We start from the raw sequence: 103,337 nt of genomic DNA, 5'->3' as shown, positions 1-103,337 counted from the left end.
GCCCCCCCCCCGGTCCCCCCCCCCAACCGGGGACCGGGGCCCCGCCCGGGGGGCGTCCCCCCCGATTGCTGTGTAGCGATCTGCTATTCGCCGTGCCGTCCGGCGCCCGCCGCGAATCGCGTTGCGCCGGCGACCGAGTCGGCACGCAACGACGACATCCCGTGCTGCAGTTCGTTGCTCATGGCCGCGGCTTCGTCGAGCCCGGCCTGCTCGAGCATCGACAACCGGTCGTTTCGGAGGCAGGTCTGCGGCAACGACGACAACTCGTGAGCCAACGCAACAGCCGCGTCGAGCGAAGTACCGGTCGGCACAACCCGATTCACCAGCCCGATACTCGACGCTTCGTCGGCGGCCACGGCGCGGCCGGTGAGGATGAGGTCCATCGCGTGACTCTCCCCGATCAGCCGCGGCAACCGGACGGTGCCGCCGTCGATGAGCGGCACACCCCATCGTCGGCAGAAGACCCCCAACACGGCATCGTCGTCGGCGACCCGGAGATCGGCCCACAATGCGAGTTCGAGCCCACCGGCCACCGCGTGACCGGAGATCGCCGCGATCACCGGCTTGGACAATCGCATGCGCGTGGGACCCATCGGGCCGTCGCCGTCGGCCTCGACACGATTCGGCGTGCCGGCCGAGATGGCCTTGAGATCGGCTCCGGCACAGAACGTCCCACCGTTGCCGTGGAGCACGGCCACCGAAGCATCGGGGTCGGCGTCGAAGCGGCGAAACGCGTCCGTGAGAGCCTCTGCGGTCGCGCGGTCGACCGCATTACGCACCTCCGGCCGATCGATCCCGATGATCCGTACCGGACCGTCGGACCGTTCGATCACGCTGTGTGCTGCCATGACCCTCCCTGCTCGATGAATGGATGAATGACTCAGCGCCGCAACGTCTGCGACGGGGTGGCCCCATATCGGCGGCGATAGGCGGCGGCGAAGCGGCTGGGGTTGCTGAAACCCCACCGCGCGGCGACATCGGCGACGGTGCCCTCGCCGCGTTCGAGGTCGAGGTGGGCGTGTTCGAGCCGGATATCGGTGAGCGCCCGCGTCGGGGTGGTCTCGACGTACTCCGCGAACGCCTCCTGCAACCGGCGCACACTGGTGCCGCCGATCGCCGCCATCTCGGCCAGTGTCCACGGCCGCCCGGGGTCGTCGGTGACGGCATCGAGCACCCGCTTGACCATGCCCGGACGCAGATGCCCATCGACCTCGGCCGACTCCGGCATCGCTGCGAGCAGGAACGCACTGGTCACCGCGCTCGCCAGCTGCGGCCCGACGAGCGGATTGGCCAGCAGGTCGGTGGGTTCACGCAACTGCGCCGACAATGCCTTGATCAGGCCGAACCACGACGCCCCGTCGTCGGCGGCGACGTCGATCTGGTCCGGCAACGACAACCGTCGTCGGATCGGCGCCACATGAATCCGGTCGGCTTCCTGCTCGAGTCGGTCGACGTCGAACTTGACGCCGATGACCTGGCAGTCTGCGGTCCAGTTGGTGATCAACGACGGATGGTCGGCGCGGAAGATGGTGCCGTGGCCGGGAGTCGAGACGATCTCGCCGTCGTCGGACCGCGAATGCAGCCGACCCGTCAGCGGGATATTCACCTCGTAGGCACCAGGGTATTCGCAGGCGATCGACACCGCGGTGCCCCAGGTCATCCGGCCGATCGTGACGCCGCCCAGCTCGACGGTGCGCAGCGACAGGTCGACCTGCTCACGGCCGTCGAGCGCGGTGAGCTCATGCGGGAAGTAGACATCGGCGACCGCGCGGTGCGCCGCCTCCCAGTCCTGGGTGCCGACGACCTGCTGCGACGCGGGCTGCTGCGTTTTCATCGTTTCTGTGTTGTACCGCATCTGCTGTACGTAGAGCGACCCACATCACATTCTTCTCGCGCGATGCGTATCGGCTTCGCGCAATCCGTATCGATCCACAGCCTGCCTGGTCCTAGCGTCGGTCCGCATCCCCACCAGCCCACCGATGAAGGAGTTACCTTGACTGCCACCCTCTCCTGGCTCGACGACATCACCATGACCGAACTCGAGCGCAATCCGTATCCGATCTACGAGCGGCTGCGCACCGAGTCCCCACTGGCCTATGTGCCGGTCCTCGGCTCGTACGTGGCCAGCACCGCGGAGATCTGCCGCGAGATCGCGACCAGCGGCGACTTCGAGGCCATCATCACCAAGGCCGGGGGCCGCACGTTCGGGCATCCCGCGGTGATCGGCGTCAACGGCCCCATCCACGAGGATCTGCGGTCGATGGTCGACCCGGCGTTGCAGCCGCAGGAGGTCGATCGGTGGATCGACGATCTGGTGCGCCCGATCGCCCGGCGTTACCTCGAGGAGTTCGAGAACGACGGCACCGCCGAACTCGTCGCCCAATACTGCGAGCCGGTCTCCGTGCGTGCACTCGGCGACCTGCTCGGGCTGCACGACGTCAGCTCCGACACGCTGCGCGACTGGTTCCACAAACTGTCGCGGTCGTTCACCAACGCGGGCGTCGACGAGAACGGCGAGTTCACCAATCCCGCGGGGTTCGACGAGGGCGACGAGGCCAAGGCGGAGATCCGCGCGATCGTCGACCCGAAGATCGATCACTGGATCAGCCATCCCGACGACAGCGCCATCAGCCACTGGCTGCACGACGGCATGCCCGACGGGCAGACCCGCGACCGCGACTACATCTATCCAACGCTGTACGTCTACCTGCTCGGCGCCATGCAGGAGCCGGGTCATGCGATGGCCTCGACGCTGGTGGGGCTGTTCACCCGTCCCGACCAGCTCGAGGAGGTCGTCGACGAGCCGGGGCTGATTCCGCGGGCGATCTCCGAAGGCATGCGGTGGACGTCGCCGATCTGGTCTGCCACCGCGCGGGTGAGCACCAAAGACGTTGAGGTGGCTGGCGTCTCACTACCGGAAGGGTCGGTGGTGCTGCTGTCCTACGGTTCCGCCAATCACGACAACACCGTCTACGACGCGCCGTCGGCCTACGACCTGTCGCGGCCGCCGCTGCCGCACCTCGCATTCGGTGCCGGCAATCACGCCTGTGCGGGAATCTATTTCGCGAACCATGTGTGCCGGATCGGGCTGGAGGAACTGTTCGACTCGATCCCGAACCTGGAGCGCGACACCAACTCCGACGTCGAGTTCTGGGGTTGGGGTTTCCGCGGACCGACGTCGCTACACGTCACCTGGGAGGTCTGAGATGGGTGCGCATTCGGTGCAGGTCGTCGGATCTGCGACGCAGAGCGTGGAATGCAGTGATGATCAACGACTTCTGGACGCCTTTCTGCGCAGCGGCGTGTACCTACCGAACTCCTGCAACCAGGGAACCTGCGGCACCTGCAAGGTAAAGGTGTTGTGCGGCATCGTCGATTCGCCCACCCCGTCGGAGACCGTGTTGTCGGCCGACGAGCAGACCGCCGGCTACGTCTTGGCCTGCCAGTCGACGCCGCGGTCGGACGCGCAGATCGAGGTGCCACTCGACACCGGGGCGGGTCCCCGACACGAGCTGCGCGATCTGGTCGGGGTGGTCCGCGAGATCCGCGAGGTTGCCGACGAGACCGTGTCGGTGCACGTCGAACTCGATGCACCACTGGACTTCTCGGCGGGTCAGTACATCGAGTTCACGGTGCCGGGTACCGCCGCGGTGCGGCAGTATTCGATGGCCAACCCGCCGTCGTCGGGCGAGCTCCTGGAGTTCCATGTGCGTCGGGTGGCCGATGGTCTGGCCACCGACGGGTGGATCTTCGATTCCCTGCAACGCGGGCATCAGATCGAGATGCGCGGCCCCTGGGGCGATTTCGTGCACGATCCCGACGCGGACGGCCCGATGATCCTGCTGGCCGGCGGCACCGGGCTGGCACCACTGAAATCGATTGCGCTGCATGCCATGGCCCTCGACCCGGCACGGGAGATCCACCTCTACCACGGGGTTCGGTACCGCTCCGATCTCTACGACGTCGACTTCTGGGCAGACCTGGCCGACCGCCATCCCGGGGTGCACTACACCCCGTGCCTGAGCCGCGAGGGCGGGCACGGGCGACGCGGCTACGTCGGCGACATCGTGATCGAGGACTTCACCACGCTGCGCGGCTACTCGGCGTACCTGTGCGGTCCGCCCGCCATGGTCGACGCCGGCGTCAAGGCCTGCAAGCGACGCCGCATGTCCGGCCGCAGCATTCACCGCGAGAAGTACACCCCGGCGCCGGTCGCCGCCGAGTCGATACCCGCGTGAGGTACGTCTACTTACCTACCTCGGCGATCGACGTCAACACCGTCACCTTGCCATCCACCGTGGGGTCATCGGCCGCCGAATCGTGATCGGCGAGGGTGAACTGCTTGAGGTTCGCCAGGTTCAGGAAGAACGCCGAGTCCTCGGCGCTCGTCGCCAGCGCAATCGGTTCGCGGTCCCGAACGACCTGCCGGAGGAATTGCAGCACGTCGGGCACGGATTCGGTGAACAGCAGGCGGATGTCGATCTCGTCGGAGCTCAGCAGCGTAGGCATGTGGTCATCGTCACACACAGATCGGGCCGCGGCGGCCGGTTACCCGAAGCAGGCCTGGAGACGAGGAAGCCCTGACCTGGGTAATCCCTGGTCAGGGCCTCTTCTGCAATCTCAACCTTGCGTCGGGGTGGCGGGATTCGAACCCACGACCTCTTCGTCCCGAACGAAGCGCGCTACCAAGCTGCGCCACACCCCGTGTGTAGCCTGCGATAGCTTACCCCCACGATCGGCGCACTACTAAATCGGCTGGTCAGAGGCCATGTTCGAAACCGATAGCGCTTCATGACGGAACTGTTACACCCAACCCGCACGATATGTCGGCTCTACGTCCACGCACTATTTACCCTGTTCCTGCACGATCGTCCCGATCGTTGACCGCATATCGAAAGGCTCATCATCATGACCCTCCCCGATCAAGACATCGACCACAGCGTCAAAGAGGGATTCACCTTCGGCGTCTCCATCGTCGCTGCCGCGCTGCTGTTCGTCGCCGGCCTGGTCGCCGTCTTCCAGGGCATCTCGGCCATCGCCAACGACGAACTGTTCGTCGCCGGACCCAACTACATCTACCAGTTCGATCTGACGACGTGGGGCTGGATTCACCTGATCCTGGGCATCATCGCCGTCGTCGTCGCGGGCGGGCTCGCCGTCGGCGCCGACTGGGCGCGAATCTCAGCGATCATCATCGCGTCACTGTCGATCATCGCGCAGTTCCTCTGGCTGCCCTACTACCCGCTGTGGGCGATCCTGATCATCGCCCTGGACATCCTGGTCATCTGGGCGGTCGCCAGCTGGAAGCCGTCGGCCACCGGCTTCTGACCCGGCCACCGGTCAGCGACAGCGGGGCCGGGGTCGATCCCATCCGGATCGGCCCCGGCCCCGAATCGTATGCACAACTCAACCAAAGGAGCTCTGCATGCGTCCCTCACGCCGTGTGACCCGATCCCTGGCCGCGCTCGTCGCCGGATTGATTGCCATCGGCACGCTGTTCACCGTCTCCGCACCGGCGTCGGCGGCACCGCTGCAGCCGGTCGCCAAGCTCGATCCCCAGCGCTATCTCGGCCAGTGGTGGCAGCTGGCCACCGTTCCGTCGTTCTACGGCGTGCGCTGCGCCAAGGACACCAACGCCACCTACACACTCATCAACAAGACGACGGTCGGCGTCAACAACCGGTGCACCTCCTTCACCGGACAGCCCGACGGCGTCACCGGCAAAGCGTATGTCCTCGACACCAAGACCAACGCCCAGCTGAACGTACAGATCGACGGTGTCCCGAAGTTCCCCGGCATGGACCGGGTGCCCAACTACATCGTCGCCTGGACCGAGGACGGTAAGGACCCGAAGGGGCCCTACGAGTACGCGATCGTCGGTGATCCGACCCGGACCTCGGGTTTCCTGTTGTCACGCAAGAAGGTCGTGTCGAACGCCGAACTCCATCGACTGCGCACCAAGGTCGAATCCGTCGGGTTCAACTCCTGCACCTTCCTGATCTCCCCGACCACCGGCGGGCGAACCGACTACTCGCCGCTCTGCACCGTCTGACGCGCGTCACACCGTAGGCTGGGCGGGGTGACGACCGACCCGGAAACCCGTCGCCTGCAACTTGTCGAGAACGCCTACCGCATCGCCGACGATGTCCTGTTCCCCGCGGCCGCCGAGGTCGACCGCACCGGCCTGATCCCCGCCACGCACTGGGCGGCGATCGCCGACGCCGGTTTGTTCGGCATCGCTGCACCCGCCGAATCCGGCGGCCCGGGACTGGATTTCGCACAGGTGATCGAGATCCAGGAAGTGATGGCGAGCGGCTGCCTGGGGACGGCGTTCACCTGGATGCAGCATCACGGAGTGGTGATCGCCTTGGCGGGCACCACAAATCAGCCGCTTCGCGACAAACTGTTCGACGACGTGGTGGCCGGTCGGGTCCGTGCCGGTGTCGCCTATGCCGGGGTGGTCCCCACTCCACCGCGGATGCGGGCCACACGCGTCGACGGCGGCTGGCGCTTCGACGGCTACGCCCCGTTCGTCAGCGGCTGGGGCATCGTCGACGTCCTGCAGATCTCCGCCCGCGACATCGAGACCGACGACGTCCTGGCCGCCATCCTGCCGCTCGACCCGCCACCGGACGCAATCACCGTCTCCCCGTTGCATCTCAGTGCCGCCGACGCGACCCGCACGGTGTCGCTGGCCGTCGACGGGCTGTACATCCCCGACGCGAAAATCGTGAGCCGCACCTCGCTCGACGACTTCTTCGCCACCCAGAACATCGGCATCCGCATCAACGGCACGCTGCCACTCGGCCTCCTCCGTCGCTGCACCGCGCTGCTCGATCAGGCCGGACAGATTGAGGCCGCCCGGACGCTCCGCGAACGCGGCAGCGAAGCCCGCACCCGCCTCGACGCCGGACTCTCCGACGCCGACACCCTCATCGAAGCACGCGCCACCGCCGCCCAACTCGCCGTCGACGCGTCGGCGACGCTGGTGGCCGCCGACGGTGGACGCGCCCTGCTGCGCGGCAATCATCCGGAGCGGCTCGCCCGCGAGGCGGTGTTCACCCTCGTCGCGGCGAGCCGTCCGGCATTGAAAGACCTTCTGGTGGAACGGTTCAGCGTGGAACCTCTCAGCGTGGAACCTCTCAGGGGCGCGCGTGCCGAGTCGCGTACTCGGTGAGGAAGGTCGCCTCGGCGATCGCCATGTGCTCGATCTCGCTCGGGTCAACGCTCTCGTTGGGCGCGTGGATGAGGCACTGGGGTTCCTCGACGCCGATCAGCATGATCTCGGCGTCGGGCATCTCGTCGGCGAAGACGTTGCACAGCGGGATGGATCCGCCCTGCCCCATCAGGAGCACCTCATCGGTGCCGTACGCGCTCTTGAGTGAGTCGACGAGAGTGTCGTAGCCGGGTCCCGAGGTGGCGCCGACGAACGGCGACCCGTCGGCCTCCATCTCGAACGACACCTTCACATGCCAGGGCGCAACGGCTTTCAGGTGGTCGACGAGTGCGCTCTGGGCGTGCTTGGCGTCCATTCCCGGGGGCACCCGAAGGTTGATGCGCGCCCGCGCTTTCGGCACAACCGACGCCGACGATCCCACGACCGGCGGGCAGTCGATGCCCAGGACGGTGGCCGCGGGTCGCGCCCACACCATGTCGGCGACCGAGCCGGACCCGAGCAGATCGACGCCGTCGAGGACGTTGGCGTCGGTGCGAAACGCATCGGCCGGATAGTCCACGCCGGACCAGGTCTGCGACGCATCCAATCCGGTGATCGTGGTATTGCCCTGGGCATCTCGCAGCGATGCGAGCATGGCGATCAACGCGGCCAACGCATCTGGCGCGGCTCCCCCGAACATACCGGAATGCATTGCCGAACCGAGGGTTTCGACGGAGACGATGATGTTGGCGATACCTCGCAGTGTCGTCGTGAGACTCGGCTTACCCACCGCGAAGTTGCCGGAATCGGCGATGATGATCGCATCAGCCGCCAGCAGGTCCAGGTTGCGCGGCACGAAATCCTCGATGCCGCCGGTCCCCTGCTCCTCGGAGCCCTCACCAAGGATCTTGACGTTGACCGGAATGTTGCCGTCAAGGGCGCGCAGTGCGGTCAGGTGCATCGCGATATTGCCCTTGCAGTCGGCCGCACCACGTCCGTACCAGCGGCCCTGGCGTTCGGTGAGTGACCAAACCGGCGAATCCCATTCGTCGGCACCGAGCGGCGGCTGCACGTCGTGATGGAAGTACAGAAGCACGGTGGGGGCGTCGTCGGGTCCGGCCAGATACCCGGTCACCGCTTTGCTGCCGTCGGAGGTCTCGTGCGCGTCGACGTCGCTGAAACCGGCTGCGGTGAAAGCCTCTTGGAGCCAGGCGACCATCTTCTCGCACTCCTCCGGCGGCGACTGCTCGGCATCGTGCACCGATTGGAACCCGACCATCTCGGTCAGGTCGGCCTTCGCCTGCGGCATCAGGTCGTGAACTCGTTCGCGAAGTGCGTCACTCATCGGACCTCGTAACTCCTGTCGATTGGGCGGGTTGTCATGTCAGCTCTGCGGCCTCGATCTGTCCGTCGGCGATCGCGGCGGTCATCAGGGTGTGATCGGCGGCGTTGAGTTCGGCGTAGGCGGTGCCGAAGCAGGCGATCGCCTTGGCGAATCCCTTGCCGCTCTGCAGGTAGTCAGCAATTGCATACCGACTCAGTGTGCGGGCATGGGCATGCGCCAGCGCCCGACCACACAGCCGCGCATAGAGCGTCATCTCGTCGGCACTGAGGGATTCGACGACCACCGATCCCTTACCGTCGCGCAACTGCCGCACGTAGAAGTCCCGCATCTCACCGTTCTCATCGAGACCTGCGGTCCAGCCGAGGAAGACGTCGCTGGCCGCCTGCAGTAGCCGCTGGCCTTCGACGACGCGTTGCCCCTGATTCGGGTACTGCACAGTCGGGACGTGGTCGGCGAGCACCGACCGTTCGGCTTCCTTCAGCTGCAGGAACAGCGGATCCTTGGGGTTGTGGCCACGCATCAGCACGATCCAGCACCGGGTTCCGACGCTGCCGACGCCGACGACCTTGCGGGCGGTGTCGACGACGGTGAACTGATCGAACAGCGCTCGGACGTGGTCGGGTAGGTCCGCTCGATACTTCTGGATGCGCGATTCGACGCGCTCTTGGAGCACATCGGCCTGTTCGTCGGGGAAGAGTTCGTGGGCGGGTACCAGCAGCGGCGGATCACTGCGGATCTGTGCGCGTCCGTCGGCGTCGATGACACAGAGTTTGCTGACCGCCTGCACGCTGTTGCGGTGCCGTGCTTTGCGGAGACCTTTGACCGTGCGCTCGGCGGTCGAACTGTCGAGTCGCGACTCGAATTCCGTGAGCAGTTCCTCGGCGTCGATCCGGGCGTACCAGCAGTCCATCGTCGGCCGTTCGACGCTGCGCAGCATCCATTTCTTGTAGGACTTGGCGACCTCGTGCGCATGCCCGTGGACGGTCTTCGCGTCGAATCCGTTGCCCTGTCCGGCCACCACGAAGCTCGCGGCCAGGCGTTTCACATCCCATTCGAAGGGGCCGGCGCTGGTCTCGTCGAAGTCGTTGACGTCGAACGTCAGTCGCCGTTCCGGGGTGTAGAAGACCCCGAAGTTGCTCAGGTGTGCGTCACCGCAGATCTGGGTCATGACACCGGAATTCGGGGTCGCGGCGAGATCCGCGGCCATCACCGCGGCGGCACCCCGGTAGAAGGTGAACGGGGTGGCGGCCATCCGTGCCATCCGAACCGGGATGAGTTCGGCGACACGGGTGACGGCCTGGGCGTCCAAGATGGCGAGGGGGTTCTTCCGCTCCGTCGCAGCCGGACAGGTGGCCAGTTCGGCAATGGTCGCTGCCATGTCACGCCTCCTATTGGTAGGAGATGAACCACGGCGTCGGCCGGACCCGCATGGTCTGGGCCGGGGTGAACGTCGGATGGTCCTCGGTGAAGAAATTCTTCCACCCCATCCACACATTCGGGGGCAGATCGGTGGTAATCCGTCGCCAGGTGTCCATCTTGACCGACGGAATGCCGTGGCCGTCGGCGTGGATGACGGTCGCGAGTTCGGGATGCGAGGTGACGATGCGCTTACGGTTGGCGAGCATGTCGCTGTCGAACTCGTGCAGCACGAAGACCTTCTGCGGCAACCCCTTCGACCGTACCAACCCGGCCAGCCAGTCCGAGGTACGGTTCACCTCGTCGGCCGACACCGACCCGATCTGGGTGAGGTGCACCTGATTCGGCTTGAGCCGCCACTCCGGATCCAGTGCCAGACCGACATTCGGCTCGGCGAGCAGATCGGCGTAGCGCCGCGCCTGGGTGAGGAAGTCCATGCGCCCGGGCTGCAGGTCGAGCGTCACGTACACACCGGCCTTGCGGGCGGCCTGGACCCACGGCCGGATGGTGTTCGGGTCGATCATGTTGGTGTAGGTGTTCCCCACCCCCGGCGCCGCCGAGGCGACGGTCACGATGATCTCAAAGGCCGGCACCACGGGTGCGCGGCTCACGGGCTGATATTGCGCCGCAAGCTTTTTCACCCGGGCGATGGACGCTTGGAGCCCCTGCTGACCGAGCGGCCCGAGCGATGGCGCACCGGGCGAGCCATAGAGGGCGACGATGCGGCGACCCGGGAACACGACCTGTCCACCGCCGGGCAATTCCGGCTGCGTCAACGCGGTACGCAGGCGATCCCCGAACTCGTCGCTGCTGCCGAATCCGTCGCCGAAGGCGCGGACCGCGGCGTGCGGGCAATTCCGCAACACCGTCACCGAATCGCCGGTGGCGCGCGGATCGCTGCCGGGCACCCGGACGACCGTGGCCCCCGCAGCGGTCGCGGTGGTCTCCGCGTCCGGCCGCGCAACATCGTCGAGGTAGGCGATCGAGTCGGCACCACCGAAGTCATTGCCGGACAGCCCCGACAGATCGGTCGACACGTTCGGTACGCCGAGTCCGTCGGCGATGCTCCGGTCGCCGACGACGTAGACCGTGCCGGTGTCGAGGCGATCGAGTTCGCCGGCCACCGCGGCTCGGTTCCCGGCGTCGACGGCGAACACCGGCACGTGGTGTGCGGTGGCGGTCGTCCGTGTCCGGTCCCACAGGTCCGGTGTCGCGGCGGGATCGATGACGATCGCCTCGGGTGACCGGGTGAACAGCGTCTTGCTGACCGCGACGCTGTCGCCGATCGGAACCACCTCCGAGGTGCCGCCCGGTAGCTGTGCGGCGGCGCTCGGACTGGAGGTGCGGACGACGGCGGATGCTGCGGTGAGCACCGCCACGACGACGAGGACGATGCCCACCAACCACATGCGTTGCCGTGACATCCGCCCGCTCGCCTCCCGCTGCTCGACTCGAGTGAACCGGGCCAACGTATCAGGAGTCGAGGGCCGATCCGGGGACGGCGGTCGGCGTGCTCAGCCGCAATCGCGGTGATGGAACTGCAGGGCGAACAGCTCCTGGTCGACGCGATCGGAATCCGGCCCCAGACGGGGCGGCACGGAGAACCCCCGCACCGCCAGGTCGGCAAGGTGACCGAGCGGGACGGGCGTGGGATCACCCACCGCGCGATGTGCGCGGTAGACGACCACGACGGCCGGAACGAGGACCACGGCAAGGAGGGTGACCAGCACTAATGTGTTCATGACAGAAATTATTCTGCCGAAAAGATCGTGCCACTAGTGGCACGAAAGACAATGTGCGCAAAGTTTCTGCCATACTGGATCGGTGTTGCAAACCGTCGCCGTCCTCCTCTACCGCAAGGTGGCACTTTTCGAGTTCGGCGTGCTCAACGAGGTCTTCGGCCTCGACCGCACCGACGACGGCGTCCCCGCCTTCGAGTTCCTGATCGGCTCACCCGAGCCCGGCGCGCCGCTGGACATCGGTAACGGCGCGTTCGTCGTACCTCCGCACTCACTCGAGGACTGCCTGCGCGCCGACCTCGTCGCGGTGCCCGGCGGCAGCACCAACGGGCCGTACCCGGCGGAGATCCTCGACACCTTGCGCGGCGTCGTCGACAACGGTGGCCGCGTCCTCACGGTGTGCTCAGGGGCATTCGCCGCCGGCGCCGCAGGACTCCTCGACGGTCGCCGCTGCACCACCCACTGGCGCTACGGCGCCAAGCTCGCCGAGACCTTCCCGAAGGCGATCGTCGACACCGACGTGCTGTTCGTCGACGACGGCCCGATCACCACCAGCGCCGGGACCGCGGCGGGGATCGATGCGGCGCTACACCTGGTTCGGGAGGAATTCGGACCCGACGTCGCCAATCGCATCGCGCGCCGCATGGTCGTGCCACCGCACCGCGATGGCGGTCAGCGACAGTTCGTGGAGGCCCCGGTACCCGCCTGTGAGTCCGACGGCTTCGCGACGATGCTGCAGTGGATGGTCGAGCACCTCGACCGCGAGATCGCCGTCGACGACCTCGCCGCCCGCATGCACATGTCGAGTAGGACCTTCGCCCGACGATTCGTCGAAGAAGTCGGGGTGTCGCCGCACAAGTGGCTGACCGAGCAGCGCGTGCTGCATGCGCGCCGCCTGCTCGAATCCACCGACCTGGCCGTCGACGCGGTCGCCGGCAAGGCCGGGTTCGCGTCGGCGACACTGCTGCGACACCACTTCAACGCCGCGGTCGGGGTCACCCCGACGGTCTACCGGCGGCGTTTCGCCGCGCCGTAGATAACTCCGGGACACTAGTCCGTCGCGTAGGAGTCCTTGAAGGACACCCGCGGGGTGGTCGCCGAGTGGTACGCGGCCAGTGCCACGAAGACCACCGCCGCGACCCCGAACACCACCGCGAGCACCAGCGCCGCGATGTGCACGACGTCGAAGGTCAGTCCCCCGCCCGAGGCGCTGAACAGCACGGCAACCACCGCCAGCACCGTCCCCAGCAACGCCCAGGCCGCACTCCGCAGCCGCGGCGCGACCACAGACGCATAGAAAAGTCGCTGATAGATGGCCAGCTCGAACTCGTCGACCGCAGCCAACCGCACCGCGTCGTCCCCGGCCAGGGCGCGCAGATCGCGCGCCAGTGTCACATCCCCCTGCAGCTTGCGGGTCTCCCGCTCGCGATAGCGCACGTAGGCGATCACGCCCACCGTCACCGCGATCAACCCCAAGCCGACAACTGCTCCCCACTTGTCCACGACCCCACACGGTACAGGTCACACCTGTGCGCGAGGTGCGCCAGGTCACAAGCCGGAATCCGGGAGCAACGATGCCGTTTTCGCCCTTGCACATGCCGCCGCGCCCAAGTAAAGTATCGAACATCAGTTCGAGACCATGGGGGGTGAGGCTCGGTGACCAGCACCAACGTCGGTGAGACAGCGGTCTCGCTCTACGGTGAACTCGACGAGTTGCTGGATCGGATCGCCGCCCACAACGCGACCGCCGACTCCTATCAGGACACCATCGCCGCGGCCGAAGCCCACGAACGCAGTGCCCGACGGATGAGTTACCTCGGGTTGCAGCGGGTGATGGAGTGCAACGACCGCGGGGTGGCGGGCTTGGAGGGCTACCGGTCGATCAACGACTTCATGGCGTTTGCCCTGCGGATCACCGACCCCGGACGCCGTCGCAAACTGATGTTTCATCTGATGCCGATGTACTCGCTGACCGGGGAACTACTGGCACCGAAGTGCCCGAACCTGGCCGCCGCATTGGCCGACGGGGCGATCGGCCCCGATCACGCGATCACTGTCATCGACATCCTCACCAAGATCCCCGGCGCGGTGGACCCCGAGGTACGTGAGGCGGCCGAGGCCGAGATGGCTGAGCATGCGCGCTCGTTCATGCCGCAAGAACTCAAGGTGCTCGGCGCCGACTTGTTGGCGCGCATCGACCCCGATGGCACCCTCACCGACGACAAAGACCGACGACGACAACGCTCGCTGTACCTGTCCAAGCAGGACACCCAGTTGATGGCCACCCTCGAAGGCCACCTCGACCCGGCCACCACCGCCCTGCTCCGACTGGTCCTCGACGCCTGGGCCGCCCCCGGAATGAACATGCCCGACAATCCGGACTCACCCTGCGGCAACAAAGACGACGCCGACCCCGAAGCGTTGAAGGCCGCCGCCAGAACCGATTTCCGTACCCAGGCCCAACGTAATCATGATGCGCTGCACGCCTTGCTCAAGGCCGTGGCCGACGGAGGCCTGCTCGGGAAATCCCACCGGGGTTTGCCGCCGCATCTGATCGTCACCATCACCGAAACCGCGTTGCGGGAGCGGGCCGGGGTCGCGACGACCGCCGGAGGGGATCTGCTACCGATCTCCGAGGTCATCGAGTTGGCCGCCGACGCCCACCCGCACCTCGCGGTCTTCACCGGCCACAGCGCCGAACCACTCTATCTGGGAGACGGTCACCGGTTGGCGAATCAAGCCCAACGCATGATGCTGCTCGCCCGCGATGGCGCGGTGTGCACGTGCCCGGGGTGTAGTCAGCCGTTCACCCACCTCGAGGTCCATCATGCGGAAAAAGATTGGGCCGATGGCGGGTTGACCGACATCATCGACCTCGCCGGCGCGTGCCCGAAACACAATCGGATGGTCGGGGATCAGCCCGGACAATGGTCGACCCACATCATCAAAGACGGACCCGACGCCGGGCGCCCCGCCTGGGCCCGCAACGGCCGTGACGGGCCCGGCCCGGCGCGGGTCAACCGCACCGGCATCGTCGCCCACGACTTCGCCCGCCGCCTCGCCGCGCGACGAGCCAACACCCCCACCCACCAGAACCGGTCGAGCACAACCGAACCCAAAGTATCGACCGGACCACCATCCACACCGGAGGAGCGACGCCGCATCCCACGGCTGATCGCCTCGGGCTGGGCCGTCACCACCATTGGCCTGACACCGCCCAACTGACACGTGCTGCGGCCACTCACTCGGCAGGGGTGCGTGGCTCCCGCGTGCCCGAAAGACAGAAACGAACCCCCGCCGGGGGCTGTCCGGCGGGGGTTCGTTCTCGGGATGGTCAGGCGATCTGCGCCTGCCACATCCAGTGCAACTGCTCGAGCTTGGAGGCGAAGCCGATCAGCAGATCCTGCGTGACCGGGTCGGTCTTCTCGGTCACCGAGATCCGCTCACGCAGACCAGCGATGACAGTCTGAAGGTTCTCCACGACGGCGGCAACCACGTCGCCGTCCTTGGTCCAGCCCTCACCAAACCCCTTGGTGTGGGCCGTCTTCGCGACAGTCTCCGCGCGACCGTCCGGGCTCACCCCGATGGCGGTGGCGCGCTCGGCGGCGGCGTCGGTGAACTCGCGGGTCACGGTGACGAGCACGTCGAGCTCCAGGTGAACCGATCGGAACTGCTTTCCGACGACGTTCCAGTGCGCCTGCTTGGCGATCAACGACAGGTCGATGAGGTCGACCAGGGTCTCCTGCAGAGCCTGACCGGTGACGGCCTTCTGCTCCTCGGTCAGCGTGCTGGTGATGATTGCGGTCGAGTTACCCATGCGGACAACTCCTTTCCCGTCACGCAGGGCTGCTGCGTGACGAATCGAGTACAGGTCAGACCCGTACGGTTATCTTGTGGTCGATGTTTCCGCGCGTGGCCTTGGAATATGGGCAGAAGGCGTGGGCCGCCTCGGCGAGTTCCTTTGCCGTGGCCTCGTCGACTCCCGGAATGTAGGACTCGATCTCCGCGGTGAGACCGAATCCGCCGTCGGCGGAATCCTTTCCGATGCCGATCGTCACGCTCACCGTCGTCCCATCCGGGACCGGCGAGCCGGACTGCTTCGACGTGGCGCGCAAGGCGCCGAGGTAACACGCGGCGTAGCCGGCGGAGAACAGCTCCTCGGGATTACTGCCCTCACCGCTGCCGCCCATCTCCTTCGGCGGCTGCAGTTCGAGGTCGATGCGACCCGAGTCGGAGACGACTTCGCCGTCACGGCCCCCGCCGGCGGCCTTGGACGAGACGGTGTACACGGTATCGATGGACATGCTGACTCCTCTGGATTGATCCTGAACTTCTCTGTTCACCAACAATTTTCACCGCTGAACGTCACGCTCCGGAAACCTTCCGGCAAGTCGGACAGAGTCCCCAGAACGTGATCTCCGCCTCGCTGACCAGGTATCCGTGATCCTGGTCGGGCACGAGGCACGGCGCCAGACCGTCCACGCAATCGATGTCGACGATCTCTCCGCACGATCGACAGATCAGATGGTGATGATTGTCGGCCGTGCGGGTTTCGTAACGCACCGGCGACCCGGCGGGCTCGATTCGCCGAAGCAGACCGCGCTCGGCACACGCTCGCAGGACGTCGTAGACGGTCTGCGTCGACACCCCACCGAGCTGCTCCCGCACACCGGCCGCCACGAAATCGGCAGTCTCGTGCGGATGTTCATGCAGAATCTCCATCACCGCGAGTCGAGGTGCGGTCACCCGCAGTCCCGCAGCCCGCAGCTGCTGTTGAAAGCTCGGTTCGTCCTGCATGTCGTCCACCTTACGCCCCTTTCTGGATTAATTCCAATTAGTGGAATAGCTCCAGAAAAGCGAGGGTAGCCTTACCGTAGAACGCTCGAGTGGCGAGCACCGCGGATCTGCCTTAAGCTTTTTCGCACGAGGTCGCGTGTAGCAGCGGATAAGACATCCGGTGTTCGCGTCCGCGAGGCTCTTTCTCTGTGGAGCGTCGCGTCGAAAAGCGCATGACGTCCTCATTGCCACAGAGAGACAACGACCATGAGCAACACCACCCACGACTACGCCCTCGGCGAATTGGACCTCGAATCCCGCATGGGAGCGCTCGGCACCGAGACCACCGACCGCGAGGTCCGTCGCATCTCGCTGGCCGACTTCGACCGTCGGCGCGAACAGATCGCCGACGAACTCTGGTCCGCAGCAACCGATATCGGCTTCTTTCAGGTGGTCGATCATGGCATCGACCTCGCCGCGGTGAACCACGCGTTTGCGATCTCGGAGAAGTTCTTCGCCCTCCCGCGCGAGGTGAAGGAGCAGTATCCGCTGCGTAAGGGCACCAACGCCGGCTGGGAGTACTCCAGTCAGGTGCGACCGTCCGTCGGTACGCCGGATCAGAAGGAGTCGTACCAGCTGACGCTGCCCCGGATGACCGATCTGTGGCCCTCGGAGGATGAGCTCGCCGGATTCCGCGCCACCCTGCTCGACTTCGAGCACAAGTGCTGGGCGCTGGCGATGAACCTGCTCGGCTGCTTCGCCGACCGCCTCGGATTCGACCGCGAATTCTTCACGCGGGCACATGATCCCGCGTCGTCGACCTACCAGAGCACATTGCGACTGCTGCATTACTACGCTTTCCCGGACGAGTTGCTCGACGAGCCGAACGTGTGGCGGGCCGGCGCCCACACCGACTTCGACGCACTGACCCTGCTGTTCCAGCGGACCGGGCAAGGTGGCCTCCAGGTCCTGCCGGGCGCCGAGGTGGACAGCCAGGCGTGGACCTCTGTCGAGCCGTCCGACGATGCGATCACCTGCAATATCGGAGACATGCTGATGCGCTGGTCCGACGACCGGCTGCCATCGAACTTCCATCGGGTGCGGGCGCCGCGGCCCGACGAGTACACCGGCCCCCGATACACCATCGCGTACTTCGCTCAGGCCAACACCGATGCGCTGATCGAGAGTGCGGGTGGCAAGTATCCGCCGATCACCGGCGGCGAGTACATCGCCCACCGGATCGCCGCGAACTTCGCCAAGTAAGGTCAGCTCTGTGACACAACAGCTTTCGACGATCTCCGATGTCAGCGTCTACACGGGTGGACGATGGGTGGCCCATCAGGACATCCATCTCGCGGCCGGGACCATCTCGTCGATCACCGACGCCGCGCACCCCGGCGACGGCAACGGATACGTCATCCCCGGCTTCGTCAATACTCACACCCATCTGCAGCAGTCGTTGATGCGCGGAATCGCCGAGTGCACACCGTTATTGGAGTGGCTGCTGGCGGTCGGCGAGGAGTCGGTGGCGATCACGCCGCAGCGCGCGTACCTCGCGGCGGTCGCCGCGTCGCTCGAGGCATTACGGTCGGGCACGACCACCGTCGTCGAACACATGTGGCCGCATCCCTCCGACGAGGTGCACGGAGCGGTGATCCAGGCGTTGCGCGACACCGGGATTCGCGCGATTCTCGGCCGTGGCGTTGCGGACCGGCCGGATGCCACGCGGAAGTGGGGCTTCGAGCCACGGCTGATGCAGCCTCTCGGCGATGTGCTCGATCACGTCGATCATCTCCGGGACCAGGTGTCCGACAGCCGAATTGCGATGGCACTGGCGGTACCGAACCCACGGTCGCTCACCGAGCCCGGCATGCTGGCCGTGCGCGAGTTCACGCAGGCCCGCGACCTCTCGGTGTCCATCCATCTGTTGGAGACACCGACCGACGACCGGATGTGCCTGGAGCACGCCGGTGTCGGCGCCGTCGAGTACCTCGATCGGGCCGGCTTCCTATGGAACCGGGTGCTCGCCGTGCACTGTGTGGAACTCGACGACCTCGGTCAGCGCATCCTCGCCGAGCGTGGAGTTGCCGTGTCGCACAACCCGTTGTCCAACATGCGCCTGGGCAGCGGGGTGGCTCCGGTTCCGGCGATGCTCGACCGCGGCCTGGCTGTGGGTCTCGGCGTTGATGGCGCGGCCAGCAACGACACCCAGGACATGCTGGAAACCTTCCGTATCGCGTCGTACCTGCAGCGGGCGGTCCACCAGCGGGCCGACCTGCTGGGCTTCGGCGAGATGCTCGACATCGCCTGCGGCGGAGCAAATGTCGCCCTCGGACAACCCGAGGTGATCGGCGGCCTCAGCGTCGGCATGCCCGCCGACCTGACGGTGATCCGGTTCGACCGCGACTACGCGACCCTGCCCGTCCGCGACCCCGGCGCCTCGCTGCTCACCACCGGCTCCCGCTCCATCGTGGACACGGTGATCGTCGACGGTGAGGCGGTGGTCGTCGACGGCCGCAGCACCCGCATCGACGAGGCCGAGTTCACCAAGGAGTTGCTGGCCCTCCACGCCGGTTGAGCGCCCCGCCGCTGGTTGAGCAGGCTGGCGACGAAGGACAACCCAACCGTGTCGAAACCCCTACCGCCCCCGCAACATCCGGGTTGGCCGCATCCGATCCGACGGCGGTAACCACTGGTTGACCGCACGCTGCAGCGTGAACAGCGCGGCAAGCACCAAGAGCCCGAACTGAATCCACCCCACGACGGGCATCAGCGAGGAGACCTCCGGGTTGCGGAACAGCAGGTCGATCCCGATGGGGATGCACAGCAGGTTCACCACCACCGCGGCCAGGAAGAAGTTCCGGCAGTTGCGGCTGTGGTGAGTGGCGGCAGCGACCAGCAACAGGTACTCGATGACCAGAAACACCACGATCATCACGAGCATGAACGGCGGGAAGAACCCGGCCAGCGAGTTGACCTGCTCCGGGCCACTCGCGTTGCGCGGGTCGGTGGTGACGCCCTCCTGGAGCCGTTGCCGCAACTGGTCGGTGATGGTCCCGAGGTGGCTGAAGCCGTAGACGACGCTGATCAGGCCGGCGAATGCGGAGCACCACCAAGCGATTCGCGCGTGCCGGGCGAGCGCCGCCGGCGGCGGACCCGGATCGGACTCCCGCGGCGGATACAGGTTGGCCGCGTCCTTGTCCTTCGACCTCCGCTCGATGGCCGCGAGGTCCTCGGCATCGAGTTCGGCCTGGGTCGGCACGCGGTCCGGATCGTCGGCGGGGTCGGTCATGTCACCAATTCTTCCACTCCGGGCACCGATGCTCACCGAGCGATCTTGAGCATTCGCCCGACAGTGGCCTGCCAGAGTGTGCCGTCGCGGGCGATGGTGCCGGTCAGTTCCAGCGGTTCGTCGACCGGGCCGTCCCCGACCCGCACCGTGGCCACCCGTCGTCCGGTCGCGAAATCGGTTGCGAGGTAATAGATCGGGCCGACCTGCTGGATGCCGGGCCGATACGGACCGTAGCCGAGGCCGTTGATCAGCCCGTCCGCCCGCGACAGCCGGGGCAGGGAGGCGAGCCGATCGTTGTTCTCCCACACGCGATGACATCCGCGCGCGGTGACGTCGATGCGGGTGGAGCCACCGACGAACGGCGCATTCGCCGGCACGCTCGGTCCGGTCACCGCCATCGGCGGGTATTGATAGCCGTAAGTGCTGGGGATGACCAGCGCATTGCCCCACGCCATCGGCGAGTTCTCGGTGCCCTGCCCCGAGGTGCCGAACGCGCGCATTCGACAGACCGTTGACCCGGTGTCCGCGTCGTAGACGATCAGCTGCGGCCGTGACGCATTGTCGACGATCGCCACCCAGCCGTCGCCGCCGGGGCCGAAATAGGTTGGTGTCGTGCCGGATCCCCAGGTGAGTTGGCCGGGCAGGCGTGCCGATCCGCGGTCGTAGGCACGCCGCCACACCGTGCGCGGCACACCGTCGGCGCCGGCCCGCATCTCGTAGAGCGCGTGGGTCGTGAGGATCGACGCCCCGTTCGCGCGGATCGAGAGGCCATTGCCCAGGTCTTCCCCGCGCGGCAGGTGCATCGACCGGACCCGTTTGGCCTGATCGACAGTGCCGACCACGCCATGCGTCGTCGCGAACCAGATCCGGCCGTCGAAGTCGGGGGCGAGGCCGGTCACCGCGTCGCCGGCCGGGATGTGGCGACCGAGGTCGATCCGGTCGGAGACATACACCTGCCATCCGGCGGCCGTTCGCCGATGCCCAACGCGCAGAATCGCATTCGATCCGTCGGCGACGACCACCCGGTTGCGGTCGTCGAGATACCCGTAGACCCCGCCGAGCAGACCACCCTTGGTGAGTTGCAGGCGAGCGAGTGGCACTGCGGTGGCCGGGTCGAACAACGTCACCGTCGCCACCGCGACGGTCGGCGGTGACGTGCCGACGAACTGCGTACACAGCGATACCGGCATGCCGTCACTGCCGATGAACGTCGCCGCGCACGCCCCACCCGGCACCGACGACGCCGCCACGTGCGCGGTCCTCCCCGGCCCACGGAACGGCGTCGAGTCTGTCGACCACAGGTCGCCGTGCATCAGCGACGTTCCGGTCGGACCGAGGCCGGGTGTCGTGGCCGCTGCCGCGGGACCGGCCGTCCCCGCGGTGGCGAGTACCACCGCCGCGGCCACGCCCAGCCACCACCGACCGCGGCGACCGGTCCGCACTTCTTTCCCCGACCGCGTGAAGATTCTCCAGTTGCAGCGGGGGGATCTTTGCGTGGTCGGGGGAAGAATGCTCATCGTCGAACAGCCTCTCAGCGATCGAAATGCGTCAGGATGAACTGCGTCCCGGGCAGCAGCGTGGTGAGCATCGGCAGCGCGTGGTTGACCACCATTCCCGGGAAGATCGGAGGGATCGGGTTGGTCACCATCGACACCTGGGCGCCCTGCGCACGCCAGTCACGGTTGAGCTGCGCGACCTGTCCGTACGGGATCACGTCGTCGTTGATGCCGCCCTCGATCAGTACCGGCGCGTTGGGCTTGAGCCGACCGATGCGCTGCTCGTCGACGATCTTCTGCACGTTCGGGTACTGCCGGATGACCGCCGACAACGGCTTGCCCGAGCGCGTCCAGCTGCTGGTGCGCTGGAACCCGGTCGACAGGATGATGTCCCCGATGCACTGCTGGGACACCAGCTTCAGCGCCGCCTTACCGCGCGCATTGGTCTCCCTGTCGATCACCGTGCGCAATTCGGGATAGCGGGCCTGCAGTCCGTTGATGGCGAAGCCGATCGCCCCGGAGATGGCGGTGCCGTCGATCTGGTCGATGACCTTGCCCAGATCCGCCGGCGGTGCACCCGCGTAGGTGGCCTTCACGTTGAGCTCGGGCGCGTAGGTCTCGGCGAGTTCGGCCGCCGACGCCGCCGCGCCACCGCCCTGCGAGTAGCCGGCGAACGCGACCGGCGCGTTCTTCGGCGCATGTGCGACGCGCAGCGCAGCCCGTGCGGCGTCGAGCATCGCGTGGCCCTCTTCGGCGCGGTTCACATACGTGTGGATACCCGGCGTGCCCATGCCGATGTAGTCGGTCATCGCGACACGAACACCGTTGAGCAGCATCAGATTGACTTCGAGCGCGGTGTAATTGAGCGCGATGGACGGCTTCGACGGATCGATCGCCATCGGGAAGCTCATGAGTTTCGATCCGGCACACTGGTCCCCCTGACCAATGGTGCCCGGCCCGATCACGACCGTCGGCCGCGGTCCGCGACCGCGCCACGGCGTGGTGGGCTCGATGACGGTTCCGGTGACCGCGGCGGGCTTGTCGTTCTGATACCGCGAGGTGTACATGATCCGGGTGCCGGTGCCCGGCCACTGGTTGGCGATGCCCGGGATCTGCAGCAGCAGCGGGCTGGGCTCGCTGCGGATGATCGATCCGGGTGTTGCCGAATAGCGTGCGGGCGGCGTGTAGAAGTCGCCTGCCGCGGATGCCGTCGGCGCCGCGACCGCGAATCCGGTGGCGGCGAGTGCGCCGCTGACCACCATCGTCGCCGTTCGACGCAGCACCGATTGACGTGTTGAGAAGATCCCCCTGAGTTGTCTCATGAACCGGTAACCTACCGCACAGTAACCTGGACGGGTGACCGGGGTCATGATTCTCTACCACACGGACTGTTCCACCTGATCCACGAGGTCGTCGACGCCGCTCCGCACATCTATCACCAGCCCCGATTCGTCGTCGGCGAGCGGTTGCAGCGTCGCGATCTGAGACGCGAAGAGTTCCGGTGGCATGAAGTGGCCGGGGCGGTCCGCCTGCCGCGCGGCGATCACCTCGGCCGAACCGTCCAGGTGTAGGAACCACGTCGACGGCGCGTGCCTCCGCAGCCGGTCGCGATAGCTCCGTTTGAGCGCCGAACAACTCATCACGCACCCGTCGGGATGACGCGCCAGCCACTGCCCGACCAGATCGAGCCAGGGCCACCGGTCCTCGTCGTCGAGAGGCTGTCCCGCCGACATCTTCGCGATGTTCGACCCCGGATGCAGATCGTCCGCGTCCGCGAACGGAACCGAGAGTCGTTGCGCGAGTGCGACACCCACGGTCGACTTGCCGGATCCCGAGACGCCCATGACGACGATCGGCGGCGTCATGCGTGCGTCAGCTGAAGCGGATGTTCATTGTCGCGAGCCCAAAGATCTTGCGCCCGCCCGATTTCGCGACCAGGATGACCACGCCGCTACGGGTCTCGGGGTCGAGCGATTTGATCTTGCCGCTGAACTCGATGTCGCCGCCGCCGAGCGCCGGGACCACCGCGACCTGCGACAGCCGGACCGAATAGCGGGTCACCGCACCAGGATCGCCCGACCAGGCCGACACGAAGCCGGCGCCCAGTCCCATGGTCAACATGCCGTGGGCGATCACGTCGGGTAGGCCGGCCGCCTTCGCGATCGGCTCGTCCCAATGGATCGGATTGCCGTCGCCGGAGACACCTGCGTAGTTGACGAGGTCGCCGCGGGAGAGTCGCGCATGGCGCAGCGGGAGTACATCACCGACGGCGAGGTCGTCGAACCGCAACGACCCGGGGGTGCGGTCGACACCGGCCGTGGAGATCCGTTGCGGCACATCGGGTCGCACGGTCTTGTGATACTCGGCATCGAATCCATCGGTGGACAGCACGGTCACGTCGTGGACCATCAGGCTGCGGGCGAGCTCGGTCATCGACGAGTCCACCTCGTCGCTGCTCACGCCGACCACGGTGGTGTGCATGGAGTGCACGGTCTCGCCGGCCGCATCGGTGAACGTGTTGGTGATGGTGAACATGTCGCGGCCCGCGATGCGCCGCACCCCGGTCAATTCGACGTCGGTCGTCAGCTCGTCACCCTCGACGATCGGGCGATGTTGCTCGAAGACCTGCTCGGTCTGCACGTAGGTCTCGTAGCCCACGACGACGGTCTCCAGCAGCTGCCGGTTGGCCGTCATCGCGGGGATCGAGGTGAACGTCAGGGGCGTCACCAGACCCGCGTAACCCAGTGCGGCAGCCGCTGTTTCGTCACGGTGCACGGGGTGGTAATCCTGCACCGCCCGGGCGTACTCGCGCACCTTCTCGCGGCCGACGAGGTAGGTGCCGTCGACCTGGTAGTAGTGGCCGAGCCGATCGGCGATCGCCGGGGCGTCAGGTGAGGACATGGTGATCGTGCCGATCTGTCGGTGCGGAAACGGAGGATGCGCGAAGTGCCGCTAGACGAGCAACTCGGCGATCTGAATGGTGTTGAGTGCAGCGCCCTTTCGCAGGTTGTCACCCGAGATGAACAGGGCCAGGCCCCGTCCGTCGGGCACACCCGGGTCCTGGCGGATCCGGCCGACCAGCGAGTTGTCTCCGCCGGCGGCAGCCAGCGGTGTCGGGACGTCGGTGAGTTCGACACCGGCCGCGGCGGAAAGGATTTCCTGCGCCTGCTGCACCGAGAGCGGATTCGCGAACTCGGCGTTGATCGACAGCGAGTGCCCGGTGAACACCGGCACCCGCACGCACGTGCCGCTCACCAGCAGGTCCGGCAGTCCGAGGATCTTGCGGGATTCGTTGCGCAGCTTCTGATCTTCGTCGGTCTCACCGGAGCCGTCGTCGACCAGCGCGCCGGCGAGGGCGATGACGTCGAAGGCGATCGGGGCGACGTACTTGTTCGGTGCCGGGAACGTGACCGAACTGCCGTCGTACACCAGCTTTTCCACGTCATCGATGACCGCACGCGACTGCGATGCGAGCTCGTCGACGCCGGCGAGGCCGCTGCCGGAGACCGCCTGGTAGCTCGACACGATCAGTCGCTGCAGACCGGCCGCGTCGTGCAGCGGCTTGAGTACCGGCATCGCGGCCATTGTCGTGCAGTTGGGGTTGGCGATGATGCCCTTGGGCGGGTTCTGCGCCAACTCGCCGTTGACCTCTGAAACCACCAGCGGCACATCCTCGTCCTTGCGCCACGCCGACGAGTTGTCGATCACGGTCACGCCGGCCGCGGCGAACCGCGGCGCCTGCTCGCGCGACATGGTGGCACCGGCCGAGAACAGCGCGATGTCCAGTCCGGACGGGTCTGCGGTCGAGGCATCCTCGACGACGATCTCGCCATCGCCCCACGGCAGCTTCTTGCCCGCCGACCGCGACGACGCGAAGAACCGCACCTCGTCGGCGGGGAACTTGCGTTCGGCCAACAGGGTTCGCATGACGCCACCGACCTGACCGGTCGCGCCCACCACTCCGATACGTGCGCCCATGACTATCGCCCCGTCCCTGCGTAGACGACGGCTTCTTCGTCGCCGCCGAGATCGAACGCCGCGTGCAGTGCACGCACCGCGTCGTCGAGTTCGGTGTCGCGGCAGAGCACCGAGATGCGGATCTCCGATGTGGAGATGAGCTCGATGTTGACCCCGGCCTGCGACAGCGCCTCACAGAAGGTGGCCGTGACCCCGGGATGCGACTTCATGCCGGCACCGACGAGCGACACCTTGCCGATGTGATCGTCGTAGACCAGATCGGTGAAGCCGATCTCGCCCTGCAACTTGGTGAGCGACTCCATGCCCTTGGGTCCGAGTTCGCGCGGGAGGGTGAAGGTGATGTCGGTCTTGCCGGTCTCCACCTTGGAGATGTTCTGCAACACCATGTCGATGTTGATCTCGGCGTCGGCGACGGCCCGGAACACCTTGGCGGCGTAGCCCGGCTGATCGGGCAGTCCGGTGACGGTGATCTTGGCCTCGCTGCGATCGTGTGCGACGCCGGTGAGAATGGCTTCTTCCACGGGGATGTCCTCCATCGATCCGGCCACCATGGTGCCGGGTTTGGTCGAGTACGACGAGCGCACGTGAACGGGAACGTTGTACCGGCGGGCGTACTCCACGCACCGCAGCATGAGCACCTTCGCGCCGCAGGCGGCCATCTCGAGCATCTCCTCGAAGGAGACGGTTTCGAGTCGCCGCGCGTCGGGCACGATGCGCGGGTCGGCGGTGTAGATGCCGTCGACGTCGGTGTAGATCTCACACACGTCGGCTTCCAGTGCGGCGGCCAGCGCGACGGCGGTGGTGTCGGAGCCACCGCGTCCGAGCGTGGTGATGTCCTTGGTGTCCTGGGCGACCCCTTGGAAGCCGGCGACCAGCACGATCTTCCCGTCGTCGAGCGCACTGCGGACGCGGCCGGGGGTGACGTCGATGATCTTGGCGGCGCCGTGGCTGCTGGTCGTGATCACCCCGGCCTGTGAGCCGGTGAAGGACTGCGCTTGCGCACCGAGCGAGCTGATGGCCATCGCGACCAGCGCATTGGAGATCCGCTCACCCGAGGTGAGCAGCATGTCCATCTCGCGCGGCGGCGGCGTCGGATTCACCTGCTGGGCCAGGTCGAGCAGTTCGTCGGTGGTGTCGCCCATCGCCGACACGACGACGACGACGTCGTTGCCCTGCTTCTTGGTCTCGACGATGCGCTCGGCGACACGACGAATCCGCTCGGCCGTGGCGACCGAGGATCCTCCGTATTTCTGCACCACGAGTGCCACGTAGACCACCTTTCCGGGTTGACTTCTGCGCGCCTACCTTACCGGCGCCGTGGTCAGTGCCCGAATCCGCGTTGCTGCGCCGGGGGTGGCCTACCATCGTCGAGGTGGCCACCGGAACCGAAGTCGGCGCGACGCCCGACGAGCATCGTCTCCGGCGACCCACCCCCCGACGGACCACCGGCACCGGCGCACCGACCACCCAATCCGCACCGCGATACTGGCGTTCCTGGGGTGAGCCGATCCTGGTCTTCCTGGCGATTCGCGCCGTCGGCATCCTTTTGCTCGCCCGATTCGCGCAGCTCCGGGAGACCGCGCTCGGCGACGCGCTGTGGTTGTGGGACGGCAAGTGGATGGTCGCGATCGCCCAGTACGGCTACGCCGACGTTCCCTACAGCCAGACCGACGCGCGCGGCCTGCACACCGTCGACACCGCCTATGCCTTCTTTCCCGGTTATCCCTATCTGGTTGGCGCGGTCGCCAAGCTGCCGCTGATCACGCCGTTCGGGGCCGCGCTGGCGGTCAATCTGATCCTCGGCTGCATCGCTGCCGTCGGCGCGGCGCGACTCGGCCGGGTGTGCGCCCGGATGATGGCCGAGTCCTCACCGATCGGCCGCGCGAACCCACGTCGGACCGGTCTGTTTCTCGTCGCACTGTTCGCCGCGACGCCGATGTCGATCGTGCTCAACATGGCCTACACCGAGGCGCTGTTCTGTGCGCTCGCGGTGTGGGCGCTGGTCGGGGTGCTCGAACACCGCTGGTTGCTGGCGGGCCTGTGCACGATGCTGGCGGGCGCCAGCCGACCGACGGCCGTCGTGCTGATCGGCGTCGTGATGCTGGCCGCACTGCTGGCCCGCCGCGACGGGTGGCGCGCCTGGGCCGCGGTGGTCCTCAGTCCTCTCGGCTACCTGGGCTATCTGGCCGTCGTGTGGGCACACACCGGGTCGCCGACGGGCTGGTTCCGCATCCAGACCGAGGGCTGGGGCACCGAGTTCGACTGGGGACGCTCGACCTACACCTTCGTCAACGAAACCCTGGTGCACTCGGGTGAGGTCGCGCCGGTCGCCACCGCCTGGATCATCCTGTCGACCCTGGTCATGCTCGGCGTCGCGGCATGGTCGCGCCTACCGTGGCCGGTGCTGCTCTACGGAGCGCTGGTGGTCGCGTCGATCGTGTTGTCGAGCGGCCTGATGATGAGTCGCGCGCGCCTTCTGCTGCCGGCATTCGTGTTGCTGGTGCCGGTGGCGATGGTGCTGGCCCGCTGGCGGCCGCAGGTCGCGGTGGCCGCGATGGTGCCGGTGGTGCTCGGCAGCGCCTGGTTCGGTGCGCACATGCTGACCGTGTATCCGCACGCAATGTGACCCAAGTTGCCTGCGTGAATCGGAAATTTGATTAGGCTTACGAAGTGCGTGGTTTCGTCGAGGTGCAGAGATTGTATTCATCCTGATGAAGTGAGTGTTCGGCCAACCGGTAGGGGTCCGACGTGGTACCCGAACGACGTCTTGTCCTGGCTCTGCTGCTAGTCCTCACATTGTCCGCTGCCGCACTGTTTGCGCGAGCGTCGGCCGCCCCGATACTGCGGGCCGTGCCCACCCCGACACGCATCCTCGTCTCCGGGTCCGTCGCCGGACTGGTCGACGCCGGATTGTCGCCGGCGCTACTCAACGAGGCCAACGAACCGTCGACGCTACTGCTGGTCCAGCACGTGTACACCAACAGCTACCTGCCGAACGGCACCCCGACCTTCAACTTTCGTGGCGCCACCGAGATGGCACGGGCGCTGCGCACCGGCGAGGTGCCCGATTCGATGACCTGGCTACTGCTGGATCTCGAGGCATCATCGCTGACGCCCGCCCGGGATCAACGCGATCCGATCGGCGCCTTGACGCGCGCCCGGGACGTTGCCCTTCGGTATGGCAAACGGGTGATCTTCGCACCCGGGGTGGACTTGATGAATGTGCTCGCACCGGGTCTGACCGGGGACGCGCTCTACCAGGAGTTCATCCGGCAGCTGGTCCTCCCCGGAGCCGCGATCGCCGACGGCTTCGAGATCCAGGCGCAGCGCACCGAGGCCACGGAATATGCGACCTCCTTCGCCAGCGCGGCCACGCGCGCCGCAATCTCGGTCAATCCGCGAGGCGCTCCGGTCCTGATCGGCGTGAGCACCAACCCCAATGGACGCTCGGTCACCGCCGACGACATGGTCACCGTCTACAACGCCGGGATCGGTGCGGGCGCGACCGGCTATTGGCTCAATATTCCGAGTGGCGGCGTGGAATGCCCGAACTGCGGCCAACCGCAGTACGAGGTCGGCGTCGAGTTCCTGGAGAAGATCGCGTCGAACACCCCGGTGAATCCGACGGAAACCGGCTTCCCCACCGAGACCGGTCGACCGACCGAAACCGGCCTCCCGACGGGCCTGCCGACCGAAACCGGCCTGCCCACCGGCACCCTCATCCCGACGGGTGGGATGGGCTCCAGCTGACGCGCCGATCAGCCGGCCGTCGCCTCGAACCCCGCACACAATGCGGCCACCCCCGCGTCGAGCAGTGCACGCGGATCGGTCAGCCGCGCCGCACCCGACGCCGACGCCAACCCGGCCAGGTGCGGCAGGTGCGGTGCCGTGCGGCCGTCGATCAGATCGGCCAGGCCACTCGGCCGATCGCCGGGACGCTCGGTGCCGAGGAACTGCTCGCTCACCGTGGCCAGGACGACACCGTTGACGTAGTTCCACAGGGACAGCGCCATTTCGGTGGCCCGGACGATGTCGACGCCGAGGTCCAGGAACCCGGCGGCCAGCCAGTCGAGGCCCTCGAGGGCGTCGAGCCCGAAGCTGTAGCGCGGGGCCGAATACGCCAGGACCACCCACGGATGCTGCCGGTACAGATCCCAGTCGATGTCGACGGCGATCGCCACCCGTTGCCGCCACGTCCACGGGCCGTCGTCATGCACGGGATACGGGAAGCGTCGCCCGATCTCCTCGGCCATGGCCTCGAGTAACGCGTCCTTGTCGGCGACGTGCCGGTAGAGCGACATCGCCCCGACCCCCAGATCGTCGGCGATGCGCCGCATCGACAACGCGGACAGCCCGTCTGCATCGGCGACGTCGATCGCGGTGGCGACGATGGCGTCAGCAGTGAGCTTCGAAGCACGCTGCTCGGCCACGCGTCTTCTCCGTTCTGTCAGGGGTCGGGAATAACCTACTTGCGTACAGCGTACTCACTCTCGTAACCTGTGGCGTACGGCGTACGCGGGTGATCCCCCGGCGCCGTACATCTGTTTGTGAGTATCGAGGAGAGTTCGTCATGTCTGCCGTCACCCATTCGTCCGATCAGCGTCCCGGGACCACCGCGGCCACTGACCGACGCATGTGGTGGGGGCTTGCAGTACTGACGCTCCCGGTCCTGCTGGTGTCGATGGACTTCTCGGTCCTCTACCTGGCCATCCCCCAGATCACCGATGTCCTCGACCCGTCGGCCGCGGAGCAGCTGTGGATCCTCGACATCTATGGCTTTCTCATCGCCGGTCTGTTGATCACGATGGGCAACGTCGGCGACCGGGTGGGCCGTCGGCGCATCCTCCTGGCCGGCGCCGCGCTGTTCGGCGTCGCCTCGGTGATCGCGGCGTTCGCCCCGAACGCGGCGATCCTCATCGCCGCACGCGCCCTGATGGGTGTCGGCGGCGCGACCCTGATGCCGTCGAGCCTCTCGCTGATTGCCAACATGTTCCCGAACAAGCGCGATCGCGCACGGGCGATCGGTGTGTGGACCGCGGCGTTCGCCGGCGGTAGCGCCATCGGCCCGGTGATCGGTGGCGTTCTGCTGCACCACTATTGGTGGGGTTCGGTGTTCCTGATCAACGTGCCGGTGCTGGCCGTGCTGTTCCTCGCGGCACCGCGTCTGGTCCCCGAATACCGGGTCGCCTCCACCGCCCGCTTCGACGTGACCGGCGTCGTGCTGTCGATGCTCGGCATCTTGCCCGCGGTGTACGCGGTCAAGACACTCGCATCGGAGGGTGTCAGCGGCCTGGTGGTCACGATCGGCGTGTTCGGTCTCGCGATGCTCGCGGCCTTCCTCATCCACGAACGACGCACCGCCGACCCGCTGCTCGACCTGAAACTGTTCCGCAACCCGCAGTTCAGCGCATCGGTGACCACCGCACTCGTCGGCATGATGGCGCTCGGCGGCATGTCCTACCTCACCGGTGTGTACCTGCAGTCGGTGCGCGGCTTCGACGTGCTGTCGGCCGCGTTGGCCGGACTCCCGATGGCGATCGCCGTCGCGGTGTTCTCCATCGGCGCCTCCCGGGTGTCCGCACTCGTCGGCCTGCGGACCGCGTTCGTCGGCTCCATCGTGCTGGCCGCCGTCGGCAACCTCGGACTGTTGGGGCTGACCACGTCGAGCCCGCTGTGGATCTATCTGGTGTGCACCTCGATCGCCGGCATCGGCTACGGCGTGCAGTTCAGCCTGGTGTCCGACGTCGTCGTCGGCTCGGTCCCGGTGGAACGGTCCGGTGCCGCGTCGGGCATCTCCGAGACCAGCTTCGAACTCGGTACCGCACTCGGACTCGCGCTGCTGGGCTCGCTGACGACCCTGGTGTTCCGCCAGCAGGCCGACGGCCTGCCGTTCGGTGACACCCTCGGCGAGACCCTGCACAACGCCCTCGGCATGGGTGCCGACGGTACAGCGCTGGCCGATGCCGCGCGCTCGGCCTTCGTCGACGGCATGCACGCCGCATCGATTGCGAACGTCATCATGCTGAGCGCGTTGGCCGTGGTCCTCACTGTGGCGCTCCGGGATCGAGCACGCTGACTACCCTCAGCCCCATGCACGAACTGATCGCCAACCGCTGGAGCGCGCGCGGCTACGACCCGTCCGCCACCGTCTCCGTCGACGACCTCACCGAGATCCTCGACGCCGGACGGTGGGCGCCGACGTGGGGACGCATGCAGCCGGTGCGGTTCATCGTGGGGATGCGCGGCGACGAGACATTCGCGAAGCTGACCACGACGCTGAACCGCGGCAACCAGAGTTGGGCGCCGGCCTCGGCTGCCCTGATCCTGCTGTGCACCACCGACGATCCCGACGACGCCAAACCGCACAACTACGGCGCGGTGGACCTCGGACTGGCGCTCGCACAGATGATCTTGCAGGCGGGCGCGCTCGGCTACAACGCCCACCCGATGGCCGGGTTCGACCCGGCTGCGGCGCGGGCGATCTTCGACATCCCCGGCGACAAGCGTCCGCTGGCGATGCTGGCGGTCGGCCGACTCGCCGACGACCGCTCGACGCTGCCCGAGGAGATCCGCGAACGCGACGAACGCGCACGCACCCGGCTTCCGCTGGCCGAGGTCGCCTTCAGCGAAACGTGGGGGCGGCCGTTCGCGACCACCGACCCCACGTAACGCGCCGATCAGAACTGCCCGCAGGTCGCCTTTGCCTTGGCGACGGCCGCGCGATTCTTCTGCATCTCCGGTCGTGCGACGCCGTGGTCGCGCAGGAACTTCCGCACCATGGCCTCGTTCGGATGCTTCTTCCGGAACTCCGCACGCTTCGCCTGACGCTGCTCCTTGGTCATCAGCAGCCCGTTCTCGAAGCGCGCCTTGGCCTTCGGATGCGAGTTGATGCGGTTGGCAAGTGCCGGGTCCTCCTTGGCCAGCGCTCGTTCCACCTGAGCGATGGTGCACTTGGTGCCGGGGACCATTGCGGTCGCCGACGGAGCGGGCTTGCTCGGATGCGCCGGCATGGGCGCCGCGTTTGCGGCGCCGCCGACGGCGATGGCCGACGCGATACCGGCGCCGGCGAGACCGTAGGCGATCCGACGCGAGATGCGATGAGAGTTCATGGGCTTGTCCGACCTTTCTGCAAGGGTGTGCCCGAGTACCTCGGCACGCGTGAAAACTATGGCGCGCAGATGTGCTCCCGCTGAGAAAAGACCAAGGCGTCGCCAACAGTTTTCGCAGGTCAGAGCCGTAATTGTCGGGATTGTCCGCGCATGTCGGGATTGGCTATCGTCATAGCGATGCCCAAACCTGCGCCACCGCCCCGGCCCGCGATCCGCCGGATGTTCTTCGCGGTACCCGACGTCCGCGGACGGTGGGGCGCCGCCATCCGATCCGGACTGGCCTTCGCGCTGCCCGCCCTGGTGCTCTATGGCGCCGGATTCGGCCGGGACGCGTTGCTGGTGGCCCTGGGCGGTTTCGCGATGCTCTACGGGGAGAAACGTCCGTACCGGGTGCGGTGGCGGGTCATCGCGACTGCTTCGGTCGTATTGGCCGTCGTGGCAACCGGATACGGCTATCTCGGGGCGTGGGCGGGTGCCGATGCGACCGTGGGCGAGAACCTCGTGGTGGTGGCGGCGCTGTCCATCGGTGCGGGAGTGGTCGTGTTCGCGGTCAACGCGATGCGCCTGGGACCGCCGGGACCGTTCTTCTTCGTCCTCGTCGCCGCGATCGCCACGGTCGTGACCCGGCACGGCGTCGCTCCGTCGGTGCTGGCGACCTGCGCGGCCGCCGGCGCGGTCGCCTCGCTCGTCGTCGGCATGGCACCGGCACTGTGGAGTCCACGCGGTCCGGAGTCGGCGGCGACCCACGCGGCGATGGCCGCGGTCGAGACCTACCTTGCCGACAACCGCGGTGCCGATCCCGCCCGCCGGCACGGTGTCGCCCTGTCGACACTGCACGCGTGGTCGGTGCTACACGACTCCGCACAAACCGATAGCGCTCTGGCCCAACAGCTTTGGATGTCCCAGCACAGGTTTCATGATGCTGCACCGACCACTACCGGCCCGTGGGCGCCACCGCTGCCACGTCCCAGCGTCGCGCACCGACTGATCGCGGCGCTGCATTGGCAGGGCCATGCCACCGTCACCACGATCCGCGTCGTGGTGACCGCCGCGGTGGCCGGCGGATTGTCGTTGGCGCTCGGCCTGTCCCGGCCCGACTGGGCGATCCTCGGTACCGTTCTCGTGCTGCAACTCGGGCCGGACCGCATCCGCGGCAGCCTGCGCGGGGCGCATCGCCTCGTCGGGACCATCCTCGGACTCGTGGCGTTCACCCTGCTGCATCTCCTCGATCTGCAGGTCATCGCGCTGATCCTGGTGATCGCGGCCCTCAACGTCCTCATCGAACTGACCATCGTCGGCAACTACGCCGTCGCGGTCACCTTCATCACTCCGCTGGCCATGTTGATGGGCAATCCGGAAGGCGCACTGTTCATCCCGGTCCGCGACCGGTTCCTCGAAACTCTGCTCGGCGTCGCGCTCGCCGTCGCCGCCCTGTGGCTGCTGCTCCCCCACGCCCACCGCCGATCCCTGCATCTGGCCGACGGCGAGGTGCTCGCGGCGTGCGAACCCATCGTCGATCCGACACGCCGTGACCCGGTGGGATCGCCGCCCCTGCAGACGGCGCGCCGGGATCTGCAGTGGGCGCTGCTGGAGTCGGAGATGGCGGCCACCGACAGCGCCAGCGACGAACCGTACTGGGCGCGCGAACAGTGGCCGCATCACCTGACAGTGGTACAGATCGGGTACGACACCCTCGGCGCGTGCTGGCGGACCGGACCCGGACACCCGATCGGGAACGCCGTCGCCGACGAACTCACCGACCGGATCGTCCGGGTCCGTTGAGAATCCGCTGCCGTTGGCCTCCTCAGCCGACCTCGACTGCGCTGGAGTCACCTGCGCCGAGGTTCTCCACGCTCATGTCCTTGTCCTTGGTCTCCACGACCAGATAGCAGCAGAGCACGCTGACCGACGACAGGATCGCCAGCATCACGCCCACCCAGATCGATCCGGGACCTGCGATGAGCGGGGCCGCGATCAGCGGCGGGATGGCGCCGCCCAGGATGCCGGCGAGGTTGTAGCCCATCCCCGCACCCGTGTAGCGGTATCGCGCCTCGAACAGCTCGGGCAGCATCGCGCCCGCGGGTCCGTAGGCGACACCGAAGATGAGCGCGCTGCCCAGCAAACCGACGACGAAGGCGAAGCCGCCGCCGAGTTCGAGGATCGGGAACAACACCAGCGCCCAGGGCACCGCGATGATGCACGAGATCATGATCACGCGACGACGGCCGACCCGGTCCGACCACATCGCCGACGCCGCGATCGAGAGTCCGAACATGATGGCGGTGACCATGCCCGCGGAGAGCACGAAGACACGGGACAGGCCCAGGGTCTTGGTGCCGTAGTTCGTGAGGAACGCCGTCGACATGTAGAAGAGCGAGAAGAGACTCGCGAGGGCACCACCGGCGATCAGGATCTCTTTCCACTGGTACCGGAAGGCGTCCAGGAACGGCAGTTTCGGTCCCGCCGACGGGTCCAGGGCGCGTTTCCGCTGCGCCTGCCGGAAGACCGGTGTCTCGGCGACGGCAAGCCGGACCCAGAGTCCGACGGCGACGAGAACGAACGAGAGAATGAACGGAATACGCCACCCGTAGTCGAGGAAGGCCGAACTCTTCTCGCCCAGCGTCAGGCTCGCGATCAGGAAGGTCAGGCTCGAGAGGAAGAACGCGAACGCCGGCCCGAGTTGCGGGAACATCGCGTACATACCGCGCTTGCCTTGAGGGGCGTACTCGGCGGTGAGCAGCGTCGCCCCCGCCCATTCCCCACCGACCGCGAAGCCCTGCAGGAATCGCAACAGCACCAGGATGATCGGCGCGGCGACGCCGATCCCGTTCGGGGCGATCCCGAAGGCACCGGTCTCGTAACCGGGCAGAACGCCGATCGCGACGGTCGCGAAGCCCATGATCAGCAGCGTCCACACGAGTGTGCGTTTACGGCCGAGCCGATCGCCGAAGTGCCCGAAGAGAATGGCACCGACCGGTCGGGCGAAGAACGCGACCGCGAAGGTGGCGAACGACGCCATGGTGCCGGTCAACTCGTCGGCGTCCGGAAAGAAGACAGTCGGGAAGACGAGTGCGGCGGCGGTGCCGTAGATGAAGAAGTCGTAGAACTCGATCGTCGTACCGATCGAACTCGCCGCCGCCACACGTTTCATGCTCATGCGTTTGTTCTCGCCCGCGGGGGCATTGGGACGGGCCATGGGATACCTCATTCGGGGATTACCTGATGGATGTGGACTCGCTGCACGTGGCGTGCCACCCCACCAAACGGTCCCGCCACGCAGGCGACCGTAGTGACCGCCGTCATAGTAGAGCCGTTCGGAGAGGCAGATCTCAGAATCCGGCATTTACGACAAGACCGACACCCCCCAAAGGGGGGTGTACCGGTGCTCCGTCGTTCGCGAGCTCACCAGCGTCGTGCCATTTGGCCTCAGCACCGAGTCGGAGTAGAGTCCTGCGCATGCAGCGCGCGCTCCTTCTCGGTTGCCGCGGCGGGGTCTGATTCGACCGGCCCTCCGTCGCGGGCCTTTTTATGCGCCGGTCACTTTCCTTTCGATCACTGGAGATTGACCTCAAATGGCAGCAGCAGACACTTTCACCTCGGGCGGCAGTCGCATCGTCGAGCCGTCCGGACCCATCCCCGCAGGCCAGCCCGCCTGGAATCCGCAACGTAATTCGGCCATGCCGGTGCACCGCTACCGCCAGTTCGCCGACGAGGTCGAGAACGTATCCGTACCCGACCGCACCTGGCCCGACAAGGTCATCACCTCTGCACCGATGTGGTGCGCGGTGGACCTGCGTGACGGCAACCAGGCGCTGATCGACCCGATGAGTCCGGCGCGCAAGCGACGCATGTTCGATCTGCTGGTCCGCATGGGCTACAAGGAGATCGAGGTCGGATTCCCCTCGGCCAGCCAGACCGACTACGACTTCGTCCGCGAGATCATCGAGGACGACGCCATCCCCGACGACGTCACCATCCAGGTGCTGACCCAGTGCCGCGACGAACTGATCGAGCGCACCTTCGACGCCTGCCGCGGCGCCAACAAGGTCATCGTCCACTTCTACAACTCGACCTCGGTCCTGCAGCGTCGTGTGGTGTTCCGCGCCGACAAGGCCGCCATCACCAAGATCGCGACCGACGCCGCCCACAAGGTCGTCGCCGAACAGCAGAAGTACCCGGATACCCAGTGGCGCTACGAGTATTCGCCCGAGTCCTACACCGGCACCGAACTGTCGTATGCCAAGGAGGTGTGCGATGCGGTCACCGAGATCATCGCTCCCACACCGGAAAACCCGATGATCCTGAACCTGCCGGCAACCGTCGAGATGGCCACCCCCAACGTCTACGCCGACTCCATCGAGTGGATGCACCGCAACCTGGCCCGCCGCGACTCGGTCATCCTGAGCCTGCATCCGCACAACGACCGCGGAACCGCCGTCGCCGCAGCCGAATTGGGTTATCAGGCCGGCGCCGACCGCATCGAGGGCTGCCTGTTCGGCAACGGTGAGCGCACCGGCAACGTGTGCCTGGTGACCCTGGGCATGAATCTGTTCAGCCGCGGCGTCGACCCGCAGATCTCCTTCTCCGACATCGACGAGATCCGTCGCACCGTCGAATACTGCAACCAGCTCAACGTCCCCGAGCGCCACCCGTACGGCGGCGACCTGGTCTACACCGCCTTCTCCGGCAGCCACCAGGACGCCATCAACAAGGGCCTGGACCAAATGAAAATCGATGCGGACGAAGATGATTCGGACATCGACGACATCCTGTGGCAGGTGCCGTACCTGCCGATCGACCCGAAGGATGTCGGCCGCAACTACGAGGCCGTGATCCGCGTCAACAGCCAGTCCGGCAAGGGCGGCGTCGCCTACATCATGAAGGCCGACCACGGCATGAACCTGCCGCGGCGCCTGCAGATCGAGTTCAGCCGCGAGATCCAGAAGATCACCGACGGTGAGGGCGGCGAGGTGTCGCCGAAGGAGATGTGGGACGTCTTCGCCGACGAGTACCTGTTCCCGATCCGGCCGCTCGAACGCATGCGGCAGAAGGTCGACGCGGCCGAGGAGGACGGCGGTGAGGACCAGATCAGCGTCGTCGTGAAGGTCGACGGCGTGGAGAAGGAGATCTCCGGTTCCGGCAACGGACCGCTGGCCGCCTTCGTCGATGCACTCTCGACCGTCGGCTTCGACGTCCGCATCCTCGACTACAGCGAGCACGCCATGACCGCAGGCGACGACGCCAACGCCGCGTCGTACGTCGAGGCGCAGATCAACGGCGAAACCGTCTGGGGTGTGGGTGTCGCGTCGTCGATCACCACCGCCAGCCTGCGGGCCGTCGTCTCCGCGGTGAATCGCGCCCATCGGGTCGCGGCTCCGGCGGAAGACGCCGAGGCCGGCGCCGCACCCCGCACCTGGGCGCCGTAACCGCTCGCTGGTTGAGCGCGACGAGCGAGCGAAGCGAGCCCGACGCTGGTCGAAACCACACCACCGAATAAACCTCACGATGCGCAGGCAACCCCTGCGGTCATCGTGACACGGCATGGGCCGGGACCCTTCCGCAGCGGGCGATCCTCGCTGCCGGGTCCCGGCCTATGTGCATTCCCGGGGTGATCAGTCCGGGGTGACGATGGCGAAGTTCTTGTCGCCCGGATCGAGCACCGCACCCAACCGCGCCAACGCCGAAGCGTCACCGCTCAATTCGATGCCGGCCTTGCCCAACGCCTCCGCGGTCAACTGCCCGAGCGCGAGCGCGGGCAACGCGGTCTTGGTCGTCGTGATGGTCGCGTCGGCATCTCCGTCCTGTGCCCGGTCCGTGTAGGTCAGCACGCCGTTGGCCAGCCGCAGCCGATACCGATCGTCGTTGTCGGTCAACACGACATCGATGGACAGCTTCTCGCCCCACGCCTTCGGTCCGTTGACCTGGATGGCGATCGCGTCGAACAGCATCGACGGACTCAGCTGGCCGATGACGTCCGGGGACGTGGTCTCGGTCGGCGTCCCGAACTGGCCGTCTCGCAACTCGGTGGCGCCGGACAGGTAGAAGCTTCGCCAGGTGCCGTTTTCTGCACCATATCCGAGCTGCTCATAGGTGTCGGCAAGCAACTCTTTGGCCTCCGAGTGGTCGGGTTGGGCGAACACCACGTGGTTGACCACCTGCGCCACCCACCGGAAGTCCCCGGCATCGAAGGACTCGCGCGCCTTGGCGACGACCGCGTCCGCGCCGCCCATGAACTCGACGTAGCGCTTGGACTGTTCGACCGGTGTGTGCTCCCACAGGCTGGCCGGATTGCCGTCGAACCAGCCCAGATACCGCTGGTAGATGGCCTTGACGTTGTGGCTCACCGACCCGTAGTAGCCGCGCGCGTTCCACGCGTTCTCCAGCGATTTCGGCAGTTCGATCGCCTCGGCGATCTCCGGTCCGGTCAGTCCTTTGTTCATCAGACGCAGCGTCTGATCGTGCACGTAGGCGTACAGATCGCGCTGGGTCGACAGGAACTCGACGACCCGCTCATTGCCCCACATCGGCCAGTGATGCGACGCGAAGACCGCTTCGACCTCACCTCCGAACAGATCGACCGTCTCGGTCAGGTACTTCGCCCAGCCGTGCGGATCGCGAACCACCGCACCGCGGAGAGTGAGCAGGTTGTGGAAGGTGTGGGTGGCGTCCTCGGCCGCGCACAACGCCTTGAAATCCGGCAGATAGACCAGGAACTCCGACGGCGCTTCGGTGTCGGGTGCCATCTGGAACACGATGCGCACCCCATCGACGGTCTCTTCATGCCCGGTCGTGGTGATGATGTCGGTGGGCGGTAGCAGGGTGACCGTACCGATCGACAACGTCTGGCCGAGTCCGGCTCCGACCTGCCCTTGCGGTCCGCGCGCCAAGGCGGCGCCGTACATGTAGCCGGCGCGACGGTTCATCGCGGTGCCGGCGTAGACGTTCTCCGAGACCGCATGCTCGAGGAAGCCCTCCGGCGCGAAGATCCGCACCTTTCCGCTGCTGACGTCCTCGTCCGACACGAATCCGCGCACGCCGCCGAAATGGTCGGCGTGTGAGTGGGTGTAGATGACGGCCTTGACCGGACGGTCGCCGCGATGCTCCCGGTAGAGGTCGAGTGCAGCCTTGCCCGTCTCCGCCGAGAGCAACGTATCGATGACGATCACACCGTCGTCGCCCTCGATGAACGACGTGTTCGACAGATCCATCCCGCGCACCTGGTAGATGCCCGGGACGACCTCGAACAATCCGGCGACCGACGCGAGCTGCGACTGCCGCCACAGACTCGGATTCACCGAATCCGGTGCCTCGCCATCGAGAAACGAATAGGTGTCGTTGTCCCAGAGCACGGTCCCGTCGTCGGCCTTCACCGCGTTGGGTTCGCGACGGGCGATCAGGCCGCGCGTCGCGTCGTCGAAGTCTCGCCGGTCGGAAAACGGAAGTTTATTCAGTAGTTCGCGTTGCTGCGCGACAATCGTGTCCGTGGGCGGCTTGGGTGCGTTCATGTGTCAACCTCTGCGTGTCGTATCCGAATCGGTCTGCTGAAATCCGCGTGCAGACGCGACCACCGGCGCCCGCACCACCATGCTTCGCGGGTCTCACCAGGGTGTCGTCACCCTCGGAGGGTGATGCCGTCCGGGCCCGGCCCGGCGATCATGGACGCCGACACCGGACAAGGGAAGGACTGCTCGATGGGATCCGTGATAGGCGACCTGCTGCCGCTCGCCGTCGGTGTCGCGATCTCCCCGATCCCCATCATCGCCGCGATCCTGATGCTCTTGGCGAAGAACGCACGTGCGACGAGCATCGCGTTCGCGGTCGGCTGGTTGGCCGGCATCGTCATCGCCACCGTCATCTTCGTGCTCGTCGGCGGCGCGGTGGACGACACCGCCGGGTCCTCCGGAGTGTCGTGGATCAAGCTCGTCCTCGGTGTCCTGCTGCTACTCCTCGGCGTACGTCAGTGGCGCGGCCGCGAGGACACCTCGGCACCGAAGTGGATGGCGGCGATCGACACGATGAAACCGTTGGCCGCCATCGGTATCGGCTTCGCACTCGCCGCGATCAACCCCAAGAACCTGATGATGTGCATCGGCGCCGGTGTCGCGATCGGTGCCGGTGCGCTGCCGGCGGGACAGACCGCCGTCTGCGTACTGATCTTCGCGCTGCTCGCGGCGATCACCGTGCTGATCCCCGTCATCGGCTATCTGGTCGCCGCGGACCGGCTGCGAGTTCCGCTGGAAAACCTCAAAGAGTGGCTACAGGCCCACAATCATGCGGTGATGGCCGTCCTGTTCGTGGTCATCGGTGTCATGCTGATCGGCAAGAGCCTCGGGGGACTGTAATCGGCGGAGGAGTGAACGACCGCATACGGGAGGGGCACCACATGTCGGTACTTGATCGATTCAAACCCGCGTCGGGCGCCAAGGCATCCCGACCCACCCCCAGCGATGTCATCTCCGGGTTCGTCACCGCATTGTTCTCCATCCCCGAGGGCATGGCGTATGCCAGCATCGGCGGCTTCAACCCGGTCAGCGGTCTGTACTCCGGGATGTTCGCCACGCTCATCGGGTCGGTGTTCGCACGCACCGTCCTGATGGTGACGACCCTGACGAGCGCCATCGCCCTGTCCTCGCAGAGCGTGCTGTCCAAGGCCGGTCTCGATCCGACGAACATGGGCAATCTCGCGATGCTCACGGTGCTGGTCGGCATCGTCATGCTGCTGTTCGGCGTCCTCAAGTTCGGTGCCGCGATGAACTTCGTGTCGAGTTCGGTGATGACCGGCTTCACCGTCGGTATCGCGGTGCAGATCGTTGCGGGCACGCTCAAGGACATCACCGCCTACAAGCCGACCGCCCACAACACCCTGATGAAATTCGTCGACTGCTTCGCCCACATCGGTGAGTGGAAGCTGTCGGCGGTGATCGTGGCGGTCGCCACCGTCGCCGTATGGGCGGTGTTCCGGATGGTCAAGAAGGTGGCCTCGCTCGCCACACTGCTCGCGTTGGCCGTGGTGACGGTCGTCGTCGCCGTGCTGCACACCGACGTCGAGACCGTCGGCGACATCGCTTCGGTGCCCCGATCGCTGCCGCCGTTCACCATGCCGGACCTCACCGCGGCGCCCGATCTGCTGCTCGGTGCATTTGCGATCGCGCTGGTCGGACTCGCGCAGGCCGCCGGTATCTCGGCGTCGGTGCCCAACCCCGACGGCAGCCGATCCAATGCGTCGGGCGATTTCACCGCGCAGGGTGCGGCCAACATCGTCGGCGGTTTCTTCGGTTCGCTGGCCACCGGCGGTTCCCTCTCCCGCACCGGTGTCGCGGTCTCCGCGGGCGCGAAGACCCGCTGGGCGGGTATCTTCGCCGGCCTGTGGCTCGTCCTGCTGGTGCTCCTCGTCGGGTCGGTCGCGGAGATCATCCCGATGCCGGTGATCGGCGGACTGCTGCTGGTCATCGGGGGCGAGCTGATCATGGGCCGCTGGCCGGACATCAAACTCGTGTTCAAGACCGCACCGCTGAGCGCCGTCGCCCTCGTCGCGACCTTCATCGCCACCACCCAGTTCCCCCTGCAGGACGCCATCCTGTTCGGCGCCGCACTCTCGCTGGTGCTCTACTGCGTACAGGCCGCGCGGGCCGCCCGCCTCGTCGCGCTCGAACCCGACGGTGACGAGTGGCGGGTCGTGGCGGTGCCGGCATCGATCCCCTCCGACGACATCACCGTCCTGCATCACTCCGGCGTCGCCCTGTTCGCCGAGGTACCGCGGCTGGATGACCAGTGGCCGACGGTCGACGACGACGCACACCACCCGGTGCTGATCCTCAGCGTCCGCACCCTGCCCGACGTGCCATCGGCAACCCTGATGAAACTGCTGCGCACACGGGTCGAGAAGTTTCAGAAGCGCAGCGGTCGGCTGATGATCGCCGGAGTGTCACCCGAGTTGCTCAACACCCTGCGCCGCGCCGGCCTGACCGACCTCATCGGCGACGACAACATCGTGCCCGCCGACGACCACATCTTCTCCGCACTCGATGTCGCCTATGCCCGGGCGCAGGACTGGCTGTCGCAGCAGCCGCACTGACGCCGACGTCACCCTCGGCGGGTGATGCGCGGAATGTACACCGCTACCAGGCTTGACCATGAGTGTCCTGCCCCAACCTTGATGTGAAAGGTGCTCTGAGAACATGACCACCCCGCTCGATGCCAGCCAGGCCATCGTGAAGAGCAACGACGACGCTGTGTCCGCTCTCCCGTTCAGCGACGAACGCGATCTTGCCGCCACCGACAAGGGCTTCATCGCCGCCCTCGAGTCTCCGGTGGTGACCAATGCGGGCGGTGACCCGGTGTGGAATTGTGCCGAGTTCGATTTCCTCACCGACAACTGTCCACCGACGGCAAATCCGAGTCTCTGGCGCCAATCAGGCTTGGTCGCCAAACACGGGTTGTACGAGGTCACCGACCGGATCTACCAGGTCCGCGGGCTCGACCTGTCGAACATGACCATCATCGAGGGCGATACCGGTGTCATCGTCATCGATCCGCTGATCTCACAGGAGACCGCAGCTGCCGGCCTCGAGTTGTACCGCAAGCATCGGGGTGACAAGCCCGTCGTCTCGGTGATCTACACCCACTCCCACATCGATCACTTCGGCGGCGTCAAGGGCGTCACCACCCAGGACCAGGTCGACGCGGGTAAGTGCTCGATCATCGCACCGGCCGGGATGGTGGAGCACGCCGTCGCGGAGAACGTCTATGCCGGCACCGCGATGGGTCGACGAGCGGCGTTCATGTACGGCGCTGCGCTGCCCTCCGGGCCGCAGGGTTCGATCGGCGCCGGCCTCGGTCAGACGACGTCGACCGGCACGGCTACACTGATCAATCCGACGATCACCATTTCCGAGACCGGACACACCGAGACCGTCGATGGCGTCGAGATCGTCTTCCAGATGACTCCGGGCACCGAGGCCCCGGCTGAGATGAATTTCCACTTTCCGCAGCTGCGCGCATTGTGCATGGCGGAGAACGCAACTCACACTCTGCACAACCTGCTCACGCTGCGTGGCGCGCTGGTCCGCGACCCGCACGTGTGGTCGAAGTATCTGACCGAGGCGATCACCCTGTTCGCCGCGAAATCCGATGTGCTGTTCGCCTCCCACCATTGGCCAACCTGGGGCACCGACGAACTCACCGAATTCCTTGCGCAGCAACGTGATCTGTACGGCTACCTGCACGACCAGACGCTGCGCGCCCTCAATCAGGGTAAGACCGGACTCGAGATCGCCGAGGATATCCAGTTACCGCCGGCCCTGGAGAACGTATGGCACACCCACGGCTATTACGGCTCGGTGTCCCACAACGTGAAGGCCATCTACCAGCGCTATATGGGCTGGTTCGACGGTGTGCCCGCCCACCTCTGGGAGCACCCTCCCGTGGAGTCCGCCAAGCGACACGTCGACTTCATGGGCGGCGCCGACGCCGTGCTCGAGAAGGCGCGAAAGACGTTCGACGAGGGCGACTTCCGCTGGACCGCAACCGTGGTGAACTACGTGGTCTTCGCCGACCCCAGCAATGCCGAGGCAAAAGAGTTGCTGGCCAACACCTACGAACAACTCGGGTACGGCTGCGAGAACGGGACATGGCGCAACTTCTATCTGATGGGTGCCTACGAACTACGTAACGGTCCGGTCGGCACGCCGACCAACACCGCCGCACCGGACATCGTCGCCGCACTGTCGGTCGATCAACTCTTCGACGCGGTCTCCTTGCGGGTGGACGGCCCGGCAAGCTGGGATGCCCACATCACCCTGGACTGGAAGATCACCGACGAGGACCGGCATCATCGCACCGAACTACGCAACGGCGTGCTCATCCACTTCGACGTACCGGATGGGGCCGCAGCCGCCGATGCCACCTTCACGCTGACCAAGCCGGTGCTGATGGGCATCCTACTCGCGGGGCTCGATGTGCCACAGGCAATCTCGGACGGCAGCATCAGCGCCGACGGCGACGTCGGCAAGTTCGGCGAACTGGCCGGACATCTGGACAATCCGGATCCCGACTTCGCCATCGTCACTCCCTGATACGGTCGTTCATCCGAGAGGCAGTCCTGGATGACGAACGGAGCCAACAGATGTCGATCCTGATCCCGGACTCGCAGCGACGCACCCTGGACGAGATCACCGACCGGCTCGACCTCGGTGTCGGCGACGCGAGGGCCAAACGGTCTGCGTTCTGGATCATGCTCGTGCTGTCGGGCGTCATCGCGGTGTCCGGGGTGGTGGCCGACAGCACCGCGACGGTCATCGGCGCGATGATCGTGGCGCCACTGTCGACCCCGATCCTCGGAATCGGGCTGGGCATCGTGAGCGGTCGGGGCGCTCTGATCCTCAAGAGTGTCGGTCTGGTGGCCGCGGGCATCGTGCTGGTCACCCTCCTCGGCGTGGTGATCGCGCAACTCTTGCCGAATCCCGTGAACGTGCTGTCCAATTCGCAGGTCCTGGGCCGGACCTCACCCACGCTGGTAGACCTGCTGGCCGCGCTGGCGACCGGACTGGCCGGTGCCGTCGCAATCACCCGCCGCGATGTCGGCGACGTGCTGCCGGGCGTCGCGATCGCGATTTCCCTGGTCCCGCCCCTGGGCGTGGTGGGGGTGTGTCTCGGTTCGGGGGCACCCTCACTCGCCCTGGGGGCGTTCATCTTGTTCGCCTCCAACGTGATTGCCATGGTCATCACGGGCGTCGCGGTGATGACCATCGGCGGCTACAACCGCGAGGCGCTCGAGGACGCGCCGCCGTCCCGACGACGAGACACTCGCGCGTACCTGATCCTGGCAATCGCGTTGGTCGTCGTCGCCATACCGATGGTGCTGAACTCGTTGTCGTCGTTGTGGTCCCGGCAAATCGCCGACGCCACCACGTCGTGGCTTGCGGCCGGTGGGGCGCAGGACGCGGAGGTGACGAGCGTCGGTTGGAGTGGCGACAAGGTGACCATCAACATCCTGGGCCCCGAGAAGTTGCCGCCGATCGCGAATCTGCAGTCCGCGGTCGACGATCTGGTGCCCTGGGATCCGCAGGTGATCGTCGTACACACCGTCGGCGGACGACAGACGTCCGGCTGATCGGCGCTCTCACATCAGGGCCCCTCACATCAGGCCGAGGTCCCGGGCCCTGGTCACCGCCTCGCGCCGGCTGTTGGCGCCGAGTTTCTGGTAGACCGACCGCTGATGGGTCTTCACGGTGTTGACCGAAATGAATAGCTCGTCGGCGATCTCCGCCGTCGTCAACGACCCGGCAAGGTAGGCGAGCACACCCATCTCGCGCTCGGTGAGCGACTCGAACAGACCGTGCTGCGGATCGGGGGCGCCGGTGGTCGTGGTGGTGCGCATCATCAGATCGGCTGCGAAATCCGCATGTGCCGAACCCTTTTCGATTCGATCGGTCAAGAGCGGGCGCAACACCGGGGTCGCGTCGAGAAACGGCCGGCGCAACTCCTGAGGCGCCGCCAGTGCCAGCGCCGACTCCAGCGCCTCCAGCCGGCGGCCGTGCTCCGCCTCGACACAGGTGGCCAGCGTCAGGTGCGACCGCAGACGTGCGCGCAACGAGTCCTCGTGCTCGGCGCACGTCGGTTGTCCGCCGGCGACCTTGACGATGGAGTCATGGAGATAGGCGGCACGGTGCTGCAGTCCGTCGGGCACGGGCACGACGTCGACGCTGGTCGTCGCCTGCTGGACGATCGTCGCGGCCGCGACCGGGTCGCCCTGCGCGAATGCCAGACGGGCCCGCATGAGATCCATCGCGAACGTCGTGTGCGGCTCGCGATTGGTCTCCTCGGCCCGAACCAGCCAGGCTTGCGCAGCGTCTTGATCGTCCCGCTCGAGCGCCACCCCGGCCAGTGCGAGGTAGGCGGCGGTCACCTGCACCATGCCGGGCGACCCCGCTTCCTCCACCACGCGCACCGTGCGGCGTGCCATCTTTGCGGCCTCGGACAATTCGCCGCACTCCCACCGCAGGTACGCCAGATGGGCCTGGGCATTGATCACCGGACGCAGGACACGGTGACCCACGTCGGTCAGCGCGGCCGCTTCCAGATGGGCACGCGCACAACCACTGTCCAACGACCACAGTTCACTGACGCCCAGGTTGCCGAGGATGAGGGCCTGCAACGCGGGCCAGTCCGCGAGGCCCACCGACGACAGCGCTCCCGAATCGTGCGGCAGCTGCCCGAACGCGCTGCGCATCGCGACGATGTCACCGACCCATCGCTGGTCACCGGCCTCGATGACGCCCAACACGAGTTCGTAGCGACGTCGGCGGCGACCCTCGACCCGGTGGAGTTGGGCACGTGCCGCCGCCACCAATTCGGCGACGCCATCGGATCGGCCCGACATCCCCCGGGCCGCGGCCGCCCCGATCGCCAGACCGGGATGCGTCAGCACCGCCTCGCGCGGCACGTCGTCGAGCATCCTCGCAAGTTCCGCGGGCGATTGGCAGACGGTCCAGCTGACGACATGCGTGCCGACGAGCCCACCGGCCCGCGACCAGTCACCCGCATCCAATGCGTGGCCGAGTGCGGCCATCGGCTGCCCCTGCATCCCGTACCATTCGGCGGCGAGCCGATGCAGCCGGGTCTGCTCGGCCCGGTCGGTGATCCGGGATCGGAGGAAGTCGAGCAGCAGCGGATGGAGACGGTACCGGCGACGCCGGTGGCCCAGTTCGTAGACGAATGCGTTCAGTTCGGCCAGGTCGGCGAGGATGTCTCCGCTGTCCGGGCCGCCGCCGAGCGCTTCGGCGAGTTCGGGACACACGTCGTCGACGATGCTGACCCGGGTGAGGAAGTCCTGCCATTCGCGGGGCAGCCCGTCGAACACCTCCCGCATCAGGTAGTCCGCGATGTAGCCGGTGCGGCCGGACAGTGTCGTGACGAACTCCTGCGGATCGGCCGCGTGTTGCATGCCGAGCAGGGCCAGGCGCAGTCCGGCCGCCCAGCCCTGCGTTCGGGTGACGAGCAGGTCGGCCTGATCCGAGGACAATTCGACGCCGAGGCTTCGGGCCAGGTCGGTGACCTCCGCGCTGTCGAAGCGAATCGCGTCGGTGCGGATGTCGGTCAGCAGCCCGTCGAGCCGCAGTTGATGCAGTGGCCACGGAGGATCGTGCCGCGAGACCACGACGACATGCAGATTCTCGCTCACCGAGAGGATGAACTCGACCAATTCGCCGTGGGTCTCCGCATCCCGGCAGTCCTGTAGGTCGTCGAGAACGAGCACCACTTCGCGCGGGTGAGCCAGAATCCACGACCGTAGTCGTGCCGCGACATCGCTCGACGCACTCTGCGCAAGCACTCGCACGTTCTCGATGTCACGATCGGTCGCGATCTCCGCGACACCTTCGAGGAGCAGCGTCCACAGTGAGCGGCGAGGCCCGCGGGTCTGTCCGAGGCTCACCCAGGCGACATCATCGATGCCACGGTCGTCCAGCCACGACGCCACTGCCAGGGATTTCCCGTAGCCGGCCGGTGCCGAGACGAGCACGATGGGGACATCGGCAGCCTCGTCGAGCCGGTCGAAGAGCCGTCGACGATAGACGACGTTGCGTGCGAGCGGACCGGTGGACACCCGCCCACCAACCATTCGACCCCGGCCTCCCGACAACCTCGACCTCATTTCGTGGCAACGACCAAGACGAGTGAATCTCACCCTGATTTCGTGACGCGAGCAGGCAAACCCATCAACAACCATAGTGGGCAGGTGATCGAGTCGGGGATTGACGAGGCAATGCGTATGACTGATCTGTACGAGTTCCGGATCGATGGCGAGCTCAGCCCGGAGTTGCTGGCCACTTTCCACCCGGTGACGAGCGAAGTGCACCGCGGTGAGACCGTCTTCACCTGCAGTGTCGAGGACGATCCGCAGATGTTCGGGGTGGTGGCGCGCTGCGAGACGCTGGGCCTGAGCCTGATCGGGCTGGCGAAGACCGGAAGTGCCGACGCAGAGTGCGGGAGACCAACGCCATGAGCGACAAGCCGGCGAAGAAGGAGTACTTCCGCGCCGAACACGGCCGTAACGTACCGAAATCCGCGTGGGCCGTGCTCGGCCTCGCGGTCGTCGTGCTGTTTGCCTTCATCCTTGCCCGCCCCTCGTGGTTCACCCGGGATGCCGGCGACGACAGCATCCACGTCCCCCCGGAGCGGCACTTCACCAAGACCCTTGCCGCGTCCGGGCAGCCGGACGGGTTATGGCTCACCGACGATTCGCCGTCAGCGAGCTATCTTGTGGCGCTCCCCGCCGATTCCGCCCGATCCCACACCCGGCTGCACCTGGTCGGATCGTCCCAGGTTCCCACCGACAGCACCATCTTCCTGTCGGTCAAGATGGACGGCCAGGAAGTCTCCAAGACTGAGCTGCCCACCGGTCAGCACGACATCGACAGCTTCTATGCCATCCCTGACCAGATCGCCTCGGACGGCCAGGTGCGTGTTCAGGTCACCGCGTCGGGCACCCGCGACAACCAGCACTGCACAACCGACCACTCGGCCGGCATCGCCGTCCATCTCGCCCCCGACAGCCTGGTCGAGGCGGCGCTGGCCGAACCGGTCCACACCATCCGCGACGCCGTCGCGTCCTGGGACCGTCAGGTCACCGTCGTGCTCACCGACCGCGGCAACACCTGGCGGTCGACCGCCGCGCAGATGGGCATGTCCCTGACCCGAGCCGGCCACGAGGTCGTCTTCGCCGATCACCTGCCCGATGCCGACATCGACAATGCGATCCTGCTCGGCCCGGCCGACACCCTCAAGTCCCAGACCGGCTGGACCACCACCCAGGACATGGGCAACGGCGTGGCCGTCGGCACGGCGAACAACACGCCGGTCCTCGGGGTCACCGAACCCGACGGCACCCTGATCTCCTCGTTCCTCACCGATCCGACCGTCGCCACTGCGGATTCGGCGTCGAGCGATCCGAGCGCCGTCACCAGCCCGACCGTCACCGGCGACCGTGTCCCGCTCGCGTCGCTGGGCGCCGACATGTCGTCGGGCCAGATCACCGAGACGAAACGCTGGCGGATCAACTACTCCCTGACCGATCTGCCCGGCGGCCGTATCCCTGCCGCCGTCGACGTCGACATCGCACTTCCCGCCTCACCCGACGACATCCGCTGGCTCCTCAACGTCGACCTCAACGGCACCCTGGCGGCCAGCCGCAATCTGAACACCACCGGCGGCAAGACGTCGATCCCACTCCCGGCCCAGAATGCGTTGCTGGACAACACGGTAACGCTGAGCGTGCAACGCGACCGGGATCTCGGCGGCTGCGACGTGCGGATCACGCCGTATCCGATGCAGTTGCAACCCGGCAGTCAACTCGTCCTCGGCACCGATCCGGGCGCGGGCTTCACTGCCGCCGCCCGCGCGATGGCGTCCGGCGTGAGCGTGTACCTGCCGAATACCGATGCCGACCCGATCCAGCAGCTCAACGCGATCGTCCCGACCCTCACCGAGTTCGTTCCCGCGCAGTATGATCCGCCGTTTGCGTGGAATCAGCAGCCGGCGGCCGGCAAGCCGTTCATCCTCGTCGGCGACAGCCCAACGGTGACCACCCCGGTCGCCATCCGCGACGGACGGATCCTGTCGGAACCGGATGGGCGGACACTGAACATCCCGGCCTTCCAGAACGGGTTGGTGGTGTCCACCGCGACCGGCGCGACGCGTGCGCCGGGTCTGGCGATCGACTACGTCGGCGGCATCGGCGATTCGACGCTGCCGGACTTCGGCACCGAGGTCGCGCAAGTGGTGACCGCACAGGGCAGTTTCGCCGTGAATGCCGATGGCACCGTTGGCACCTCCGCTCGATAGGACGACCCGATGAGTGATCAGACACACAGCGCAGACACCACCGCGGACGGAGGTGTCGCCGACCATTTCCGCTCGGTGGACAGCGCGCCCGCCGACTATGCGGTGGACCGACCGGCAAGCGGCACCAACGGTTTCATCATCACCTTCGCCGGGCTGTCGATCCTGGTGATGTGCGTGCGGGCGTTTCTGGCACATACCGGATGGGCCGACGCGCCACACGATCTGGTGCTGTTCTCCGAGGGCCGCGGCAACGTCGAGTTCCCGCTCCGGATGTTCATCTCGCTGTTCTTCTTCACCTACGGCCTGCTGTGCTACTCGAATATCTGGCGCCGACTGTTCGTCATCGGATCGCTGCTGGGCAAGTACTACGTGTTCTGCGTGGTGATCGACTTCATCTTCGGCTGGCTGCACGCGCAAGGCATCGCCTCGATCTCGGTGTTCGCGGGTCAGATGATCTCCGGCCTCATGGCCTTGGCCATCTTCCCGCACACCGTCCTGCGGCAGGCCCAACTTCCCGAGCAGGGACCACTTCCCGCCAAACCGGCGCGAATCCCGTTGCCGTCCTTCTTGAAATGGGCCTTCTGCCTCACTGTGGCGATGGTCGGTGCGGCCCTGGCCATCCAGGTGTTCTACAACCTCGTCGAGACCCTGAAGAACTGGGCGATCCTCGGCGGCATCGGCGCCGGCGTGTTCCTCATGCAGCAGATCCTCGCGGTCACCACCTTCGGGTTCGGCTACCGCACCCTCAAACGCGCACAGGACGTCGAATACTCACCGCCCGCAGCCATTCTCGTTCCGGCGCACAATGAAGCACACAGTATCGCCGCCACGATCCAATCCGTCGACGAAGGCGCCTCCACCTACCCGGGAAAGATCAAGCTCTACGTCGTCAACAACGCATCCACCGACAACACCTACGAAGTCGCCACCGAGACCATCGCGGCCTGCAAACACATCACCGGTGTGGTGCTCGACTGCCCGACCCCCGGCAAGGCGATCGCGCTCAACATGGGCATCGACAACATCACCGAGGAATATGTCGTGCGGATCGACGCCGACACGGTGATCGGTCCCGGTTGCCTGGAAAATGCCATGCGCCACTTCGCCGAACCGAACGTCGGCTGCGTCGGCGGCATCCCCATGCCCGCCGAGGAGAAGACCTGGATGGACAAGGCCCGACTCGTCGAGGTCTACATGCGGCACGGCTTCTTCCAGGTGTCGCTCGACGGCTACGACGCCGTGATGGGCATCCCCGGGATGTTCGCCATCTACCGCCGCAGCCAGCTGCTCGAGGTGGGCGGCATGGTGCAGGGCATGAATGGCGAGGACACCGACATCTGTATGCGCCTGACCGCGGCCGGGTACAAGAGTGTCGCCGACCCAAATGCGGTGTACTACAGCGAAACACCCGCGTTCTATGAACACCTGCGCGAGCAGCGCACCCGCTGGTTCCGCAGCATCTATCACCTCACCGCCCGCAATCGCGCGATGCTGTTCGACGGGCAGACCATGGTGGGTACCTTCGTACTTCCGTTCAACCTGGTCAACGCGGCGCGGCGGGCAATGCTGGCGCCGCTGTTGCTCTACGCCGCGATCTGCCTGATCTTCTTCCAGTCCACGTTCACCGCGATGCGGTGGCAGCCCATCGTCGCCACCATGCTCGGCATGTCAATGATCATGACCGTGGTGGTGTGTCTGATCTGGCGGCCGAGTTCGATCCGACACATACCGATCTATCTCGGATTCCGTATCCTCCGAAGCTATTTCACGCTCGCATCGGCATTGACCCTGATCTATCCGCCGATGGAGCCACGAAATGCGTTCAAACGATTCAGATCCCGGGAGTAGAGGCGAGGTCACCGCGGTCGATCGCCTCGACGAACGCCTGGTGGTCGCGGATGGTCCGCTCGCTGTAGGAAAGCGCGAATCTGCCCATCGCACGGTCGAATTCGTCGGTGTCCCCCAGATAGCGGGAGATGGCGACGGGGTCGCCGGATCGGGCGTGACCGAACGCCAGCACGCGGCCGCAGATGCGCCCATAGACCTCGAGTCCCTTCGGGTCCAGTGTGCCGATCACCACCGACCCCTTGGCGTCACGGAGTTGCCGGACGTAGAAGTCACGGTGGACACCGTCGAACCCGGTGGCACCCTGCCAGCCGAGGAACACGTCGCTGACCGCCTGAGTGAGGCGCTGGCCGAACACAACTCGTTCACCCTGGTTGCTGTACGCGGGCCCCTGGAGATACCGGTCCAGCACCGAGTGTTGCGCTTCCTTGGCCTGTAGCAGCAGTGGGGTGCCGTCGATCTTGCTGCGCATCAACAGAACCCACGCACGGGATCCGACGCTGCCGACGCCGACGACCTTCCGCGCCATCCGCACGAACTCGAACTTGTCCACGAGTACGCGGTGCGGTGCCTCCATCGACTCACGGAACTGGGCGAGCCGGCGACTCATGTCCTCGACGATCTGCTCGGAGGTCATGTCGCTGACCAGTTCTTCGACGGGAACGATCAGCGGCGGTGTGTTGACGAACCGCACCTCACCGTCGGCGTCGGTGGTGGTCAGTTTGCTCAACGCCTGCAGGCTGTTCCGACCCCACGCCTTCTTCATCTCCTTGCGCAGGATCTTGGTGGTGGCGTTGTCCACCAGTTTCCGTATGGCGGTGAGTTCGCTGGTGGGGGTGAGATGGCTGTACCACGTGGCGAGGGTGCCCACCTGTGCCTGGTTCGCGATCGTCGCGCGGTACTCGGCGGCGCAGGCCCGAGCGATGCGCTTACCCACCTTCGGCGTGCAACCGTTGTCGTCGGCCGCCACCGCCAGGCTCGCGACGAGTCGCTTCACATCCCATTCGAACGGACCCGGGTAGGTCTCATCGAAGTCGTTGACATCGAAGGCGAGTTGACGTTCCGGGGTGGCGAAGAACCCGAAGTTGCTCAGGTGCGCGTCACCGCACAACTGGACGATCAGCCCCGAGTGCGGCGTGCGTGACAGGTCATCAGCCATCACGAGCGCCGCACCGCGATAGAACGAGAACGCATTCAATGACATCCGGCCGTGCCGCACCGGCAACAGGTCCTGTACCCGGGATTCCCCCTGGCCGACCAGGAGTCCAACGGGATCACGGCCCGATTCCTCGCCGACATCAGCGAGGTCGGCCAGCGACGTCTGCGGCCGCTGCCCAACAGCGGCCGCCAGATCCGCGGTCACGACCCGAGGATCCGTGCCTTCTCCGCGGCGAACTCCTGCTCGCTGAGAATTCCTTGCGCCTTCAGATCGGCGAGCTGCTGCAATTGCGCGATGCGATCCTCGCCGCCGGCGGGAGCGGCCGGGGGCGGCGGCGCGTATTGCTGCTGCGGCGGCGGCGCGTACTGCGGTTGCGAGGCGGCCATCTGCTGCTCGAACTGGGCCTGCTGGGCGGCCTCCTTCTGTGCCCAGCGGTTGCCCTGGCGGCGGGCGACACGGTTGGAGACCGACGTCGCGGTACCCGCGATCACAGCGGTACGGGCAGCGGCACGAATCAATCCGGGCATGGTGACCTCACTTTCCTTCGGCCGCGTCGAGTGCGGCGAGTACATCTTCGGCGGCGATCCGGCCGGACGCGACCAGCTCCGCCCCATTCCGCCGCAGCGCGGTGGCGAATGGCGCGGCCCAATGGTTTTCGTACACGAGAACGGCAGCCACGGTCCCCGGCTCGAGGACCGATCCCACCTCCTCGATATCCGGGGCGTCGAGGAGTCCGGTGGCCGCCTCGGCGAACAGCGCAACGTCCAGATCGCCACCGAAGCCCAGCTCGGCGATCTCCACGCCGACCACGCTGCCATCGTCGTCCTTGCGCACGAATTCGAGGTCGAGAACCCGAATGATGCCGCGGTCGACGAGATCGACCAACAGCGGAAACGCTGTCCCGTCGAGCTCACGATCCTTGGCGAACTCAACCACGATGTAGTCGACTGGTCCGACGACCAGTTCGTCTGATGTCTGTTCGGTCATGCACCCAGCCTTCCACATTTCGTCGGTGACGACTCACCCTTTGCGTGTGAAATCCCGGTTGATCATCCTTTCCGGGTGACGACACCGATCCCGGCGCGCGACGACACTGATCGATACAGCCGACGGCGAGGAGGCGCACGTGCGCAACGGTGCAACCCTGGGTCCCATCGATTACGTCGTCATCGAATTCTCCACTCCGGCAGATATTTTCACCGACCGACTGAGCGGGGAGATCATCTCCCTGGTGGAGAGCGGCCTGGTGCGCGTCCTCGACCTCCTGGTCGTGTCGCGGACCGCGTCGGGGTCGATCGAGGTGTCCGAATTCGAGGAGTTCGACGGCGACCGGCTCGGCATCCTGCACGATTCGCTCGCCGAGATTCTTGCCCTCGAAGATGTCGAGAACCTCGCCGCCGCGATCGAACCCGGTCGCTGCGCGGCCGTGATCGTGTGGGAGTACCTGTGTGCCTTGCCCTTCACCCGCGCGGCCCAGGACGCCGGCGCACAGGTGGTGGCGCAGGGCCGCATCCCCCAGCAGGCCATCGTCGCGACCCTCGAGGCCGATGAGCGCTCCCCCGCCAACTGACCCCACCCGCGATCCCGACCCCTCCGCCGGTTGAGCAGGCCGGCGACGAAGGAGCCGACCGTGTCGAAACCCCCTCCCCGGCCCTACAACAGCTTGCGCTCCCGCGCCCGATCGACCGCCTCGCGGCGCGTCGAGACCCCGAGTTTGCGATAGATCGACTGCTGATGGGTTTTGACGGTGTTGACCGACACGAACAGGTCCGCCGCGATCTCGGCCGCCTTGTACATCGTCGGCAGATAGCGGAGCACCACGAGCTCCCGTTCGGTGAGGAGATCATCGACGACCGGCTGGTCCGCCGAGAGCTCGGGGAGCGGGTCACCGCAGGCGGCAAGCACTTTGGCGACGAACTCACGGTCGGAATCGCTGACGTGCTGACGCCGGGTCAGCAACGTGGGCACCGCTGGGCCGCCGACGAGAAACGCCCGCACCGCACCGACCGGTGCGGCCAACCGTACCGCTTCGTCGATCCGTTCGATCGCCAGCGCGTCGCGGCGCAACTGGTGGGCGGCCACCGCCGATAACAGCGCAGCCTTGATCGACAGCACCCGATAGGGCGCGAAACGGCTCGACGCACCCAGGATCTCCAACACCTCGGCGGGGCGTCCGGCGGCGAGGCTCACCCGGGCACGGAGCACCCGCAGGACCCCCGACGCACTCCCCGACGGGTCGTCGTCCTCCGGTGGTGGAATCTCAGGGATTCGGCCGTCGAGCATCTCCACCTCGGCCAGCGCCACCCGCGCCCACGCATCGAGCAGCGGTGGCAGCGTGCGATTCTGGTCGATCAGGGCCATCAGCGCGGAACCCGCCGCGTGGGCGGCATAGGAGTCCCGGCGCACCGCCGCAACCCGCACCGCCACGACCTCCATCATCAGCCAGGCACCGGCATCCGAGTGTGCGACCCCCGCACTGCGCCCCTGCGCGATCCGCTCGGACGCCTCGTCGAGTTCGTTGCGCTCGAAGTGCATCCACGCCGCCGCCGCGTAGAGCACCATGATCTGCGGCTCCCGCGACCAGCCCCGTCGTGCAGCGAGATCGAGGATTTCGTCCACGCGCCGCGCGACGTCGGGCAGCCGTCCGTGAATCATGTCGACGACCGCCAGATACGACGTGGCCGCCAGCGACATGAGACTCATCCCGACGCTCTCGGCACGTTGTCGTACCTTCTCCAGTTCCGGCTCGGCCAGCGTCAGATCACCGCGATGCACCAGCCCGATCGCCCGGTTGTTCTCGGCCATCAGCAACAGCCCCGCGGCCGCGGGCACACTCTGCCGGGGCAGGCCGTCGATCAGCTGCGACACCGCGGCACAGCAATCCACGAGTTCGGCGAGTCCCGAGACCCGTGAGCGCACCATCCGGATGAGCGCGATCACGACCCGCGCGGCCGTCGTGTCGGCGGCGTCAGCTGACTCCAGGAGTGCCTCGGCGTCCCTCGCACACCGATCCATCGCGGTGAAGTCATGCCGGTGGAACTCGGCGATCGCGGTGATGAGCAGGGTCGCGGCCGTGGGATGCCGCGCGTTGTGGGCCTCCGCCGGAATGAGGGCGGCGGCCAACTCGGGTGCGCGCGGCGAGAGGATCATCGGCAGCGCGGTGAAGGCGAGCATGCGCAGCATCCGGTCCCAGTCCCCGGCCGACGCCAGGTGGACGAGGGCGCCGATGGCATCCCCGGAGTCGATGAACCACTCGGCGGCTTTTCGATGCAGCTCGGCCGCGCTGTCCGGGCTCTCGGCACGCAGTCGGTCCTGCAGCAGTTCGCGCAGTAGCGGGTGATAGCGATACCAGTCCGGCCGGTCGGACAGTCGGACGGTCAACGAGTTCGTGGCGACCAGGTCGTCGAGCACGCGCCAGCTGTCGGGCCGCCCCGTCAGGGCACGCGCGAGATCCCCGCACACCGGGTCGACGACACTGGACGTCAGGAGGAACCGGCGGTCGCTCGGCGAGATCCGCTCGAGCACCTCCTCGAGCAGGTAGGCGGCGACGGGGCGCTGTTGTCCACCGAGTCGCCGCAGCCCGTCACGCAGGTCGTCGTCGTCGATGCCCAGCAGGAGCAGGCGCAATCCGGCCGGCCACCCTTCGGTGCGCTCCTCGATCAGGTCCAGATCGTCGGGGGCGACGGCCACGCCGGACTTGGTGCAGAACTCAGCGATCTCGTCGCGGGTGAACGCGAGCAGCCCGGCGTCGATCTCGGTGAGGTCACCCGACATACGCAGGCGTCCGAGTCGGAGCGCGGGTTGTGTGCGCGAGATCGCGATCAGGCTCACCCCGGCCGGTCGATGCTCGATGAACCCGTCGATCGAATCGAGCAGTTCCGAGTTGTCGAACAGGTGGAAGTCGTCGATCACCACGGTCAGCGGGCGGGTCAGGTCCCAGAGGCCATCAATGATGCGGCGGACCTCGATGGCTCCGAACTCCCCGCTCGGGGCCAACTCGCGCAACGGGTGGTCGGGTGGAAGAGCCGTGTCCGGCGCCAGCGCACCGAGCACCGACGACCAGAACGTTCGCGTGGTGGCGCTCGAGTCGGCGACGATCCACACCACGGATCGGTCGTCGTCCGCGCGGTCGGCCCAGCCGGCGACCGCCAGGGTCTTGCCGTAGCCGGGCCCGGCGCACACCACTGTCACCGGACCGTCGGCGCCGCGGGTGAGCGCATCGTCGACACGGCGGCGCCGGATGAACCCCGGCGGGAGGGCCGGTCGTCCACGGTGCACCACGTGGGCGAACTTGTTCTCCACCCTCACCTCACGATCCCGAGCGGCCGACAGACGCGGCCCAGAAGCATCTTAGTCCGCGATCGGCCGGTCATCAGGGTTCTGCCACAGGCTGAATTCACGTTCCTGCCACCGGAAATTCACCGTGCCGCCACCATTCCCCGGTTCACCCTCGACGGGTGACGACATCGCCACTGTCCGAACGGCATGCTCATACCATCCGACAACCGATGGAGCCACGATGGGAATTCGCCAGGGACGACTGCGACGACGCGCCGTGATCGGCCATCCGGTCGTCCGGGCGGCACCCAGCGGTAATCCGCAAGCAGTCGTCGCATCGGGTATCCGGCGCCGGCACGACGAGCCGGAGTCGCCCGGTCGACCCGTCACCGACGACGCGCGCTGATCCTCGCCAGGAAGTATCGGCACGCACTAGTGTTTCCCCATGCAACGAACCGCCCCCGTGGGTCGGACGGGGCTGGCGCTGCTGGTTGCGGCGCTGGTGGTGGACGGTCTGGACACCGCAGCGCTACCGGCCGCGCTGCCCGCGATCGCCGCGGACTGGGGGATTCACCCCACGTCCCTGACGCGCGCGCTGATGCTCACCGCCCTCGGCACCGTGCTGGGCTACCTGGGCAGCGGCGCACTGACGCGTCGGTGGGGACGGCAAACGGTGGTGTGGCGATCGGTCCTGATGTTCGGGCTCGCCACCCTGCCCATCGTCGTCGTCGCCGCCGAATGGCAGATGGAGGTCGTCCGCTTCGTCACCGGGATCGGGTTGGGACTGGTCCTGCCTGCGGCGGTCTCCATCGGTGGGGATCTGATGCCGCGACAACGACAGTCCGCGGCGATGGTCGTGGTCCTGGGACTGGCCGCGGGTAATCTGCTCGGCGGCCTCATCTTTGGCCCACTGATCGCCGAGTTCGGCTGGCGTGCAGCCTTTGTCGTACCGGCGGTGGTCGCGATTCCGGTGGCGGTCGCCATTGCGAGATGGCCCGGCGTCGACGGTCGGCGGCCGGTGCATTCGCCGAATCTGGCGCTGCGGCCGTTGCTGCAACCGTCGCTGCGTGTGGCGAGTCTCGCGCTGTGGGCGGGGGCGTTCACCGTCTTCCTCGCCTACAGCATCCTGCAGTCGTGGTTGCCGTCGATGGCAGTGGTCGCCGGCGCCAGCCCGCAAGCGGCACCGCTGACGCTCGCCGCGATGGCCGGCGGCGGTCTGGCCGGCGGGCTCGTCGCCGCCGGTGTGCGCGGACGGGCCGGACTCGGGGTGACCCTGGTGGTCATGCTGGTCATCGCCGCGGCGGCACTGCTGATCACCGCTGCCCTGCAGGCCAGTGCCCTACCCCTGCTCGCGGTCGCCGGCGCCGGGCTGATCGCCGGTGCCGCAGGCCTCGCCGCTCTCGCCGTGCAGCTCTACCCGCGACCGGTGCGCATCATCGGTGTCGGCGTCACCGCAGCCTTCGGCCGGGTCGCGACGATCGTCGCTCCCGTCGTCGGCGCGGTGATGATGCGCCACGACCACATCGCCGCGCTGATGGTGGTCGCCGGTGGACTCGCCGTCCTGTCCGCGGGTTTGCTCTGGATACCCGCGCGAACCGGGTCGGCACACGTCAGGACGCGAGTACCCGCGCTTTCTCGGCAGCGAACTCGGCGTCCGTGAGCGCGCCCTGCGCGTGCAGCTCGCCGAGTTGCTTGAGTTGCCTGAGCCGGTCGTCGGTCGATGAGCCCGGAGCCGGTGCGGGCGCCGCGGTCGCGCCCGACGACGGCCCCGGGATCGGCGCGTAGGTGGGCTGCGCGTACGCGGGCGTCCCGAACGCCGGATACACCCCCTCGGTCTGGGCCTGCGGGTAATACTGCTCGCGCGCCCAGCGTTCGCCCTGACGGCGCGACACCCGGTTGGACACCGAGGTGGCGGTGCCGGCAATCACGGCAGTACGGGCGATGCCCCGCAGAAGTCCTGGCATGACGGTGACCCCTTTTCGTCGACGACTCGACCACGATAGTTCTACAGGTCCGCGACAGCTGCGACGACACCGCGGTCGATGGCGTCGACGAATGAGTCGTGGTCCCGGGCATTGCGTTCGGCGTATACCTCGCCGAATCGTCCCATCGCGCGGTCGAACTCGTCGGATTCGCCGAGGTACTCGGCGATGGCCACCGCATCCCCGGAACGGGCGTGGCCGTAGGCGAGCACTCGTCCGCACGCACGTCCATAGGCGGAGAGTGCCTCCTCGTCGAGGGTCTCGATCAGGATCGAGCCCTTGGCGTCGCGGAGTTGGCGCAGATAGAAGTCACGCTGCTGCCCGTCGAGACCCGCGCCCGAGTCCCATCCGAGGAAGACGTCGCCGGTGGCCTGGATCAGTCGCTGTCCCAACACCACCCGCTCCCCCTGATTCGCATAGCCGGGGTCGGCAACGTAATCGGCGAGTACCGACGGCTGCGCCTCCTTGGCCTGCAACAGGAGCGGGTCGCCGTTGTCCTTGCCGCAGAACAGCAGCACCCACGCCCGGGTGCCGACGCTGCCGACACCGACGACCTTGCGGGCAATCCGGACGAATCGGAACTTGTCGAGCAACGCGGCGTGATGCGGCTGCATCGTGGTGCGGAATCGCACCAACCGGTCCTGTACCTCGGCGTAGATGTCACGGGTCTCGTGATCACCGGCCAGTTCCTCGATCGGCACCAGCAGCGGCGGGGTACTGATGAAGCGCAACTCGCCGCCGACCACGGTGGTCAACTTGGACAGGGCCTGCGCACTGTCTCGGCGCCACGACTTCTCGATCTGTTTGCGGATGTCCTTGGTCATCTTCGCGTCGACCATCGCACGTACCTCGGTCAGATCTTCGGTCGGTGAGACGTGGCTGTACCAGCTCTCCAGCGTGCCCAGGGACGCCTGCGCGGCGATGGTCTCGCGGTACTCCCGCGCGCAGTGCCGCGCGATCCGTTTGCTCGCCTTGCGTCCGAACCCGTTGTCGAGGCCGGCGACCACCAGGCTGGCCACCAGCCGCTTGACGTCCCACTCGAACGGCCCCGGATGAGTCTCGTCAAAGTCGTTGACATCAAAGGCCAGGTGCCGTTCCGGGGTCGCGAAGAATCCGAAGTTGCTCAGGTGCGCATCGCCGCACAGTTGGACTTCGAGCCCGCTGTTGGCCGACCGCGACAGGTCGTCGGCCATCAGCAACGCCGCCCCGCGATAAAACGTGAACGCGGTCCGCGCCATCCGACCATGCCGCACCGGCATCAGTTCCGGCACCCGCGAACTCGCCTGCCGCATCAGCAATTCGGTGGGATTGCGGTTCGGGTCGTCGGCATCGGGTGTCAGCTCACCGATCTCGGCGAGCGGAAGTCGCTCGCGTGCCGCCAGTCCCGCAGCCTTGCGGACCTCCAGAGAGCGGTAACCCGGATCGGTGTCGTCCATATCGATGACCTTCGCAGTCGCCCCGCGGGTGGTCTTCATTCGATCCGTATGATCCGCGAACCCCGGCACGCGCGGCATGCTGTGGACATGGACCGCCCGGTCCGCACACTCTGCTGAGCTAAAGGAGTCAACCCGACATGTGGGACTCATTCTGGGATTTCATCTGGTACACGCTGGTCATCTTCGCGTTCGTCGCGTACCTGATGGTCCTCTTCTATATCCTCGCCGACTTGTTCCGCGACCGTGCACTGTCCGGTTGGTGGAAGGCGGTGTGGATCATCCTGCTGATCTTCATCCCGTGGCTGACCGCCCTGGTCTATCTGATCGCCCGTGGACACGGCATGACGCGTCGGGCCGCAGAGGCACAGGCCGAGATGCGACAGCAATCCGACGACTACATCAAGTCGGTGGCCGGCCGGTCCTCGGCCGACCAGATCGCTTCGGCGAAATCCCTGCTCGACGCCGGGACCATCACCGAGGCGGAGTTCCAGGCACTCAAGGCCAAAGCGCTCGCCTGAGATCCACTGTCACCCAACCGGAAAGCCCATCAAATGAGCACCCTGTCCGACGACCTCGCCACACTGTCCGCCGAGGCCTACACCTATCTGTATTCGTTGATGACGATGGAGGTGACCCGCCGCCAGCTGACCGCCGCCGGATCGGCGAACCCGGGTGCCGGTCCCGCCAACGAGATTCATCACCTCCGGCAATTCCCGCCCGCCGAGTTCCGCGCGGTCGTCCGACCCAACTTCGACACGCTCTACTCGTCGGCGTGGATCGATCTCACCGCGGGACCGGTACTGCTCGAGATCCCCGACAGCGACGACCGCTACTACCTCGCGCCGATCCTGGACATGTGGACCGACGTGTTCGCCGCGCCAGGCAAGCGCACCACCGGCACCGGACCACAGCGGTATGTGCTTACGCCACCGGGATATACGGGTCCGCTACCGGACGGCGCGACACCCCTGGCGTGCCCGACTCATCAGGCCTGGCTCGTCGGCCGCACCCAGACGAACGGACCCGACGACTATGCCGCCGTCAACGCGTTTCAGAACGGCTGGAAGATGTCGACCATCGGTGACGCCACGCCGGTGACGGCCGGCCCCTCCCCGCTCGACACCATGGACCTCACCGCCGAACCCCTCCGATTGGTCAACGGACTCTCCGCCGTCGACTACTTCACCGCCGCTGCACAGGTCCTGAAACTGAACCCACCGCATGCGACGGACTTCTCTGTGCTGTCCCGCATCTCGCGACTCGGCCTCGTTCCGGGGGAGGATTTCTCCGCAGACCGATTCAGTGCCGACGAAGTGGCGCAGATCGAGCAGGGCGCGAAATCGGCGCTGGCCGACATCGCGGTACTCACCACCCTCGGCACACCGCGGAACGGTTGGGAGATCATCACCGATTCGATCGGTGTCTACGGCAACGACTATCTGACCCGCGCACGCATCACTCTGATCGGCTTGGGCGCCAACCCCGCCGACGATGCCATGTACCCGGTCCTGGTGTCCGACGCCGACGGGAATCCGCTGACCGGGGACAACGCTTATACCATCCATTTCGCTGCCGACGCCCTACCGCCGGTCGATGCGTTCTGGTCGGTCACCATGTACGACGCCGAGGGTTACCAGACCGCCAACGAGCTCGACCGGTTCGCCATCGGCGACCGGGATACGTTGCAGTACAACGACGATGGTTCGCTGGATCTCTATCTGCAGCACACCAACCCAGGGCCGGACCGCGTCGCCAACTGGCTTCCCTCCCAGCCCGGACCGATCGGTGTCACCCTGCGCCTCTACGCCCCCAAACCCTCCGCCCTCGACGGCACCTGGTCCCCACCCGCCGTCACCCGCACCGCTCGTTGAGCGCCCCTACCCGCTGGTCGAGCAAGCCCGGCGACGCCCCTACCCGCTGGTCGAGTAAGCCCGGCGACGAAGGAGCCGAGCGCATCGAGACCACCCAACCCCCGCTGACCGAACCCACCCCTACCCGCTGGTCGAGTAAGCCCGGCGACGAAGGAGCCGAGCGCATCGAGGCCATTCGCGCACAGGCGATCTCGATGCGGCACCTCGCGAGCTCGGACCCTTACTCGATCAGCATCAGCGGTTGAAGTCGTCGCTTCATCCCGCCGGCATCACCCGATGCAGGAAATCAACCGCGAGCCGCGAACCACCCTTGTCCCGCAGATCAGAATGCGTCGCGTTCACCATCTTGAACTCGTATGATGTTCCGGCACTGCGGAACTCACGCAGCAGGGCAAGCGTCAGCGGGATCGGCACGGTGGTATCACGAACGCCGTGCACCACCAGGATGGGCGTGCCGCCGTAACCACTGGTCGGCACCCCCATGTACCGATGTAACGCATCGCGAAAAGCGCTGTCATCAAGCGACTTCGAGAGCAACTCGCGCGGCTTCACACCGTTGAGGATCGACGACCATTCCGGCCCGCACGAGCGTCCGATCTCGTCGACGATCCGCTTGCCGAGCGGTGACAGGTACGACGACACGTCCACGTCGCGCTGGCCGGTGGACATACCGGCCAGGATCGCCGCGAACGGAGCGGACAACTCAGCCGGAAGCCCACCAAAGCCGGGACGCAGCAAGGTGATCGCGCTCTCGAAGTTGGATACCGGCGCCAACGCGGCAGTGCCCCGAAAATCCAGATCGGGCGCATACCGTCGCGCGAGTTGACCGGCACCGAGCGCCGCCTGACCGCCTTGCGAATACCCGCCCACCGCCCAGGTCTTCGACAACCCGGCAACCATCGACCGCGCGGCCCGGACCATGTCGATGACCGCGGTGGCCTCCGACTGCGTCTGCAGGTACGCATGGGGTTCAGCCGATTTCGAACTCAGACCGATGTAATCGGTTGCCACGACCGCATATCCGGCCCGATTCAGGTCGTCGATCATCGGCGCGGTGCCGCGGATGAGGTCCGTTGATCCGGTGAGGCCGCAGTCGGGGCCGGAGCCGGACGTGCCGTGCGCCCAGGAGACGATGCGCCAGCCGCCGGCCGGTCGGGGCCCGGTGGGCAGGCGAATGATGCCCGCCGCCGGCACCACCGCCCCGCGCGCGTCGGTGGTCGTGTACGAGAGCCGGATGACGCCGCTCAGGCCTCCCCACTCGCCCAGCTGGGTGACGCCGAGTACCCGGCCGGGCTGCAGCGACGACTCGGCTGCGGCAGGTGACGCCACCATCCCGGACACCGCGGCGGTCATCGTCGACAGGGCTGCCACGACGACCGCCAGTGCTTTGCGCATGCCTGTCAGCGTACGGCGGCGGCCGGCGCCGAACCGCGCGCGTGCAGTGCGGCCGCACCCACAAGTGCGTACATGATGACCACCGTCAGCGCCGACACCAGCAACAGCGACAACCCGGCCGTGGCACCGATGACCACCACCACGACCAGCGCCAGAATGCCCGCCGCGCCCGCGACACCTTCAAAGCGGTCGACACCACCCGTCGCCCGCACGAACAAGGTGATACCGATCATGAAGATGGCCGGCCCGCCGGCGATGGCCAACGCCGTCGCGAGTTCGGCGTGTTCGCGAGGGTGCGCCATCATGAGTTCGGCGCCCACCGCCGAGACGATGATCCCGCCGACGAGAACTGCATGGGCGTACGCATACCCGCCACGCGCGAGAGTCGTGCGGTCGTCGGCGTCCTTGAGTCGCTCCTCGGCCTCACCCGAATGCCGGGCAAAGTAGAGCCACCAGAACGAGACCGTCAGGGCGAAGCCGACGATCAGCGACACGTAGGCGATCGCCGTCGTCTCGGTCTCGGAGAACTCGCGACCCAACGACAGCACGGTCTCGCCCAAAGCGATGATGAAGATCAGCCGATTGCGTTCCACCAGGTGTTCGGGTTCCAGACGCCACGTCGACATCGGGGTCGAACCCAGCCCCGGCACCCACAGGTTCACCTCGGGCGCCATCACGTCGACGGCAAGAGCGAGTGCCCAGACGATGAGCCGAGCGTGACCGTCGAGAAATGCGCCCGCGATCCAGAGCACGCCCGCCCCGGCCGACCACACGAACAGATTGACGTAATTGCGGCCGATCTGGTCGCCCCGCAATGCGACGATCATGAACAGCGGCCGGATGAGCTGGATGAGCACCACCGCGACCGCGAACTGCATGCCGCGTTCGCCGAAGGCCTCGGGGATCGCCGCGGACATGATGAGGCTCAACCCCATCAGCACCACCATCAGCACTCGCACCGGCAGCCGGTCCGGGTCGATCCAGTTGGTGGCCCACGTCGTGTAGTTCCAGACCCACCACACCGCACCGAACAGCACGAGCGTCTGCACCGCGCCTTCGAGCGTCAGGTGATGCACCAGCAACAACGCCAACTGGCTGACCGCGAAGACGTAGACGAGGTCGAAGAACAGCTCCATCGTGGTGACCTCGGGCACCACCCCTTTGGCCCGACGAACCGCCTTCGCGATCACGTTCCATCCTCCTGTGTCGGATTCGACTGGTTGATGCCGGAATCTACCTGGTGCGAGGACGGTTGTACGGGCCATGAGTACTCGTGAGATCACCCTGGACAACTTCGACGACACCATCAAGGCCGGCGGCATCGTGCTGCTCGACTTCTGGGCTTCCTGGTGCGGCCCGTGCCGTCAGTTCGGTCCGGTCTTCGAAAAGGCCGCCGAGTCCCACACCGACATCGTGTTCGGCAAGATCGACACCGAGGCGCAGCAGCAACTCGCCGGCGGCTTCGGTATCCGTTCCATTCCCACGTTGATGGCGTTCCGGGACGGGATCATGGTGTTCAACCAGCCCGGCGCTCTGCCCGCCGCCCAGCTCGAGCAGCTGATCGGCGCCGTCGAAGACCTCGACATGGACACCGTCCGCGCGGAGATCGCCGCCGCCGAGCAGTCGAGCTAGCGGTTCCAGAAACCCCGATCCTCCAGCAACGCGACCGCATGGTTGCCGCCACGGAGGAAGTGCGCCTCGGTCAAGGTTCGGGCCATTCCGCCGGACCGGGTGGTCATCGCGTCGAGGATCTCGTGGTGGTCGCGGTTGCTGGAGATCACCATGTCCGGGTGCGCTTCGAAGAAGCCGTTGGGGATGGAGCTGCTCAGCTGCTTGAGTTCGGCGACCAGACGACGCGACCCACACGCCCGGTTGATCAGCCGGTGGAAATCGAAGTTGAGTCGGTCGTGGTCCGAACTCGACTCGTCGGCCTCCATCTGCGCGGCGAGTTTGCCGAGTGCGGCGAGGTGATCGTCGTCGAGCCGGGCTGCCGCGCGCTCGGCGGCCAGACCGGAGATCACGCCGAGTAGCCAGTACTGATCCCGGATGTCCTCGCGGGAGAGTTCGGCGACGAAAGCCCCACGCCGCGGCGCGGTTTGGATGATGCCCTCACCGTCGAGGGCGATGAGCGCCTCGCGCACCGGCAATTTGCTCACACCGAGTTGCTCGGCGAGTGCGTCCTGGTCGACTTTGGTCCCCGGCCGCATCTCACCGCTGAAGACCTGCCGCCGGATCTCCTGGGCGACGATCTGTTTCAGCACCGACGGCGTCGCGGCGCCACCCACTGATCGCATCTCTGTCGACATGTGCGTCGATCTCCTCTGCTCGCTGCTGGTGAAGACTACCCCATCGAACGCCCCACTACGGGTCGCCGAACCTCATTTTTGATATTTTTTTGACAATTACCACCGCGACCGGCTCGAACAATCTGCCCTGAACTGGTCTTTTATGGCAGGTCTTGTCAGCACCTGGTGATTATTGATATTTTATTGCCCATGACCGCAACCGTCTCCGCCTCCACCACCACAGTCAGCGACGAGGACTTCAGCCAGATCAAGGCCGTCGTCGCCGACTTCATCCGCACCAAGGTCGTCCCGCGCGAGCAGGAGATCTCCGAGTCCAACGCCATCCCCGACGACATCCGCGCCCAGGCCGCCGAGATGGGCCTGTTCGGGTACGCGATCCCCCAGGAATGGGGTGGTCTCGGCCTCGACCTGACCCAGGATGTCGAGCTCGCGATGGAGTTCGGCTACACCTCACTCGCACTGCGCTCGATGTTCGGCACCAACAACGGCATCGCCGGTCAGGTGCTCGTGAACTTCGGCACCGACGAGCAGAAGGAACAGTGGCTGGAGAAGATCGCCTCCGGTGAGGTGGTCGCGTCGTTCGCCCTCACCGAGCCGGGTGCCGGCTCCAACCCCGCCGGCCTGCGTACGAAGGCCGTTCGCGACGGCGATGAGTGGGTTATCAACGGGCAGAAGCGATTCATCACCAACGCCCCGCTCGCCGATCTGTTCGTGGTGTTCGCCCGGACCCGCCCCGCCGACGAGTCCGGGACCGGCATCGCGGTATTCCTGGTTCCTGCAGACACTTCCGGCCTCGAGGTCGGACCGAAGGACACCAAGATGGGCCAGGAAGGCGCCTGGACCGCCGACGTCAACTTCACCGACGTCCGCGTCCCCGCATCGGCGTTGGTCGGCGGCGATGAGGATGCCGGCTACCGCGCCGCCATGACCTCGCTCGCCCGCGGCCGCGTCCACATCGCCGCGCTGTCAGTCGGCACCGCCCAGCGGGCCCTCGACGAGTCGGTCGCGTACGCGGCCACCGCCACCCAGGGCGGCACCGCGATCGGCGACTTCCAGTTGGTACAGGCCATGATTGCCGACCAACAGACCGGCGTGATGGCCGGCCGCGCCCTGGTCCGCGACGCCGCTCGCAAGTACGTCTCCGGCGAAGACCGTCGTATCGCCCCGTCTGCGGCAAAACTCTTCTGCACCGAGATGGTCGGCAAGGTCGCCGATCTCGCCGTCCAAATCCACGGCGGCAGTGGCTATATGCGCGAGGTGTCGGTCGAACGCATCTACCGCGACGTCCGCCTCCTGCGCCTCTACGAGGGCACCAGCGAGATCCAGCGCCTCATCGTCGGCGGCGCCCTCGTCCGCGAAGCCAAAAAGGCTGCGAAGTAGCCCGCACCCCCTCGCTGGTCGAGTACGCCGCACCTCATTTCGCTGGTCGAGTAGGCCGCACCTCATTTCGCTGGTCGAGTAGGCCGCACCTCATTTCGCTGGTCGAGTAGGCCGCGACGAAGGAGCGACCGTATCGAGACCACCACCGCAACGCCCCCCTTCTCCGCTGGTCGAGTAGGCCGCGACGAAGGAGCGACCGTATCGAGACCACTCCCGCAACTCCCCCGACAAACGACACCCCAAAAAGGACCCCACCCCATGCCCACCACCCTCCTCGACAACAAAACCGCCGTCATCACCGGCGCCGCCCAAGGCATCGGATACGCCATCGCCGAACTCTTCGTCGCCGAGGGTTCTCGCGTCATCGTCGCGGACATCGACGGCGCCGCAGCCGAAGTCGCGGCCAAGCAGCTCGGCGGACCCGATGTCGCCCGCGGTGTGCGCTGCGATGTCACCTCCGCCGACGACGTCGACGCCATGCTCGCCGCCGCGGCGGATGCCTTCGGCCCGGTCGACGTCATGGTCAACAACGCCGGCATCACCCGCGATGCGACGATGCGCAACATGACCGAGGACCAGTTCGATCAGGTCATCAACGTGCACCTGAAGGGCACCTGGAACGGTGTCCGCAAGGCCGCGGCCATCATGCGCGAACGTAAGACCGGCACGATCGTCAACCTGTCGTCGCTGTCCGGCAAGGTAGGCATGGTCGGCCAGACCAACTACTCCGCGGCCAAGGCCGGCATCGTCGGCATGACCAAGGCTGCGGCGAAAGAGGTTGCCCACCATGGTGTCCGGATCAACGCGATCCAGCCCGGCCTGATCCGTAGCGCGATGACCGAGGCCATGCCGCAGAAGGCGTGGGATCAGAAGATGGCCGAGATCCCCATGGGCCGCGCCGGGGAGGTCGCCGAAATCGCCAACGTTGCACTGTTCCTCGCCTCCGACATGTCCTCCTACATGACGGGGACCGTTCTGGAGGTCACCGGCGGACGGTTCATGTGAGACGCTGAACCCGAAGGAGACGAAACATCATGAGTAGCAAGAGAACCGTGCGTCGCGCCGCGATCGTGGCCCCCACCCGCACACCCGTCGGAACATTCGGCGGATCCCTGCGTGACGTCACCGTCGAGGACCTCGGCGCGACAGTCGCCAAGACCGTGGTCGAACGCTCGGGCGTCGATCCCGAGCGCATCGACGACGTCGTGTTCGCCCAGTCGTATGCGAACTCCGAAACCCCTTGTGTGGGCCGGTGGATCGCACTACACGCGGACCTCCCGATCAGCGTGCCCGGGATGCAGCTCGATCGCCGCTGCGGTGGCGGGCTGCAAGCCCTGGCCACCGCGGCGATGATGGTGCAATCCGGCGCCGCCGATACCGTCCTCGCCGGCGGTGTGGAATCCATGAGCCGCATCGAGTACTACTCGACCACCAACCGGTGGGGCGCCCGATCCGGCAACGTCTCACTCTACGACCGACTGGACCGCGGACGTGAACGCTCCCAACCGGTCTGGCGCTTCGGCGAGATCTCCGGAATGATCGAGACCGCCGAGAACCTGGCCCGCGACTACGGCATCACCCGCGAGGCCGCCGATGCCTTTGCCGCACAGAGTCATCAGCGTGCGACCGCCGCCTGGGAGGCGGGACGGTTCGACGACGAAGTCGTGTCCGTGTCGGTGCCGCAACGCAAGGGTGACCCAGTCGTCGTGTCCCGCGACGAGGGCATCCGTCCCGACTCCACCGTCGAACGACTCGCCAAGCTCCGCACGATCATGCCGGACGGCACCGTCACCGCCGGCAACGCCAGCCAGCAAAATGACGCCGCCGCAGCATGTCTCGTGGTCTCCGAGGAGGCACTCGACGACCTCGGACTCGAACCCATCGGTTACCTGACCGACTGGGCCGCCGCCGGCTGCGACCCCGCCCGCATGGGCATCGGACCGGTCCCCGCCGTCGAGAAGCTCGCCGCCCGAGGCGGATTCGACTCGGCCGCCGACCTCCTCAACGGTCTCGACCTCGTCGAGCTCAACGAGGCGTTCGCCGTCCAGGTGCTGTCCGTCCTCGAGGGATGGAAGTGGCACGACCAAGAACGCTTGAACGTCAACGGTTCCGGCATCTCGCTCGGACACCCGATCGGCGCGACCGGCGTCCGCATGACCACCACCCTGCTGCACGAACTCAAGCGACGCGGTGGCGGCAAAGGCCTGGTGACGATGTGCATCGGCGGTGGCCAGGGCTTGGCGGCCACCTTCGAGTCCGCCTGACCAACGCCAACCACAGATCGGTTGCGGTTTTCATCGCTCACCGAACAAAATCGCAACCGATCTGAGTAAGCGAGGAGCTTGCGACGACCGCTCCCTTTCGCTGATCGAGTAAGTGACCAGGGTCTCGCCTTCCCGCTGGTCGAGTAAGCCCGCGAGCGCCAGCGAGCGAGCGCATCCGCCGGGCTGAGCTTGTCGAAGTCGAGGCCACTGAGCCTTACCCGGCAGATGATCTCGATACGATCGTCGCTAGCGCTCCTCACTACTCGATCAGCGTGTGTTTCGCACCGAACTACGAGGCGCTGAGCATTCCGCGTGCTCGCGGCGTCTACGTGGTGGGGTACACACCGGGCCCCGATGACCGCGATGCCGACGCCCGGAAGCTGCTGTCCGCGTGGGCTGCCCGAAACACCGTGACTGCCCACCCGTCGGCTGGGCAGTCACGGGTCAGGTAATGCGCTACACGCTGGCGCTTGACCGACCGGTATGCGCCCGCTGCACGGCGGCCACCGGGTCATCGCCCCGTCGACGCATCACGAACACCACCCCCACCGCACACGCCAGGGAGATCACCAACAGCAGATTGGTGTAGTTGTACAAGCGCTGCGCGCCGATCTCGGTCACCAGGTAGGCGCTGATGAGCGGGGCGACGATGGCCCCGAGCCGACCCACACCCAGCATGGCGCCGTAACCCTTGGCGCGAGCCAGCGGCGGGTAGGCGAGCGGCACCAACGCACTGTAGGACGAGATCCCACCGAATATGCCGACCCCGAGAGCGACTGCGCAGACATATAGCCACGCCGTGGGCGCATGGCCGGGTGCGGGGAATGCGTTGGCGAAGCCCAGCATCGCGACGACGGCGATGCCACAGAACACCCACGTCAGCCGGACTGCACTGATGGCCAAGCCGAGGATCGACAGCGTGATCGCACCGACCAGGCAGCCCAGCGACAGCCACAGCCCAACATTCTGCCCGGTGTGCCGCGCGCCCGCAGTGGCCGAAGCCAGCGCTTCCTTACTCAGATCGGCGTCGAATCCTGCGGCGATCGCGGTCTTCACGAAGTCCGGGGTGAGACCGGCGGCGAAGTTGAACACGCCCGAGACCGTCATGTAGCCGACGCACAGCAGCAAGGTGGTCGCCAACAGCTTCTTGCCCAGCAGCGAGGGCGCCTTCTCCGATGCGGTGAGGTCCGTGCCGGCAGCAGACTCGAACCGCCGCTCGGCAGCCTTCACCGACTCCGGCAGACCCACGAACGCGGCGATGAAGGCCACTACGGCCAATCCTGCGCCCAGCAGAAACAGCGCCTGCCAATTCGAGCCGAATGCCGAGGTGATCGCGTTGGTGCTCAACGCTGCCAACACACTGCCCAGCGGGTAGCCGATCATCACCAGGCCAGTGGCAAGGTTGCGATACTTCGGGGCGGTCGACTCCTGAGCGGCCACCACGATCACGACGCTGATCATGCCGATACCGACGCCGGTAATGAACCGGGCACCCATCATGAACTCAGCAGTGGGCGACAGCGCCGAGAGGATGAGGCCGACACAGTTGACGACGATGCCGACCAGTGCGATCAGTCGCCGTCCGTACCGATCGGCCAAGCGCGCCAGACCGATTGCGCCGACCGCCATGCCCACCAACGCGAAGCTGACGATGTAACCCTTCTCCGCCGTCGACGCGAAGTTGAGCGGATCGGCCGGATCATTCGAGTTGGTGGGCAGGTTGGGCAGCACGAAGCTGATGATCAGCAGATCGAACCCGTCGACCAGATTCAGGAACATGCACAACACGGCGACGCCGAGGCCGCGTCTGCCGATGTCGGTCGTTCCAGGTGGGGAAAATGCAGTCGCGTTCATCGGGATACCTTTCGTCGAAGTCGACGAAACCGAAGTCCTACAAGGAGTTTTCGTCGATCCCACTGAGGGTGACACGCAACACTCGGGGATACCAGGGGTTACCGGCACCTCGTTGGCGTCCGAGGCAGAATACCTTCTCGCTCACCGAGAAAGCTGGCCACAAGGAAGTGTGGCGCATCGAGACCATCAGTGCGACAGTCACTCTCGACGCTTCGTCGTAAGTCGCGCGCCTCATCGAGCAGTGGGCGCGCACCATCAGCGTCTGGCCGCACCTCCGACCCCAATGCGGAGTAGAAGGTGAGGCCAGAAACACCGGACAAAGGTTCCCATGTGAGCCAATGCACAATATACTATCGATTGAGGAGCGACACCGCTGCGGTTCGCCGATCACCGCCCATCTCAAGCGCGTCCGATGAGGCATAATGTACGGAACTTGATGCTGAAAGGACCGGTTGTGACGACGCAATCTTTCTCCGCACAATCACTGCCGCGAGTGGGCGCGCCCAAGCAGCAGCTTTCCGAAGATGTGGCTGGGTACGTCCGCGAACTGATCATCTCCGGACGGGTCAAGCCCGGCGACTTCCTGCGCACCGAACCCATCGCCGAGGCGGTCGGGGTCAGCAACACACCCGTCCGCGAAGGACTTCTTCTACTCAGCGGCGAAGGCTTCGTCGAGCTGGTACCCCGCCGCGGATTCGTCGTCGCCGCCTTCAGCCGACAGGACGTCCGGGACATCTTCTGGGCGCAGGCGGAGCTCGCGGCCGAACTCTGCGGCCGCGCCGCGAAACAGATCAGCGCCGGCCAACTCGACTATCTCGAAGAGGTCATGCTCAAGCACCAGGAGGCGGTGCGCAGCAAAGCCGATTCGGACACCATCGTCGCACTCGGCCACGAGTTCCATCGAACCATCAACCTCGCCGCCAACTCGCGCCGGCTGGCACTGATGTTGCGCAGCATCGTCAAGCAGCTGCCGAACCGCTTCTACAACGAGATCGAAGGCCACAGCGACGACACGATGCACGCGCACCCGGAGATCCTCGAGGCGATGCGCAAACGTCGCTCGAAGGCCGCCATCAACCTCATGCGCGACCACATCATGTCCGGCGCCGACGAACTCGTCGCGATGCTGGAAAAGCAGGGCGTCTGGGCCGACGACGCCGAATCCACCGCCTGACACGCGGGTCAATCCACTCGGTACTGGTTCTGGAAGGCTCACCGGTGACCTGTGTGCGACACATATGCTCTGTAAATGGTCGCCAGCAGTGCACAAGACATCAACCTCGACATCAACGGGCTCCACATCTGCGGCGATCGTTGGGGCGGCGACCCGTCCTCGGATCACGCATCGCCGATCGTTCTTCTGCACGGCGGCGGACAGACCCGGCACTCGTGGGACCGCAGCGCATCCGCCCTCGCCAACCGCGGATACGACGTGTACACGCTCGACGCGCGCGGTCATGGCGACAGTGACTGGGCACCGGACAAGGACTACGCGATCGGCGCCTTCGTCGGGGACCTGGTCGAGTTCGTCAAGACGCTCGACGTGGCCCCGATCCTGGTGGGCGCCTCACTTGGCGGCATCACCAGCCTGTGCACCGTCGGCGAGCATCCCGGCATCGCGACGGCACTCGTCCTGGTGGATGTGGTGGTGGACGTCGAGCCCGCCGGTATCGACCGCATCAAGAAGTTCATGACCAATCACGTCGACGGCTTCGCCACGCTCGACGAGGTCGCCGATGCGGTGGCTGCCTACAACCCGGAACGCAAACGCACACGGAACCTGGACGGTCTGAAAAAGAATGTGCGGCAGCATGATGACGGCCGCTGGTATTGGCATTGGGACCCGGAGTTCATCCGGTCCGACGACGATGAACCACGCCGCCACACCGACCCGGCGCGGTTGTCCGCGGCTGCTCGCCAGGTCACGGTGCCGACTTTGATTGTGCGGGGCGGCAAGTCAGACGTGGTCAGCGATGCCGGCATCGCGAGCATGCTGAAACTGGTGCCACACGCCGAGGTCGCCGATGTCAGCGCTGCCGGACATATGGTCGCCGGTGACGACAACCAGGTGTTCGCCTCGGCGATCGAGGGGTTCTTGGAGCGGCATAGCCTTTGAGGCCACTCAGTTCTCGCTGATCGAGGTCACCAAACCGCGCTGATGGTCTCGATGCGCTCGGCTCCTTCGTCGCCGGGCTTACTCGACCGGCGGGGAGACTCGTGCCGCTCGCTCACACACTTTCGCTGATCTCTTTCAGCGAGAGCCGAACTCGGCCCGCACCGCGTCGGTGTGCTCCCCCAACGCCGGCACCGATCCCGACCGCACTTCCCAGTCCCGGGCCAGGGCAGGGTGTTTCAGCGCGGGCACCGGACCCGACGGGGTGCCGATGTCCCGCCAGCGATCACGTTCGGCGAGCTGGGGATGCTCGACGAGATCGGCGACGTTGTTGAGCCGCGCGTTACCGATACCGGCCTCGTCGGCGAGCTTCTGGATATCGGCGAGACCCCTTTGCGCACACCACTCCCCGACGACGGCGTCGAGCGCGGCGCGCTCCCGGACCCGATCGTCATTGTGGGCGTAACGGGGATCGGCGGCGAGTTCAGGGCGACCGATCATCGTTGCGAGCCTGGACCATTCACGGTCATTGGTGGTGCCGAGCACTGCGGTCTGGTCATCGGCGGTGGGGTACGCACCGTACGGCGCGATCATCGGTGAGCCCATGCCGACCGGTTCGGGCTCGGCGCCGCCGTGGATGTATCCGTTGAGGGCGAAGCCCATCATCTCCGCCACAGTGTCGAGCATGGCGATCGGAATGACGGTGCCGCGCCCGGTCTTCTCTCGGTCATATAGTGCGGCGAGGATCGACGAATACGCATACAGCGCAGTGCCGATGTCGGCGGCCGGGATGCCGGGTTTGGCCGGATGACCGGGGGTTCCGGTGATCGCGCAGGAACCACCTTCGGATTGGATCAGCAGATCGTAGGCGCGCTTGTGATCGAGCGGTCCACCGGTGCCGTAGCCGGAGATATCGACGATGATCAGCCGTGGAAAGCGTTGCGCCAGTTCCTCGGTCCCCAGTCCGAGTCGGCCGAGTGCGCCGGGCGCGAGGTTGGAGACGATGACGTCCGTGGTCTCGAGGATACGGTTGAGCACCCCGAGATCCGCCTCGCCCTTGAGGTCGAGGGTGACCGATTCCTTGCCGTGGTTGAGCCACACGAAGTGCGCCGACATGCCGCCGACGACGGTGTCGTAATGCCGTGTGGAGTCCCCGAATCCGGGGTTCTCCACCTTGATCACCCGGGCACCGAGGTCGGCCAGATGGCGGGTGCACAGCGGCGCGGAGATCGCTTGTTCCAGTCCGACGACGGTGATGCCGTCCAGTGGTCTCTTGGTGATAGGGGGTCGTGCGCTCATGGGAACTTCGGCTCCCGCTTCTCCCGATGCGAGGCAACGCCTTCGACGACCTCGGGTCCGCCGAATCCGTAGAACTCGAGTCCCCACGACGCGTCGAAGATCGGCATGGCCTGCCGGTACCAGTTGTTGAGGGAATGCTTGGTCAGCTGTATCGAACTCCGCGCACCCTTGGCCAGCTTCTGGGCGATCTCCATCGCCTTGTCTTGCACCTGTTCATCGTCGACACACAGCGAGACCATGCCGATGCGTTCGGCCTCTTCGCCGGTGAGGATCTCGTTGCACAACAAGTGATACTTGGCCTTGGCCATGCTCATCATCATCGGCCAGACGATGGCAGCGTGATCACCGGCAGCGACACCGAGACGCACATGGCCGTCGACGATCTTGGCCTTGCGCCCGGCGACCGAGATGTCGGCGAGCACCGCACACACCAGGCCGGCACCCGCGGCGGGTCCATTGATTGCCGAGATAATCGGTTGCGGACATTCGATGATGTTGCGCACCAGGTCTCGCGCCTCCCGCATCACGCGGGTACGTGAGGTGAAGTCATCGACCATCTCTTCGACGAGGTCGAAGGAACCACCCGCGGAGAACGCCTTCTCCCCCGCTCCGCGGATCACGACGACCCGGGTGTCGTCGTCCTTGGCGATCGCCTGCCACACGTCGGTGAGGTCGGTATGCATCTGCGGACCAACCGCATTGAGATTCGGTGCGTCCAGTACGATCCGCAGCACACCGCCGCAGGGGCGATCGATCTGTAGCGTGCTGAACTCGTCGTAACTCTTCATCGAAGCTCCTTCACTCGTCCCCAATCGGCGGCGACATCGTCGGCGGCGCGCAGATCCGACGGCGGACGCGCCGGTTCGCGTGCGGGTGTCCGGCTCAACCGGGGCGCAGGCGCCGAATGCAACACCCCATCCACATTGCCATACATGGTGCGTGCCGAGTTGTGCGGCGACACGGCAGCCTCGTCGAAGGTCAGGACCGGGGTGACGCACGAATCGGTGCCCTCGTAGATGCTCGCCCACTCGTCGCGCGAGCGCTGTTTGATGGCGCCGGCAATGAGTTCCCGCAGCCGATTCCAGCCGCGGCGGTCATTCTGGTCCGGCCAGTCCGAGCTGTCCACGCCGAGCCGAGAGATGAACTCGCGATAGAAATCCGGCTCCAGGGCACCGACGGCGAGATAGCCGCCATCGGCGCACCGATAGGTGTCGTAAAACGGTGCACCGGAATCCAGGAAGTTGGTGCCCGGCTCGTCGGAGTAGAGTCCCGCGGCCCGCAAGCCCTGCAGTTTCGCCGTCAGGAGAGCGACGCCGTCGATCATCGCGGCATCGATCACCTGGCCCTGGCCGGAGGTCCTCGATTCGACCAGCGCACAGGCGATCCCGAAGGCCGCCGTCATGGCCCCGCCGGCGTAGTCGCCGAGCAGGTTGATCGGTGGCCGCGGCGCCTCGCCGTGCCGGGCCATCGCGTGCAGGGCGCCGGTCTGCGCCACGTAGTTGATGTCGTGTCCGGCGTCGTGGGCCAGCGGGCCGGTCTGGCCGTAGCCGGTCATCCGCACGTAGATGAGCCGGGAGTTGTTTTCACGCAACGCCTCCGGACCGAGTCCGAGTCGCTCGACCACCCCCGGCCGGTAGCCTTCGATGAACACGTCGGCGGCCGTGGTCAGTTCGATGACCTGCTCGACCCCGGCCGGGTCCTTGAGGTCGACCGCGATCGAGTCGACATGACGATTGACCGGGTCCGCGTCGTCGCGCAGTGCGTCGGTCTGGCTCAGCGCCCGTGCGCTGCGGTGCGGTGGCCGCACGACGCGCACCACGTGGGCGCCCATGTCGGCCAACAGCATCGAAACGTAGGGCACCGGTCCCATACCGGCGAGGACGAGCACCCGCACTCCGTGTAGCGGTCCGGTCATGTCGTGTCTCCTTGATCAAGTACGGGTATCAGTACGAGCGCGGCAGTCCGAGGACCTGCTGAGAGATGTAGTTGCGCACCATTTCCTGCGAGAACGGAGCGTTGCGCAGCAGCCGCACCTCACGCCACAGGCGCTCGATGTGGTACTCCTTGGCGTAGGCGTACCCACCAAGAGTGGAGAACGCACGGTCGCAGGCCTCGAACCCGGCCTCGGCACCGAGGTACTTCGCGGCGGCCGATTCATGTCCGCAGTCCTTGTTTTCGTCGAACAACTTCGCGGCGTGCATGGCCATCTGTTCGGCGGCCTCGAGGCGAATCCACGAGTCGGCCAACGGATGTGCGACGGCCTGATTCTGGCCGATCGGCCGATCGAATACGACGCGGTTCTTCGCGTACTCGGTGCCGATCTCCAAGGCGGCACGGCCCAGGCCGACACCTTCCATGGCGACGACGATGCGCTCCGGGTTCAGCCCGTCGATGATGTAGTAGAAGCCCTTGCCGACCTCGCCGACCACATCCTCGTCGGACACGAACAGGTTGTCGATGAACAGCTCGTTGGTGTCGATGGCGGCGCGGCCGAGCTTGTCGATCTCACGCACGGTCACATGCTCACGGTCCATCTCGGCGAAGAAGATGGTCATGCCGCTCAACGGCTTTGCGTCGTCGCGCGGGGAGGTGCGGGCCAGCAGCAGGATGCGGTGGGCGCTCTGCGCGTTGGTGATGAACACCTTCTGGCCGTTGATGACCCAGCCGCCGTCGACCTTGGTGGCCTTGGTCTTGATGCGCGAGGTGTCCACACCCGCAGTCGGTTCGGTGATGCCGAAAGCGGTCAGCATCTCACCGGAGGCCAGCTTGGGCAGGTACTTCTTCTTCATCTCCTCCGAGCCGTAGCGCACGATCGGGGCCGGTGGGAAGACGTAGAAGTGGATCGCCGAGCCGCCGCTCATGCCGCCGCCGGACGCGGAGATCTCGCCCATCATGACCGCGGCCTCCTGCAGGCCGAGTCCGATGCCGCCGTACTCTTCGGGGATCATCGCGCCGAGCCAGCCGCCGTCGGCGAAGGCCTTGACGAAGTCCCACGGGTACTTGTGGTTGGTGTCGCAGTCGAGCCAGTAGTCGTAGTCGAACTTCCGAGCCAGTTCGCGGGTGGTGCTGCGGATCAGTTCGAGGTCGGGGGCGTCGACGCGCTCGTCGGTGGTGGTCATGGTTCTCTCCTCAATTCGATTGGGTCGGAATGTCTTCGAGCGGGGTGGCTGGGTCCAGCGACGACATATCGCCGGCCGACTGTCCGAGATAGCGGGCGCGGATGGCGCGGCGCATGATCTTGCCGTTCTTGGTCTTCGGCAGGGTCGGCACCACGACGACTGCCGGGGCAAAGGACTTGCCGGCGTTGGCCGTTGCGGTGGCCTCCAGGTCGTTGTGCTCGGCGTCGGACTTGAGTACGACGAAGGCGACGGCACGTTGTCCGCGCATCTCGTCGGGTACGCCGATCACGGCCACCTCGGCGACGCGCGAATCGCGCAGCACCGCGGTCTCGATCTCGGCGGGTCCGACGCGCCGTCCGGACAGCTTGAGCGTGTCGTCGGAGCGTCCGTGGATGCGCCACATGCCGTCAGCGTCTTCGCTGGCGAGATCGCCGTGAATCCACACCCCGTCGAAACGTTGCCAGTAGGTGGCCAGATAGCGGTCGCGGTCGCCCCAGAAGCCGTGTGTCATACCGGGGAAGGTGTTCCGCACGGCCAGCTCCCCGATCTCGCCGACGACGGGGTCTCCGTTGTCGTCGAGGACGGCGGTGTCGATGCCGGGTAGCGGACCGTTGAACGCTGCGGCCGCGGCCGGGAAGCACGGGTAGCCGACCAGCAGTCCCCCGCCGACCTCGGTGCCACCGCTGTAGTTGATGATCGCGCGGCGCTTGCCGCCGAAGTCGTCGAACAGCCACCACCAGGTCGGGTCATCCCACGCTTCGCCGGTGGAGACAAAGGATTTCAGCGTCGGGACGTCGACGATGGCCTCGTCGCCGACCGCCCGTAGGGCGCGGGCAGCGGTGGGGGCGATGCCCTGCACGGTGACCCCGTTGCGGTTGACCACATCCCACATGCGGGTCGGCGACGGATAGGTCGGCAGACCTTCGATCATCACGATCGTCGCGCCGAGTTGCAGCGGACCGGTCATCAGCATCGGGCCGACGAGCCACCCGAGATCGGTGATCCAGCAGACCACATCGTCGTCGTGGACGTCGAAACCGTAGGCGAAGTCGATGGCGGTCTTGAGTGCGAATCCACCGTGGCAGTGGACAATTCCCTTGGGCCGCCCGGTGGTGCCGGACGTGTAGACGATGCACAGCGGATCGTTGGCGTCGGTCGCCACCGTCTCCACCGGCGCCGGGTCGGCGGGCAACTCGTCGTAATAGACATCGCGACCGGCCTGCATCGGGACATCCGTGCCGAGATGCCGGATAACCACAACGGAATGGACCGACGGTGCATCGGTCACCGCCGCATCGGCGGTCGACTTCATGTCGATCTGCTTGCCGCGGCGGGTGGTGCCGTCAGCGGTGATCAGCGCGACGGCCTCAGAGTCCTGCAGTCGGGTGGCCAGGGCATCGGCCGCGTATCCACTGAACGTCGGGACGGCAATCGCGCCGAGCTGGGCGATCGCGAGGAACGCGACCACCGCTTCGGGGACGACCGGCATGAACAACGCCACCCGGTCACCGCGGGTCACCCCAAGGCCAGCGAGGTTCGCGGCGAAACGCCGGACCTGCGAGTCGAGTTCGGCGAAGGTCAGGGTGCGACGCTGTCCGCTGTCGCCCTCGTAGACCACCGCGGTCTTGTCGGCGTGCTCGCCGGTGGCGTGGCGGTGGGCGCACAGCGTGGCGACGTTGATCGCGCCGCCGGCGAACCACTGCGGGAACTCCTTGCCGGCAGACTCGTCGAGCGCTGCGGTGAAGTCGGTGGTGAACTCGACGTCGAGATCTGCTGCGGCAGCGCGCCAGAACCACTCGGGATCGGCAATTGCCTTCCTGTTCAGCTCCTCGAAGCCGCTGCGGTCGTCGGCGAAGCCCCACTTACGGAGGGCTGCCAGCAGTCGGCTGCGTTGCTTGACCGATTCGTCTGGGGTCCAGGCGATGTCGGCGCTGCACACTTGCGTGTCTGCCATATCGGTTTCACTCCACTCTTCTGCTCGGGGCCGGATCAGGCCGGCTGTGCCTGCGCCAGGTTCGATTTCTTGATCATCAGGCCGACGCGGGTGGTGTCGCAGACGACCTCGTCACGCTGGTTGATGCCCTGGTGGCGGAAGGTGACGATGCCGGAGTCGTCACGGCTCTTGGATTCGCGGACCGCGACGATCTCGGTGCGCACGCGGATGGTGTCACCGTGGAACACCGGCTTGGGGAACTTGGTCTCCTGGAAACCCAAGTTGCCCAACGTGGTTCCGTAGGTGGTCTCGTGCATCGAGATGCCGCAGACCAGGCCGTGCACGAACAGGCTGTTCATCAGGCGCTGGCCGTGGATGGAGTTCTTCGAGTACTCCGCATCGAGGTGCAGCGGCGCCATGTTCAAGGTCATCGTCGAGAAGAGCACGTTGTCGGTCTCGGTGACGGTGCGACGCACCTCGTGGTCAATGACCTGACCGGGTTCGAACTCTTCGAAATACAGACCGGGCATGATGGGTGTCCTTTCAGGGTTGGATCCCCGCTGATCGAGTAAGTGACCGAGCGCTAGCGAGGGAGCGCATCGAGATCACCCGCCGCGGGGTCGTCTCAGGCGTTGGCGCCCACGGCATCGGCGAGCGCGATGACGCCCTCGGCGGTCTTCACGTGCGCGATGTCGATGTGCTGGCCCTCGAAATCGACTGCAGCACTTCCGGCAGCCTCGGCCTCGCGGAAGGCATCGATCATCCGGCGGTACCGGTCGACCAGTTCGGGTTCGGGGGTGAACACCTCGTTGGAGATGGCGATGTGCGAGGGGTGGATGCACACCATGCCGCGGTAGCCGAGCTGCCGGTTGTCGAGGCAGAACTTCCGCATGCCGTCGAGGTCCTTGATGTCCTGCCAGACGCCGGCGACCGGGTGATGTAGGCCGGCGGCACGAGCCGCGAGAACGATTCGGCTACGCAGGTACAGGGTTTCGAGCCCGCGGGGGGTGAACTCGAAGCCGAGCTCGCGGCCCACGTCGGCGCTGGGGCCGGTGGCGCCGAGCAGGCTGGAGACGCGGGGGCTGGCGGCGGCGATCTCTTCGCAATGCGCCATCGAGACGGCGGTCTCGTAGCTGACGATCAGGCCGACGGTGCCGGGTTCGAGGCCGCGCACCTCCTCGAGATGAGTGACCACGGCATCGATCCGAATGATCTCCTCGGCGTCGAACACCTTGGGCAGGAATAGGCCGGCCAGTCCGGGGCGGACGACGGTCTCGAGGTCTTGCGCCTGGATGCCGCTGCTCTTGCTGTTGGGTCGGACCCACACGTCGGCGCGGATCTCATCGTGATGAAGCCGATCGATGGTGGCGGCCACGGTGACTCGTGCTTCGTCCTTGTCTGCGATGGGTACCGAATCCTCGAGGTCGAGGATGACCGCGTCAGCGCCCGACGCGATGCCCTTGTCGGCCCAACTGGGCTTGTGGCCGGGTACGAACAACATGGAACGGTAGGGGTTCATGAATTCTCCTAGAAGGTGAGCAAACGCTTGTGCGGGTTCAGGATTGAGAGCTGTCGTCGTCGAGGACGCCCGACGCGACGAGTTGGTCGATGGTCTCCTCGGAGTACACCTCGCGGGCCACATCTCGGCTGTCGGCGCCGACCCGCGGCGCGCGCGAATTGCGTTCGGGCCGTTCGCCGTCGAAGCGCCACGGTGGTCGCATCAGCGCCAGGCCGTCGGGCTGGATGTCGGCCAGTTCCAGCCACTTCACCTGCTCACTCTCGATATAGCCGGTGACGGTGAGGACCGGAGCGAACGGCACGTCGTGCTCGGTGAGGCGCTTCTCCCACTCGGCGAACGAGCGGGTGATGAACTCGGCCTCGACGATCTTGACGAGTTCGAAGTAGTTGGCTTCGCGTGGCCGGTAGATACCGAACCGCGGATCCTCGGTCAGATCGGGCCGCTCCATCGCGGCGCACAGCCCGTGCCAGAACTTCTGCGACGACGACAGATGCACGGCGATGAACTCGCCAGTGGAGGTCTCTACGCAGAAGTTCTGTGCCTGCGGATGACGACTCTGCCGATCGGGGTCCTGACCGAGCTCGAAAGCCTGGGTGATCGAGTCGGTGGTCAGGGTGCTGACCGCCTCCATGATCGAGGTCTGCACGTGCTGACTCTCGCCGGTCTTGAGCCGGCCGACCAGTGCGGCCAGCACGCCGGTCGCGGTCGAGAGTCCGGTCACCAGATCCGCGGACAGGCCACCGGCGAGTTGCGGATGCCCGGCGTCGCCGAAGATCGAGTACAGGCCGCCGAAGGCGTGGCCGATGGTGTCGTAGGCCGGCCGATTCGCCAGCGGCCCGCCCTCACCGAAGCCGGTGACCGAGCCATAGACGACGTCGGGGCGCAGCGCCCGGCAATCCTCCAGACCCAGGCCGAGGGCCTCGGCCTTGCCCGGCCGCAGGTTCTCCAGGACGACGTCGAAATGCGGGATCAGCGCCTTGACCAGCGCGACACCCTCGGGCTTCTTCAGGTCGACCGCGAGGCTGCGCTTTCCGGCGTTGTACTGCCGGAAGTACGGGCTCTCCTCGTTCTGCAGCCGGCGGAAGTCCTCGCCCACTTCGGGCTTCTCCACCTTGACCACCTCGGCACCCAGCGAACACAGCATCGAGGTGCCGAACGGGAGAGCGATGTATCCGCCGATCTCGAGGATGCGAATCCCGTCGAGTGGCTTGTGCTGCATGTTGAACTCCTGTGTCTACTATGACCTCGGTCACCAAAGAATATATTATCTATAATCGATTGGCAAGGGTGTTGGGCGAACTCTTCCGTCAACTGGACGTTCGTTGCGTCCTCTCGCTCCCTGAGGTGCGAGGCGCCAGCCGAGACCATCCCGCTCCCTGAGGTGCGAGGCGCCAGCCGAGCCACGAAGGGCCACCACAGATCGACCACGCGGCCCAAAGCCAATCCACGCAGCGACCCTTGTCTCGGTTAGTACATCTAAAGTAGAGATAGCGTCCCGAATGGAGGCAACGATGGGCGTTTACGTCGAGCGTCTGTGGCGCCCTGAGGATGCGGGTGGCCTCAGCCGCCAGGACCGATCACCGAGGCGGTATCGCGCATATGCGCCAAACGAATTGGGCGACGGCCTGCCGATCCTTGGCCCTGCGGCACAGCAGGCAACAGAGGACGCACTAACCGTGCTCGCCCGAGCTGATGAGCGGATCGGTTCGCGTGGCGGATATCTCAACCATCTATTGGTTCGTTCCGAGTCGATCTCATCGTCGTGGATCGAGGGCAACCGCGTCACGCCGAAACGCTTGGCCATCGCCGAGCTGCTCCACCACGGGCCGCAACAGGCGCTCGATGTGGTGGCGAACGTACGCGCCACAGAGAAAGCGGTCGCTGAGTTGGCAGATCACTCAGAGGCGATCACGACCGACGACATCGTGGACCTCCAGCACATCATCGAGCCGCGACTGGACCGAGGGCTGCGGCGGGAGCAGAACTGGGTCGGCGGACCAGGCTGGTCGCCGTTACGGGCGGCGTTCGTGCCGCCACCGGAGACCGAGGTGCAGCGCCTGATGGATGACTTGGCACGCTTTGTCACCGACACCCGCGGAAACCCGGCGGTCAGGGCGGCGATCGCGCATGCGCAGTTCGAAACGATCCATCCATTTGTCGACGGCAACGGCCGCACCGGGCGCGCGCTCATCCACACGATCCTCCGCCGAGCCGACGCGTTGCGGAACGTCCTCATCCCGATCAGCACCGTCTTCGCCGGCGACACGGACGCCTACATCGCCGGGCTCACCGCATATCGCGCCGATCCGCCGGCGCTCGACGACTGGGTGCTCGGATTCGCCCGTGCCGTCGAGAAGGCTGCGGGCACTGCGGTCAAGCTCGCAGACGACATCGCTGACCTCGACCGCGAGAGCTATGACAGGCTGGTTGCATACCGCCGCACACTCGGGGTCAATCCGGCGGCGCCACGACGCGATGCCGTCCTGCTGCGCATTCTGGACACACTCGCCTCCGATCCGGTGCTCACCGCCGAATCTGTCAGCACCCTTCTGTCCGCGTCACCCCAAGCCTCGAACCGAGCGCTCACCGAACTCGCGAACGCCGGAATCCTCGGGCGCACAAAGGATCAACGCGGCCGACTGATCTGCTGGACGGCGGACCGCCATCTCGCGCTCGTTGCCGTCACCGAGGGCGGCAAATAGGCACTTCCCGCCGACACCAACATGTTTGGCGCGTCAGCAATCAGCTTCTCTTGACAGCACTGCCCATCTAGGCGAACTCTCGATCAACCTATCCGACGTCGTTTCTACTCAAGTATGTTCGCACAGTGATGGACTCGACGGTGATCGCCTCTTCTATGTCACGTGAGGATCCGTTCGGGACGGCCAACTGCCGAGTCAGAGTTCCGAAACCGAAGTGTTCTACAGACGGTCGTAGTCGAGCAACAGCTTCGTCAGACTTTCGGTCGCGTCGATGTCCACGGCGTGGCGGAGTGGCGTGCTCGTGACCGACGGGGTCGGCCCTCCCGCTCGGCGTTGCCGACCTCCGGGACGCGAACTCCAAGTGGACTCCCATCGTCTGCCGTCAGTCTCGCGAAAGGGGTTGGGGAAGCTGATCGTCTGCGCCGATTTGTTCGGCGGCGTTGCAGATCGCCGTCCACGCACCTCCACTGAGGCATACTCGATTCTGACTGCGGGTCTTGGCTTGTCGTTCCGGGTCGCCGGGGGCGAGGACTCGTTCGAATCCTTCTGCCGGCGGCACGGCGTGTATATCGTGCCGTAGTTGTTCGGCCTCGGTGAGGACATCCGGCATGGCCCGGAAGACGTCTGCCGCGATCGAGATCACGACTAGCCCTTGGCGTCCGAAAATGGTGCCGCCGGCGCCGTCGTTGTAGGTCTCGGATGATCCGAGTAGAACGCGTCCGAGGAGTTCGACGAGGACTGCCAGGCCAAATCCTTTGTGCTCTCCGAAGGTTCGCATGGATCCGCCGTGTTCGAGTTGGGTGGGATCGTCGGACGGGCGGCCTTGGGCGTCCACGAGGCTTTCGGTCGGCATCCGGCGACCTTCCATGGCTGCGACCATGATCTTTCCGATGGGGGCCGCTGCGGTCGAAAAATCGATCAGATGTGGCTCGCCGGTTGCGGTTGGGAAGGCGGCTGCTATGGGATTGGTGCTGAGCAGTCCACTCCGTCCGCCGAAGGGTGCGACGAGTCGGCTGCCGCCCATGCCGCCGACAAACGCCATCGTGATGAAGTTCGCCGAGGCGGCGCGCTCGAGATACGCGCCGAGACGACCGACGTGGGTGCTGCGGACCAGTCCCGCGAGGCCGATACCGGCCGATTGGGCTTGTTCGCAGGCGAGGTCGGTGGTCATTCGTGCGGCAACATGGGAGAACCCCCACTCGGCGCTGACTACTGGTGCTGGTCCTTCGCGGATGATAGTCGGGCGGGCGGCGGGAATGACCTGTCCGTCGGCGGCGTAGGAGACGTAGGAGGGAAGTCGGCTGATTCCGTGGGAGCTGTGTCCAACCTGGTCTGCATCGACAAGGTGCTCGGCGATCTCGCGGGCCATGTCGTCGGGTGTACCGAGGCGGGCCAGAATAGCGGCTGCGAGCTCCACGGCATCGGCGGCAGCTAGCTCAATTGACGCAGCGTTCATTGAGGTGAGGTTCCTTGTCGTCATGCTGTGCGGGCCAGACGTGTCAGGTCGCGGCACGGTTGCGGGGTGACTTGGGTGGTCAGGTCTGCCAGGATGTGCGCTTCGATCGCCTGTTGGCGAGTGGACAGGGTTGTGGTCTGTGCACATGTGCTATCGCCGCCACGTAGGTGAATCACGATGCCGCTGACGTCTTCTCCGAACCGTGCGAGGGTGTGTGACAGTTCTGTGGTGCACTCGCAGAGTGCGTTGCCGAAGATCTCGGCAGTCTGGCAGTCGCGGTGGATGTGGATCGGTGTGGTGGGGGTGATGGTGCCGATGGTGCCGGCGACCAGTGCGGTGTGGTGGTTTCCGTCGATATCCCGGTAGTCAACGCGATCGAATGGGCCGTAGCGGGTTGTTGTCGGTATCAGAGTTTGTCGCGTCACGGTCGTCTCGGTGCGCAGGCGGTAGTCGGCGATGTCCTCGACGGAGAGAAGGACAAGATCGTGTTGGGTGGCAAAGTGTTTCAGCTCGGAGCGGCTGGCCATATGCTCAGGGCGCTCAGTTGAGGTGATCTCGGCGAGCGCGGCAGCCGGGGCGAGCCCGGCGAGCTGCATCAGGTCGACACCCGCTTCGGTGTGTCCGTGGCGTTCGAGCACTCCACCGGGCCGGGCTCGCAAGGGGATGACGTGGCCGGGGCGGGCAAGATCGGTGGCGGTGGTGGTCGGATCGGCGAGTGCGCCGATGGTGCGGGCGCGTGCCATTGCGGAGATTCCGGTGCCGTTGTCCTTCAGATCTGTTGCAACGCAATAGGCGGTGCCGTCGGGATCGTTGTTGGACGAGTGCATGGCGGGCAGTTGCAGCCGGTCGCAGTCGTCGCCGGGCAGCGCCACGCACACAAAGCCTGAGGTGTGGCGGATCATGAAGGCGATGGTCTCGGTGGTGGCCAGCGACGCGGCGAGGATGAGGTCTCCCTCGTTGCTCCGGTGGCTGTCGTCAACGACGACGACGGGACGTCCGTGAGTGAGGGCGGCGAGGGCGGCGCGCACTCTGGCGTCGACGTGGTCGGTGGTGAGTAGCTTCACAGCGCGGCGCCTTCGAGCGCGGCGAGCCGACGGAACCGGCTGCCGTGGAAGACTAATGGGGAGGCGGTCCCAGTCCATGCTCCGTGCACCTGGAGAACGACGATATCGTGGTCGCCGCAGGGAAGTTCGGCATAGATGGTGCTGTCCAACCACAGTGATGCACCGTCGATGAACAGGCTCCCATCCCCATCGACCGTGACGTCCGTGCCGGCGAAGCGGTCGCCGTTCTTGCTGGCGAGGCGGCCGCAGATCGCGTCGTGTCCTTCGGCGAGGACGCTGAGTCCCAGTCGTTTCGCGGTTCGTAGCCGGGGCCAGGTGGTGGAGCTGTGTTGCATGCACACCGACACCAACGCCGGTTCGAGGGAAACCCCGGTGAATGAACTGGCGGCCAGACCGATTTTCTCGCCATCGATTTCGGCGCAGACAGCGGTCACCCCGGACGGGAAGTGCCCGAACGCGTGCCGGATCTGGTTGTCCGCGGCAATGGGTGTAATTGCAGGCATTGGGATCTCCTCGAGGTAGTCCTGGACCGCGGGTGTGCGGGCTACCTCTGAAGGTATTCGCGGCCGGTGATCCCGAAGTGTTCCAATATCTGTCACTTTCGGGCAGTGACGGATGAGGCCAGGCGCTGGTCGGAGATGACCTCGCGGCGGATGGTGTTGGTCACGGTGCCAATGCCGGCGATATCGACAGAGATCTGGTCACCGTCCGTGAGGTAGACCGGTGGCTGGCGCTTCATCCCCACGCCCCCGGGCGTCCCGGTGAGGATGACATCTCCGGGCAGCAGCGTGGTGAACTCGGAGATGGTTTCGATGAGGACAGGGATATCGAAGATCAGTTGGGAGATGACGGCGTCTTGCAGGACTGTGCCGTTGAGAATCGTGCGGATGCGAGCGGCACCGAGGTCGGCTACCTCGTCGGGGGTGACCAGATAGGGGCCGAGCGGAGTCGAGCGATCCCACGCCTTCCCTTGGAGCCATTGGTGTGTTTTGCGTTGATAGTCACGCATCGAGATGTCGTTGCTGGCGCTGTAGCCCAGGATGTGGTGGGCGGCACGGTCGCGGGGTATACGTCGCCCGGCGCGGCCGATGACGAGGGCGAGTTCGGCCTCATAGTCGATCTCGATTGCCTCGGGCGGCGCCACGATATCGTCGTGCGCACCGATCAGCGTCGAGGGGAATTTCGTGAACATCACTGGATAGGTGGGCATTTCGCGGCCAGTTTCACCAACGTGCTCGTGATAGTTAAGGCCGATGCAGATAATTTTTCCGGGCGTCGGCACTACCGGGCATAGGCGAACGTCAGCAACTGACACCGCTTCTGATTCGCAGCGAAGGGCGGTGGTAAGCACCTTGGTTGGGGTGTGCGCGCCGAGTTCGACGAGTCCGTCGAGCGGGATCAGGCGTGCACGATCGGGGTCTGATCGGTCGACGACGCCTACGCGGCGTCGCCCGCCAAATTCGTAGGTTGCGTATGCCATGCCCAAATAGTCCTGTTCTCGCTGGGGTGGCGAGGCCACCGCGTGGTCACAGTTGCAGTGACTTGTAGGTGAGGAATTCCTCGATGCCGAACTGGCCGCCTTCGCGGCCGTGGCCTGATGACTTGACCCCGCCGAACGGTGCGCGGGCGTTGTATGCGCCTCCGTTGATAGAGATCTGTCCGGTGCGGATACGGCGTGCGACGTCGAGTGCACGGTCCTGGTTGCCTGACCACACGGCTCCGCCCAGGCCGTACTCGCTGTCGTTGGCGAGTGCGATCGCCTCGGTGTCGTCGTCGAACGCGATGATGACCGCGACCGGTCCGAAGACCTCTTCTCGGGCGATCGCCATGTCGGCAGTGACGTCGGAGAACACCGTCGGCGCAACATAATAGCCGGGTGCATGCTGCGCGGTCGGCCCGCCGGCAACGACGCGTGCGCCGACGGCGATGGCACCGGTGATGTGGTCGAGCACGCGCTGTTGTTGGGCGGCACTGGCCAATGGCCCCATCGTCGAGGCCGGATCAAAGGGGTGTCCGACCCGGTAGGTGGCGGCGGCTGCGGCTGCGGCCCGCTCGGCGCGAGCGAGGTGGGCACGTGGTACCAGGATGCGGGTCAACGCGTTACATGTCTGCCCGGCGTTCTGATAGCACTTGGACAGACTGACCGTGACAGCCTGCTCGATATCGGCGTCGTCGAGGATCACCGATGCCGATTTGCCACCGAGCTCCATGGCGGTTGGGGTCGCCGATGCGGCGGCGATCTCGGAGATGCGCCGGCCGGCGCGTGTTGACCCGGTGAACGACACCATGTCGATGCCAGGATGTCCGACCAGTGCTTCGCCGGTCGTGGCGCCATCGCCGCAGACGAGGTTGAACACTCCGTGCGGCAGGCCGACCTCGTCGATCACTTCGGCGAGCAGGAAGATGCTCAGTGGCGCAATCTCAGACGGTTTGACGACAACGGTGCAGCCTGCGGCCAGCGCGCCGCCGACCTTGGCGGTCACCTGGTGCAGGGGGTAGTTCCAGGGGGTGATGGCCGCGACCACGCCGACGGCCTCACGGGTGACGATCGAATTGCCGACTTGTTGTTCCCACGCGATCTCCTCGACCGCCTCGGGAATCGCGGTCAGGTCACCGACCGCAAGGGCCACCTGAATCGATCGGGACTGATGCACAGGCATCCCGATCTCGCGGGAGATGAGTTCGGCGAACTCATCTGCCCTCGAGTCGATGGCTTCTGCGATTCGTTGAATCCACTTCCCACGTTCGCGTGGTGAGCGCGCCGACCAGCCCTCCAGAGCCGCCTGTGCCGCGGTGACGGCGCTGTCGACATCTCCCGCAGTCGCGATCGGCACTGTCCCGAGATGGGTTTCGGTGGCCGGGTCGAGCACCTCGATGGCGCCGTCGCCGGTCACCGAGATCCATTGTCCATCAACGTAGATGGTGGAGCGGTCGAGGAGGACGCGTGTGGAGGTGGTCATGGCATTGCTCCGGAGTTGGGGGTGGGTATGTTGCGGGATATGGGTGGCGTCAGACCTTGCGGAACGAACTCTTGACGAGGATCTTCCCGTCGCGGAGCTTGAAGTAGTCGACGCCGTGGGTATCGACGTCGGCTCCGTCCTTGGTCTTTGCGACGAATCGCCATTCATTGAAGGCTTCGTCGTCGGTGTAGATCTCGCTGAGGATCTCGAACCGACCGTTCTCGTGGTTGTTCAGCCAACCCAGCAGCGCGTCGAGAAACGCCTCGCGCCCCTCGAACGAGGCGCCTCGTGCGCCGGGGAAGAAGGTGGCGTCCTCAGTCAGGAAGGCGGCGATCGCCGAGCGGTCGATGTTGTTCTGTCCGTCGGCGAATGCCTGGATCGTCTGAGCATTCTTGGCGGCGGCATCAGTCATGGAGGTGGTCACGGGTGGTGGTGTCCTTTCATGTGGGAACTGCTCCGGTCGGGGATCGACGAGAGAATTAGGTTGCAGTGCTTGATGTTTGACTGCGCGGTCGGGGTCAGCGGCTTGCTGCGACCGGTTCGCGCGGCGCGTTCTCGTGAGTCAGGTGCTTGATGCGCGGCAGCACTTCGGTGCCGAGCAGTTCGAGATTGCGTCGGTAGGCTTCGGGCTGATCGAGGTAGTCGAAGGTGAACGCGATCAATGTGCCGAATCCGCCGGAAACTTCGATGTCGCGGTGAAGTTTTTCGACTACGGTGTCCGGCGAGCCGATGAGCCAGTGGTTGTCGGCGAAATATTCCAGGGACATGGTGGCCGGGTCATGCTCGTCGAGCTCGGGCGCCATGATCGGTAGCATCCCCGATCGAGCGTAGGACGGCCAGGTCCATTCGCGGTAGCTGCGGCCCAGTCCGCCGTTGATCGCGAGCTGCATCGCTTCCTCGTCGGTGTCGGCAACGAAGACGGTGTGTGCGACGCGCCAGTCGTTGCGGTTGGGGGTGTGCCCGGCCGATTCGGCGCCCTCGACGTACTTGGCCCAGTGACCGGCAAGGTAGTCGCGGTTGATGGCGAAGCTCATCGGCAGGCAGCCCGCAGCACCTGCTTCGCGAAGGGTGCTGGAGTTGGGACTGAGCCCTGCCATGGCCAACGGCGGATGCGGCTGCTGATACGGCGTTAGGAACGGGCCGCTGAGATCCTCGCTGTAGGCAGGGATGTCGAGTGTCCAGTACTTGCCCTCGTGGCGCAGGGGCCGCTCGCCCGACCACACCTTCCGCATGATCTCGACCGCCTCGGCCATCATCGGTTTCGGCTCGGCGGTCCCGTGGATTTGTAGGTCTTCGCGGGTGGCGCCGGCGCCTAGTCCTACCATCAGACGTCCGCGCGACATGTGATCGAACTGCATCAGGCGATGAGCCAGGGCGATCGGGTTGTGGTTGGCGGGGATGTTCGCGCCGGTTGCCAGCTTGATGCGGCTGGTCTGGGTGATCGCCGCCGCCAGATAGAGCTCGGGGCTGGGCACCGGTTCCCATCGTTGCGTGGTGTGCTCGCCTACCCACACTTCCGACAGGCCGTATTCCTCGGCCCATCGGATCACTTGCATGTCCCAGTCGAAACCGTCTTGAAGGTTCGTTTCCGGAAGCCGGAAAGGAACCATGAAAAGACCGATATCCATGATCATTCCTTCCTGTAGTTCGGGCGGTACGCGTCGAACGTGTTGTCCTAGTTGAGTCTCACAGCCCATGGAGCAGGTCGACTGTGCCAAAACGACACGCAGTTACCACGTGGCGTCGACTATCTCGGTGACTGGCCGATCATTTGCGGCGTAACGGATCTCGCGCCACAGTTCGGCTTTGCCGAGGCCGGCGCACGCGACGAACTTCGCTTCGAGCTCGGCATCGGTCATCGGGTCGGCGTTCTTTCCGCGGGCGATGGTCACTGTCCGTTCCACATGACGGTCACCGGACAGCTCGACGCGAACCGAGGCGGGAAACTCCCTACCGTGGCGATGTCGCTCGTCCACGACGACACTGATACGCCCCATCATCGAACGCACCGCGGGATCATCCTCGACGGCCTCGGCGGTGAAGTCCGACAACCTCAGGTGACCTCGAACCAGTGCCGCGGCAACGGTGTACTGCGCGCTGAACCGTGCCTGATCACTGTTCTGCGGCTGATGATGCACCAACAGTTTCGGTGCGAGTTCACTCACCCCCACGCGCACCCGCTCGATATCGTCCACGGGGATTCCGGTGTCGTGGAGGTGCTGGTGGACGGCGATCCCTGCCTGGACCGCAGGATGGGAGGCACCGCACGATGGATACGGTTTAATCGCCAGCCCCACCGGGTCGAGCAGTGACCAAACTCGGCCGAGGTCGCTGGCAAACTCGACAGGAGTGCCGGCTGCGGTGCCCATGAATGCCGAGCAGAATCCGAGGTCGGCTTCGAGCGCCTGCGGATCCGAACTCCAGCCACGCGCTGCCAGCCGCGCGGCCTGAACACCGGACATCGCTGCCGCGCCGGCGTGCAGCGGTTTGGTCATCGTGCCGGTGTTGGCGCGAAGTCCTGCCGCGCGCGATGCGGCAATACCCACAGCGTGATGGGTGGTGTCAGTATCGAGACCCATTACGCGGGCCGCCGCTGCCGCGGCCCCGTGACCAGATGACAGCTCGGATGTCCGTAGAGCGGATGGTTCGAGCCATCGAAATCCATTGCGTGGGGGAATGTTCCATTGATCAGGCCCGCCAGCTAAGGAAATGTCCGCCCGCCGCCGAGGATTCCCGAGACCGCACGGGCACCCTGGTCGGTGACGTAGTCGAGCATGGTCGCACCGATGCGATGGCGCCGACCGGCCAGAGCCACACCGATGACGTCAGCGATAGCTGTGCGGGCACGTTCGACCACCGTGTCCGGTATCTGATCCCATCGCAGCTCGGAGACGAACGCGGCGAGTTCTCGGGTTTGACCGGCGCGGCTTGCGGCCGGTGTCACTTGGCCAGGAAGCCCGCGTCGATGGTGAACTGAGAGCCAGTGATGAAACGGCCCTCCGACGAAACCAGGTACAGCACAGCCGAACTCACATCCTCTGGCTCGAGCCACGGGGTGTCGAGCAGATGAATCGTGCCGTAGGCCTCAATCGCGTCCTCGAGTTGCGGATTGTCCAGATCGGGCCGAAACATCCTGAAGTTCCCTTCGTTGACGAGCATGTCGGTGCGCACGTTGCTCGGATGAAGTGAGTTGACCCGGATGTTGTGTTGGCCCAACTCGTTGGCCAGCGCTTTGGCCAGTCCCGTCACTCCGTGTTTGGCCGCCACGTAGTGTCCGATGTTGTCCATGCTGCGCAACCCGGCCGTCGAGCTGGTCAGCACGATCGCTCCCCCGTTGCCCGCGGAAATCATCTGTTTCATCCCAGCGCGCACCGTGTTGAACACCCCGGTCAGGTTGATGTCGATCATCTCTCCCCACTGCGCCGCGGTCATCTCCGACATCAGACCCTGGCTGACAATTCCGGCGTTGCCGAGAATGATGTCGAGTCGCCCGAATTGGTCGATCCCCTCGTCGACGATGGCCGTCAATCGGTCGAGGTCGCGCACGTCGGCTTGTCGAGCCAGAATCTTTCCGCCCGCTTCCTCGACAAGACGCACCGTTTCGGCCAAGTCTGATTCTGAGGCCATCGGATAGGGCGCGGTGGCCACTGGTGCGCAAATGTCGAAGGCGATGATGCTCGCGCCTTCACGCGCCAGGGCCACTCCATGATGAACAGGCCAGGGCCAGCGGGACGTTCGGCGTAACCAACCACGCCACTGATCGGACCGACGCCTCCCTTGCGGGCCGCGCCCATCGACTTCTCCTCGATGGTGGTCAGGCCACCCGCAATATTGCCGGGAGCCGGTTGACTACCCAGCAAGTCAACGCCGTGCCGAGCGACGTCGCGCTCGAAACGAGCCACCACATCGACGACCTGACGGCCCACCTCCTCATTGATGGCACGTTTGGCCAACAGATGCTCAGCCCCCAGGAGTTCGGTGATCTCGGCGAGAATCGACGTCCCACCCAATTCGACCAGGCGATCACTGGCGACCCCGAGCGCAGGATTGGCGGTGATGCCAGAGAACGCATCCGAACTCCCACACTCCAGTCCCAGACACAATGCCGACAAAGGGGCCTGTCGGCGCGACACCCGTTCACGATGCTCGACAAGCTCTCGAAGACCCTGCTGCGCCTGTTGCTGCAGCACCTCGAAGCTACCTGCGTGGTCGAGACGGATGATTCGGGACGCGGTGTGGGCATTGCGCAGGGCGATCTCGAGCTCGCGGGCCTCCTCGCCGATGCCCAGAATCATCGTCGCGCCGACGTTCGGGTGTGTGGCAAATCCCCGCAACGCCGCGGCGACCCGGTCAGAGTCCGGATGGTTTGCGGGACAATCCCATTCATGACGGACCGTGACAGTATCGCAGCCGACCGCACTCGTCACATCCTCGGCCACGCTGCACAAAGCCGCATGGGTCGGAATGACCAGGACATGGTCACGAAAACCCCATTGGCCGGTGGATCGGGGATATCCGAAAAGAGCAGGCATGGTCACATCGTCCTCAGTAGCCGCGGAATCGAGAAGGTGGTTGAATTGCGTAGTTCCGACTTCGCCGGAGCGCCGGAGAACACCTCGCCGACACACTCCCAGATCGCGCCGACATCATCGCCCGCCCCGAGATCGAACTCCGCGCCAATCATCTGATGCAAAACCGATTCGGCAGCGGCCACACTGACCATCGGCGCGACCGCGATGCTCAACGGGGGTTGGTCGACGGCCGGAAACTCGACGATCACCTGCGTGCGGGTCGACGCCAGCGCCAGCAGCCGGGCCCCCGGAGACCCCGGATCCTCGCCGAGGAACGAGATCTGCTCGGCCGGTGCCTCGCCGATGGCGATCGACGCTGCACCTGTAGTCAGCCCAGCTACCGCCGCTCGTGGACCAGCCACCACCACACGGGCACCGCGACGTACCGCATGCCCAATCAGGTCTGCTACCCGGTGATCGGCTCGGTCCACGGCCACACCCACAGTGAGACCGCTGACCGGAACCGAAACCCGCTCGCAGCCATCGGCGAGCTGCCGCAGCTCCGTCGCCTCTCGTATCCCCGCAGCGCGGGCGGCAGTGCTACCGCCGCTGTCCTGGATGCTCACAAACCGTGCATCTATCCCCTTCGCCCGTAAGCGATCGGCAATGCCGCGACCCTGGATCGTCTCGCAGCCCAGGCTCACCACAAGCGGGTGAGCCACATTCGGGGAACTGGCCGCACCGACGAACAAATCCTGAGTCTGCACGATGTCGGGGCCGATGTGCCCGCACCCATGCTGGTGGGCAACCGCGCAGACACCGGCTGCTTCGGCGATCTCACGCGCCACTAGAGCGGAACAGATCACCGATGGTAGAACCAAGACATTGTTGCGCGCGCCCGGCTGCCCGACCTCGCGTTTGTAACCGTAAAGCGTGGTCATTCACGACCTCCCTGGTAGCCGCTTGCTCAATACGTTGTGCACATGAACGTGCTCACCCACCTCGATGGCAGCACTGGCAGCTCCCACCGCCTCCCCGTAACGGATGATGTCGTCCCCCACAGCCAGCCGCCGCAAGGCAACCTTGTGCCCTCGAGCGACGTCGTTGCGGAGCGTAATTTCGTCGCGATCCAGCGACGCGACGTCGCCAGCATGAAGATCGGCGATCGCGACGGCGATGTTGTCGCGTTGGTCAAGTAGAAGGAGTCTCACAGCGTCCATCTTGCGGCGCTGCAGACCGTCTGAGCTAGCACCGATTGCGCATAGTAGTATTAAGAGCACTAATACTCGCGTGGCCAGATAGTCTTCGCGCAGCCGTTAGACGTCGATTTACGCAGGAAGCACGCACATGAACACACGTCAGCTCGAGACGTTCATCAGCATTGTTGATACCGGTACCCTCACGGCAGCCGCTGCACAGCTCTACAAGACACAGGGAGCCGTGTCACACGACCTGAAAGCACTCGAGACCAGCGTTGGTGTGCGACTGCTGGATCGATCGACCAAGCGAGCGCGTCTGACGACCGCAGGCCAAGCCCTACTACCCATGGCCCGTCGCATCGTGGCCGACCTCGAGGACACACGATCGGAGATGCGACGCATCCGAGACGGCGACCGCCCCATCATCCGCCTCGCCTGCCTGCCCTCGCTCGGCCCTCGAATCTGCCACCTCCTGGCCGACTACTGCCCGCAATCCACGGATACCCGCTGGTCACTGGTCACTGCGCTACGAGGCCCCATCGTGGCCGGGCTCCGCGACGGACGATTCGATCTCGCGGTGTGCGAGTCTCAAGCCGACGACGACCTCCTCAACAGCCTTCTAATGCACGAGCCGATGCGCATGATCCTCCCGGCCAACCATCCGCTCACCAATCGTCAACCGCTACGTCCTAGTGACGTTGCCGATATCCCCTATATCGGCCTCCACCGCAGCCTCGGCGCAGCCAATGAAGCCCAACGATTCTTTGCCGCGGCCGAACTTCCCCCCACCCCCGTCGTTGAGGTCAACGACATCAGCCTGGTTCCACAACTGGTCACCACGATTAGCGGTTATGGCTTCCTACCGCTCTCCGCCGCCGCCAACAGCGAAGAAGTCGCCTTCGTCGACACCGAACCCGTTCTGACCCGGCAGATTTCGCTCACTCGAATTGCAAAACGCAGCCTCTCACCCGCGATCGTCGCCTTCGCCGACTACCTGACAACTCAGTGGAATGAACAGGCGATGCGTCAGTGAATCAACGACCTCAAACTGGAACGTAAGCAGAACATCAGATGCGCCAACACAATTGAGACACGCCGCGCATCCGCCCGAGAATTGAGCTGACGTCCTCAACCTGCTCGAGGTCGAACACCGACTCGATGACCTGATCGGTGTCGTCGTCGGCGAGGACGCCGTCGACGTTGTGCCGGAACTTCGCGATCAACTCCTCGTCGGTCATGTATGTCTCGGGGTGGGGCGAGAGAACTCCCTTGGGGTACTGCCGCTCACCCACGAACACCTGTCCGCGTGCCCGGAGTTCCAGGCGGGTGGTGCGCGCTGACGGATCGGCGGCCAACGCCTCAGCGAAGTCGGGATGGGCATGAAAGGTCGACCGGGCCATCAGACCCAGGACCGAGCGATCGTGGATGGCCTCCATCGTCTGCCACCCATTACCGGGCGGCAGCCGATGTGCGGCGAGGGCCAAACCGTGGGTCATCGAGAACTGCGCATCCCGCGGGTTGCGGATGTCCTCATTGACCCACACCGGTTGCAGCACAAAGCTTTCACCCCAGGCATCGATCGACTCGATCTCGGCGGGCGAGATGTCGTGCTCGGTGACGATCTCGATCAACGCATCGAACAAACCGTGCATCACCCGGCAATGCGGGTACGGCTTGAACGCCTGATACTGCGGAAATCTCCACTGCTCCCCCAACTCCGCAGTGATCGGTGCCGGCTCCCACCGCACGGTACCGATGAACCGGGGAAAACCGAACTCCCGATCGTCGAGAATGTTGCGGTCTCCGGAGTGACCCAACTCCGCCATCGCCGCGGCGGTGACCGTGGACAGCGCCATCGCGCCGGGCAGCTGGTACTTGATGGTGGTCGACGGGGCGTGCATCATCCAGGCCCGCTGGGTGTTGGTCGGCATCGTCGACCCCATGATGCCCAGCGCATCGGCCATCACCTCCGCCGAAAACCCTTTGACCACACCATTGGCCGCGGCCCCACCGAACAGGGTGCTGCTGTAACCGATGACCTTCGGGATGCTCACCACACCATCGCGGATGTCACGCAGATAATCCGTCGCCTGCCCGATGCGATACGACATCTCGTGCGCCACCGCGATCGCGGTGAGCAGCCGCGCACCCGAGGCACCCGCAGCCTCGGCGTTGGCCAGTGCGCCGGGCAACACGTACGGCGTGACGTGACCGGGCGGCAGCACCGCATCCTGGTCGAGCCCATTGATCAACTCCGCGTTCGCGAACGCAGCACCGCCAATCGACGACCTACGGCCCGTACCCAGAATCGTCGCCCGCCCATTCTCGCCACCGAGTTGAACGGCATACTCCACCCCGCGCTGCGATGCCGCGTCGTCGAGGGACGCAACCGCACAGCCCAACGAATCGAGCAGGATTCGCTTGGATTCCGCAATCACGTTGTCCGGCAACGACTCCACCCGTGTAGTCGCGGCGAACCCCGCGAGACGCTCAACAATGGTCGACATACCCACACCCCTTCTCACTCATCAATTCGGCTCGGCCGCAACAGCTCACAACGGCCACTGCATGTGTTTGGTCTCGAAGAACTCACGGAAACCCTCCTCGCCGCCCTCGCGGCCGATGCCGCTATGACCCGGCCCACCCCACGGCGCGTCCGCACGCATCCCGCCACCACCGTTGATGGTCACGGTGCCCGACCGCAGCCGCCGGCCGAAGTCGATGGCGTCCGGCGTCGGCCCCCAGACGTTGGCGTTGAGGGCGTAGCGGACGTCGTTGGCCAACCGCACCGCCTCGTCGAGATCGGTGTACGGCATGATGACGCCGACCGGTGCGAACAGTTCTTCCTGTGCCACCTCAGCGGCGTTGGGGACGCCGGTGACCAGGGTCGCCTCGAGGAAGTAGCCGTCGTCGAGACCTGTGGGACGCCCACCGCCAACCGGCAGTTGTGCACCTGCGGCGACGGCCCGCGACAACACTCCCTCGACCCGATCGCGGTGCTCACCGGTGATCAGCGGCCCGAGCACGGTGTCGGGGTCGAACGGGTCGCCGACGGTCAGCGTCGGTAGGAACTCTGCCGACCGCTCGACGTATTCGACCAAGTCCTGCTGCGGGACAAAGGTTCTCGTCGTTGCCCCACACGCCTGGCCACTGTTGCGAGTAAAGCGTAGCGCCGACGCGGGGACGGCCTTGGCGATGTCGGTGCCGGGCAGCACGATGTTGGGTGATTTTCCGCCCAGTTCGAGGACGACCTTGGTGAGGTTGGGTGCCGCGATCTCGAGAATCTTGCTGCCGATCGCCGGAGATCCGGTGAAGGTCACCATGTCGACGTCCGGCGACCCGGCGACGCCGGCGGTCACGTCCGGTGCGCCGTACACGAAATTGACTGCGCCCTTGGGGAAGCCGGCCTCCTCGAACAGCTTCACCACCGCCGCGGTCAGCAGTACCGATCGCGGCGAGCTGACGAGTACTGTCGAGCAGCCGGCCGCCAACGCGCCACCGAGTTTGTAGGCGCACATCATGACCGGCACGTTATAGGCGACGATCGCGGCGACCACTCCGATCGGTTCGCGCACCAGCATTCCACTGGTGGTGATCGGGTTGTGGTGGAGCGGCATGGGTTGTTCGAGGCCGTCACGCGGTCCCCGGATGGCGGCGTCGGCGAACCATCGGAAGAAGGTGCCCGGCAGATCGACGTGCAGGGTGGGGCCGGTGGATATCGGAGTCCCCAGTTCAGCGGCGGCCAGCCGGACCAGCGAATCACGGTTCTTCTCCAGAAGATCGGCGAATCGGTGGAGAAGTCGACCTCGGTCGGCGGGTGACAGCCGGCTCCATTCTCCGCCGTCGAAGGCGCGGCGTGCCGATGCGACCGCCGCCGTGACCTGCGCAGCGTCGGCCGCCGGCGACTCCGCGATCACCGCGGAAGTGCTGGGGCTGACGGTGACGACGGGCTCGCCGGCGCCCGCGATCCATCGTCCGTCGATGAAACACTCTGCCGAGGCATGGGTTGTGGTCATGAGTTGATCCTCCTCGTTGCGATCTCAGCCGGCCAGATACCCACCGTCGACGACGAATTCGCCGCCGCTGGCGTAGGACGCGCGATCGGAGAGCAGCCAGCACGCCATCTGCGCGATGTCGTCGGGTTGGGCGAGTCGTCCGGCTGGGATTCGCGTGTACAGCGCGTCTCCCAGGAGCCGCTTGGCCTCGGCCATCAGCGCGGTGTCGGTGTAGCCGGGGCACACCGCGTTGATCCGGATGGCCGGACCGTATTCGAGCGCAGCGGTTTTGGTGAGCCCGATGACCCCGTGCTTGCCCGCCGAGTACCCCGCGGTCCGTTTGAAGCCGGTGAGACCGGCCAGGGAAGCGGTGTTGACGATCGCACCGCCGCCTTGGGATTCCATCTGCGACAGTTCGGCACGCAGACACAGCCAGGTGGCCTTCAGGTTGACGGCGATGGCGAGATCGAACTTGTCTTCGTCCCACTCGCCGACGCGTCGGTCTCCTTGGCCGATCTGGCCGCCGCTGACGCCGGCGTTGTTGAATGCGCCGTCGAGTCGCCCGTAGTGGTCGACGGCCGCGGCGACCATCGCATCGACGTCGGTCCGTACGGTGAGGTCGGCGGCGACACCGATCACGTCACCACCCTGTGCGCGAACGTGATCGACGGTGTCGGCCAATCCGTCGGCGGAGAGGTCGGACAGCAGGAGACTCGCGCCTTCGGCGGCCGCGAGGATCGCGGTGGCGCGGCCGATGCCACCGGCCGCACCGGTGATCAGGACGACCTTGTCGCCGAGCAACTTCGTGGACATGTGCACTATCTCCTTCAGCCGACTCGGGACGCCGGCCAGTCGTGCGCCGGTGACCGCCAGGCGGGCCAATTATCTTCGGGCTCAGGGCGGGTCACCGATGCGTGGTGAAAGCACCGCTGGCACTTGATGACCATGCGCGGCCCCAGATAGTTGGCCACCGGATAGCGGGCGAGATCGGTTGCGCCACATGCCTCACAGGTGCCGTCGACGGGGGTCTTCACGACATACACGCGGTCGGTGTCGGGGCGGGGAAACAGGAGTCGGTCGACTGCCATGGGGTTGCCTTTCGTTCAGATGGTCCGGGTGTGGGGGATCGCCACGGGTATTTCCCATGTGCCCGAGGCACGTTCGGTGGTGAGGCGGGCGCGTTCGAGTGTCGTGGCGTCCACGTCGGCAGCGCCGTCGACGATCACGACACCATAGGCCAGGCGGGCGTGCTCGACGGTGACGAGTCCGGACCGGACGTCGGCGACCACCCGGTCGACATCGCGCTGCAGCGGGTCGCCCCAGCCGCCGCCTCCGCCGATCAGGAAGCGGATCGCGTCGCCGGCCTTGACCAGCATGTTGGAGAACTTGCCGGTGCGGTAGCGTGCCCCGCGGCCGAACTCGCCGTGGACCGGGTCGGGGCGGCCCTGTTCGTCGAACATGCCGAAGAGTGGTTCGGCGCCTTGCAGATTCAGCGGATCACCGTGATGCGCGACATCGAAATTCGGGATATACCAACCATAGGCCGGTGCACCGGCACCGCCGCCCTTCGCGCCCGGCGCACCGCGACGGAGTCGGTCGGCGACGACGGTGATCAGCGTGTCCGATTCGGCGAGAATCGAATACACCGAACCGAGGCCGCCCCGGAACTCGCCGGCTCCGGCAGTGTCGGCGACGATCTCGTGTTGCACCACGACGAGTGGACTCTCGATCTCGACGTGTTCCTGTACGGAGGTCCGGCAGTTGCCGATCGGCGTGACGCAGAACGAGACGCCGTCCTCCTTCCAGGTTCCACCCCACCCGCCGCCGCCAAGTCCGTACGCGCCCCAGGGAGTTCCCTCATGCCCGGGACGTGAGTCGATTCCGCTGAATCCGACGTAGAGTGCGGTTCCGGTATCGGGGGCGAACGATTCCTCGGTCGCCTGGCTCAGTGCCTGGGTGACGACGTTGATCGCCCGCGGCCCGATGTCGGCGTGACTGGAGCAGCTCGACGGCGGCAGCACCTGCACCACACTGCCGGCGGGCAGCAGCACGTCGATCGGACGCAGGGTGCCGCTGTTGACCGGCGTCGCCGGGTCGACCATCAGTTTGACGGCTTCGATGCACCGTCCCGCTTCGCACCATGCGGTGCCGCAGTTGCCGAGTGGCTGTCGTCCGGAGCCGGAGAAGTCGATCTCCATCGAGTCGCCGCGGACCCGGACGGTGACGTGGACCGGGATCTGTTCGTCTGTGACGCCGTCCTCGTCGAGGAAGTCCTCGGCGGTGTAGTCGCCGTCCGGGATGGCGGCGATGCCGCGTCGCATGCTCGCCTCGGTGGCGTCGATCGCGTACCGGCCGGCGGCACGCACCTGATCGAGGCCGCCCCGGTTGATCAGTTCCTGCAGCTGTCGCTCACCGACGACGAGGCAGCCGTGCAGGGCACGCAGGTCGCCGAGGACGAGATGCGGCACGCGGTTGTTCTCCAGTAGGAAGTTGAACGTGGAACGAACCGGGATGTCGTTGGCGTACAACATCGTCGGCGGCAGTTTCAGTTGTTCTTCGAAGTGCGTCTGCGCGCCGTTGGAGAAGCCGCCGGGGATCGGTCCGCCCAGATCCACCAGGTGCGAGGTCGACTGCAGCAGGAACTCGACCCGGCCGTCGACGAACACCGGGCGGAACAGGTTGACGTCGGCCTGGTGCAGCGAACCGCGCCACGGATCGTTGGTGAAGATGACGTCGCCGGGTTGCATCTGGTCGACATCCCAGTCGTCCATGACGAAGTTCGCGATGTGCGGGGCGACGAAGGCATGCTGCATGCAGCCTTCCCACAACGCCGCGGCCTCCCATCCCTCGTCGGTGCGCATGTGGATCACCACGGTGCAGTCCAGGATGTCGCGGCAGACCGGCGAGAACGCGCTGCGCATCAGCGAGTCGAGCATCTCGCGTCCCACTTCGATGAGCCCGTAACGCAGGATGTCGAGTTGCACGTCGGCGGTGGTGTCGTCGGTGCTGATGTCGGGCGGGGTGGTGAGGGTCATTTCGAGGCTCCTGTCGCGGGCGATTCGACGATGAGGTTGCCGTCGTTGTCGACGTAGGCGTGACGGTCGGGCAAGACGAGGGTGGTGGCGAACTTTTCGGTGACCAGGGCGGGGCCAGCGACGGGTTGGTGCGCACGCATCCGTTCCCGCACGTACACCGGGATCTCGGCGGTCGTGTCGGTGCCCGGCACCATCACAGGTGCGGTGCGCAGCAACGGCTTACCTTCCTCGACGGTGGTCGACATGGCGGACTGTTCCCGGCCGATGATCGCGGTCACCTCGACGGTCGAGACCACGACCGGGATCTCGGTGGCGGCGAATCCGTAAGACTCACGGTAGAAGTCGTGGAAGCGGTCGACGAGTGGTGTCACCCCGTCTGCGGTCACCGGACCCTCGACGGTCAGCCTGTTGTCCCATGTCTGGCCCCGGTACATGGCGAAGACCGCTCGTTCGAAGCGGAGTCCACCGACATCGACGCCCTGGTCGATCAGGTCGTCGCGGATACGGTCCTCGA

Annotated in this window: 95 protein-coding genes, 1 tRNA gene and 2 pseudogenes (1 of these 98 running past the window's edge); 37 read left to right on the top strand and 61 right to left on the bottom strand. The window is 66.0% G+C overall.

All coding sequences use genetic code 11. The features are described 5' to 3' along the window. Positions 1-83 precede the first annotated feature (83 nt). Positions 84-848 (bottom strand): crotonase/enoyl-CoA hydratase family protein, encoded by a 765-nt coding sequence (locus AAFP30_RS07320; RefSeq protein WP_419229204.1) that lies wholly within the window; start codon positions 846-848, stop codon positions 84-86. A 32-nt stretch (positions 849-880) separates the two neighbouring features. Then, complete coding sequence (locus tag AAFP30_RS07315; RefSeq protein WP_419229203.1) at positions 881-1,834, bottom strand: AraC family transcriptional regulator; 954 nt, start codon at positions 1,832-1,834, stop codon at positions 881-883. A 159-nt stretch (positions 1,835-1,993) separates the two neighbouring features. Here AAFP30_RS07315 and AAFP30_RS07310 point away from each other — a divergent pair, with 159 nt between their 5' ends. Together AAFP30_RS07310 and AAFP30_RS07305 are read left to right on the top strand one after the other, a co-directional pair. Next, positions 1,994-3,205, top strand: coding sequence for a cytochrome P450 (locus AAFP30_RS07310; protein WP_419229202.1), 1,212 nt, complete (start codon positions 1,994-1,996; stop codon positions 3,203-3,205). 1 nt (position 3,206) lies between these two features. Continuing rightward, positions 3,207-4,238 carry a 2Fe-2S iron-sulfur cluster-binding protein gene (locus AAFP30_RS07305; protein ID WP_419229201.1) on the top strand — a complete coding sequence of 344 codons (1,032 nt, stop codon included), beginning with the start codon at positions 3,207-3,209 and terminating at the stop codon, positions 4,236-4,238. Positions 4,239-4,245: 7 nt separating this feature from the next. Here AAFP30_RS07305 and AAFP30_RS07300 read toward each other — a convergent pair whose 3' ends face one another. Next, a complete protein-coding gene (locus AAFP30_RS07300) occupies positions 4,246-4,509 on the bottom strand; it encodes a hypothetical protein (RefSeq protein ID WP_419229200.1) in 264 nt (87 codons plus the stop codon). Positions 4,510-4,631: 122 nt separating this feature from the next. Continuing rightward, positions 4,632-4,705, bottom strand: a tRNA-Pro gene (locus AAFP30_RS07295). Positions 4,706-4,905: 200 nt separating this feature from the next. Here AAFP30_RS07295 and AAFP30_RS07290 point away from each other — a divergent pair. The 3 genes from AAFP30_RS07290 to AAFP30_RS07280 all read left to right on the top strand — a co-directional run bounded on the left by AAFP30_RS07290 (position 4,906) and on the right by AAFP30_RS07280 (position 7,177). Then, positions 4,906-5,328, top strand: coding sequence for a DUF7144 family membrane protein (locus tag AAFP30_RS07290; protein WP_419229221.1), 423 nt, complete (start codon positions 4,906-4,908; stop codon positions 5,326-5,328). A gap of 97 nt (positions 5,329-5,425) precedes the next feature. After that, on the top strand, positions 5,426-6,052 hold the full coding sequence (locus tag AAFP30_RS07285) for a lipocalin family protein (RefSeq protein ID WP_419229199.1): 627 nt from the start codon (positions 5,426-5,428) through the stop codon (positions 6,050-6,052). Positions 6,053-6,079: 27 nt separating this feature from the next. Next, entirely contained in the window at positions 6,080-7,177 is a 1,098-nt protein-coding gene (locus AAFP30_RS07280; RefSeq protein ID WP_419229198.1) for an acyl-CoA dehydrogenase family protein, read from the top strand. On the opposite strand, the gene AAFP30_RS07275 is transcribed toward AAFP30_RS07280, so the two are convergent. The 4 genes from AAFP30_RS07275 to AAFP30_RS07260 form a co-directional block, all read right to left on the bottom strand. Continuing rightward, positions 7,143-8,501: a dipeptidase gene (locus AAFP30_RS07275; protein ID WP_419229197.1), complete on the bottom strand. Its 1,359-nt coding sequence runs from the start codon at positions 8,499-8,501 to the stop codon at positions 7,143-7,145. The genes AAFP30_RS07280 and AAFP30_RS07275 overlap by 35 nt on opposite strands. A 34-nt stretch (positions 8,502-8,535) precedes the next feature. Continuing rightward, positions 8,536-9,879: a DUF2252 domain-containing protein gene (locus AAFP30_RS07270; RefSeq protein WP_419229196.1), complete on the bottom strand. Its 1,344-nt coding sequence runs from the start codon at positions 9,877-9,879 to the stop codon at positions 8,536-8,538. 10 nt (positions 9,880-9,889) lie between these two features. Beyond that, the gene (locus AAFP30_RS07265) at positions 9,890-11,341 is read right to left on the bottom strand and encodes a hypothetical protein (RefSeq protein WP_419229195.1); all 1,452 of its coding nucleotides are present in this window, start codon (positions 11,339-11,341) and stop codon (positions 9,890-9,892) included. Between the two features lie 90 nt (positions 11,342-11,431). Then, positions 11,432-11,659 (bottom strand): hypothetical protein, encoded by a 228-nt coding sequence (locus AAFP30_RS07260; protein ID WP_419229194.1) that lies wholly within the window; start codon positions 11,657-11,659, stop codon positions 11,432-11,434. 82 nt (positions 11,660-11,741) lie between these two features. On the opposite strand from AAFP30_RS07260, the gene AAFP30_RS07255 reads away from it, so the two are divergent. Then, positions 11,742-12,692 (top strand): GlxA family transcriptional regulator, encoded by a 951-nt coding sequence (locus tag AAFP30_RS07255; RefSeq protein ID WP_419229193.1) that lies wholly within the window; start codon positions 11,742-11,744, stop codon positions 12,690-12,692. Positions 12,693-12,706: 14 nt separating this feature from the next. On the opposite strand, the gene AAFP30_RS07250 is transcribed toward AAFP30_RS07255, so the two are convergent. Further along, the gene (locus AAFP30_RS07250; protein WP_419229192.1) at positions 12,707-13,159 is read right to left on the bottom strand and encodes a hypothetical protein; all 453 of its coding nucleotides are present in this window, start codon (positions 13,157-13,159) and stop codon (positions 12,707-12,709) included. 153 nt (positions 13,160-13,312) lie between these two features. On the opposite strand from AAFP30_RS07250, the gene AAFP30_RS07245 reads away from it, so the two are divergent. After that, entirely contained in the window at positions 13,313-14,881 is a 1,569-nt protein-coding gene (locus tag AAFP30_RS07245) for a DUF222 domain-containing protein (RefSeq protein WP_419229191.1), read from the top strand. 109 nt (positions 14,882-14,990) lie between these two features. Here AAFP30_RS07245 and AAFP30_RS07240 read toward each other — a convergent pair whose 3' ends face one another. From AAFP30_RS07240 to AAFP30_RS07230, 3 genes are all read right to left on the bottom strand, one after another. Next, positions 14,991-15,473, bottom strand: coding sequence for a Dps family protein (locus AAFP30_RS07240; RefSeq protein ID WP_419229190.1), 483 nt, complete (start codon positions 15,471-15,473; stop codon positions 14,991-14,993). Positions 15,474-15,528: 55 nt separating this feature from the next. Beyond that, positions 15,529-15,960: an organic hydroperoxide resistance protein gene (locus AAFP30_RS07235; RefSeq protein WP_419229189.1), complete on the bottom strand. Its 432-nt coding sequence runs from the start codon at positions 15,958-15,960 to the stop codon at positions 15,529-15,531. A gap of 61 nt (positions 15,961-16,021) precedes the next feature. Then, complete coding sequence (locus AAFP30_RS07230) at positions 16,022-16,453, bottom strand: Fur family transcriptional regulator (RefSeq protein WP_419229188.1); 432 nt, start codon at positions 16,451-16,453, stop codon at positions 16,022-16,024. A 246-nt stretch (positions 16,454-16,699) separates the two neighbouring features. Here AAFP30_RS07230 and AAFP30_RS07225 point away from each other — a divergent pair, with 246 nt between their 5' ends. Together AAFP30_RS07225 and AAFP30_RS07220 are read left to right on the top strand one after the other, a co-directional pair. Next, a complete protein-coding gene (locus AAFP30_RS07225; RefSeq protein WP_419229187.1) occupies positions 16,700-17,695 on the top strand; it encodes an isopenicillin N synthase family dioxygenase in 996 nt (331 codons plus the stop codon). Positions 17,696-17,705: 10 nt separating this feature from the next. Then, positions 17,706-19,010: an amidohydrolase family protein gene (locus tag AAFP30_RS07220; RefSeq protein WP_419229186.1), complete on the top strand. Its 1,305-nt coding sequence runs from the start codon at positions 17,706-17,708 to the stop codon at positions 19,008-19,010. Positions 19,011-19,070: 60 nt separating this feature from the next. On the opposite strand, the gene AAFP30_RS07215 is transcribed toward AAFP30_RS07220, so the two are convergent. The 7 genes from AAFP30_RS07215 to AAFP30_RS07185 form a co-directional block, all read right to left on the bottom strand. After that, on the bottom strand, positions 19,071-19,724 hold the full coding sequence (locus tag AAFP30_RS07215; RefSeq protein ID WP_419229185.1) for a hypothetical protein: 654 nt from the start codon (positions 19,722-19,724) through the stop codon (positions 19,071-19,073). A 32-nt stretch (positions 19,725-19,756) separates the two neighbouring features. Then, the gene (locus AAFP30_RS07210; RefSeq protein WP_419229184.1) at positions 19,757-21,130 is read right to left on the bottom strand and encodes a hypothetical protein; all 1,374 of its coding nucleotides are present in this window, start codon (positions 21,128-21,130) and stop codon (positions 19,757-19,759) included. A gap of 125 nt (positions 21,131-21,255) precedes the next feature. Next, complete coding sequence (locus tag AAFP30_RS07205; protein ID WP_419229220.1) at positions 21,256-22,482, bottom strand: lipase family protein; 1,227 nt, start codon at positions 22,480-22,482, stop codon at positions 21,256-21,258. Positions 22,483-22,596: 114 nt separating this feature from the next. Continuing rightward, on the bottom strand, positions 22,597-23,085 hold the full coding sequence (locus tag AAFP30_RS07200; protein ID WP_419229183.1) for a gluconokinase: 489 nt from the start codon (positions 23,083-23,085) through the stop codon (positions 22,597-22,599). Positions 23,086-23,092: 7 nt separating this feature from the next. After that, entirely contained in the window at positions 23,093-24,121 is a 1,029-nt protein-coding gene (locus AAFP30_RS07195) for a fused (3R)-hydroxyacyl-ACP dehydratase subunits HadA/HadB (protein ID WP_419229182.1), read from the bottom strand. A gap of 51 nt (positions 24,122-24,172) precedes the next feature. Beyond that, positions 24,173-25,198: an aspartate-semialdehyde dehydrogenase gene (locus tag AAFP30_RS07190; RefSeq protein WP_419229181.1), complete on the bottom strand. Its 1,026-nt coding sequence runs from the start codon at positions 25,196-25,198 to the stop codon at positions 24,173-24,175. Positions 25,199-25,200: 2 nt separating this feature from the next. Further along, positions 25,201-26,466, bottom strand: a complete 1,266-nt coding sequence (locus AAFP30_RS07185) for an aspartate kinase (RefSeq protein WP_419229180.1) — start codon at positions 26,464-26,466, stop codon at positions 25,201-25,203. 104 nt (positions 26,467-26,570) lie between these two features. Here AAFP30_RS07185 and AAFP30_RS07180 point away from each other — a divergent pair, with 104 nt between their 5' ends. After that, entirely contained in the window at positions 26,571-27,824 is a 1,254-nt protein-coding gene (locus AAFP30_RS07180; protein WP_419229179.1) for a glycosyltransferase 87 family protein, read from the top strand. Positions 27,825-28,048: 224 nt separating this feature from the next. Next, positions 28,049-28,948: a hypothetical protein gene (locus AAFP30_RS07175; protein ID WP_419229178.1), complete on the top strand. Its 900-nt coding sequence runs from the start codon at positions 28,049-28,051 to the stop codon at positions 28,946-28,948. Positions 28,949-28,956: 8 nt separating this feature from the next. Here the strand turns inward: AAFP30_RS07175 and AAFP30_RS07170 are convergent, their stop codons facing one another. Further along, positions 28,957-29,628, bottom strand: coding sequence for a TetR/AcrR family transcriptional regulator (locus tag AAFP30_RS07170; protein WP_419229177.1), 672 nt, complete (start codon positions 29,626-29,628; stop codon positions 28,957-28,959). A 140-nt stretch (positions 29,629-29,768) separates the two neighbouring features. Between AAFP30_RS07170 and AAFP30_RS07165 the strand changes: the two genes are divergently transcribed. Both AAFP30_RS07165 and AAFP30_RS07160 read left to right on the top strand, forming a co-directional pair. Further along, on the top strand, positions 29,769-31,274 hold the full coding sequence (locus tag AAFP30_RS07165; protein ID WP_419229176.1) for an MFS transporter: 1,506 nt from the start codon (positions 29,769-29,771) through the stop codon (positions 31,272-31,274). A gap of 14 nt (positions 31,275-31,288) precedes the next feature. Continuing rightward, positions 31,289-31,867, top strand: coding sequence for a nitroreductase family protein (locus AAFP30_RS07160; RefSeq protein ID WP_419229175.1), 579 nt, complete (start codon positions 31,289-31,291; stop codon positions 31,865-31,867). 8 nt (positions 31,868-31,875) lie between these two features. Here AAFP30_RS07160 and AAFP30_RS07155 read toward each other — a convergent pair whose 3' ends face one another. Continuing rightward, a complete protein-coding gene (locus AAFP30_RS07155) occupies positions 31,876-32,307 on the bottom strand; it encodes a hemophore-related protein (protein WP_419229174.1) in 432 nt (143 codons plus the stop codon). Positions 32,308-32,484: 177 nt separating this feature from the next. Here AAFP30_RS07155 and AAFP30_RS07150 point away from each other — a divergent pair, with 177 nt between their 5' ends. Beyond that, positions 32,485-34,089, top strand: coding sequence for an FUSC family protein (locus AAFP30_RS07150; RefSeq protein WP_419229173.1), 1,605 nt, complete (start codon positions 32,485-32,487; stop codon positions 34,087-34,089). Positions 34,090-34,111: 22 nt separating this feature from the next. Here AAFP30_RS07150 and AAFP30_RS07145 read toward each other — a convergent pair whose 3' ends face one another. Further along, a complete protein-coding gene (locus tag AAFP30_RS07145; RefSeq protein ID WP_419229172.1) occupies positions 34,112-35,503 on the bottom strand; it encodes an MFS transporter in 1,392 nt (463 codons plus the stop codon). Between the two features lie 376 nt (positions 35,504-35,879). Between AAFP30_RS07145 and leuA the strand changes: the two genes are divergently transcribed. Continuing rightward, on the top strand, positions 35,880-37,733 hold the full coding sequence (gene leuA, locus AAFP30_RS07140) for a 2-isopropylmalate synthase (RefSeq protein ID WP_419229171.1): 1,854 nt from the start codon (positions 35,880-35,882) through the stop codon (positions 37,731-37,733). A gap of 186 nt (positions 37,734-37,919) precedes the next feature. Here leuA and AAFP30_RS07135 read toward each other — a convergent pair whose 3' ends face one another. Continuing rightward, a complete protein-coding gene (locus AAFP30_RS07135; RefSeq protein ID WP_419229170.1) occupies positions 37,920-39,812 on the bottom strand; it encodes an alkyl/aryl-sulfatase in 1,893 nt (630 codons plus the stop codon). 186 nt (positions 39,813-39,998) lie between these two features. Here AAFP30_RS07135 and AAFP30_RS07130 point away from each other — a divergent pair, with 186 nt between their 5' ends. The 4 genes from AAFP30_RS07130 (at position 39,999) to AAFP30_RS07115 (ending at position 45,418) form a co-directional block, all read left to right on the top strand. After that, positions 39,999-40,649, top strand: coding sequence for a GAP family protein (locus AAFP30_RS07130; protein ID WP_419229169.1), 651 nt, complete (start codon positions 39,999-40,001; stop codon positions 40,647-40,649). Positions 40,650-40,690: 41 nt separating this feature from the next. After that, positions 40,691-42,382: a SulP family inorganic anion transporter gene (locus AAFP30_RS07125; protein ID WP_419229168.1), complete on the top strand. Its 1,692-nt coding sequence runs from the start codon at positions 40,691-40,693 to the stop codon at positions 42,380-42,382. A 103-nt stretch (positions 42,383-42,485) separates the two neighbouring features. Continuing rightward, positions 42,486-44,381 (top strand): alkyl/aryl-sulfatase, encoded by a 1,896-nt coding sequence (locus AAFP30_RS07120; RefSeq protein WP_419229167.1) that lies wholly within the window; start codon positions 42,486-42,488, stop codon positions 44,379-44,381. Positions 44,382-44,431: 50 nt separating this feature from the next. After that, positions 44,432-45,418 (top strand): TIGR00341 family protein, encoded by a 987-nt coding sequence (locus tag AAFP30_RS07115; RefSeq protein ID WP_419229166.1) that lies wholly within the window; start codon positions 44,432-44,434, stop codon positions 45,416-45,418. Between the two features lie 24 nt (positions 45,419-45,442). Here AAFP30_RS07115 and AAFP30_RS07110 read toward each other — a convergent pair whose 3' ends face one another. Continuing rightward, positions 45,443-47,911, bottom strand: a complete 2,469-nt coding sequence (locus tag AAFP30_RS07110; protein ID WP_419229165.1) for a LuxR C-terminal-related transcriptional regulator — start codon at positions 47,909-47,911, stop codon at positions 45,443-45,445. A gap of 51 nt (positions 47,912-47,962) precedes the next feature. On the opposite strand from AAFP30_RS07110, the gene AAFP30_RS07105 reads away from it, so the two are divergent. The 3 genes from AAFP30_RS07105 to AAFP30_RS07095 are packed head-to-tail and all read left to right on the top strand — an operon-like array spanning position 47,963 to position 51,996. Next, on the top strand, positions 47,963-48,310 hold the full coding sequence (locus tag AAFP30_RS07105; protein ID WP_419229164.1) for a hypothetical protein: 348 nt from the start codon (positions 47,963-47,965) through the stop codon (positions 48,308-48,310). Next, positions 48,307-50,148 carry a hypothetical protein gene (locus AAFP30_RS07100; RefSeq protein WP_419229163.1) on the top strand — a complete coding sequence of 614 codons (1,842 nt, stop codon included), beginning with the start codon at positions 48,307-48,309 and terminating at the stop codon, positions 50,146-50,148. The genes AAFP30_RS07105 and AAFP30_RS07100 overlap by 4 nt, the downstream gene beginning before the upstream one ends. A gap of 9 nt (positions 50,149-50,157) precedes the next feature. Continuing rightward, complete coding sequence (locus AAFP30_RS07095; protein WP_419229162.1) at positions 50,158-51,996, top strand: glycosyltransferase; 1,839 nt, start codon at positions 50,158-50,160, stop codon at positions 51,994-51,996. Here the strand turns inward: AAFP30_RS07095 and AAFP30_RS07090 are convergent. From AAFP30_RS07090 to AAFP30_RS07080, 3 genes are read right to left on the bottom strand one after another with little or no spacing between them, the layout of a single operon-like run. Further along, positions 51,980-53,356 (bottom strand): DUF2252 domain-containing protein, encoded by a 1,377-nt coding sequence (locus tag AAFP30_RS07090; protein ID WP_419229161.1) that lies wholly within the window; start codon positions 53,354-53,356, stop codon positions 51,980-51,982. The genes AAFP30_RS07095 and AAFP30_RS07090 overlap by 17 nt on opposite strands. After that, on the bottom strand, positions 53,353-53,679 hold the full coding sequence (locus AAFP30_RS07085; RefSeq protein ID WP_419229160.1) for an SHOCT domain-containing protein: 327 nt from the start codon (positions 53,677-53,679) through the stop codon (positions 53,353-53,355). Before AAFP30_RS07085 ends, AAFP30_RS07090 begins: the two co-directional genes overlap by 4 nt. A gap of 7 nt (positions 53,680-53,686) precedes the next feature. Then, entirely contained in the window at positions 53,687-54,139 is a 453-nt protein-coding gene (locus AAFP30_RS07080) for a DUF6325 family protein (protein WP_419229159.1), read from the bottom strand. 139 nt (positions 54,140-54,278) lie between these two features. Here AAFP30_RS07080 and AAFP30_RS07075 point away from each other — a divergent pair, with 139 nt between their 5' ends. Beyond that, positions 54,279-54,722 carry a DUF6325 family protein gene (locus AAFP30_RS07075; protein ID WP_419229158.1) on the top strand — a complete coding sequence of 148 codons (444 nt, stop codon included), beginning with the start codon at positions 54,279-54,281 and terminating at the stop codon, positions 54,720-54,722. Positions 54,723-54,805: 83 nt separating this feature from the next. On the opposite strand, the gene AAFP30_RS07070 is transcribed toward AAFP30_RS07075, so the two are convergent. Further along, on the bottom strand, positions 54,806-57,454 hold the full coding sequence (locus AAFP30_RS07070) for a LuxR C-terminal-related transcriptional regulator (protein WP_419229157.1): 2,649 nt from the start codon (positions 57,452-57,454) through the stop codon (positions 54,806-54,808). Positions 57,455-57,671: 217 nt separating this feature from the next. Between AAFP30_RS07070 and AAFP30_RS07065 the strand changes: the two genes are divergently transcribed. Together AAFP30_RS07065 and AAFP30_RS07060 are read left to right on the top strand one after the other, a co-directional pair. Beyond that, complete coding sequence (locus AAFP30_RS07065) at positions 57,672-57,836, top strand: hypothetical protein (protein WP_419229156.1); 165 nt, start codon at positions 57,672-57,674, stop codon at positions 57,834-57,836. A 39-nt stretch (positions 57,837-57,875) separates the two neighbouring features. Then, on the top strand, positions 57,876-59,090 hold the full coding sequence (locus AAFP30_RS07060; RefSeq protein WP_419229155.1) for an MFS transporter: 1,215 nt from the start codon (positions 57,876-57,878) through the stop codon (positions 59,088-59,090). Here AAFP30_RS07060 and AAFP30_RS07055 read toward each other — a convergent pair. Both AAFP30_RS07055 and AAFP30_RS07050 read right to left on the bottom strand, forming a co-directional pair. Then, on the bottom strand, positions 59,041-59,394 hold the full coding sequence (locus AAFP30_RS07055) for an SHOCT domain-containing protein (protein ID WP_419229154.1): 354 nt from the start codon (positions 59,392-59,394) through the stop codon (positions 59,041-59,043). The genes AAFP30_RS07060 and AAFP30_RS07055 overlap by 50 nt on opposite strands. Positions 59,395-59,435: 41 nt before the next feature. Beyond that, complete coding sequence (locus AAFP30_RS07050) at positions 59,436-60,887, bottom strand: DUF2252 domain-containing protein (protein ID WP_419229153.1); 1,452 nt, start codon at positions 60,885-60,887, stop codon at positions 59,436-59,438. A gap of 98 nt (positions 60,888-60,985) precedes the next feature. On the opposite strand from AAFP30_RS07050, the gene AAFP30_RS07045 reads away from it, so the two are divergent. Genes AAFP30_RS07045 through AAFP30_RS07035 form a run of 3 tightly spaced genes read left to right on the top strand, consistent with a single transcriptional unit; the run spans position 60,986 to position 62,964 of the window. Further along, positions 60,986-61,366: an SHOCT domain-containing protein gene (locus AAFP30_RS07045; protein WP_419229152.1), complete on the top strand. Its 381-nt coding sequence runs from the start codon at positions 60,986-60,988 to the stop codon at positions 61,364-61,366. A gap of 33 nt (positions 61,367-61,399) precedes the next feature. After that, entirely contained in the window at positions 61,400-62,719 is a 1,320-nt protein-coding gene (locus AAFP30_RS07040) for a DUF1254 domain-containing protein (RefSeq protein WP_419229151.1), read from the top strand. After that, a complete protein-coding gene (locus tag AAFP30_RS07035; RefSeq protein ID WP_419229150.1) occupies positions 62,716-62,964 on the top strand; it encodes a hypothetical protein in 249 nt (82 codons plus the stop codon). The genes AAFP30_RS07040 and AAFP30_RS07035 overlap by 4 nt, the downstream gene beginning before the upstream one ends. A gap of 10 nt (positions 62,965-62,974) precedes the next feature. Here AAFP30_RS07035 and AAFP30_RS07030 read toward each other — a convergent pair whose 3' ends face one another. Both AAFP30_RS07030 and AAFP30_RS07025 read right to left on the bottom strand, forming a co-directional pair. Further along, positions 62,975-64,114: a lipase family protein gene (locus AAFP30_RS07030; protein WP_419229149.1), complete on the bottom strand. Its 1,140-nt coding sequence runs from the start codon at positions 64,112-64,114 to the stop codon at positions 62,975-62,977. A 5-nt stretch (positions 64,115-64,119) separates the two neighbouring features. After that, positions 64,120-65,304, bottom strand: coding sequence for a low temperature requirement protein A (locus AAFP30_RS07025; protein ID WP_419229148.1), 1,185 nt, complete (start codon positions 65,302-65,304; stop codon positions 64,120-64,122). A gap of 73 nt (positions 65,305-65,377) precedes the next feature. On the opposite strand from AAFP30_RS07025, the gene trxA reads away from it, so the two are divergent. Further along, the gene (gene trxA, locus AAFP30_RS07020; protein ID WP_419229147.1) at positions 65,378-65,746 is read left to right on the top strand and encodes a thioredoxin; all 369 of its coding nucleotides are present in this window, start codon (positions 65,378-65,380) and stop codon (positions 65,744-65,746) included. On the opposite strand, the gene AAFP30_RS07015 is transcribed toward trxA, so the two are convergent. After that, positions 65,743-66,420 (bottom strand): GntR family transcriptional regulator, encoded by a 678-nt coding sequence (locus AAFP30_RS07015; protein ID WP_419229146.1) that lies wholly within the window; start codon positions 66,418-66,420, stop codon positions 65,743-65,745. The two genes, trxA and AAFP30_RS07015, sit on opposite strands and share 4 nt — an antisense overlap. 189 nt (positions 66,421-66,609) lie before the next feature. On the opposite strand from AAFP30_RS07015, the gene AAFP30_RS07010 reads away from it, so the two are divergent. The 3 genes from AAFP30_RS07010 (at position 66,610) to AAFP30_RS07000 (ending at position 70,064) form a co-directional block, all read left to right on the top strand. After that, the gene (locus tag AAFP30_RS07010) at positions 66,610-67,800 is read left to right on the top strand and encodes an acyl-CoA dehydrogenase family protein (RefSeq protein ID WP_419229145.1); all 1,191 of its coding nucleotides are present in this window, start codon (positions 66,610-66,612) and stop codon (positions 67,798-67,800) included. Between the two features lie 258 nt (positions 67,801-68,058). Continuing rightward, positions 68,059-68,805 (top strand): 3-oxoacyl-ACP reductase FabG, encoded by a 747-nt coding sequence (fabG, locus tag AAFP30_RS07005; RefSeq protein WP_419229144.1) that lies wholly within the window; start codon positions 68,059-68,061, stop codon positions 68,803-68,805. A gap of 29 nt (positions 68,806-68,834) precedes the next feature. Beyond that, on the top strand, positions 68,835-70,064 hold the full coding sequence (locus AAFP30_RS07000; RefSeq protein WP_419229143.1) for an acetyl-CoA C-acetyltransferase: 1,230 nt from the start codon (positions 68,835-68,837) through the stop codon (positions 70,062-70,064). A gap of 456 nt (positions 70,065-70,520) precedes the next feature. Here the strand turns inward: AAFP30_RS07000 and AAFP30_RS06995 are convergent, their stop codons facing one another. Beyond that, complete coding sequence (locus tag AAFP30_RS06995; RefSeq protein WP_419229142.1) at positions 70,521-71,918, bottom strand: MFS transporter; 1,398 nt, start codon at positions 71,916-71,918, stop codon at positions 70,521-70,523. Positions 71,919-72,372: 454 nt separating this feature from the next. Here AAFP30_RS06995 and AAFP30_RS06990 point away from each other — a divergent pair, with 454 nt between their 5' ends. Together AAFP30_RS06990 and AAFP30_RS06985 are read left to right on the top strand one after the other, a co-directional pair. Next, positions 72,373-73,092, top strand: a complete 720-nt coding sequence (locus AAFP30_RS06990) for a GntR family transcriptional regulator (protein ID WP_419229141.1) — start codon at positions 72,373-72,375, stop codon at positions 73,090-73,092. Positions 73,093-73,167: 75 nt separating this feature from the next. Continuing rightward, a complete protein-coding gene (locus tag AAFP30_RS06985; RefSeq protein ID WP_419229140.1) occupies positions 73,168-74,034 on the top strand; it encodes an alpha/beta fold hydrolase in 867 nt (288 codons plus the stop codon). Positions 74,035-74,169: 135 nt separating this feature from the next. On the opposite strand, the gene AAFP30_RS06980 is transcribed toward AAFP30_RS06985, so the two are convergent. From AAFP30_RS06980 to AAFP30_RS06945, 8 genes are all read right to left on the bottom strand, one after another. Beyond that, positions 74,170-75,330, bottom strand: coding sequence for a CaiB/BaiF CoA transferase family protein (locus AAFP30_RS06980; RefSeq protein ID WP_419229139.1), 1,161 nt, complete (start codon positions 75,328-75,330; stop codon positions 74,170-74,172). Next, positions 75,327-76,118: an enoyl-CoA hydratase/isomerase family protein gene (locus AAFP30_RS06975; protein WP_419229138.1), complete on the bottom strand. Its 792-nt coding sequence runs from the start codon at positions 76,116-76,118 to the stop codon at positions 75,327-75,329. Before AAFP30_RS06975 ends, AAFP30_RS06980 begins: the two co-directional genes overlap by 4 nt. Beyond that, positions 76,115-77,245: a CaiB/BaiF CoA transferase family protein gene (locus tag AAFP30_RS06970; RefSeq protein ID WP_419229137.1), complete on the bottom strand. Its 1,131-nt coding sequence runs from the start codon at positions 77,243-77,245 to the stop codon at positions 76,115-76,117. Before AAFP30_RS06970 ends, AAFP30_RS06975 begins: the two co-directional genes overlap by 4 nt. Positions 77,246-77,273: 28 nt before the next feature. Next, the gene (locus AAFP30_RS06965; protein ID WP_419229136.1) at positions 77,274-78,449 is read right to left on the bottom strand and encodes an acyl-CoA dehydrogenase family protein; all 1,176 of its coding nucleotides are present in this window, start codon (positions 78,447-78,449) and stop codon (positions 77,274-77,276) included. Between the two features lie 10 nt (positions 78,450-78,459). Next, on the bottom strand, positions 78,460-80,403 hold the full coding sequence (locus AAFP30_RS06960; RefSeq protein ID WP_419229135.1) for an AMP-binding protein: 1,944 nt from the start codon (positions 80,401-80,403) through the stop codon (positions 78,460-78,462). 35 nt (positions 80,404-80,438) lie between these two features. Then, on the bottom strand, positions 80,439-80,912 hold the full coding sequence (locus tag AAFP30_RS06955) for a MaoC family dehydratase (protein WP_419229134.1): 474 nt from the start codon (positions 80,910-80,912) through the stop codon (positions 80,439-80,441). A 95-nt stretch (positions 80,913-81,007) separates the two neighbouring features. Then, positions 81,008-81,901 carry an HpcH/HpaI aldolase/citrate lyase family protein gene (locus tag AAFP30_RS06950; protein ID WP_419229133.1) on the bottom strand — a complete coding sequence of 298 codons (894 nt, stop codon included), beginning with the start codon at positions 81,899-81,901 and terminating at the stop codon, positions 81,008-81,010. Positions 81,902-81,938: 37 nt separating this feature from the next. Beyond that, entirely contained in the window at positions 81,939-83,120 is a 1,182-nt protein-coding gene (locus tag AAFP30_RS06945; RefSeq protein ID WP_419229132.1) for a CaiB/BaiF CoA transferase family protein, read from the bottom strand. 457 nt (positions 83,121-83,577) lie between these two features. Between AAFP30_RS06945 and AAFP30_RS06940 the strand changes: the two genes are divergently transcribed. Next, positions 83,578-84,603 carry a Fic family protein gene (locus tag AAFP30_RS06940; RefSeq protein WP_419229131.1) on the top strand — a complete coding sequence of 342 codons (1,026 nt, stop codon included), beginning with the start codon at positions 83,578-83,580 and terminating at the stop codon, positions 84,601-84,603. A gap of 382 nt (positions 84,604-84,985) precedes the next feature. Here AAFP30_RS06940 and AAFP30_RS06935 read toward each other — a convergent pair whose 3' ends face one another. The 13 genes and pseudogenes from AAFP30_RS06935 to AAFP30_RS06875 form a co-directional block, all read right to left on the bottom strand. Beyond that, positions 84,986-86,059 (bottom strand): Ldh family oxidoreductase, encoded by a 1,074-nt coding sequence (locus AAFP30_RS06935; RefSeq protein WP_419229130.1) that lies wholly within the window; start codon positions 86,057-86,059, stop codon positions 84,986-84,988. Between the two features lie 20 nt (positions 86,060-86,079). Further along, a complete protein-coding gene (gene ribB / locus AAFP30_RS06930; RefSeq protein ID WP_419229129.1) occupies positions 86,080-87,123 on the bottom strand; it encodes a 3,4-dihydroxy-2-butanone-4-phosphate synthase in 1,044 nt (347 codons plus the stop codon). Further along, positions 87,120-87,626, bottom strand: coding sequence for a flavin reductase family protein (locus tag AAFP30_RS06925; protein WP_419229128.1), 507 nt, complete (start codon positions 87,624-87,626; stop codon positions 87,120-87,122). The genes ribB and AAFP30_RS06925 overlap by 4 nt, the downstream gene beginning before the upstream one ends. A gap of 92 nt (positions 87,627-87,718) precedes the next feature. Beyond that, positions 87,719-88,603 (bottom strand): fumarylacetoacetate hydrolase family protein, encoded by an 885-nt coding sequence (locus AAFP30_RS06920; RefSeq protein WP_419229127.1) that lies wholly within the window; start codon positions 88,601-88,603, stop codon positions 87,719-87,721. 46 nt (positions 88,604-88,649) lie between these two features. Next, a complete protein-coding gene (locus tag AAFP30_RS06915) occupies positions 88,650-90,083 on the bottom strand; it encodes an aldehyde dehydrogenase family protein (RefSeq protein ID WP_419229126.1) in 1,434 nt (477 codons plus the stop codon). A gap of 49 nt (positions 90,084-90,132) precedes the next feature. Further along, positions 90,133-90,507 carry a nuclear transport factor 2 family protein gene (locus tag AAFP30_RS06910; RefSeq protein WP_419229125.1) on the bottom strand — a complete coding sequence of 125 codons (375 nt, stop codon included), beginning with the start codon at positions 90,505-90,507 and terminating at the stop codon, positions 90,133-90,135. A 94-nt stretch (positions 90,508-90,601) separates the two neighbouring features. Beyond that, on the bottom strand, positions 90,602-91,711 hold the full coding sequence (locus tag AAFP30_RS06905) for an LLM class flavin-dependent oxidoreductase (RefSeq protein WP_419229124.1): 1,110 nt from the start codon (positions 91,709-91,711) through the stop codon (positions 90,602-90,604). Positions 91,712-91,813: 102 nt separating this feature from the next. Continuing rightward, positions 91,814-92,704, bottom strand: a complete 891-nt coding sequence (locus tag AAFP30_RS06900; RefSeq protein WP_419229219.1) for an MmgE/PrpD family protein — start codon at positions 92,702-92,704, stop codon at positions 91,814-91,816. Between the two features lie 80 nt (positions 92,705-92,784). Next, positions 92,785-93,027, bottom strand: coding sequence for an MmgE/PrpD family protein (locus AAFP30_RS06895; protein WP_419229123.1), 243 nt, complete (start codon positions 93,025-93,027; stop codon positions 92,785-92,787). Further along, positions 93,024-93,785, bottom strand: coding sequence for a mycofactocin-coupled SDR family oxidoreductase (locus AAFP30_RS06890; protein WP_419229122.1), 762 nt, complete (start codon positions 93,783-93,785; stop codon positions 93,024-93,026). The genes AAFP30_RS06895 and AAFP30_RS06890 overlap by 4 nt, the downstream gene beginning before the upstream one ends. A gap of 5 nt (positions 93,786-93,790) precedes the next feature. Beyond that, a pseudogene (locus AAFP30_RS06885) lies at positions 93,791-94,615 on the bottom strand (UxaA family hydrolase); the annotation flags it as partial. A gap of 2 nt (positions 94,616-94,617) precedes the next feature. Then, positions 94,618-95,535, bottom strand: a complete 918-nt coding sequence (locus tag AAFP30_RS06880) for a UxaA family hydrolase (RefSeq protein WP_419229121.1) — start codon at positions 95,533-95,535, stop codon at positions 94,618-94,620. Beyond that, entirely contained in the window at positions 95,536-95,814 is a 279-nt protein-coding gene (locus AAFP30_RS06875; protein WP_419229120.1) for a UxaA family hydrolase, read from the bottom strand. Between the two features lie 127 nt (positions 95,815-95,941). Between AAFP30_RS06875 and AAFP30_RS06870 the strand changes: the two are divergent. Continuing rightward, a pseudogene (locus AAFP30_RS06870) lies at positions 95,942-96,115 on the top strand (LysR family transcriptional regulator); the annotation flags it as partial. Positions 96,116-96,139: 24 nt separating this feature from the next. Further along, a complete protein-coding gene (locus AAFP30_RS06865) occupies positions 96,140-96,826 on the top strand; it encodes a substrate-binding domain-containing protein (RefSeq protein WP_419229218.1) in 687 nt (228 codons plus the stop codon). 34 nt (positions 96,827-96,860) lie between these two features. Here the strand turns inward: AAFP30_RS06865 and AAFP30_RS06860 are convergent, their stop codons facing one another. The 6 genes in view from AAFP30_RS06860 to AAFP30_RS06835 are tightly spaced (at most 45 nt apart) and all read right to left on the bottom strand, a layout consistent with a single transcriptional unit that may run on beyond the window. Then, positions 96,861-98,300 (bottom strand): MmgE/PrpD family protein, encoded by a 1,440-nt coding sequence (locus tag AAFP30_RS06860; protein WP_419229119.1) that lies wholly within the window; start codon positions 98,298-98,300, stop codon positions 96,861-96,863. A gap of 45 nt (positions 98,301-98,345) precedes the next feature. Continuing rightward, on the bottom strand, positions 98,346-99,809 hold the full coding sequence (locus tag AAFP30_RS06855; protein WP_419229118.1) for an aldehyde dehydrogenase family protein: 1,464 nt from the start codon (positions 99,807-99,809) through the stop codon (positions 98,346-98,348). A gap of 24 nt (positions 99,810-99,833) precedes the next feature. Continuing rightward, positions 99,834-100,601: an SDR family NAD(P)-dependent oxidoreductase gene (locus AAFP30_RS06850; protein WP_419229117.1), complete on the bottom strand. Its 768-nt coding sequence runs from the start codon at positions 100,599-100,601 to the stop codon at positions 99,834-99,836. A 14-nt stretch (positions 100,602-100,615) separates the two neighbouring features. Beyond that, positions 100,616-100,876, bottom strand: a complete 261-nt coding sequence (locus tag AAFP30_RS06845; protein ID WP_419229116.1) for a hypothetical protein — start codon at positions 100,874-100,876, stop codon at positions 100,616-100,618. 15 nt (positions 100,877-100,891) lie between these two features. Continuing rightward, the gene (locus AAFP30_RS06840) at positions 100,892-102,823 is read right to left on the bottom strand and encodes a hydantoinase B/oxoprolinase family protein (protein WP_419229115.1); all 1,932 of its coding nucleotides are present in this window, start codon (positions 102,821-102,823) and stop codon (positions 100,892-100,894) included. After that, positions 102,820-103,337 carry the 3' end of a hydantoinase/oxoprolinase family protein gene (locus AAFP30_RS06835; RefSeq protein ID WP_419229114.1) on the bottom strand. The gene runs 1,561 nt beyond the window's last position, so only the last 518 of its 2,079 coding nucleotides appear in the window; its start codon lies off the right edge, out of view; it ends in the stop codon at positions 102,820-102,822. Before AAFP30_RS06835 ends, AAFP30_RS06840 begins: the two co-directional genes overlap by 4 nt.

This window comes from Gordonia sp. CPCC 205515 (genome assembly GCF_048537925.1).
GTDB lineage: Bacteria > Actinomycetota > Actinomycetes > Mycobacteriales > Mycobacteriaceae > Gordonia.
Note: the sequence above shows the minus strand (reverse complement) of the source record. Positions and strands in the feature narration are given on the sequence as shown.

Bases quoted from the DNA above. Each gene is read 5' to 3' on its own strand.
- AAFP30_RS07125 (WP_419229168.1), top strand. From the start codon at position 40,691: ATGTCGGTACTTGATCGATTCAAACCCGCGTCGGGCGCCAAGGCATCC.
- AAFP30_RS07045 (WP_419229152.1), top strand. From the start codon at position 60,986: ATGTGGGACTCATTCTGGGATTTCATCTGGTACACGCTGGTCATCTTC.
- AAFP30_RS06980 (WP_419229139.1), bottom strand. From the start codon at position 75,330: ATGAGCGCACGACCCCCTATCACCAAGAGACCACTGGACGGCATCACC.
- AAFP30_RS07060 (WP_419229155.1), top strand. From the start codon at position 57,876: ATGCAACGAACCGCCCCCGTGGGTCGGACGGGGCTGGCGCTGCTGGTT.
- AAFP30_RS06965 (WP_419229136.1), bottom strand. From the start codon at position 78,449: ATGACCACCACCGACGAGCGCGTCGACGCCCCCGACCTCGAACTGATC.
- AAFP30_RS06985 (WP_419229140.1), top strand. From the start codon at position 73,168: ATGGTCGCCAGCAGTGCACAAGACATCAACCTCGACATCAACGGGCTC.
- trxA (WP_419229147.1), top strand. From the start codon at position 65,378: ATGAGTACTCGTGAGATCACCCTGGACAACTTCGACGACACCATCAAG.
- AAFP30_RS07240 (WP_419229190.1), bottom strand. From the start codon at position 15,473: ATGGGTAACTCGACCGCAATCATCACCAGCACGCTGACCGAGGAGCAG.
- AAFP30_RS06995 (WP_419229142.1), bottom strand. From the start codon at position 71,918: ATGAACGCGACTGCATTTTCCCCACCTGGAACGACCGACATCGGCAGA.
- AAFP30_RS06950 (WP_419229133.1), bottom strand. From the start codon at position 81,901: ATGAACCCCTACCGTTCCATGTTGTTCGTACCCGGCCACAAGCCCAGT.
- AAFP30_RS06935 (WP_419229130.1), bottom strand. From the start codon at position 86,059: ATGAACGCTGCGTCAATTGAGCTAGCTGCCGCCGATGCCGTGGAGCTC.
- AAFP30_RS06960 (WP_419229135.1), bottom strand. From the start codon at position 80,403: ATGGCAGACACGCAAGTGTGCAGCGCCGACATCGCCTGGACCCCAGAC.
- AAFP30_RS07115 (WP_419229166.1), top strand. From the start codon at position 44,432: ATGTCGATCCTGATCCCGGACTCGCAGCGACGCACCCTGGACGAGATC.
- AAFP30_RS07040 (WP_419229151.1), top strand. From the start codon at position 61,400: ATGAGCACCCTGTCCGACGACCTCGCCACACTGTCCGCCGAGGCCTAC.
- AAFP30_RS07315 (WP_419229203.1), bottom strand. From the start codon at position 1,834: ATGAAAACGCAGCAGCCCGCGTCGCAGCAGGTCGTCGGCACCCAGGAC.
- AAFP30_RS07195 (WP_419229182.1), bottom strand. From the start codon at position 24,121: ATGTCCTCACCTGACGCCCCGGCGATCGCCGATCGGCTCGGCCACTAC.
- AAFP30_RS07085 (WP_419229160.1), bottom strand. From the start codon at position 53,679: ATGCCCGGATTGATTCGTGCCGCTGCCCGTACCGCTGTGATCGCGGGT.
- AAFP30_RS07145 (WP_419229172.1), bottom strand. From the start codon at position 35,503: ATGGCCCGTCCCAATGCCCCCGCGGGCGAGAACAAACGCATGAGCATG.
- AAFP30_RS06905 (WP_419229124.1), bottom strand. From the start codon at position 91,711: ATGGATATCGGTCTTTTCATGGTTCCTTTCCGGCTTCCGGAAACGAAC.
- AAFP30_RS06970 (WP_419229137.1), bottom strand. From the start codon at position 77,245: ATGACCGGACCGCTACACGGAGTGCGGGTGCTCGTCCTCGCCGGTATG.
- AAFP30_RS06945 (WP_419229132.1), bottom strand. From the start codon at position 83,120: ATGCAGCACAAGCCACTCGACGGGATTCGCATCCTCGAGATCGGCGGA.
- AAFP30_RS07155 (WP_419229174.1), bottom strand. From the start codon at position 32,307: ATGAACTCTCATCGCATCTCGCGTCGGATCGCCTACGGTCTCGCCGGC.
- AAFP30_RS07270 (WP_419229196.1), bottom strand. From the start codon at position 9,879: ATGGCAGCGACCATTGCCGAACTGGCCACCTGTCCGGCTGCGACGGAG.
- AAFP30_RS07300 (WP_419229200.1), bottom strand. From the start codon at position 4,509: ATGCCTACGCTGCTGAGCTCCGACGAGATCGACATCCGCCTGCTGTTC.
- AAFP30_RS06925 (WP_419229128.1), bottom strand. From the start codon at position 87,626: ATGCCTGCAATTACACCCATTGCCGCGGACAACCAGATCCGGCACGCG.
- AAFP30_RS07120 (WP_419229167.1), top strand. From the start codon at position 42,486: ATGACCACCCCGCTCGATGCCAGCCAGGCCATCGTGAAGAGCAACGAC.
- AAFP30_RS06845 (WP_419229116.1), bottom strand. From the start codon at position 100,876: ATGGCAGTCGACCGACTCCTGTTTCCCCGCCCCGACACCGACCGCGTG.
- AAFP30_RS06955 (WP_419229134.1), bottom strand. From the start codon at position 80,912: ATGCCCGGTCTGTATTTCGAAGAGTTCGAACCCGGTCAGGTCATTGAC.
- AAFP30_RS07100 (WP_419229163.1), top strand. From the start codon at position 48,307: ATGAGCGACAAGCCGGCGAAGAAGGAGTACTTCCGCGCCGAACACGGC.
- AAFP30_RS06840 (WP_419229115.1), bottom strand. From the start codon at position 102,823: ATGACCCTCACCACCCCGCCCGACATCAGCACCGACGACACCACCGCC.
- fabG (WP_419229144.1), top strand. From the start codon at position 68,059: ATGCCCACCACCCTCCTCGACAACAAAACCGCCGTCATCACCGGCGCC.
- AAFP30_RS06915 (WP_419229126.1), bottom strand. From the start codon at position 90,083: ATGACCACCTCCACACGCGTCCTCCTCGACCGCTCCACCATCTACGTT.
- AAFP30_RS07230 (WP_419229188.1), bottom strand. From the start codon at position 16,453: ATGCAGGACGAACCGAGCTTTCAACAGCAGCTGCGGGCTGCGGGACTG.
- AAFP30_RS07275 (WP_419229197.1), bottom strand. From the start codon at position 8,501: ATGAGTGACGCACTTCGCGAACGAGTTCACGACCTGATGCCGCAGGCG.
- AAFP30_RS07165 (WP_419229176.1), top strand. From the start codon at position 29,769: ATGTCTGCCGTCACCCATTCGTCCGATCAGCGTCCCGGGACCACCGCG.
- AAFP30_RS07130 (WP_419229169.1), top strand. From the start codon at position 39,999: ATGGGATCCGTGATAGGCGACCTGCTGCCGCTCGCCGTCGGTGTCGCG.
- AAFP30_RS07150 (WP_419229173.1), top strand. From the start codon at position 32,485: ATGCCCAAACCTGCGCCACCGCCCCGGCCCGCGATCCGCCGGATGTTC.
- AAFP30_RS06865 (WP_419229218.1), top strand. From the start codon at position 96,140: ATGGCCCGTCGCATCGTGGCCGACCTCGAGGACACACGATCGGAGATG.
- AAFP30_RS07000 (WP_419229143.1), top strand. From the start codon at position 68,835: ATGAGTAGCAAGAGAACCGTGCGTCGCGCCGCGATCGTGGCCCCCACC.
- AAFP30_RS07010 (WP_419229145.1), top strand. From the start codon at position 66,610: ATGACCGCAACCGTCTCCGCCTCCACCACCACAGTCAGCGACGAGGAC.
- AAFP30_RS07200 (WP_419229183.1), bottom strand. From the start codon at position 23,085: ATGACGCCGCCGATCGTCGTCATGGGCGTCTCGGGATCCGGCAAGTCG.
- AAFP30_RS07015 (WP_419229146.1), bottom strand. From the start codon at position 66,420: ATGTCGACAGAGATGCGATCAGTGGGTGGCGCCGCGACGCCGTCGGTG.
- AAFP30_RS07080 (WP_419229159.1), bottom strand. From the start codon at position 54,139: ATGACCGAACAGACATCAGACGAACTGGTCGTCGGACCAGTCGACTAC.
- AAFP30_RS06975 (WP_419229138.1), bottom strand. From the start codon at position 76,118: ATGAAGAGTTACGACGAGTTCAGCACGCTACAGATCGATCGCCCCTGC.
- AAFP30_RS07265 (WP_419229195.1), bottom strand. From the start codon at position 11,341: ATGTCACGGCAACGCATGTGGTTGGTGGGCATCGTCCTCGTCGTCGTG.
- AAFP30_RS06875 (WP_419229120.1), bottom strand. From the start codon at position 95,814: ATGGACGCTGTGAGACTCCTTCTACTTGACCAACGCGACAACATCGCC.
- AAFP30_RS07215 (WP_419229185.1), bottom strand. From the start codon at position 19,724: ATGACCGACCCCGCCGACGATCCGGACCGCGTGCCGACCCAGGCCGAA.
- AAFP30_RS07095 (WP_419229162.1), top strand. From the start codon at position 50,158: ATGAGTGATCAGACACACAGCGCAGACACCACCGCGGACGGAGGTGTC.
- AAFP30_RS07135 (WP_419229170.1), bottom strand. From the start codon at position 39,812: ATGAACGCACCCAAGCCGCCCACGGACACGATTGTCGCGCAGCAACGC.
- AAFP30_RS07205 (WP_419229220.1), bottom strand. From the start codon at position 22,482: ATGGTGGTCAGCGGCGCACTCGCCGCCACCGGATTCGCGGTCGCGGCG.
- AAFP30_RS06855 (WP_419229118.1), bottom strand. From the start codon at position 99,809: ATGACCACAACCCATGCCTCGGCAGAGTGTTTCATCGACGGACGATGG.
- AAFP30_RS06880 (WP_419229121.1), bottom strand. From the start codon at position 95,535: ATGACCACGCTTTACGGTTACAAACGCGAGGTCGGGCAGCCGGGCGCG.
- AAFP30_RS07320 (WP_419229204.1), bottom strand. From the start codon at position 848: ATGGCAGCACACAGCGTGATCGAACGGTCCGACGGTCCGGTACGGATC.
- leuA (WP_419229171.1), top strand. From the start codon at position 35,880: ATGGCAGCAGCAGACACTTTCACCTCGGGCGGCAGTCGCATCGTCGAG.
- AAFP30_RS07235 (WP_419229189.1), bottom strand. From the start codon at position 15,960: ATGTCCATCGATACCGTGTACACCGTCTCGTCCAAGGCCGCCGGCGGG.
- AAFP30_RS07305 (WP_419229201.1), top strand. From the start codon at position 3,207: ATGGGTGCGCATTCGGTGCAGGTCGTCGGATCTGCGACGCAGAGCGTG.
- AAFP30_RS06920 (WP_419229127.1), bottom strand. From the start codon at position 88,603: ATGGCATACGCAACCTACGAATTTGGCGGGCGACGCCGCGTAGGCGTC.
- AAFP30_RS07065 (WP_419229156.1), top strand. From the start codon at position 57,672: ATGGGAATTCGCCAGGGACGACTGCGACGACGCGCCGTGATCGGCCAT.
- AAFP30_RS07055 (WP_419229154.1), bottom strand. From the start codon at position 59,394: ATGCCAGGACTTCTGCGGGGCATCGCCCGTACTGCCGTGATTGCCGGC.
- AAFP30_RS07160 (WP_419229175.1), top strand. From the start codon at position 31,289: ATGCACGAACTGATCGCCAACCGCTGGAGCGCGCGCGGCTACGACCCG.
- AAFP30_RS07225 (WP_419229187.1), top strand. From the start codon at position 16,700: ATGAGCAACACCACCCACGACTACGCCCTCGGCGAATTGGACCTCGAA.
- AAFP30_RS06850 (WP_419229117.1), bottom strand. From the start codon at position 100,601: ATGTCCACGAAGTTGCTCGGCGACAAGGTCGTCCTGATCACCGGTGCG.
- AAFP30_RS07260 (WP_419229194.1), bottom strand. From the start codon at position 11,659: ATGAACACATTAGTGCTGGTCACCCTCCTTGCCGTGGTCCTCGTTCCG.
- AAFP30_RS07030 (WP_419229149.1), bottom strand. From the start codon at position 64,114: ATGCGCAAAGCACTGGCGGTCGTCGTGGCAGCCCTGTCGACGATGACC.
- AAFP30_RS07190 (WP_419229181.1), bottom strand. From the start codon at position 25,198: ATGGGCGCACGTATCGGAGTGGTGGGCGCGACCGGTCAGGTCGGTGGC.
- AAFP30_RS07050 (WP_419229153.1), bottom strand. From the start codon at position 60,887: ATGAAGACCACCCGCGGGGCGACTGCGAAGGTCATCGATATGGACGAC.
- AAFP30_RS06860 (WP_419229119.1), bottom strand. From the start codon at position 98,300: ATGTCGACCATTGTTGAGCGTCTCGCGGGGTTCGCCGCGACTACACGG.
- AAFP30_RS07285 (WP_419229199.1), top strand. From the start codon at position 5,426: ATGCGTCCCTCACGCCGTGTGACCCGATCCCTGGCCGCGCTCGTCGCC.